Raw genomic sequence first — 110449 nt, 5'->3', positions numbered from 1 at the left:
TTCAAGCAGTCCAATCCGCACTGAACCATCGTCCCAGACGTATTCTGAACTATCTTCGCCCATGCGATTACTACCGATGCATGGCGTAACAGACTAGACCACTATCAAGAATTCGTTATCATCGTTGCACTTGACTTGAAAATTGAGGTGAGAAGAACGGCTCTTAATTTGATTGAAATCAGTTCTTTGCAGGCTTACTGGTTGAGAGCTAAGTGCGGCCACGCTCCGCAGCCTTTTCTAGCTAGCGGCGCCAAAGTTAATCACACCAGATAAAGCTTGCCAGTAGGAGGCGAGGACCATGGCGGCGGCGACAGGGTCGTTGCCGGCCGCGCCGCCACCGCCGCCGTGACCGCCGTGGCCAGTGCCGCCAAGGCTGAACGGGGTGTAAACCATTGGTCGGTCGCGCTGGGCGTCGGTGCTGGTTTCAGTGCGCGTCTTGACGGCTTTGCCAGTTGGTTGCGGAATTGCTTCAGCAATCAAGCTCGGGAGCGGCCGAGAAAAATCATGCGGTGCCGGTTTCTTTACAGCAATGGTCAGGTTTTCTGACTGCTTCGGGAACTCGGTTAGGTCAGCGGTGGCATCATCAGTCACCTGATAGCCTTGCTGAAGGTAAGGCAGCGTGAATTCGTGGCGGTTGAAGGCAATCGGGCTGCCAGCCTCACCGGTGATGGCAATGGCCGTCAAGGGCTGCTTGGTGGTTTCATCCACGATGGTGACCGTGATTTGCGGCTGGCGCTGTTTGGTGAGGTTGACAACAAACTGATTCATGCCAGCGGTGAGGCGATAGTGGTAGACATTGCTGCTGAGCACGTAACCTTCCGGCGCAACCAACACCCGGCTACCCGCTTCACCGACGCTGCCGATAAAGGAATCGACTTTGAGCACGCGACCCTGGTAGAGGTAAGTGATGGCCGCCGGAACGGTAGCGGTGGTTTTGGTGAGCTGCACTGTGAATGCATTCATGCCCGCCCTGAGCGTGTACGTAAAGGCGTTCGCTTGGCCGCTGGCGAGGTGATAGCCATTCGGCACTGCGACGGAGTAGCGGCCGGTTTCGCCCACCGCGCCGACAAACTGAGCGGTTTTAACGATTTGGCCATCGTACAAATAAGTAATCGTCGCTGGCACCTGCGCAAGGGCAGGTTTAGCTAGCTGCACCACGAACTGGTTGGTGCCGGCCTGTAAGGTATAGGCAAGAGTGGCGGGTTGGCCAGCAGCCAGTTGATAGCCGGTTGGCAGGGCCACTTGGTAGCTGCCGCTGGCGCCAACCAGGCCCTTGAATTGGTCAGTTTTGACGATTTGGCCATTGTAAAGATAGGTCACCGTCGCCGGGACCGTTGCTGGGGTGGGGTCAGTTGGTGTGGTAGCACCAGTTGCTTCAACCCGAACACGATACAGCGTTTCTGCATGTTGGACGTTGTAAGTCAATGTCGCCTGCTGGCCGGCTGCCAAAGTGTAGCCTGCAGGTAAAGTATACGCGCGCGTGCCATGATCGCCGATGTGGGCGGTGAAAGTTTCAGCGCTAATCTTCGTGGTATCTGTCCAGTACTCGATGGTGACCGTGGCGGCGGTAGCGTCAGTTGACGTGGCAGCTAACACCGGGTGCGCCGGCTGGTTGCCATGCGCCAAAAACGCCCCGGCCATGGCACTGGCTAGTAGCAGCGGTAAAGCGAGATAACGATCATTTTTCGGTTGAGTCATCAGCAGACTCCTTTCCGGCAAGGTCAAAAGGATCAGGAACTGATTCCGGTATCGCTACCATTTTAGCCTGTTTGATCTGAATTGTCAGCTCTGCTAATTCTTGCCAGTCCGTCGAGGTTGGCGGATTGGCCCAGGTGACTTGCGCGATGTTCAAATGATCATCGTGAAAGTCTGATAAATAAACATCTGTGTTGCGCGACAGGCGCGATTCAATCACGATAAACGCGTTGTCAAAACTGCGCAAGGTGCGGGCAATGTAGTCACTGTAAATCTGCCCTTGTGCGAAGTCGACACAGACATAGACGCGGTCGCGCACAATCGCGGCGGGCAGGTAATTAATCAACGTGAACATGTAGCTGAAGTACAGATTAACCGCCATCGTGTGATTGAGCTGCGGCGTCGGCGTGGCCCGCAGGCGGGCGATAAAGGTCAAAATTAAATGGTCAAAAGCCGGATAGAGATTGCGGAAAAAGCTGATTTGATCATCATCAATAAAAGTCGTCGGCGCCAGATAGAAGGTCGTAATCTGAACATGCAGGCCTTGCAACGCCGCTTCAATCGCGGCGTTGTCGTGGGTCGGTTCATCCAGCAGGTGATAATCAGCAATCAGCTGCAAAAAGTCCTTGGTCAAATGGTCAGCGACTGGGAGCTGGGCGCCAGCCAGAGCCGCTTTTTCCTCGGTAGCGGGTAAATAATGCCAGGTGACTAAGAAGGCATACAAATAATCCAACTCGTGGTCATCGAGGCCAAAATTGGCCGGCAGAATGCGGTGCATGCCATTCAGTTGCTCGGGATGACTGGCGATGGTTTGGCTACCTGGCAGCGCCTTGCCTGTGTGCTGACCATTGAGCATCCGCAGCAGCCAGATTTTGAGGAAAAACTGCAGCTTGGTTACTTGCGTTGGCATCAAGGTGTGAAGGAATTGCGATTCCAGCAGGCGCGTGATTTGCGCCACGGTGCCTTCTAACTCCGCAAACGGACTGGCGACGCCGTTATACGCCACAAAATACAGCTGAAACAGCGCCAGCCGCGTCGCGAACTCTTCGTCTTCGGCCGGGTGCGGCGGCAAAAACTCCTCTTGCTTCAAAAGGTGTTTGAGATGTTCAGCCGTTTCGTAGAACTTGGCGTTACTGATGTAGTGATCCCGCATGTAGGCGGTTTTGGGGTAGCGATTAGAGAAAAAGTATTGGTATTCAAACACCGTAAATAAATAGGACCGCTGCAGGTACAGTAAGCGGAGCCGCTGCATGACCACTTTGGTCAGATGATGCCCACGCCAATGGCCCTTGTCGAGGTCATCCAAGTAGCTCGGGGTATCATCAGAGACCTCCACTAGATCCGCGTTCAAGGTGTCAAACATTTTATTCAGCTTGTATTTCGTCTGGCCAAATTCGGCTTGAATGCGCTCGGTTGCCATCAGAAGCGAGGGCTGAGCGCTTAACTTTTGTAGAACCCGAAAATTGGTCGCATCTTCCTGATTAAAAAGTGCGGCTTCATCCACTTTGCTTCACCCTATCTATCCAATTCCCCTTCGTTACCACAAGTATACAGCAAGTTATCAAAAAATATGGTATTCGTAGGAATAAATATATTGGTGAACGTGTTATTTTTTTGGAACATGACAGCAAAAAAGTGCGGGCCAAGGCTCGCACTTTCGCGGTTCACAAGTGAATTAAGCATTTGCGTGATGCATTTTCTTTTCAAAATGCTTCAGCACCTTGGACAGGCTGTAGGTCATGATGAAGTACAGCACCATCGCAATAGTAATCGGGAGCACCCCGCGGTAGGTATCGGCTTGCACAATCCGCAGTTGGTAAATGAGGTCCGCCACCCCAATGATGGAGACAATGGAGGTTTCCTTGATCAGGGAAATGAACTCATTGCCCAGCGCCGGCCAAATGGCGGTTAAAGCCTGTGGGAACACGACATAGCGCATGGTGTCCTTTTGTGATAGGCCCAGCGAGCGCGCCGCTTCGCTTTGGCCAGGGGCGATGGCTTCAATCCCGCCGCGGAAGATTTCGCTGACGTAAGCGGCAGAGTTCAGGCCCACCGCCAGCGTCCCGGCAACGATGGCGGAGATGTTATAGAACATCCCGAGACCAAAGTAGATGAACATCACTTGCACCATTAAAGGCGTGCCCCGCACAAAGGCGACATAGGCATTCGCCAGCGTCTTGAGCCAGATGATTGAACCTAGCCGCACGAAGGCTAGCAGTGCCCCCAGCAGCGCCCCAACAATCAAAGCGACGAAGGAAATGCCAATGGTGTAGCCGACCCCTTTGGCAAAATAAGTCCAGTAATGCCACATGGAGTGGGTTTCAGCGCCGGTGCTGATGTACTTGGCGGCGGCGGGGAGGAACTGTTGGTTGATCAGATCTTTTTGTTTGATTTTCGCGATGCTCTTGTTAATGGCGGCTTGGAGCGCAGTGCTGCCTTTGGGCAAGGCAATCGCATTCCCGGACTCGCTGCCAGAAACGGTGAAGTGCCCATCAATCGCAGCGAGGCTGGTGTCGGCATTGGCGTAAGCTACGGCTGAAGCGGAGTCTTTGACGATGCCGTCGATTTTGTGCGCCTTGAGGGCTAACACCAAGTCGGAAGCATTTTGCATGCCGACCGGGGTGGCACCAGGCATTTGCTGCTTGATGAGATCGTAGGCAATACTCCCGACGACGGCGCCGACCTTCTTGTTATTGAAGGAGGTGCGGCTTTGGTAATAGCCCTTGTCGGTTTTCAACACGATGATGTCCTGCTTGGCGGTGTAGTAAGTGTCAGAGAAGTCGACGTGTTGCTTGCGTTCGGCGGTGGGGGAGAAGCCAGACAAAATCATGTCGACTTTCCCTGTTTCCAAGGCGACCAGCAGGGAATCGAAGTCCATTTTCTTGACCACCAGTTTGACGCCGAGATCCTTGGCAATTTGTTTGCCGATTTCGATGTCCATACCGACAATTTTCTCTTTACCATTCACGTTGGTGGTGAATTCATAAGGCGGGTAGTTCGGCGAGTTACCCATAATCAGGGTGCCTTTTTGCTGAATGCGTGTCAGCGAGTCGTCAGTGGCGGCTTGCGGCTGCTGAGGCTGGGTGAGACTGAGAATCATCAACGCGCTGAAGATAGCGGCAAAGACGAGCGATAGTTTTTTCATGGGCAGGCTCCTTACATAACGATGTCAGGGGCTTATTTTACACATATATTCATAAATATGCAATTAAAATTCAATATTCATTCACAATCACTTCGTTGTTTGAATCACCAGCGCCGTTTTTCGCGCAAAAAAAGCCGCCTCGCAAGAGACGACCATTTTTGGTAAAAGGTTAAGCTTACAGTTCTTCAGGAACCAGCTTAACTGGCTTGGTGCCCATCCAGCCGCTGATTTCCTTGAAGGTATCAGTGATGGCCTTGGTCCCAGGAGCCAGCAACTTACGAGGGTCATAGCCCTTGCCTTGTTGGTCCTTACCAGCTTCGATGTATTCGCGAGTTGCCTTAGCAAAGGCCAACTGGCATTCGGTGTTGATGTTGAGCTTAGCAATCCCCATGGAGATGGCCTTTTCAACTTGTTCCTGAGGGATGCCTGAGCCGCCATGAAGAACCAGTGGTTGAGGAACCGCTTCAGCGATTTCTTGCAGACGGTCGAAGTGCAGACCCTTCCAGTTGTCTGGGTATTGGCCATGAATGTTACCAATCCCAGCAGCCAAGAAGTCGATGCCGGTGTCGGAGAAGGCCTTAGCATCTGCAACAGAAGCTAATTCGCCTTCACCGATAACGCCGTCTTCTTCACCGCCAATTGAGCCAACTTCAGCTTCAACGGAGATACCCTTGGAGTGAGCCAACTTAACGATTTCCTTGGTCTTGGCCAAGTTTTCGTCAACTGGCAGATCGTGGCCATCAAACATAACGGAGTTGTAACCAGCTGCGATGGCAGCCTTGGCAGCCTCGAAGTCACCGTGGTCCAAGTGAATAACAACTGGCACAGTGATGTCCATTGCCTTAACCAGAGATTCGATCAGCTTTTGGCAAACTTCGTAGCCGCCCATGTACTTAGCAGCGCCCATGGAAGTTTGGATCAGGATAGGCACATTGAGATCTTGTGCACCCTGCAAAAGTGCGCGAGTCCATTCCAGGTTGTTGGTGTTGAACGCACCAATCGCGTAGTGGCCCTTACGAGCAGCCTTAAACAATTCAGTGCCGTTAACTAATGGCATAAGTGAATTTCCTCCTATTGGAAAACAAATTTTTAACTTCATCATTTTAGCATAGATTTTCAGAATATGCGAAGGCAGATTATGCCTCTTTTCATTTTGCCAAAACCGGCCGACTGGGGCCGCGCGTTCGTGGCTTAACGCAACCGAGCTTAAAGGCGATGAGTTTTCAGCATTTAATCAAAAAATTATTGTTGACAAATGTAGACGAACCTTTTATAGTTTACAAATGTAGACAGGAGGAACGAACATGACCCCAAAAATCGATGATATTAGCCCAGCTGAATGGGAAGTTATGCGTATCGTCTGGACCAAAGGCGAGGTATCGAGCCATGACCTGATCAGCTTGTTGCAACAAAAGCGCGACTGGAGCGATTCCACCATTAAAACCCTGATTGGGCGGCTGGTGAAAAAAGCGCTGCTGCAGACGACCAAAGATGGCAGGCGGTTCCTTTATTCCGCCACAGTGGCAGAAGGCATCGCGATGGATAGTAACGTTCAGGCGATGTTCGCCAATCTTTGTGCCATGAAGCGGGGGCAAACCCTGGTTAACTTGATCAAAGAACTGCCGCTGGCGCAGGCCGACATCACCGCGCTGCAAGCGGTCCTGGCAGACAAGGCGAAGACGGCGCCGGAAATGGTGCCTTGCGATTGTCTGCCGGACGAAACTCAATGCGAAACTTGCGAGGTGAACGACCATGAATAACGAAGAACATCAGGCGTCCAGCATGGGTGCTGACAAGGCGATGGATCATGAGATGATGAATCACGACATGGGTGAGATGAACCACATGGATCATATGGACATGAACCACGAAATGGACCACATGAACATGGATCATATGGATATGGACCATATGGACATGGACCATATGGACATGGACCATGGCGATCACATGGGGCACATGGATATGGGCGGCTTTAAGCAAAAATTCTGGTGGTCATTGATTGCCGCGATTCCAGTGTTCATTTTATCCCCGTTCATGGGTCTGCACTTACCGTTTCAAACCAGCTTTCCCGGCTCGGATTGGGTAGTGCTGGTGCTGGCGACGTTCCTGTTCTTCTACGGTGGCCAGCCGTTTTTGAAAGGCGCGCAAAGCGAACTGAAAGCCAAGACGCCCGCAATGATGACCTTGATTGCGATGGGGATCAGCGTTGCTTACTTATATAGTCTTTATGCCTTCGTGATGAACCAGTTCATTGACCCCAACGGCATGGTGATGGATTTCTTCTGGGAACTGGCCAGCTTGATCGTGATCATGCTGCTGGGTCACTGGATTGAAATGAATGCCGTGATGAATGCCGGCAATGTGACCCAGAAAATGGCGGCGTTGCTGCCAGGCGAGGCCCATGTGCTAGAGGCCAACGGCAAAGTCACCGATTTGCCGTTGGCGCAGCTGCAGGCCGGCCAGCAGGTGATTGTCCAGGCCGGGGAAAAGATTCCCGCCGATGGGCTGGTGATTGCCGGCAGTAGTGCGGTGAATGAAGCCCTGGTCACCGGGGAAGCCAAAGCGGTCGCCAAGCAAGCCGGTGACCAAGTGATTGGCGGCGCGGTCAACGGCGATGGGTCTTTGACGGTGAAAGTCACCGGCACTGGTGAGTCTGGCTATCTGGCCCAGGTCACCAAGTTGGTCAGCGATGCCCAGGCTGACAAGTCCAAAGCGGAAACCCTCGCTGATCAAGTGTCGCGCTGGCTGTTTTACGCCGCAGTGTTGGTCGGGCTGATTACCTTTTTCGTCTGGACCGGGATCAGCGGGCTGTCAACTGGGCTTGAGCGCTTGGTGACCGTGCTGGTCATTGCTTGCCCGCATGCCCTGGGGTTAGCGATTCCATTAGTGGTCGCCCGTAGCACCAGCTTGGCGGCGGCCCATGGTCTGCTGGTTCGTGACCGGCAGGCGCTGGAAACAGCCGGAAAAATTGATACGGTGTTGATGGATAAAACCGGGACCTTGACGCAAGGGACCTTCAAGGTCAACCAGGTGCAGGCTTTGCAGCCTGACTTGAGTGACGATGACGTGCTGGCCCTTTTCGCCGCCCTGGAAGCACACTCTAGTCATCCGCTGGCCACTGGGATTTTGGCGGCGGCCAAGGCGAAATCGCTCGCCGTGGCTGCGGCTAGTGACGTGCAGACGGTGCAAGGTGTTGGGCTGACTGGCCATGTTGACGGCCAAGCCTATGCCATTGTGACCGCTAGTTACCTACGTGAGCAGAAAGTGGCCTATGATGAAGCGCAATACCAGAGCCTGGCTGCCGCGGGAAATTCAATCAGCTTTTTACTGCAAGATCAAACTGTTTTAGGCTTGGTGGCGCAAGGCGATGAAATCAAACCCGATGCGCTGACCTTGATAAAGGCGCTGCGAGCCCAAGGCATTGAACCAGTGATGCTGACTGGGGATAATCAGGCGGCGGCTGAGGCCGTGGCGACTAAATTGGGCAACATCAAAGTGCATGCCGAGTTGAAGCCTGAAGACAAGGCCAAAATCGTCCGGGATTATCAGAACCAAGGGCATCAAGTGGCGATGGTCGGGGATGGCGTCAATGACGCGCCAGCCTTGGCCCGGGCGGCGATTGGGATTGCCATCGGGGCCGGGACAGATGTTGCCATTGATTCCGCTGATGTGGTGCTGGTTAAGAGCGCACCGCAAGACATTCTGACGTTCCTCAATCTGGGCCGGGCCACAACCCGCAAAATGATTCAGAATCTCTGGTGGGGCGCTGGCTATAACATTCTGGCCATTCCACTGGCCGCAGGCGTGTTAGCCGGCGTTGGCATTATTCTCAGCCCGGCAGTTGGGGCTTTGATCATGTCGGCTTCGACCATCATTGTGGCGCTGAATGCGATGAGTTTGAAGCTGTAGCCTGAGCCTGTTGAACCCAGTACTGGAATTGATAAAAATGCAGGCCTTGGATCAGCAAAAAGGCTTGCATTTTTGCTTACGGAAAGATAGTCTAAACCTTGTGACCGGTTACAAAAGGTCAGTAGAATTGAAGGGAGGGAATACCAATGCGGCCGTTAAAAATTGGCGTTTTGAATGTGATGCATGATAAACAAGCCACCAATGAACGCCTGACCCGTGTGCTCACGCACAGCGGCCAGCCAGTTGAGCTGCATTTCTATTACCCGACGATGCACTACCCGCAAGGCGCCCCGGCAGCGGTTGCGGCGATTTTATCCCCACTCTCGATTACTGAAGCGCAAACGATGGATGCCTTCATCGTCACTGGCGCGCCGCTTGAGGCGTTGCCTTTTTCAGCAATCACTTATATCGATGAAGTTAATCAACTGTTTGATGCGCTAGCAGCGGCGCATGTCGTCCAACTGCATTTATGTTGGGGCGGCATGGCCGCGCTGGCCCATTTTTATGGCATCGAGAAGCATCTGTTGCCGCACAAGCTGTTTGGCGTTTATCCCCACAAGATTGTGGCCGAAACACCGCTGCTTGCTGGGTTGCAAGATGGCTTCAAGGCGCCCCATGCGCGGTATGCCGAGATGGATCTGGCCCAGATCCGCCAGCATCCTCAGCTGACGCTCGAAGCGTTGACCGAGGCTGGCGATCTACTGCTGGTGGAAAACCATCATGCCGAGCAAGCCTTCATGTTTGCGCATCTTGAATATGGCAGAAAGGGTCTGCTGCACGAGTACGAACGGGAAATCAGCACCTATCCAGACCGTCACTACCGCCAGCCGGAAAACTATTTCGCTGATCCCGTGCACTTAGCAGATCCACAGTTTGATTGGGCGGACACCCAGAACGTCTTTTTTGACCAATGGGTGGCCCATGTTGCTGAAGTCGTGAAAAATAAGGGAGATAAATAATATGATTGCAAATAACATTACTGAATTGATTGGCCACACCCCGATGGTGAAGTTGAACCGCGTCGTCCCAGAAGACGCCGCTGATGTGCTCGTGAAGTTGGAATTCTTCAATCCCGCTGGTTCTGTTAAAGACCGGATTGGCTTGGCGATGATTGAAGCCGCGGAGCAAAGTGGCGCCTTGAAGCCAGGTGGCACCATTGTGGAGCCAACGTCTGGGAACACCGGGATCGGCCTAGCCTCAGTAGCTGCGGCTAAGGGCTATCATCTGATTGTGATGATGCCTGAAACCATGAGTGTGGAGCGGCGGGCCTTGATGCAGGGCTACGGCGCCGAACTCGTGCTCACGCCAGGGGCTGAAGGGATGCCTGGCGCGATTGCCAAGGCGGAAGCGCTGGCCAAGGAAAAAGGCTACTTCCTGCCGATGCAATTTGAAAACCCGGCCAACCCTGATATTCACGAACGTACCACTGGGGAGGAAATCATTGCTGATTTAGATGGCACCCCAGATGCTTTCGTGGCCGGCGTCGGCACTGGTGGCACCTTGACCGGTGTTGGGCGCGCGCTACGCAAGGCCAACCCGGACGTGAAGATTTATGCGCTCGAAGCCGCTGAATCTCCAATGCTAAAGGATGGCCACGGCGGCAAACATCAGATTCAAGGCATTTCCGCCGGCTTCATTCCGAAGGTACTGGATGTCGATTTGTACAATGACATCATCGAAGTCACCTCGGAGCAAGCACTGAACATGGCCCGCGAAGTTGGTCACAAGGAAGGCTTTTTGCCAGGCATTTCTGCCGGCGCCAATATCTTTGGCGCAATTGAGCTGGCCAAGCAGCTGGGCCGGGGCAAGACCGTGGTCACCGTGGCGCCTGATAATGGCGACCGGTACCTGTCCACTGCCTTGTTTAAATATTAATTACAACTAAAAACGCGCCAGCGCTGGGCAAAAACCAGCACTGGCGCTATTTTTGTGGTCGTTTACAGTAAACTGCAGGCCGCCTCGTCGGCAATGAGCACAAAGCCTGGGTGCAACGTGAGCAGCGTGGCCGGCACGTTGGCGTCGAGTTTGCCTGCCATCAGCGTTTTCACGATTTCCTGTTTGCGCGTGCCGGTGGCAATCATCAAGATATTTTTGGCGGCCATGACACTGCGCGGGCCCATGGTGACAAAATAGTCCGGCACATCAGCGAGATCGCCACTAGGAAATTCTGCCACCACCTGCTCGCGGGCCGCTTGGTTCAGCTCAACGCGAGCAGTCCAGCTATTGAAGGTGGTGGTGCCAGGCATGTTGCCACAGTAATGGCCATCGCTGCCAACCCCAATCAGCATCAGATCTAGTCCGCCATCCCGGCGAATACGGTCGTCTTGCTCAAGGTAATTATGCTGGTCAAGCCGGTGCACATTCTCTGCGGCGATGCCGGCCGGCTCAAGAAAAACGCGCCTGAGTTCAGAGATGGTGACACCTTCCTGGTCCTCACTGGCATAAGGGACTTCATCGAAGTTGTAGAAGTGCACATTACTGAAACCGGCTTGACCCTTCACCTGCGGGATCAGGGCTTTGTAGACTTCCTTCGGCGAGGTGCCGCCGGTGATGGCCATGTTCACGCGGTGGGGCTGCATCATCATGCCAATCATGTAACTAGCAGTGAGGGTGCCAAGCGCTTCTTCAGTTGCAACTTTATACAGTCTCATGGTAGGGCCTCCTTGGCAAAACGTGATTGAGATAAGTTTCTCCTATTTCAATCATATCAAAACCAAAGCGAACATGACCAAAATGAAACATTGCCAACTGATAAAGAGCACCAAAGTAATGGTTGGGACGCTTTAGCGGTTGTGAATTGCGTAAAGAAACCGCTCACTTTAATGGCAGCCGCTGGTATGATAGAGGGGAATGTTGACGGCAAACTAAGGATCTTGGGTAGGCGAGGATTCTGCTTAGTGGTGGAGGCAAAAATGAGTGAACAAATGATGCGCCGAAGGTTTTATCGATTAGCGCAGATCTGGAGCAAAAATTTTTATCTCAAGGCTGATTCTATTGTGCTAGAGGACCTTGAATCCTCACTTCAGGTACTCAGGGTTGCGCTACCGCAAAATTTGGCGGCATGGTTGGAACAGCACCATTTAACTGTCGATGTGATGCGAGATGCTCAGGCGTTAAGTTATCAGCTTAATCGGGGTCAGGACTGGCAAGTGTACGCGGTTCTTGCCCAGTTAAAGTGCCTGGAATTACGTGACTGGGCACAATTGCTGAGCGTGAATGATGAACAAAATGTTAAGTGGTTCGCTATGCTTTTTTCGGTATATCAGGCTACCTATCAGTTAAGCCCTGACGAACAAGCTGATGCAATTAATCTGCATGAAACAACAGGCTTACGGCTAACGAGCCATGTTTCTAATGCAAATCAACGGCCTAAGTACCAACGCCCTGAAACAGTGCAAACCTTGCTGCTTAACAATCAAGGTGATGCGATACTCACTGCGGGTAAGGAGCATACTCCTGTGGCCAGATTTGTGAAGACGCGACAGGAGCAAGGACGCCTATCATTGCCTCAGTTCACTGCGCTGGTCAATTTACTCTACCATCACGTGAAAAACTTTCCTGATATGATCACCACAGATGAGTCGAGTACTTGGCAGCTCGAGTTCATCATGATTGATCGAACTGTCATCACCATTAGGGGGCAAATTGGTCAGGATGTCTTTCTAGACCGTGTGACGAGATTGCTGCAAAAATATCTAGGCATAACCGATTTTTGGGGGTTCACAGGGCCAAAGCTTGATCGATTGGTCATCATGGAGATGCGCCTCAACCGGCAACCTTGCTCGTCTTTTCAAAATCAGGAGGAGTTGGTTTCAATCAACCGGGTGACCGGTCAGCTGCGAGGCCTCAATCAAAGCGGCAACGGTGTGCAGTCCTCAGAAATTGTCGTGCAATTGAACGATATTGATTTTCTTTTGGATCGGATTACTCCTGATGCGTGGACGGACCTTCAGTGGCGAATTCACCATAAAAACAGAATCGATAACGAAGGCCCGTTTCGTTTCACCTTGAAAGTGTTGACTGAGCAAAGGGGACTAATGGTGCTAACTGACTCTTTTGAGCCCGGTGCAGTACCAAGGCTATGGGTGGAGATTGTACCTTTCATAGAGGGACCGTTAAATCGCGGTCAAGCAATGATTCTTTTTGACCGCGACCGGTTGAAGATTAGGAGGCGAAGGTGATGAGTGTCCAACTGATTGCGGCAAAATGGCGGGTATTTTTTGAGCAAACCTGGCACCCTCAGCTTGCTGATTTAGCTAAATGCGAGAAGGAATTACGGCAACAAGGTACGGGCAAGCGGTTGACCAGTTTCACGCCTCCAGTACGTCTGGCCTTTTTTTCGGTTCCTGAGTTGATGGGTTTAATTGATGAGTTGACCGCAAATGATGTTGAGTGGTTTGAGCGATTCATTGTTACCAAACTCAGCTATTTGCAATACTGGCCGAAGCGAACTGTAACCACTGGTGAGCGAGAGTGGTTGATTGTTGCGTTGAATGCAGCATCCGGATTGTTTGGCCCATTGCCACTAGGAAAAGCTGGAACCATTCTTAAAGTGGCCATAACCGCTTCATCCGCGGGTGATGAAGACACCCGGGTGGTGAATTCACTTGTGCTTGATGAAGGACATGGTCAATTTGAGCAACGAAACTTCGAGGAAGATGGGAGCTATCAGATTGACGGCAAAAAGCTCTCGACAGAGTCGGCAAAAATACTTTTTTCACAGATTAGTCGTCTATTTGCGACTTGGACCCCTCGGCCAGTTCGTACTGGTCGTCTGGCGGGCCAAAACAATTGGCTTGTTGAGATCACATATGATGATGGGCATGTGCGGGCCGTGCAGGGCCAAGTTTTTGAACAAGTCGAAGCACCCTTGGTTTCACTTAGCAATCAGATTCGTAAGGTGCTGGCCAGCCCAAATCTGACATGGTTTGATTCGCCAACTGATGAACCTATAGTGGCCTTAAACTTGGCATTAAATACGCAGAAGCCAGATTATTTAGGCCGCTTCCTTGCGTATTCCGAACAGATCACCCTCGATTATCTGAACGAGCGTGCCGCTTTCACTCAGTGGGAAGCATACGGGGAGGTGGCACACGCTGAGACTGATTTCATTCCGGGCAAGGATACTATGGCTCCTTCCCCCTTAGCCTGGTGGAATTTACCAGCTGAGAAGCCAGCCTTTAGTGGCGACCAGCCTAGCCCAATTAGCCTCAACATAACAACGTATAATCGGGTGATACAGCGCTGGTTAATTCCGGACAATCCTCCAGCGGGTTGGTGGCAGTTCGCTCAATCTTTAAAGAGTTTGTTCGGAGATCATATCTTGACTTCTAACAACTTATTACCTCTCTGGTTCGGAGTCGAAATAGATGATGACAAAATCTCAGATGAAATTGATGCTGAAGGACGTATCTTAGTTGTGTCAGTGGTTTTCCGACCAGGGGGTAAAAGATACGATTATTCAGCCGACTCATTCCACCCCAAAATCGGCAGTCGAGTGCTGGTGCCAGTTGGTCAAGACGACGAAGAAAAATGGGTTACCGTGGTCGACCTTCAGCGAAAAACTCCGGCCGAAATCAGTCGGGATTTTCCTAGCTTGAAAAGTATCTTGGATGTTGAGGTCTAATGACTGAATATTTTCCAATTGTTTCAGTACTTGACCCTTAGCACCGCTGCAAGCGGTGTTAAGGGTCGTTAGTCGATTAGCCCAGATAACTGGCCAAAAACACTTGCAACGCTGGGAACACATCACTCAGATACCCTTTGGCATGCCGGCTGCCTGGCAGGGTCTGCAGAGTGAAGGGGATGCCGTGTTGCCCCAGTGCGGCCCCCATTTGAAACAGGCCACTGGTGGGCACGAACTCGTTAAGTGAATTGGCCAGATACATCGGGCCGGTGGTGCTGGTGACTTGCGGGGCGACGGATGCGGCATTGTAATCGGTGGCGGGGATATAGTTGGTGATGAACCACTTGTAAAACGGGTCATTGGCGCCGTCTTGATTGATAGTGGCGCTGGCTTGCTGATTGAAGTGGCTGGTGTCGCCTTCTGCTGCCACCACAGCTTCGTGCTGACTGAGCCAATCGCCAATGTCCAAAATCCCAGATAACGCAATGGTCGGCAAGCCATGGTTAATGCCCAGCATGGCGGCCATGTTCCCACCAGCCGAGGAGCCCACTGCCGCCAGCTTGGTCAGCGGAAAGGGTAAATCGGCCTGCTGGAGCCATTGATACAAAGTTTCCATGTCGTCCTGGGCGGCAGGGAAATGAGCCGCTGGCGCGATGCGGTAATTGGGCACGATGACAAAGTAGCCGAGTTCGGCCCACTGTTCGGCCCAGTCGGCATCTTTGCTTTTATCCCCGCGGAACCAACCGCCGCCGTGAATTTGAATGATGCCGGCGTGGGGTTTTGCTGGGGCGTATAAGTCGGCTGTGAGCTGGTGCGCTGGATCGTAAACAACGTCTTGTGTGATTTGAGTCAAAATCATCACCTCCAGCGTCACCTTAGTGGTTTTGGCCGCCAACTGCAATTAATCGGCCTTGAACCAAGCCGGCGTCCTTTTCTGACTGGTTTCTGGTACAATAAGCCCGAGATACTGGAGGTGGGCGGATGCAAAATGAAACGATCGCAGTGATGGCAGATGTGCACGGTAATGCGGGGGCATTACGCGCGGTTTTGGCTGATGCCAAGCAACATGCCGCAACGCGGTATTGGTTTTTGGGCGATTTATTTTTACCAGGGCCAAGTACCATCACGCTGATGAAGCTGCTGGCAGGCGTACAGCCTGAAGTCTGGCTGAATGGCAACTGGGAATTGGATATGTATGCCATTATGGCGGGGCACTTCAGCTTAGATCACCCTAGTGCGGTGTACGTGGCGCGACTAACTGAGTACGCGCGGCAGTTCATCTCGGCAGCACAGTGGGACCAGTTAAAAGCCCATCCGATTGCCACCACGTTGACCGTCAATGGCTTAACCATTGGCTTATCGCACAACGACCGCAAGCGGCCAGGCGGGCGCGATTTGTACCCCGCGCAGCCGCAAGCTAATTTTGATCGGTTTGTGACCTCAGACCAGGACTTAGCGGTGTATGGTCATACCCATCAACAGCTGATGCGGCCGACGACTTCCGGCCAGCTGGTGATCAATCCTGGTGCGGTGGGCCAGCCGTACAGTCCATGGCAGCCGTTTTTTGATGATCAGCGGGCGCATTATGCCTTGCTCCACATCGACACCGCCGGCCGGCTTGACGTTGAATTCCGCAAGGTTGAATACGACATTGAAGCGGAAAAACAATTGGCCGCGGAAAAAGGCGTACCGTATCTGGACCTGTATCGTTACCTGCGCGACACCGGCAACACGATTACGCATAATTTGCCGCTACTCACCAAAGTGAACCGAGAAGCAGGCTACCTGCAGGATGTTGCGGCGTATTACCACAAACCGCTGCCAAAGTAGCCTGGGGGTAAAAGGTCTTTAAGTGGTGCCCCTTGATACGGCCACAATAAAGGCGTTCATTCGCTGCGAATGAACGCCTTTTGCATGCCAACAGCGTTATTCCATTTCCTGGGCGGCCGCGCGTTGACGTTGTTGGACCGCGTAAACGGTGAGCCCTAACGCCAGACCAATCAAGGCCGGCACTAGCCACCCTAGGCCAACGGTGGCAAATGGCAGGTAGTCGCGCAATTGCGTCACCGCCAGCCCGAACGTGCTTTTGCTGATCACAGCTGGGAAGGCCGCGACCATATCCATGAGGGCGGGAACGACCGTGAAAGCCACGACAAAGCCGTATACCACCGGCGCCCGGTGGAACCAGGCAGAAGTGGTTGACAGGCCAATTAAAACCATGGCCAGCGGGTAAAGGAACATCAGCATTGGCGTGGACCATTGGATGATGGTTTCGAGGCCGAAGTTGGCCGTCAGGAATGAAGCAAAGCTCATCATCGCGAGCCAGGCTGTGTAGCTGACTTGGGGAAAATGCTTGTGAAAATCCTGGGCGAAGGCGGCCACTAAGCCTACCGCGGTGGTCAGGCAGGTGACCGTCAGCATGGTGGCCAAAAGTGCATGCCCCGCGGCACCGAAGTAGTAGGTGATGATCTGGTTAAACGCAGTGCCGCCTTCAGCGCTGGCGGTGAAATGATTAGTCGACATCGCTCCGAGTAAAATCAGCAGCACATAAACTAGACCGATTGCCGCGGTGGCGAGCACCCCAGCCTTGGCGGTCACCGCCGAAACGCTGCGATCCCGCTTTAAGCCTAAGCCGCGCACCGCCGTGACCACGGTGACGCCAAAGGCTAAGCCAGCCAAGGCATCCATGGTGTTGTAGCCTTGTAAGAAGCCGTTCAGCAGGCCGGCTTGCTGGTAATCAGCGGTGATTGGTGCGCTACTTGGCGCACCGAAGGGATGCAGGAAGCCAACGAAGAATACCACCGCCAGCAGTAGGAGGAAGGTTGGGTTCAGCACCTTGCCAATGGCACTGGTGATTTTGCGTTCTTTGTATGAAAGTAGGAACGCCGTCAGGAAAAACAAGGCAGAGAACACGAGCAAACCGGCGCTACTCCATTGTTTCGGCAACATCGGGGCAATCCCGGTGGTGAAGGCGACTGTGGCGGTGCGCGGCGTGCCAAACAGCGGCCCAATGGTGGCGTGAATCAGCACCATGAAGGTCAAGGCAAACCATTTGCCCAGCGGCCGGCCGATATCGTAAACCCCTTCGGCATGAGTGGCACTGATTGCCAGCACGGACAGTAGCGGTAGTACCACCGCCGTAACCAAAAAGCCGAGGGTCGCTGGCAACCAGTTGGCCCCGGCGATTTGGCCTAAGTGCAGGGGGAAAATCAAGTTGCCGGCCCCGAAAAATAAGCCGAATAACATGGACGCCACCACGACATAATCGCGGGGTTTTAATTGGGGTTCGTCTAGTTGCATAAGTTTTCCTCCTAAATGGTTTGCAATTGCGGTATCAAAAAACGCACCCTTAGTTCCGAAATGTCGGAATTAAGGGTGCGCTGCACGTTACCACCTTAAATCGTTGACCCGTCGCCGAGCCAACCTCTATCTGTACGGCCCAAAAGGCGATACATGACCACAATAATGGGTGGTTCCCATGGCACGTTACTGGATTCGGTGCCCCGCTCGAAAGGGATATTCGCCGCTACCTTTGTGCTTCCTCTCACCTCGCGAAGCTCGCTGACCAAAGAAAGGCGGCTACTGATCTTTCTCATTGCAATTTGATTTGTTAGCGGTGAGTATACGCTGAGAAAACGGGGCGGTCAAGTCTGGTGATGAATTTTTCTGATGACGCCTCTGATTCAGTCGTTGGGCTGATTCCACCGCTCATGAGTTCCGGTATAATTAAACTAATCAAGACGAATCTGCTAAAGGAGATTACCATGAAAATTCGCTATTTCGGTTTCGCGCTCGTAATATTGCTGGTGAGCGGACTCGGCGCGTGTGGCGTCCATGAAGCCACTCCCACCAAAACGACCCCTAGCACCGCCACCACCGAAATGCGCACCAAGCAACCGGCCGACTATCTCGCCGGGGTGAGAAGCCGCGGCTTGTCCATTAAGGGGCAAGCTGACGTCGATGTGACCAATCAACCCCAGGCTGTTCAGGCAGAAAGTGGCGTATCGTTTAGCACCGCTAGCAATGTGTCGTTTACCCTGCTGCAGTTCAAGTCGCAGGCGTTGGCCAACCAAGCTCGTAGTTACTATGCCCGCCAAGGCAATCGGGTCTACAGCAATCGCGGGTTGCTTCTGACCGCCAGTCGGGGCATGGCCAAAGGTTGGTTTGAAAAATACCAACGGGCGATTTTCCGGCAGTAAAGCCGCTGCCGCTTGACAGCGCCAAACCCGCTCGCTAAAGTCAAGACAGAAGCTTTGACATCACCATTTAGGAGGCAATCATGGCGACACAAGACGAACTCAAGCAACAAGCAGCAACGCAGGCCGCAGCAATGGTGCAGCCAGGCACAGTCCTCGGTGTAGGGACCGGCTCCACCGTGGCGTTTTTCATCGATGCGCTGGGTGAACGCAACCGGCAGCAGTCGCTGAACCTGAAAGCCATTGTCACCACATCGAACCGTAGTCGCCAGCAGCTTGAAGCCAATGGTTTTACGGTGAGTGAGCTGGCGGCCGTCGACCACGTGGATCTGTGCATCGATGGCGCCGATCGGGTTGACCATGACCTCAACGGCATCAAAGGCGGTGGCGGGGCGCTGACGCTTGAGAAAAATGTGGCCATCAACGCCACGCACAATGTCTGGATTGTCGATCAAAGTAAAGTGGTGGATCGCCTCGGTGGCTTTCCGCTGCCTGTAGAAGTCCTGCCTGTATCCTGCGAGCAGAACTTCCGCCGCTTTGACCAGCTGGCACTGCAGCCGCAGTATCGCTTGAACGAGGATGGTTCGCGTTACGTCACGCATTACGGCAACTACATCATTGACTTGGCCGTCGATCCGCTGCCAATTCCGGCTGGGCTCGCTGCCTTACTCGATCAGACGGTTGGGGTCGTGGAACACGGGCTGTTTTTGAACATGACTGATGAAGTGCTGATTGCCACGCCAGAAAAAATTGAACACTGGACGCGCCAGTAAGCGCCGAATCAAAATCACCCTGAGTTTTAGACTCAGGGTGATTTTTGCGTTTAGGCTTGGTGTTCACTGCTTAGGCCATAGATGGCCTGTACCGCGGTTTGGGCTTGCGCGTTCGGCACCGCCAGCATCAAACTGATTCGCGATGCGCCTTGGTTGATCACGGCGGGGGTGACACCAGCGTCAGCCAACGCCACCATGATCCGTGGCACTAGGTCGATACTGGCGTAAAGGCCTTCACCGACAACCATCACAATCGCAAGGTCATCCAACCACTCCAAGGTGTCAGGCTGAATTTGGGCCTGGACTTCTTCGGTGATGGCTTGCTGCTTGGCGGCGGTTAGTTCGTGTTTGTCGATGATGACAGTGAGGTCGTCGATCCCACTAGGCATGTGTTCATAGGGCACGCCGTAGTTGGACAAGATCTGGAGCAGCTTCAAGGTGAAGCCGACTTGGGCGTTGATCAAGTAGCGGTGCAAGTATAGCGCGGTGAAATCCTTCTTGGCGGCAACCCCGGTGATGTGATGATGATGCTTCACGTTTTTCGTGGGTGAAATTAGCGTGCCCGGGGCAGTGGGGTCGTTAGTGTTTTTGATATTGACGCAAATGTTGGCTTCAATCACGGGAATCAAGGCTTCGTCATTGAACACGGAAAAGCCGGCATACGCCAGTTCCCGCATTTCTCGGTAAGTCACGGTGTTGATGGCCCGGGGCCCCTTGACCAAGTGTGGATCTGCGGCGTAAACCCAGGAGACATCGGTGAAGTTCTCGTATAAGTCGGCGTGCAAACCGCGGGCGAGAATTGAGCCCGTGATGTCCGAACCACCCCGCGGGAAAGTCACGATGCGCTGCTCTGCATCGAACGCATAAAACCCTGGTACCACGATGTAAGCATCGGGGAAAGTGAATTGGGCCAGATTGCGATAGGTTTGCGGATCGATTTGCACATGGCCTGGCTGGCCCGCGAGCACAATTCCCAGCGCTTGGGGACTGACAAAGCGGGCAGGCAAGCCCTGGGCCGTTAGCACCGCGGCCACGAGCTGGGCATTCATGTGTTCGCCTTGGGCCATGAACGCATCACGCAGGTAGGCCGCGCTGCTGTATGTTTGCTGAGTCAGGCTAATCAGGTGCGCCCGCAATTTAGCCACCACGTCTTCAGTTAAGGCAAAGTGGGTTTGAATTTCACTGTACCGGGCCAAAATCACGTCAATCAGCGGCAAGGGGTCCTGCCTGCTGAGCACGGCATCGGCCAGTTCTTTCAGCAAATCAGTCACCTTGGTGTCGCCACCGTGGCGTTTGCCTGGGGCGGAGACCACGATCACGCGGCGCTGCGCATCGGCTTGAATAATGCGACTGACTTTTTCCAGCTGGGCGCCGGTGGCCAAAGAGGAGCCCCCAAACTTAATGACTTTCATAATTTTCTCGCTCTTTTCTCATCAATTGGCTTAAAATTAGCGAAGCCTTCGGATTTTGTCAAGGGTTGACGGTACTTGGTTATAATTGTATTCTAAGCTTAATCAAATAACTGATAGAGGTTGCGGTCGCCAAGAGTACCTTATCCAAGCCCTGACACGGGCAGTGCGGATAAGCGAAAGGGAACACCGCCGAAATCCGCTGGCGGGTGTTGCCACTGGCGGGTTGGGCTACTGGAGAAGATCCGGTGGACTGTCGCAGTCATGCGGGGCGCTATCGTTAATCAATGGTCATTTAACGTCCATCTGGTGAGCGAAACTGCGCTCCAGATGGACGTTTTTAATCTAGGAGGAAACTTTATGCCAGCCCCATTTAATGCCGAACAAATCATTGATTACATCGCCAATGCCCCAAAAACCACGCCGCTGCATGTCACGCTGGCTGGTGACATAGCTAAGTTGACGCCAGTACCAACAGGCGTGCAGGCCTTTTTTGAGACCAAAACCGGTCAGTTGTATGGGGATGCTGAGGTCATCAAGCCTTGGTTGGCCGCTAACCAGGCGCCATTGACCACGGTGCGGGTCGAAGCACTTGGCCGTAACACTGGGGTCCCGATGCTCGACATCAGTACCGTGAACGCGCGGATTGAACCAGGCGCCATTATTCGCGAACATGTCACGATTGATGATCATGCGGTGATCATGATGGGCGCCATCATCAATATCGGGTCCAAAATCGGGGCCGGGACCATGATCGACATGGGTGCTGTGTTGGGCGGCCGCGCCACGGTCGGCCAGCATTGCCACATCGGGGCCGGCGCGGTGCTGGCCGGGGTGGTGGAACCCGCGAGCGCGACGCCAGTCATCATCGAAGACGATGTGCTGGTTGGCGCCAACGCCGTGGTGATTGAAGGCGTGCATGTCGGCCAAGGCGCTGTGGTAGCCGCCGGCGCGATTGTGATTGACGATGTACCGGCCGGCGCCGTTGTGGCCGGAGTCCCGGCCAAAATCATCAAAATGAAGGATGATAAAACCGCCAGCGAAACGGGTTTGATTGACGCTTTACGGCAACTGTAGGCTGCTCACCAGGCTGCGGAGCTGGGCGCTCCCAGCCCGACAGGTAACCTAGCTGATGGCATTGCCGCCGTTTTTTGGCGGCGAGGGCACAAGCGTAGCTAGCTGCTCGGGCGATGCCCAGCGCAGCGCAACTCAACAGGCTGCGGAGCTGGGCGTCCTTAGCCCGACAGATAACCATAGCTTATGGCATTGCCGCCGTTTCGTGCTTCACTGCTCATCATCATTTTTCCTAAGAAAGGCCGCTTATGTCAGCATTCACCGAATCCGAACTGATCCAAATCCGCCGCCACCTCCATCAAATACCGGAGCTGGCGCTACATGAAACCCAAACCCAGGCCTACCTGGAGCAAGTCATCAATGATTTGAATTGCTCGTGGCTGACCTTCAAGCATGTGCCTGCAGTGCCAACTGCGCTGTTGGTCCGCCTGCAAGGCACCGCGCCAAACCGGACGATGGGTTACCGCACCGATATTGACGCGCTGCCGGTCACAGAAGAGACCGGTTTGCCGTTTGCCTCTCAGCATGCCGGCGTGATGCACGCCTGCGGCCATGATATTCATATGACTGTGGCGCTGGGCGTACTGGCTCATTTCGCTAGTGTTCAGCCGCGCGACAATCTGCTGTTTTTCTTCCAGCCGGCGGAAGAAGCGGAGTATGGCGGCAAACGGGTCTTCGATGCCGGCGCGTTTACCGGCGACTGGCGGCCTGATGAATTTTACGGGTTGCATGATGATCCCCAGCTGCCGGCCGGGCAAATTGCCACGCGCATGGGCACCTTGTTTGCCGGCACCACGGAAATCCACGTCACGTTCACTGGCAAAAGCGGCCACGCTGCTTTTCCCCAAAAGGCCAATGATGCGATTGTGGCAGCAGCGGCGTTCGTGATGCAGGTACAAACCATCGTTGCGCGCAATGTGGACCCGGTCCGTGGTGGGGTGGTCACGCTGGGCACTTTCCATGCCGGGACCATCGGCAATGTCATCGCCGGCAGTGCCCATTTGGATGGCACCATCCGCGCCTTTCGCCAAAGCGATATTGAAATGATGCAGCAGCGCGTCCGCCGCATTGCTGAAGGCGTCGGGGCGACTTACGATGTGCAGGTCACTTTGAAGCTGATTCAAGGCGGGTACATGCCTGTAGAAAATGCACCGGCGCAAACCCAGGCTTTGATCGATTACATGACCCAAGCCCCAGAGGTGGATTTTGCCACCGTTCCGCCGGCGATGACCGGCGAGGACTTCGGCTTTTTGCTCCAGCAGTTCCCGGGCACCATGGTGTGGTTGGGCGTGGGCGATCCGGCGCACAGCCTGCACTCAGCCCAGCTTAATCCGGATGAAGCGGCACTGATGCCAGGCGTGACCGCCTGGGTGGGCTTTTTGACAGCACGAATGGAGGCAACTCATGTTTGAAAATGATGCGATTATCACTGCCATCATCACCCCGTTTACCGATGATGACCAAATCGACTATCCGGCGCTGGATGCGCTGATTGAGCGGCTGCTGAGTGAAGGCAGTACCGGTTTTGTGGTCGGGGCGACTACCGGGGAGAGTCCCAATCTGAGTCACGAAGAAAAAATTGCTTTGTTTACCCATTTCAGCGCGCAATTGCGCGGCCGGGGCCGGTTGATTGCCAATGTCGGCTCTAACAGCACCCGCCAATCCGTGGCGCTGGCGCAGGAAGTATCCCAGCTGGCTGGCGTTGATGCCGTGCTTGCCGTGGTGCCGTATTACAACAAGCCGAGCCAAGCGGGCATGGTGGCGCATTTCACCGCGATTGCTGAAGCCAGCGCCAAGCCGGTGATGATTTACAATATTCCCGGCCGTAGCGTCGTGCAGCTGAGCAACGTCACCTTGGCCGAGTTGGCCCAGCATCCCAACATTCAAGCCGTCAAGCAATGCACCACGATTGAGGACTTGGCCTGGCTGGTTCAACACACGCCGACGGATTTTGCCGTGTATACCGGAGACGATGATCAGTTCCTCGATGCGCTGCGCGTCGGGGCGAATGGCGTGATTTCGGTGGCCGCGCATTTGTACGGACCGCAAATGGCCGCAGTCGCGGCGCAGCAGCGTGGCCAGCGCGCTGAAGCTGAGGCGCAAATGGCTTGGCTGGTGCCCCGGATGCATGCGCTGTTTGCCTTTCCATCACCAGCGCCAGTGAAAATGATGCTGGCTCGGCGGGGGGAAATCAAAAACAATTTACGGCTGCCGCTGCTGAAGCTGAATGACAGCGAAACCGCGCAGGTGCTGGCAGTGTTAGAGGGGGATGCAAAATGACCGAAGTATTCATTGGCGGTGTGCTAGGTAAAATGGGCCGTCAGGTGACAGCCATGATGGCGGAAACACCAGACCTGACCGTGGTGGGGGGACTGGCGCCAGCAGCTGCAGCGCCCACCGCCTTTCCGGTGTTTGTCCAGCTGGATCAAATTGATGTCACCGCTGATGTCTGGGTGGACTTCACGATTCCAACGGCGGCCAGGGAGAATGCTGAATATGCGTTGACGCATGGCATGGATGTCGTGATTGGCACCAGCGGTTTGACCCAGGCCGATGAGGCCGCCCTAGGCCAGTTGGCCCAGGCCAAAGGCAAACATGCGCTGATTGTGCCGAATTTTGCCATTTCGGCAGTGCTGATGATGCAGTTCGCCGCCAAAGCAGCCAAGTATTTCCCTGACGCCGAGGTAGTTGAGGCCCATCATTCAGACAAACTCGATGCCCCTTCCGGCACTGCCCGGGCCACGGCCAAACTGATCAGCCAGGCCCGGCAGCACAAACCACTAGCCCCGCATCAGGACGCGCCGGCGCGCGGCGAGTGGCTCGATGACGTGCCAGTCCACGCCTTGCGGTTGCCAGGCTATGTCGCTCAGGAAGAAGTGCTGTTTGGTGCGACCGGCGAAAGCCTGAGTATCAAGCAGGTCTCTTTTGACCGTTCCAGTTTCATGGCTGGGGTCGCGCTGGCAGTGCGCCAGGTGGCTAAATTGCCCGCGGCGTTGACCATTGGCCTCGATTCACTGCTTTAAGAAAGGAAGCCCCTCATGCCAGCATTAAAAAACGGGCTCGCGGTGGGTAATCGGCGCGTGGCCGCCATTCCCCCTTCTGCGATTCGCGCCGTAGACAACCAAATCTCAAAAATTCCCGGCATCATCAAATTGACGCTCGGTGAGCCGGACTTTCCGGTGCCTGACCATATCAAGGCGGCGACCAAAGCTGCGATTGATGGCGATTACTCGCATTACGCCCCGTCGTTTGGCTATCTGCCGCTACGAGAAAAAATCGCCGGCTATCTGGCCCAGCGCTTCGATGCCCATTATGATCCGGCGACCGAGGTGGTGGTCACAGTCGGGGCGACTGAGGCGATTCACGCGGCGATTGCCGGCTTATTCAATCCCGGTGATACCATCATTATTCCCACGCCGACGTTTCCCCTGTATGAAGCCGTGGCTCATTTGGCCGCGTTGAATGTCGTGTTGGTGAACACGGCCCCAGACTTTCTCTTCACGGCAGCCAAACTCCAAGCCACGCTCGCGGCTCATCCTGAAGCCAAGGGGTTGGTGCTGAATTATCCCAGCAATCCTACTGGCGTGACCTACTCGCCGGCTGAAATACAAGCCCTGGCCCAGGTGGTCAAGGCCAGCAACTTGGTGGTTTTGGCTGATGAAATCTATGCGGAGCTCACCTATGACACCAAGCACCTGAGTATGGGGGCGTTGGCGCCTGAGCAAACGTTGCTGATTTCCGGCTTTTCCAAGTCGCACGCGATGACCGGCTACCGCGTGGGCTACTTTGCCGGCCCGGCCGCGTTGGTGGCGTTAGTGGGCAAAATGCATCAGTTTATGGTCACTTGCGGCGCGAGTCCGATGATGATGGCGGCGCAAGAAGCGCTGGCGACCAACTTCGATGATGCCAGCGAGATGAAAGCCATTTATCAACAGCGGCGCGATTTGATGTTGAAGGCGCTTACGGCGGCGGGCTTCACGGCGCCGCGGCCAGCCGGGGCGTTTTACATTTTTGCCAAACTACCGGCTAACCAAGTGGACGATGTCGCGTTTGTTTACGACTTGGCAGCCAAAGCTAAGGTGGGCGTGGTGCCAGGGTCGGTGTTTGGGCCAGGCGGCGAAGGGTACGTGCGGTTGTCTTATGCCACTGCCACCGCCGATTTGATTGAAGCCGGCGAGCGCATTCAGCGTTATGTCGCCACAAAGGAGTAGTCAGTATGCAAACAAAAGGTTATGTTGTCGCCATTCTTGGCGCCACCGGGGCAGTCGGCACCCGGATGATTGAACAGCTGGCCGAATCAACCATTCCAGTGCGTGAGCTGCGGTTATTAGCCTCACCGCGTTCCGCCGGCAAAGCGCTGACCTTCAAAGGCCAGCACATTGCGGTCACCGTGGCCACGCCGGATTCGTTTAACGGCGTTGATCTCGTGCTGGCCTCGGCCGGCGGCGCGGTTTCAGCCAAGCTGTTGCCAGAGGCGGTGAAGCGCGGTGCCGTGTGTGTGGATAATACGTCGCATTTTCGCATGGATGACAACGTGCCGCTAGTGGTGCCGGAAGTGAATCCTGACGCCTTGAACGACCATCATGGCATTATCGCGGATCCGAACTGCTCCACCATTCAAATGATGATGGCGCTCGAACCAGTGCGGCGGGCATTTGGGCTACGCCGGATCATCGTGTCGACGTATCAAGCGGCCTCTGGAGCTGGTCAGTCCGCGATTGAAGAACTAAAAACCGAGGCGCAAGCGTACCTTGCCGATGAACCCATGACCGCCAACGTCCTGCCGGTCAAAGGCGCTGCCAAGCACTATCCACTCGCGTTTAACCTGTTGCCGCAAATCGACGTGTTCGAGGACGACGGCTACACGCATGAAGAGTGGAAAATGATTCACGAAACCAAGAAAATCATGCTTGGCGACAAAAACGCCCCTGACATCAAAGTCACCGCCACTTGTGTCCGGGTACCAGTGCCGATTGCTCACGGTGAATCCGTTTGGTTTGAAGTAGCGGAAGGGCAAACGCCGACTGCCGCTGCACTGCGGGCAGAAATGGCGAAATTCCCCGGCCTGGTCGTTCAAGACGACCCCGCCCAGCAACTCTACCCGCAACCACAAACCGCTGCCGGCAGTCGTGACACTTTCGTTGGCCGCATCCGGCCTGATCAAGAAACCCCTGGCGCCTACAACTTGTGGGTCGTCGCCGATAACCTGCTGAAAGGGGCCGCTTGGAACGCCGTGCAAATCGCGGAAGCACTCGTCGCCAGAGACCTCGTGCGTGTCCCAGCTGGTAGTGCAGAATTATTTGAATAAACAATGAAGCCGCAGTCATGCGGCTGTTTTTGACTCACGCAAAAGTGATCCTTGACCCATAGTTGAGCAACAGCAAGTCACCCCTCAAGCGACTGTTGAGTGATGGGCATTGATTAGCGTAGAAACACCACCGTAGGGCCGGTCAACCGGAGCAGGCAGGGGCTCAGTGGTGAAATTGTGCTTAGTCAGCGGATTTAGCTGACTTAGAACAAGCCACGACTTTGAGCCTCGCAGCGCGAGGCTCAAAGCGCTGGCCACCACGTTCCAGCCCCTGCCTGCGGAGGCTGACCGGCCCGGCCCTCGCCAAAATCACCAAGCCAGCTTGTCTGAACCTGATTGGCCGCGCCTTGATTCTCATCAATTATTCAGATACGCTTATCTAACTAAGCATTTTAAGGAGAACCATATGAAAGTACTCATACCGTATCTGAAACGTTACTGGGTCAACGCAACGGTGGCGACAGTGGCGGTGCTGGTGCTCGTCTTCGCGACGCTGTGGCAGCCGCGGCTGCTGCAAACCGTGATGGAAGCCATCATGGCTAACGATAAAAGCACCGTGTGGCAAGATGGCTTGTGGCTGATTGCCTTGGCCGTGATTGGCATCATTGCCGGGATCATCAACACCGTCTATTCGGCCAAGTTGGCACTAGGCGTGGCCACGGATTTGCGGGCCGATATCTACCAGCACGTGCAAAAATTTGCCTATGCCGACATCGAAACTTTTTCCGCCTCGAATTTGGTCGTGCGGATGACCAACGATATCCAGCAGGTACAAGGGGTCGTGATGGCCACCTTCCAGCAGGTGACGCGGATTCCGTTTCTGTTTTTAGGTGGTCTGATTTTGGCCTTAATCACCATGCCGCAGCAGTGGTGGGTGATTTTGATCATGCTGGTGATTATTGTGGCGGTGGCGATTGTCGCCTTCAAGCAGTTGAGCCGGTTATTTGGCCGCACCCAGCAATTGATTGAAAATGTGAACACTGTGGCGCGGGAAAACCTGATGGGCATTCGCGTGGTCAAATCCTTTGTCCAAGAAGACAACCAGATTGCCACCTTCGCTAAGCCCTCTGACGAGCTGCGTGACGTTACCACGCGCATCGGGGAGGTCTTTGCCGTGCTGATGCCGGCGTTCTTCCTGACGGCCAATATCGCCATTGCGGTGGCGGTTTATTTGGTCGGGCAAGAAGCCACCCTGCATCCGACCTACATTGCCGCGATCAGCAGTTTCACCTCCTACCTCAGCCAAATCCTGTTCGCAGTGATTAACGGCAGTTTCATGATGACTTTTGCCACCCGTGCGTTTATCTCACTGAAGCGGATCAACGAAGTGCTGGATCATGCGCCAAGCATGACCTTCGCGGAAGGGCCGGAGCGTGAAGTAGCAGGCGACATTACCTTCGATCATGTCACCTTCACCTATCCCGGCGACGACAAGCCGACGCTGCAGGATGTGTCCTTTACCATTGCTGCCGGGGAGATGCTGGGCATTGTCGGCGCCACCGGCTCTGGGAAAACGACCCTCGCCCAACTGATTCCGCGGCTCTTTGACCCTGATTCTGGTCGGGTGCTCATCGGCGGGGTCGATGTGCGCGACTTGCCGGAAAAAACGATTCGCGACGCGGTGGCCTTTGTGCTGCAACGGTCGACATTGTTCTCAGGCACCATCGCTGACAACCTTAAGCAGGTGCAGCCTGAAGCCACCAGCGCCACCATGCGCCGGGCGGCCGAAATCGCGCAAGCCGCCGAGTTCATTGAACGGCTGCCAGAAGCGTATAACGCACCAGTGGAAGAGCGGTCAGCGAACTTCTCAGGGGGGCAAAAGCAGCGCCTGGCGATTACCCGCGGCGTCATTGCGAATCCAGAAATTTTGATCTTGGATGATGCCACCTCAGCGCTTGATGCTGAATCGGAAAAGCTGGTGCAAGAAGCGCTGGACCGCGATTTGAAACATACAACCACCGTGGTGATTGCGGAAAAAATCTCCTCGATCATCCGCGCTGATCAGATTTTGGTCATGGATGAAGGCCGCGTCGTTGGCGCCGGTACCCACCACGAGCTGGTGGCGAACAACACGATTTATCAAGAAATCTATCAAACCCAAAAGGCCAAGGAAGGGAGGTTGCCAGCATGAAAGATTTGAAAATCGCCGGGCGTTACTACTGGCATTACCTGAAACCTTATGGCTGGGGCTTCCTGTTCACCGCCATTTTGATTGGCATCAGTACCGCCTGTGTGGTGATCGCACCGACCTACCTGGGCCGTGCGATCAGCGAATTGACAGAGTACCTGAAATTGTGGTCGAATCCGGCCACCCGCGGCGGCGCTAATTTGGCTGATTTCCACGGTACCTTGATCGCCTATGTGTTATTTTATTTTGGCGATGCCAGCTCGCTTTTGATTGCCAGCTGGTTGTTGGCCAAGATTACCGCATACTCCACCGGCACCATGCGGATTGGCTTGTTTCGGAAAATGCAGCGCATGCGCGTGCAGTATTTTGACCAGCACAGCGACGGTGATATTCTCGCCCGTTACACCTCGGATTTGGATAACATCTTCAATGCGCTGAACCAGGCGTTAATTGACGTCTTCTTGGCCATTGCTCAGCTGATTGGGATTTTGATCATGATGTTCAATCAAAATGTCACCTTGGCTTGGATTACCATGGCCACGACGCCAGTAGCATTGGGTTTGGCGGCGTTCGTCATGCATAAGGCCGCGGCCGCCGTGGATCAGCAGCAAACCGACGTCGGGGCGCTGAACGGTTACATCAACGAACAAGTCACCGGCCAAAAGGTAATCATCACCAATGGCCTGCAAAAAGACTCGGTGGCGGGCTTTCAAGTCCACAACCAAACCGTGCGTAAAACCGCGGAACGCGGCCAAATCTGGTCCGGGATTCTCAGTCCCTTACTTTCCGGCCTGTCCTTGCTCAACACCGCCATCGTCATTTTTGCCGGCTCCTGGCTGGCCCTCAATGGTCAGATGAGCACAGGCGCGGCCCTGGCTTTGGTCGTCGTGTTCGTCAATTACGCCCAGCAGTACTACCAGCCGATTATCACGCTGACGAGTTTGTATGGCATGATCCAGCTGGCCATTACTGGCGCTCGGCGGATCGATGAAGTGCGCAGCCAGCCCGATGAAGTGCGACCGGTTAACGGCAAAGCCATCAACGGTATTAAGTCGGAATTGAAAATCGACAACGTGCGCTTCAGTTACCTGCCAGGTAAGGAAATTCTGCATGGCGTGACCATTGATGTCCAGAAAGGCGAAATGGTGGCGCTGGTTGGGCCGACGGGTTCCGGGAAGACCACGGTGATGAATCTGCTGAATCGCTTCTATGACGTCGATTCCGGACAAATCACCATTGATGGGGTGGATCTACGTGATTTGGATCTCACCCAGCTGCGGCAAACCGTGGGTATTGTGCTGCAAGATCCGCAGCTGTTTACCGGCACGATTGCCGATAACATTCGCTTCGGCGAGCCGACCGCGGCGATGGACCGGGTGATTGATGCGGCCAAGCAGGCCAACATCCACGACTTCATCATCAGCTTGCCTGATGGCTATGACACGAAGGTTTCCGATGAGCAGAACATTTTCTCGGCGGGCCAGAAGCAGCTGATGTCGATTGCGCGCACGATTTTAACCGATCCGCGGCTGTTGATCTTGGATGAAGCCACGTCGAACGTGGACACAGTGACCGAAGCCAAGATTCAAAAGGCCATGGATAACGTGATTCAAGGGCGCACTAGCTTTGTCATTGCGCACCGACTCAAGACGATTTTGAATGCCGACCGGATTGTGGTGCTGCAACATGGTCGTATCATCGAACAAGGCAGCCATCAGGAACTACTGGATGAGCATGGGTTCTATGCGAAACTGTACCGCAATCAAATGGTGTTCGATTGATTTTCTGAAAACCAACGTCAAAAAGCCATCGGCAAGTTGCCGGTGGCCTTTTGCATGACATGGTGTTATTTAATGCGAATTAGGCAAAGTAATTCTTGGCGAAAGTTTCGTAAATGTCGATGGCCGCTTCGTAGCGCTTGATCGACACGAATTCATTCAGCTGGTGCGCCTTTTCCGGGCCGTCGCTGGTTGGGCCATACCACACAATATCGAACTTGGTCGGGCTCTTAACGAATTCAGAGGCATCGGTGGCGCCATTGGTGAATTCGCGCGTCAACTTCACGCCGCGGACGGCTTCGATGGCGGCGTCCAAATCATTGACCGCCTTGCTATCAGGGTTGTCGTTAACTGGGATAAAGCTGTGAATCAGCTTGAACTCCAAGGTGCCAGGGCGGCCGTCATTCGACAACTTTTCAGCTAAGCCTTGCAGGCGCTTGGTGACCTCGTCGTTTAAGAACACTGGCGTTGGGCGGGCGTTCCCACGTAATTCAGCGTAATCAGGAATGGTGTTGATCTGTTTGCCGCCGTTGATGATGGTGATGGTGTGGACAAACGGGCCGAGGGCCGGGTATTCCGGTGCGTCGTCAAACAAGTGGCGTTCTTCGGTGATGAAGTCGGCCAGCTTTTGGATGGCGTTAATGCCTTTACTTGGCTGGGAGCTGTGAACTGACTTGCCATGGCTGATAATCCGATAGTTGTAGGAGCCGCCATGCCCAGTCTTGATAGTCTTGTCGCCGCCTTCCCCTACCAGCAACGCACTGAGATCATCGGCATAGCCCTCTTCAGTCAGTTGCTTGGCGCCATACGCGCCATATTCTTCGCCGACAGTCGCCAGCAAACGCACGTGATGCGGGAAGCCAGCCTTTTTCAGCCGAATCAACGCCAGTACCAAGCCCGCTAAGCCGGATTTCATATCCGCAGTGCCGCGGCCGTATAACTTGTCGCCGTCTTCATACGGCTCGAAGGGATCATGGTCCCACTTGGCGGGATCGCCAGGGTTGACCACGTCTTCATGACCGGTGAAGCCCAAAATTGGACCTGGGGCATCGGGGTTCAGATCTGCCACCAAAGAATCACGGCCTGGGGCATAGTTCACCAGTTTGCTATCAATGCCATTTTCCGCCAATTTGGCTTGAATCACCTTGGCGACGCTGGTTTCGTTGCCGTTGGCAGTGGATGAATCAATGCGAATCAAGGCTTTCAAAAAATCTAAATCTTCACTCATTTCTTTCACGCTCCTTTTGGCTAACAGCTAAACACCAAAAAAATTAAAATGCAAGGGTTGACATTAAATTTTTGCGAGGCTATACTCATGCTAATTTCATAAATGCATCACGTGATCGAGTGAGTAGATTTCCCAAGACTGTACAGAAAACCTGGCAAAGCTGAGAGCAGGGTAGCAAGGGCAATCGAACATGGCTCGAAGATGATCGTTCAGCTGAGCAAATGCAAAGTTGGACTGGCCGGCTCCCATTACTGAGCACCCGGATGTTTGTCCGGATGAGGTCGCTAGTTTTAGCGACGAATTAGAATGGTACCGTGGGCCCGCTCACTTCTAACTTGGTTAGAAGTGGGCGTTTTTTTGTGGCATGTGCAGCGCACACATGCCGCCGATCACGGGGTGCAAGCATGAATCGCGATGCCAAAAAGCGCATCGCGCAATCACACGAGGAGGAACTCACATGAAAAAAGTGTTGAAGACATTAGCATTGGTTGGCGTATTTAGTTTAGGACTGGTCCTGGCGGCTTGCGGTAGCAACAAGTCTGCCGATACCACGAAGACCACCACCGTCAAAATTGGGGTCGTTGGTTCAGATAACCGGGTGTGGAAGCACATCCAGCCAAAGCTGAAAAAAGAAGGCATTAACCTCAAAATCGTTGAATTTTCTGACTATTCCCAGCCCAACAGTGCTTTGGCCGATGGCGACGTTGATCTGAACGCCTTCCAGCACCAGTTCTTCCTGGATGACTGGAACAAGAAGCACAACCAAAACCTGACCACCATTGGGAAGACTATCATTGCGCCAATGGCCATTTTCTCCAAGAAAATCACCAAACTGTCGCAGCTGAAGAAAGGCGACTCCGTTTCTATTCCTAACGACGCCACCAACGAAGCGCGCGCTTTGGAACTGCTGAAGACCAACGGCTTTATCACCTTCAAGAAAGGCACCGGCAACCTGCCAACGCCAAATGATATCAAGACCAACAAGTTGGACTTAGACATCAAGGTGCTGGATGCGGCGCAGCTGCCATCTTCCTTGCAGGACGTGACTGCTTCTGTCATCAACTCTGGGGTCGCTTTGAATGCCAAGCTCGACTTTAACAAGGCACTGGATATTGAAAAAGTCACCAAGGCTTCCATTCCGTGGATCAACATCATCGTGGCCAAGAAGAAGGACGTCAACAACAAGACCTACAAGAAGATTGTGAAGGCCTTCCAGACCAACGATACCAAGAAGTATATCAAGAAGATTTACGGCAAGACTGAACTGCCAGCTTGGGACTACAAGTTCTAAGCCTCTATAATAGAAGAAAGCCAGCTTTGGTTCGCTGTTGAACGCGCGATAATTGCGGTTTGACGCCATTCCTAGCTGGCAACGCATATCCCTTAGTCTGACTCGATGACCGGTCTGCATCATCCGGTTAGGACTGAGGGATATTTGTTTGTTCAGCTTGAGCTTTTCCCGCCAGCCTTTCACCGCTATAATATGCCTGACTGGAATAGAGCGGGAGGTTTTGCTGATGGACACGCAGAAACTGCGGACTTTTGTGACGGTGGCGGCAACATTGAACTATACCGAGGCGGCAGCTAGGTTGTATACCACCCAAGCCACGGTCTCTAAACAAATTCTGGCGCTGGAGAAGCAGTGGCAGGTGACCCTATTTTCCCGCGCCCATCGCCAAGTCCAGCTGACAGCGGCGGGGCAAGCCTTGCTGCCTAAAGCACAGGCGGTGGTGGCCGCCGCTAACGCCTTACAAGCCGCAGCAGCCGTGGTGCAAACCGGGGCCGGTAGTCGGCTACGCATCAAAACGATTCCTTCGATTGCCAATTATCGAGCTTTTAACCAGATTGCGGCGTTTCACCGCGCCCATCCGGAAATTCAGTTGCAGCTGACGGAAGGCGAAACCGAGGCCGTGGCTGAGGCATTAACCGCTGGCGAAGCGGACATCATTTTTACGCGCCTGTTTGATCAACCTGATGCGGCCACGGAAAGCGTGATTGGTGAAAGCGATGCGCTTCAGGTCCTAGTGCCTAAAACCTCGCCGCTGGCCCGCCGCCCGGCTTTGACTGTGCAAGATTTGGCTAGTGAGGATTTACTGCTGCTAGGTGAAAGTACCGCTCTGATGCAGCCGGTGAGGCGGCTGTTTGCGGCGCAAGGACTGACGCCGCATTTGACTTACCAAGGCCAGCGCATTGATTTGATTCTGGGGATGGTCAGCCGCGGGTTAGGCATTTCCATCATGATGCAAAAAACGGTGGCATTGACTGATTATCCAGCCTTAACCTTGGTGCCACTGACGCCAACCGTGACGTCACAGCTGGCCTTTGTGCGCCGCCACGGCAAGCATCACCCAGCCAGTGATGCGTTTTGGGCCTTTATTCAGCGGGGCTAATTTGGCCTTGCCTTATCTATTCCATATTGGCATAGATACACGCTGGCAATGAATTGTTCGCCTCGCGGCTTGCCTCCATAATGAAGTTATTAACTCACGGAGGGATGCAAAATGGCAGAAAAATATGACTTGCGCAAAGTGTTGGCCGAAATCCAGGCCGTGCCTGGCCAGTACCACGAAACTGATAAGGAAATCGATCCTGATGCTGACTTGGCCGGAGTGTACCGGTACATCGGCGCCGGCGGCACGGTTCAGCGGCCTACGCAAGAAGGCCCAACGATGATGTTTAACAACGTCAAAGGCTTCCCCAATTCGCGGGTTTTAATTGGGCTGCAGGCCTCACGCCAGCGCGTCGGCCTGATTTTGCATCATGATTATCACACTTTGGGGCAGATGCTTAATGATGCGGTTTCCCAGCCAGTAAAGCCGGTCACTGTCACTAAAGCGGAGGCCCCGGCCCAGGAAGTCGTTCATTTGGCCACTGATGCGGACTTTGATATTCGCCAATTACTCGCCGCGCCAACGAATACGCCAGTGGATGCTGGCCCTTATATCACCATGGGGGTCGTTTATGGTCACAGCCCCAATGGTGAGCAAGAGGATGTCACCATTCATCGGATGGTGCTTGAAGACAAAGACACCATCGGTATGTACATCATGCCAGGTGGCCGGCATATTGGCGCCTTTTTGAAAGAATATGAAGCGCAAAACAAACCGATGCCGATCACGATCAATATCGGCCTCGATCCGGCCATCACGATTGGGGCGACCTTCGAGCCACCGACCACGCCACTTGGCTACAATGAACTGCAAGTGGCGGGAGCACTGCGCAATCAACCGGTTGAAGTGGTCCAAGGCGTGGCGGTCGATGCCAAGGCCATCGCCCGGGCCGAATGGGTGATTGAAGCGGAAATTCTCCCTAATACTAAGATGCAAGAAGATATCAACACGAATACGGGCTTTGCGATGCCTGAATTCCCAGGCTACAATGGGACGGCTAATCCGGCGGTTAATGTGGTCAAAATCAAAGCGGTCACGCACCGTCAAGACCGGCCAATTGTCCAAACCACGATTGGCCCGTCTGAAGAACACGTTTCGATGGCCGGCATTCCCACCGAAGCTTCCATTCTCAGCTTGGTTGATCGAGCCATTCCTGGCAAGGTCAAGAATGTTTACAACGCCCCAGCTGGTGGCGGGAAGCTGATGACCATCATGCAGATTCACAAAGAGGATGAAGCGGACGAAGGCATTCAACGGCAAGCCGCCTTGCTGGCCTTTTCCGCCTTCAAGGAACTCAAAACCGTGATTTTGGTCGATGACGATGTGGATATCTTCGATTGGAACGATGTGATGTGGACGATCAACACCAGGTTCCAAGCCGATCGTGACATCATGGTGCTGGAAGGCATGCGCAATCATCCGCTGGATCCTTCCGAACTACCAGAATATGACCCGGCCCGCATTCGCGTCCGAGGCATGTCGTCAAAGCTGGTGCTGGACGGCACCGTACCGTTTACGATGAAGGATAGTTTTAAGCGGGCAAGTTTCAAGGAAATGAAGAACTGGGCTGATTACTTGAAGTAACCCGCCAGCGCGCAAGGAGGCATGCACCATGACCAAAAAGATTGTTGTCGCGATTACTGGCGCTTCTGGGACCATTTATGGGCTGCGCTTGTTAGAAGCGCTGGTGGCTGACCCCACGGTGGAAACCCATTTGGTCATGAGTGCTTGGGCCAAAGAGAATTTGGCCGTTGAAGCCACCGGCTACACGGAACAGGCGGTCCGCGCCTTGGCTGATGTGGTTTACGCTGACCGCGACCTTGGGGCCAGCATTGCCAGCGGCAGTTTTCAACATGATGGCATGGTGATCGTCCCCGCCAGCATGAAAACGGTGGCGGCAATCGCCACTGGCTTGGCTGATAATTTGATTGCCCGGGCCGCGGATGTGACGCTGAAAGAACGGCGGCCCCTGCTGGTCGTACCGCGGGAATCGCCGTTCAATCAAATTCATCTTGAGAATATGCTGAAGCTGGCCCGCATGGGGGTCGAAATTATTCCCCCAATTCCGGCGTTTTACAATCAGCCCAAGACCATTGATGATTTGATCGATCACAACACGATGAAACTGCTGGATCATTTGCACTTAAGCAATGATTATAGTCAGCGCTGGCAAGGCTTAGCCGCCGCCAAACAAGCCGCGCGTCAGGAGGCCCCGCATGCCTGAGCACACCTTTACCGTCACCCGCAGTGGCTATACGATGCAAGCAAAGCTGCGGCGCGAAAATCAAGACGTGTTGATTGAACTCATTGGTGGCGATGTGCCGCATTATGGCGTGGTCACGGCGGTGAGTCCGCACCAGCGGCTGCAAACCATTGCCTTACCGAGTCGACCGGGTCATCACCATCAAGAAGGGGTGTTGACCGAGCGGGTGGCAACGGTGATTGCGCCGGCACTGCAAAGCAACGCCTTTATCGTCGGCGGGCTGCATGTGAACCGCATCAGCAAGCAACAGCTGGCAGTGGCTGGGGCCATGGCGCAAGCGCTGGGTGAGCAAATTCGCGACTATTTGGCCGCGCATCCGCGCCCCAAAATCGAAGAAGAATTTTCCTAAAGCACGTCAAAAAACCGATCGCCAAACCAAACTTGTAGTTTGATTTGGGGATCGGTTTTTGGTTTCATCAAGGCTTTGCGCCGCGGTTAGTTGGCTGCGTAGGCGTCGGCGGCCAGCAGCAGACCGCCCATGACACCAGCTTCGTCATTGAGGCCGATGCGCACGATGTAGTCATCAAGCGGCGGGGTGTCAATGTAGCCTTGGACATAGTCGCGGAACTTTTCGCGAATCATGGGGAGGAGTTGTTCCTGGTGCATAATGCCCCCGCCAAAAATAATGATATCAGGGGACAAAATCATGGCGGCATCTAGGCAAGCTTGCGCCAGATAGCCAGCTTCCAATTCCCAGGCCGGATCATCTGGCTTCAGCTCAGTGCCTTTTTTCCCGGCCCGTTCTTCAACGGCGGGACCAGCGGCTAGGCCTTCCAGGCATTGGTTGCCATGGAACGGGCAGCGGCCTTTGTAGGTATCGCTGGGGTCGCGCTGGAGGAAAATGTGACCCATTTCAGGATTGGAATAGCCTTGTAGCAGCTTGCCCTCGTGAATGTAGCCAGCGCCAATACCGGTGCCAACGGTCCAGTACAGGACATTCTTATGGCCTTTGCCAGCGCCAGCCTTCCACTCGGCATAGCCCGCTTCATTGACATCAGTGGTGAAGGCGTAAGGCACATCAATTGCCGCCTGCATGGTGCCGAGAAAATCGTAATCACGCCAGCCGGGCTTCGGCGTGGAGGTGATGTAGCCATACCGTGACGATTCTGGATCAATGTCGGCCGGGCCAAAAGTGCCAATACCAATGGCCGACACGGGATTAGCCTTAAAAAAGGCAATCACTTGCGGAATCGTTTCTTCCGGGGTCGTGGTCGGAATCCGTGTTTGCGCAATCACCGTACCATCCGCCGTCCCTGTGGCGCAGACAAATTTTGTGCCACCCGCTTCAATTGAACCAAAAATCATTTTTTCACGTCCTTAGTAATCGTTTTCACTATAGAATAGCGCTGTTTTGCCCCCGATGCTAGACCAATTTTGAAAATTGGTCCTATTTAATGTACATATTTACTGGACAGATGTTTTTACATCGTGTACAATCGCTACTATTAACTTAGAAGGAGCGATTGCCATGTTTGCAAAATATCGATCGGTATCATTGATTGTTAGAATTTTAATTGGCCTCGTCATTGGGGCATTGTTAGCGGTGATCGTACCCTCATGGAGCGGGATTGGGCTGTTAGGCGAATTGTTCGTCGGTGCCTTAAAGGGGATTGCCCCAGTGATGGTGTTCTTCCTAATTATGTCGGCGGTGTCTGGCTACAAGTCCGGCGGTGAAAATCATTTTGGCACTGTGATTGTGCTTTACTTGAGTGCAACCTTGCTCTCGGCATTTGCCGCCGTGGGTGCTTCTTATCTGTTCCCCGTGAAGCTGGTCCTGCCAAAAGCGGCAGCCGTGGCCGCGGCGCCGAAGAGTTTAAGTAAAGTGTTGTCGGATTTGTTAACCAATGCGGTGGGCAATCCGCTAAATGCGATTGTGAATGCTAATTACCTGTCCATTTTGTTCTGGGCCTTGATGATTGGTTTTGCCTTGCGGTTGACCTCGAAAGAAACGCGCAAGGTGATCACTGAAATCTCTGGTGCCATCACCCATGTGGCGCAGCTCGTGATTGAGCTGGCGCCATTTGGGATTGCCGGGTTGGTTTACACCACCATCAGCGAAACCGGCTTTGCCGGCATCGCCCAGTATGGGAAGCTGGTGGTGCTGCTCGTGGGCACGATGACTTTTGTCTATTTGGTGGTCTACCCCCTGATGACGTTCGCCTACACGCGGCAAAATCCATTTCCGCTGACCTTCTGGACGCTGAAGCGGTCCGGAATTCCGGCCTTCTTCACGCGCAGTTCTGCCGTTAATATTCCGATTAACTTGCAGGCCTGCGAAGACCTAGGTTTGAATAAGGAATCTTATTCCGTGTCGATTCCGCTGGGCGGTTCGGCCAATAGTGGCGGGGCGGCGATTACGGTGTCTGTCATGACCTTGGCGGCGTGTGCAACGCTGGGCATTCAAGTGTCCTTCCCGCTGGCGTTCATTCTCTGCGTGCTGACGGCCCTCGCCGCCACCGGCGCTTCTGGCATTGCTGGGGGTTCGCTGTTGATTATTCCGATGGCCGCGAGCTTGTTCGGGATTTCTAACGATGTGGCCATGCAGGTCGTCGGCGTCGGTTTCGTGATTGGGGTCATTCAGGATTCTGTCGAAACTGCCGTTAACTCAGCTTCTGATTTGTTGTTCACTGCTACGGCCGAATACGCCGATGCTCGCAAGAAGGGCCATCCAGTCGATATCAGCGCCGCCATCCGTCGCGCAGAAGGCAAGGCGGATCCGGCGGTGGCCGCAAAACGTCCTGCTTGATCTGGTTAAGTCGGTTATCAGGTGGGAACGCATCCTTTGATGTATCCGGCATGTCAGAAAAAACACGAACAAATAAAACGGATGAAAGCAGAAATACTGTGCTTCGTCCGTTTTTTAATCTGATAAAGCAAATAAATCGCCGGCCTCATCCGGTTTTGTGCTAATATGAAACAAATTGAAAAAAGGATAGGTGACACTATGAGTGAAGCAGCAGCCTATATTGCCCAGGTCAAGGCGCAATTGATGAAGCGAGATCCGAACCAGCCGGAGTTTCAAGAAGCCGTGGCGAATTTCTTAAACACCATTACGCCAGTCTTTGCGGCACATCCGGAATATCAACAGGCCGCGATTTTGGAACGGTTGATCGAGCCAGAGCGCGCCCTGCAGTTTCAGGTGGCTTGGCAAGATGATCAGGGCCATATGCAGGTCAATCGCGGGTTCCGGGTGCAGTTCAATTCCGCTATTGGACCGTACAAAGGCGGGCTGCGGTTCCATCCGAGCGTCAACTTGTCCATTGTCAAATTCTTAGGCTTCGAGCAGATTTTCAAAAACTCGCTGACAGGCTTGCCGATTGGCGGCGCCAAGGGGGGATCGGACTTTGACCCGAAAGGCAAATCTGATGCTGAAATCATGCGCTTTTGCCAAAGCTTCATGCTGGAATTGAGTAAGTATATTGGGCCGGATCTGGATGTGCCGGCAGGGGATATCGGCGTTGGGGGCCGTGAAATCGGCTACCTGTATGGTATGTATAAGCGTCTGCGCGGCAGCGAGCGCGGCGTTTTGACCGGCAAAGGCTTGAGCTATGGCGGTTCGTTGGCCCGCACCGAAGCCACTGGGTATGGTTTGATTTATTACCTCGACGAAATGCTGAAGCACAACGACCAAAGCCTCGCCGGGAAAAAGATTTTGGCCTCCGGGGCCGGCAACGTGGCGATTTATGCCATCAAGAAGGCCCAAGAATTGGGCGCCACGGTGATCTCCGCTAGTGATTCCAATGGCTATGTCTTGCAAGCAGATGGCATCGATCTGGCGAAGCTGCAGGAAATCAAAGAGGTGAAACGTGGCCGGATGAGTGACTATGCCGCTGCGGAGGCAGCTGCCGAGTATCACGCAGGCTCGCTGTGGGACGCCGAGGTGGCTTACGACATTGCGCTGCCTTGCGCGACGCAAAACGAAATCGATGGTGTTCAGGCCGAACGTTTGGTCAAGGCTGGCGTCATCGCCGTGGCCGAAGGGGCGAACATGCCAAGCACCCCAGAAGCCATCAAGGCTTACCAGGCAGCGGGCTTGTTGTACGGGCCGGCCAAAGCGGTTAATGCCGGTGGGGTTGCCGTATCGGCACTCGAAATGAGTCAAAACTCGCGGCGCACCAGTGACAGCTTTGCGGAAGTGGATGCTGAATTAAAGCAAATTATGATTCATTTGTTCCAAGCCAGCGTTGACGCCGCCAAGACTTATGGCACACCAGAAGATTATCTGGCGGGGGCTAACATCGCCGGCTTTATCAAAGTGGCTGACGCCATGCTGGCGCAAGGCTGGTAAACGGACTCAAAAAAAGCTGCTCGCGCCGCTGCAATTTTGCAGAGGACGAACAGCTTTTTGCTTGGTCTAATGCTCACCTAAATCGCGCCAGATGCCAGTTTTGCGATCTAGGGTGTTGGCAATTTGGACTAAGGCAGCATGTTCAGCATCGCTGATTAAATTGATGTCGATGGTGTAGTTCGCATCAAATTCCCGACTGATTTGCTTCATTAACGCGTTGCGACGCTGGCGCGGCGGATTTTGCACTTTCAAGATCAGGGTGGAATGAATCACCTCCATGCCGCGGATGTTGGCCCAAGGGAGAAAGTTGCTTTTCAGCGTGAAGACATTGCTGTTGTCGCGAATGCCGTCATGATCAAAGATCAAACTAGGCTGCTTGGCCTTGCGAATGCCTTGGACGACTAAAAACAAGACGGTTAACGCCAGGCCGAAAATTCCTAATGTGATTAATATCGCGCCGAACGTGGCGTTATTGGCCCCCAGTTGTAAGCGGCCTTGCTGTAGAATAATCACGCAGGCCGCCACAGCGAAGGCGCCGCCGAACAGCAACTGGAAGATGAGATGAAACAGGCTAGGGCGGATGGTTAACGGTGAAATGTCTTGCATGGTGATCCTCTTTCTATCTAATAGTAACCTTAAAATACCATAGACGCCGGGGTTCTGCACGGGGGGATGGGGAAATAACGGAGGGTTAGGCCACACCTCCCGCCAAGCGCCCGTCGCTGCCTGGAGTTGCGCTCAGGTCGGCCAACGCCGGAGTGGCTAGCCTAGCTTAAGGCCTCGCCGTCAGCTAGGCTACCCATCCGGCTAGGAGCGACCACCCTTCGCTGCCTGATAAAAAAATAGTTTTTCCCTGCTGGCTGTGGTACACTGAACCTAGTAATTGATGAACTGAAACAATTGTGTTCTTGCATAATGGATTTCCTTTCAGCGATTACCAGTTGTTTTTGTCACTATAGGTTTTTAATGAAGGAGATTCACTCATTATGCAACAAGGTACTGTTAAATGGTTCAACGCTGACAAAGGTTACGGCTTCATCACTGGTGAAGACGGCAAAGACGTTTTCGTTCACTTCTCCGCTATCCAAGGCGACGGCTACAAGACGCTTGACGAAGGCCAAGCTGTTAGCTTCGAAGTAGAACAAAGCGACCGCGGCCCTCAGGCTGCCAACGTTACCAAGCTGTAATATCAGCGTGGGAAGCACCTTCTCGTCATTGCGACGGGAGGGTGTTTTTTTGTTCAGCACACCGAATGCAGCAATCCCCTCAGAAAGTGTGGCGAATAAAATGGAGTATGTTGACAAGGTGCAATTATCTCCTGAAGAAAATCGGCAATTGGCTCATATAAATATTAATCTGTTGGTTCAAACCAACGCTCTTTTTGAAGGCATTGTAGTTTCGTTATCACAAACTCAGGCCATTATGCGGGGGCTTGGTGTCAATGGCGTCTCCCTTGACGACAGCAATACCATTGTTCAGATCAAACGCGGTTGGGACTATATCACGCAAGAGAATGCTGCCATCTCGCTTCAGATTGAGCAGAATATCAATTTAATCGTGGCTAAATACGATGCCTTGATTCCTGGTGAGCTCCGTAGCGGTCAGGGAGCAGTCGACATTGGCGATGAAAACGATTGGGTGCCGCCGATGATTGATGAACAAGCCGAAGAAAAATGGTTGACTGATCTCATGGCGTCAGATAAATCCACCACAGAAAAGGCCATGCGACTCATGTATCACGACATGCGCCAGCAGATTTTCTGGGACGGCAATAAACGGTCGGCCACTCTAGCTGCTAATAAAGTGATGATTGATGGGGGAGCCGGTTTAATAAATGTCCCGCTCACCATCTGGAGTGAGTGGAATGAATTAATTGCCGTTTATGACAAGAATGGTGAAGTGAGGCCTTTGCTTGATTGGACTTACGCCCATGCTGTGCAAGGCGTGAAACTGTAACACGCTTATCCAAACGAACAGCGCCATGAATCCAGCCTCGGATTCATGGCGCTGTTTGTTTAGGCGGTAATTTTTTCAAAAAAGGCGATGTAGCGTTCGACGATCAGACTGAAGAAATCGACGGTGTCAGGCTTGAAGTGCGGCTTGCCGCCATCCTCACTCAGGTGGGCGTTCACGCTGCCGATATAGGCCTCGGGTTGCTGGAGGGTTGGCATGTCCAGGAAAGTCAGCGTCTGGCGAATGCTGTTGTTAGCGGCGTACCCGCCAATTGCCCCAGGCGAAGCTGTGACCACCAGCGCCGGTTTGCCGGCAAAGACATTCTGGCCCCGCGGCCGGGAGCCGACATCGAAGGCGTTTTTCAACACCGCCGGGACACCGCGATTATATTCAGGACTGAAGATCAGAATACCAGCCACGCCTTGGGCCGTTTGCCGAAAATCGGTCCAAGCCACTGGCGGCTGGGTGGTGTCCAAGTCTTCATTGTAAAAGGGTAAATGTGCGATGGCGATTTCCGTCACGTCATACTGGCTGGGGATCAGCGAGCGAAAAGTGTCGGCGACGATGCGGTTATACGAATTTTGTCGCAAGCTACCGACTAGAATACCAAGCGTTTGAGTCATACTGCGCCTCCTTTAAGCGTTCTAATCACGCGCTTATTATACGAGGCACATGGCCCGGGCCGCTAATGATTTGCTTGCTGCATGCCGGCGCTGCGCGTGATGACTTGGGCGATTTGGGCTGGCGTTTGCTGAGCGCCGGTTTGCAGCCAGCGGGTGATCACGCGCACCGCGCCGCTGAGGAAGAATTCGAAATAGTAGGCCAAAACCGCCGGGTCGTGTTCATTAAACCGCGCAGCATAATCTTTCAGCGACGCGGCTTTGATTGGCAGGAGCAGGGCTTGCAGCACCGGGCTTTCGGTGAGTTCACTGATGATAATGGCGGTGGCGGTTTCGTTTTGCTTGAGTAAAGTCAGAATTTGAGTGAGCCAAGCCTCGGGGCGGGCATCTTGCTGGTCGATGAGCGCAGTGACCCTCGCGACGAGGTCGGTTTCGATCACCGCAAATAAATCAGCCGGATCGCGGTAGTGGGTATAGAACGTGCCGCGGTTCACATCGGCCACCTGGCAGATTTCCGTCACGGTGATATGGGCAAGTGGTTTGGTTTGGAGGAGCTGCAGCAACGCGGCTTGCAACTGCTGTTTGGTCGCTTGCGCGCGGCGATTATTTTTAGTGCCAACCATAGTTTTTCCTTCTTTCCAACAGTTAACGAGGAGATGTTGATTTAATGACACATGGGCGGTGATTGGCGGTTGCACCTGCCGCCTGAACCTTGCATAATAATCTTATTATACCAACAGTGTGTTGAAAAGATGGAGGCTGGTCATGGCATATATCGAAGTTCGCAATGAAACCAAGCAGTATCAAATGGGCGAAACCAAAATTCTCGCCAACAATGATGTGTCGTTCAACTGCGAGGAAGGCCAGCTGACGGTGATTCTGGGCCCCAGTGGTGCCGGCAAGTCGACGGTGCTGAACATTTTAGGCGGGATGGACGTTCCCACCAGTGGCCAAGTCGTGGTGGATGGCGTCGATATTGCCCGCTTCAACGATAAGCAACTCACTGCGTACCGGCGTGATAGTGTCGGCTTCGTCTTCCAGTTTTACAACCTGATTCCCAACCTCACCACCAAAGAAAACGTTGAACTGGCGAATTCTATCGTGCCAGATGCCTTGGATGCCGAGGCCACCCTCAAGGCGGTAGGGCTGGGTGATCGCATTGACAATTTTCCGTCGCAGCTCTCCGGCGGTGAGCAGCAACGCGTCGCAATTGCCCGCGCCTTGGCCAAAAATCCGAAGCTTCTGCTGTGCGATGAACCAACCGGCGCTTTGGATTACGAAACCGGTAAGCAGGTCCTCCAGCTGTTGCAAGATGCTTCCCGCCGCGATGGTAAAACCGTGCTGATCATCAGCCACAATGCCGCTTTGGCTAAAATGGCGGATCGGGTGATTCGCATTAATGACGGTAGCGTCCGGTCAGTGGTGGATAATCCGCATCCTACGCCTGTCGCCGAGATTGAATGGTAAGGGGGCGGCGTTCATGACACCCATGCATCGCAATATGTGGCGTGAAATTGGGGCCAATAAAGGCCGCTTTATCGCCATTGTTTTGATTATTTTGCTCGGTACGTTGACTTTCGTTGGCATTCAAGGCGCCGGCCCGGGTCTGACCGATTCGATGGATCAAACGGTGAAAAACGAGCACCTCAGTGATGTGCAGCTGTTTTCGTCGACCGGCTTCACGGCGGCTGATGTTCGTACTGCCGAAAAAGTCAGTGGGGCAAAAGCCGAACTGGCCAAGTTTAAGTATGTTACTGGCGGCAAAGACGACTGGGCGATTGCGCTTTACGGCTACCAAAAAACCGCCAAGCAAAACCACCTGGTGCTGCGCAGTGGCCACTTGCCCAGGCAAGCCAACCAAATCGTGTTGGATCAGCGCGCCAAGGCCGATTACGGGTACAAACTAGGCCAAACCTTGACCTTTAGCAACGATGCCAAGCTCAAACGGCGCACCTACAAGATTGTTGGCTTTGCCGATTCGCCGCAGTATGTCGACAACAACGAGCGCGGCGCCGCCAATGTCGGGGATGGCAAAGTCCGCTTTTTTGCCTACATTCCTGTCCAGCAAATGAATTTGACCGTGGCTACGCAGCTTAATGTTCGTTTTGCTAGTTTGCAAAACAAGAACAGCTACGCGGCAAGCTACCAAAGCGCAGTGGCGAAGAAAAAGGCGGCGTTGAAACGGGTGTTCAAAACGCGGGCCAAAACCCGCAGTGCCGCCTTGTATGCGCAAGCCCTCGCGCCCATCACAGCGCAGGAAGCCAAGCTCCAAGCGGCGCAAAGTCAGCTGGACGCCGGGTTGGCGCAAGTTAAAGCCGCGTCCGGCGGCCAGGTGACCACCACGCCTGAGCTCACGGCGCAGCAGGCCCAGCTCACTGCGGCCACTAAGAAGCTGGCCGCTGCGAAGCGCGAGGCCAAAACGGCGACCCAAACGACATACACCTGGCAAACCCGCGAAGATCTCCCTGGCTTTTCCGCGTTTGGGGACAGTGCGGACCGAATTGCCGCAATTGCCAATGTCTTTCCAGTGTTCTTCTTCCTGATTGCGGCTTTGATTACTTTCACCACCATCACCCGGATGGTGGAAGAAGCGCGCGGACAAATTGGCACCTTTAAGGCATTGGGCTTTGGCCGCTTGGCGATTGCTCGCAACTACCTCGTTTATGCCCTGATGGCAGGCCTCCTCGGCGGCGTCATTGGCGGCGTGGCCGGCAACCTCACTTTGCCCCGGTTCATTGTGTCGCTTTATGATGCAGTCATTCCCATGACCGCCACCATTCCGGTGATGACCGGCAGTCTTGTGATTGCGGTGGTCTTTTCGCTGGTAGCGACGGTCGGCGCGGCGGCACTGGTCACGCACCGTGAACTGGCAGAACGGCCGGCCGAGTTGATGCGGCCGCGGGCCCCGAAGTCGGCGAAACGGATTTTGCTTGAGCGCATTCGCCCGTTGTGGCGGCACTTGAGCTTTAACGAAAAAGTCTCTTATCGCAACTTGTTCCGCTACAAGAGTCGGATGATCATGACGATTGTCGGCATCGCTGGCGGCACTGGTTTGATTTTGACCGGCTTTGGCCTGCGTGATTCGATTAGCGCCACCGGTAGTCAGCAATACGGCCAAGTGTTCCACTACGATGCCACGGTGGCGCTGGCGGCGGCGAATAAACAAGCCACCGCGATTGACCTGATTAAAGCCAGCGGCAAGTATCAAAGTAGTTTGCCAATTAACCAAACCAGCGGCAAGGCGCAGGCTAACGGTGAACAGATCAACGATATCAACTTGTTTACGCCGCGCGCCGCACACTTTAGCCGCTACGTGACCTTGGCCAATCAAGGCAAAACATATGCTCTGCCCGCCAAAGGCCTAGTCATCAGCCAAAAAATCGCCAACAAGTTGCAGGTGACAACTGGCGACACCCTGACCTTTACCCGGGCGGGCAAAAAAGCGGTCAAGGTCAAGGTAAGCGGCGTCACCACGAACTACATCGGGGTGTTTGCCTACATGAGTCCCGCGGCGTATGCCAAAGCCTTTGGCCAGACGCCAACCACCAATGCGTTGCTGGTCAAGCTGGCCAAAATGTCCGATCAACAGCGCCAACAGCTCGCGCACCGTTTGCTCAAGGATGAGGCGGCGCTGGGGACTAGCTTTAAGGCTGATGCCACCCAAAGCATCAGCAACATGGGGACTTCACTTAATCCCATTGTCTTCATTTTCATCTTGCTGTCTGGGATATTGTCCTTCGTCGTGTTGTACAACCTGACCAACATCAACGTGTCCGAGCGCATTCGCGAACTGTCCACCATCAAGGTCCTAGGGTTCTACGACCGCGAAGTGACCATGTATATTGTGCGGGAAAACATCGTGATGACGCTGGTTGGGATTGGCTTTGGTTATGGGGTCGGGTATGCCTTGCTGCGGTACATTTTGCATCAGGCGGAAACCACCCAGGTCATTTTCCCAGTGTTGCTGCACGCGATGAGTTATGTCTGGGCCACGCTACTGATGCTTGCGTTCACCGGCATTGTGATGCTGGTGACACATAAACGGCTCCAGCGGATCGACATGGTCGGCGCGTTGAAATCTAACGAATAAGGGTAAACCAAAGGCCACCGGCGACAGTCGGTGGCCTTTTGCGCAGGCAAGTGCTTATTCACCTAGGTTGGCATCGTCAGTGAACTGATCCACCAGCTGGAAGGAGACATTTTCGTTGTCCTTCAGCAGCTTGGCTACCGGACATTCATCCAGCGCCGTGGCAATCAGGCGTTGGGCGGCAGCTTCATCATGCTGCGGCATTTGAATCTGGGCCGCCACCAAAAACTGATACCCAGGTTGGTCGCGCGTGATGTCGATGCGCACCCGGACCTTGGAGTCTTCAGGTGTATGTTCGCGCGCCTCAATTAAGCGAATGGTAGCGTTGAAACAGGTGGCCAAGGCAAACCCGATGAACTGCTCGGGATTGGTGCCCGGCGCGGCAATCAGCGAGCTGGACACGCCGAGCGCTAGGCCTTCATCGCCTTCAACGAAGCTGGTACCGGTTAGGCCATTGTGATTTTGAACGAAGGTATGATACAGCGACACATTACTCATGCTAATTCCCTCCTTATGTTGTTGCCTTGAGGGTAGCACAATGCCAGCCGTTCGTCTGGTTTGAACCCTTATGCTTGCGCGGGTTCGAGGGTCACAATTTTAGTGGCGACGTGGTCAATGAAGGCCTGGTCATGCTCGATAAAAAGGAGGGTCGGTTGGTTGGCCTGCAGGCTTTGGGCCAGCTGATCTTGATTGTACAGGTCGAGGTAGTTCAAGGGCTCATCCCACACCAGCAAATTGGCTGGCGTGACCAATGAGCGCGCCAGCTCGACTTTTTTCTGCTGGCCCATGCTGAGTTGCTCAATGGGGGTGGTGAAGGCGCTGCGCTCCAGCCCCAGTTTCTTGAGGTTATTGAGCAGGCTTTCGTAGTCCAAATGATGCGTGGCGGCGAAATCCTTCAGCAAGCCGCGGTTGTCGGGGACCTGACGCATCAAGCTCAACTTCAGCTGCGGCTGGGTGATGGTGCCGGTAACGGTGCCCGTGAACTGACCGAGCACGGCGCGCAGCAGTGAGGACTTGCCAATGCCATTGGGGCCGACCAGGGCCACGCGTTCGCCAGGGCGGACATCGAAAGACACGGGTTTGAATAGCGGCTGCTCGTAGCCGACAGTTAAATCAACGACATGCAGGTACGGGTCATGGTGGTCGGGGAGGGTGTTGATGGTGAGGGCAGGGACGTCCTCGATATTTTTGAGGAGCTTCGACTTAGCATCGATTTCTTTGTCCATTCGGTGCTCGAGGTTGAGGCGCTTTTTCATTTCCCGCGCGGCCATGTGGCTGATCCGACCGCGGTCTTTGTGCGCACTGTTGAATTCATGGCGGCTGCCGTTGATGTCCTTTTCGCGGCTGTCGGCCCATTGCCCTTTGGCCCGCGCGCTTTGCTGCAGGCGGCCAATTTCGTGCTTGAGTTTGCTGTTTTCGGCTTGTTCGAAAGCGTTTTGGCGGTCGCGCGCTTCGGCGTAGACGTCATAGTTGCCTTGGTACAACGTGATATCGGCTTTATCGATGGCCAAGGTGTGATCAGTGGTCGCATTCAAAAAGGCGCGGTCATGGCTAATCAAAATGAAGCCCGATTTTTGCTGGAGATATTGCGCCACCAACGCGCGGCTGGCTTGGTCGAGATGGTTGGTGGGCTCGTCAATCAGCGCAAAGCCGCTCGCTTGGGTGAACAGCAAAGCGAGCCGGACTTTGGTTTGCTCACCGCCTGATAGCGCCTGGTAGGGCCGCCACAGAATGTCGGGATCCACGTGCATCAGATTGAGTTCGCGTTCCAGCTGCCACTTCTCGGCGTCGCTGACGGCCTGCATGGCGTACAGCGTGAGCTGGCTTTCATCCGCAATCGGTTGAGGGAAGTAGTTGAACGTGAGCGGCGTGGTGATTTGGCCGCGATACTCATGCTGATGCTGCAACAATTCCAACAGAGTCGTTTTGCCCCGGCCGTTGCGCCCGACCAAACCAAGGTGCCAGCGAGTATCAAAGTTGAACGAGACATGGGAGAACAATTCCGGTTGGCCCGGATAGCCAAAAGATAAATCAGTTAATTCAATGGTCGCCATGAGGCAGCACATCCTTTCTAAAGGACGCGCCTGAAACGGGGGACACCAGCTTGGCAGCACACAAAAAGGACCACGCCGAAACGTCGCCCTCTGAAAATTCAGTGAGCCGTTTCGGTAAGCCAAGCCAAAAGTGCCGAGATTCCTCCCCAGATTTCAGGGCTTCGACAAATTCGGTATTGGCTTACTTCAACGGCTTCACTTCCGATCGATTTAATAATGAGATTATGCACGCTTGCTAAGAAAAAAGCAACTGCGCGCCTAAAATAACGGGTTACCCGGTGCTTCGCGGTTAGAACGCCTGCGCAATCGGCACGGTGCCGCTCGCAATTTTAATCGTCTCGCGATGCAGTTCCGAGGTAACGGCTTCCACCAACACAGTCGCGACATCTTGGCGGCTGATGGTGCCATTGGCTGCCGGTTGTAGCGTAATTTTGCCGGTGCCAGCTTCGTTGGTCAGTGCCACCGGCTGGACAATCACCCAATCGAGCATGGTGCGGGTCCGCAACCATTCATCGGCATAGAACTTGGCGATGTAGTAGTCATGCAGCACATCCGGCCACTTGTCCCGCAGCTCAGCGTTAATCGTGCTGAGCTGGATAAAGCGCGTCACACCGGCTTGTTGCGCTGCCGCCATGGTTTTGACCGCCCCGTCCAAATCGATGGCCAGCAAGGATTTGCCAGCGGAACCGGCAGCAAAAATCACGGCATCGGCGCCGGTCATTGCGGCCGCTAATTCATCAATCGGTTGGTTGAGATCAAATGCCACCGGCGTGAAGGCACTGGAGGCCGCCGGCGCTTGACTAGCGGGATCACGGTAGCCGCCCATGACTTCGCAGTCATTGGTGAGCAGCGTTTCGACAATTAATTGGCCCACTTGACCATGGGCGCCAACAACAAAGACTTTCATCTGGATAACCTCCTTGGGTTAGAGCGATTGCAAAGCAACTTTAGCCGTCGGTGCCGGGAAGGCGGCATCGATGATCGCTTCATCAGCGGGCGTTAAGGTTGCGGCCAGCGCCTCAAGATTAGCGGCCATGTGAGCGGGGTTACTGGTTTTGACCAGCGGCAAAACATCGGCGCGGCCGGCCCAGGCCAGCAGTAGTTGATGCGCACTCAGATGTTTGGCTTCAGCTAGGGCCTGGATGCTGGCCGGTAGCTGGATCTGGTGCCCGTCACCCGAGCCAAATGGTGAGTAGCCGAGCATCGGTAGCTGATGGCGCCGTTGGTACGGCAGCAAATCATATTCAATGCCGCGGGCGGTCGGGTTGTAAAGCACCTCATTGGCAGCGAGGTTCGCACCCTTGGCAAATGCGCGGACCGCTTCCAAATCGGCAACATCAAAATTGGAAACCCCGTAAGCGCGAATCAAGCCTTCTTTTTGCAGCGCCGCCAGGCCGGCCATGGTCTCGGCGATGGGCGTGGTGCCAGGCCAGTGCAGCAGGTACAAGTCGAGGTAGTCGGTGTGGAGCCGGTGCAAACTGGCCAGTAGCGACTGGCGCATCAGCTTGGCCGTGGCATGCCATGGATAAAACTTGGACACCAGGAACAACTGCTCACGTGCGTAATCGGGCAGCACCTGCCCAATCAGCGTTTCCGCTCGGCCTTCGCCGTACATTTCGGCGGTATCAATCAAGGTCAGACCGGCATCCAGGCCAGCGCGCAAGGCCGCTTGCTCCTGCTGGGATTGGGCGGCATTGCCTTCACCGACATGCCAGGTGCCGATGCCTAAAGCCGGCACGGTTTGCCCGGCGATGGTCATTGTTTTCATCACTTGCACCTCCTGACTCGATGATAGCACGCGCCTAGCGTGATGTAACGAAATTCTTATCAATAGTAAGTGAAAACGTGGTCGCGCCGCCACCGGCTTTGCGCTACACTGCAAGTACCATCAAGATTGGAGGAGAGAAGATATGGAGTATGAACTGAAAGGTGAAAGCCCGTTTCCGCTGGCGTTAATTCACTTGGACCGCGGCGATAGCGTGCAAATTGAAGCCGGGGCGATGCTGTATCACAATGGCAAAATCACCTTAGAAGGCCACATGAACAGTAATGGCAAATCTGGCTTGGGCGGCTTGATGAGTGCGATTGGCCGGAAGATGACCTCAGGCGAGTCCTTTTTCATCACAACCGCCACCGGCAATGAGGCAGGCGGCATGCTGGCCATTGCGCCTGGCAACCCGGGGCCAATTACCGAGCTGGCAGTAGATGACAGTCATCAATGGCGGCTGAACACCGGCGCTTTTTTGGCCACCGACACCTCAGCGGGCTACGCGATGGTACGGCAAAAAGTGGACGCGGCCGTGTTCGGGGGCACTGGTGGGTTGTATGTCATGGAAACCCACGGCACTGGTAAAATGCTGATTTCCGCTTATGGCGATCTGCTGCCAATCGACCTTGACGGCGAGGATTACGTCATCGACAACAACCATGTCGTGGCTTGGGACCGCAATTTGGAGTATCACATCGAAGCCGCCAGCGGCAGCTTTGGTTATACCACCGGCGAAGGCCTGGTGAATCGCTTTTCTGGTCGTGGTCGGGTTTACATCCAAACGCGCAATGTTGAAGCCTTGGCTAACCTGGTCAAGCCGTTCATTCCCACCAGTTCGGATTAACCTGGTATAAATTTGTGGTGGCGTTTACACGTCATCGCGAGTACGCTGGAGGTAACAGTTGCTTATTCAAGCAACCAGCGAAGGGGGACTGGACATGACAACCACTTTAGGCACCAGATTGCCACTCATCCAAGGCGCACTGGCCGGCATTTCAAAGGCATCGCTAGTCAGCGCGGTTAGCCGCGCCGGGGGGTTAGGGGTATTGACCACCGCCAATCGGAGCGTGGAGCGGCTCAGTGAAAGTATCGCCGCGGTGCGCGCTGCCACCGATCAGCCGTTTGCAGTCAACTTGATGCTCCAACAACCGAACATGGCTGAGGTGGTGCCTTACCTGATTGCCCATCCAGTGCCGGTAGTCACCACCAGTGCTGGCACGCCGAAACGTTTCATCGCGGCGCTCCAAGCGGCTGGCACCAAAGTCGTCGCGGTGATTCCGTCAGTCAAAGTCGCCGAGAAAATGGCCGCGTTAGGCGCTGATGCCATTGTGGCAGAAGGTATGGAATCTGGCGGCCATATCGGCACGGAAACGACTTTTAGTCTGGTACGGCAAGTGACCGCCGCCGTGGATCTGCCGGTTTATGCCGCTGGGGGCATTGCCGATGCCGCTGGCGTTAAGGCAGCTGAAGCCTTAGGTGCAGTGGGCGTCCAAGTGGGCACCGCCTTTATGGTCGCCCATGAAACCTCCATCAGTGCGGCCTACAAAGCCGCGATTGTGGCCGCCAATGATACCGCTACCGTGGTCACCGGCCACGCCTTGGGGGATGCAGTGCGTTGCTTGAAGAATCCATTGACCGACGCCTACTTCAAAGCGGAAGCCGCTGGCGCTAGTGCCGACGAGCTGCACGCGCTGCTGGACGGCAGTTTGGAGCGGGCTATTGCCGGGGATTTGGAACATGGCACCTTAATGGCGGGGCAAATTGCTGGGATGATCCAAGGGACGGCTCCAGCGGCGACGATTGTGCATCGGTTGTATCCAGAGTAAAGCGCTCGCTGCTGTGGTTTGATATTACGAATTAGGAATTCAAAAGGCGCTGCCTCCCTCGTCCGGGAAGCAGCGCCTTTGCTTTAGTGAAACAATTGCCCTGGCCGCGCCTCGGCCAGTCGTTTATACCCGTTGTTGATGGCTTGCACATAGATCATGTAGAACACCCCAATGGCCACCATGAAAAGCAGCAAGACGGCGCCGAGATTATCGGCAATGATGATGGCGGGAATAATCGAGCAAATGCAGCAGGTGATGCCAGCCACTAGGCCAATCATGCGTGGCCGCTGGTAAGCTTCGAGCCGGCGGGCAGCGAAGCGGTTGATGCTGCTGGTTACGGCATATTGCCGCAAGCCGCGAGCGATGCGGCGGCGATGCGTCGTGGCAAAGATAATCGAGGCCACGCCTCCGGCCACTGCGAGTAAAAAGCTGATGGCACTAAGAGCGTCCGAGTCTGGATTGCCATCGAACAACACCGCTAAGGCGACACTGGCGATGCAAAGCGCCACGCCTAGGCCTAGACCAGCGGCGTAGTGGAGTGTGGCTTGCCAGTAAGTTTGCACATCTTCAGTTGTTAGGGCTTCCGGCGCTTGGGTGGCCTCGCTGGTCTTTGGATGAACATCCAGCGCTGCAAGCACCTCATCAATCGACCCTACCGAGCCGATGACTTCGCCTAACGCTTCACTGGCGCTGAGGCCCCGCGCTAAGGCGTCATGGTAATGATCCTCCATCGCCGCCAGCAGATCAGCTTTGGCTTGCCGCACCGCTGAGGAAGGTGGGACATCTTTGAATAACCCGTCGAGATACACTTGTAAACTTTCCATTGTTACTCCTCCAAAAAATGGGTGACGACGCCTTGGACCTGGTGCCACTCTTGCTTTTTCGCTGCTAAAATCGTGCGGCCAATTCCGGTGAGATGGTAGTAAGTGCGCGGCCGGCCATACGAGAGTTCACCGGCATAGGCGTTCAGGGCGCCACTTTTGACCAGACGCGTTAGCGTTGAATACAACGTGGTTTCGCGCAAGGTGTAGGCGTCATTGGTGCCAGCGGTGATGGCTTTGCTGATCTCGAACCCGTACGAATCGCCGCGCGCGAGCACGGCCAAAATGATGGCATCGTTGTAGCCGCGCATGCTATCGCTTGAAATCACTGCCCTCACCTCCGATTACTCCACCTGATGAAGTAATCATAGCACGAACTGCCTGCTAGCGCTCTCGTGCTTGAGACCGATTCTGATTTGCAAGTGTCGATCAAACGGGGTAGGGTAAAAACATGTTTCGAGGAGGGATACCATGTTCAGTTATGCGGTTGATGATGAGATTGAATTGGCAATACCACGACCAGCGCTAGATGCACCAGCCTTGTTCAAGTTGCTCGAGGCTGACCGCTCAGTGCTTAGCCGGTATCTGCCTTGGGTCAGTCAGACCAAAACGGCGGCGGATGAGGAGCAAGCGCTCCGGCTATTCAATACGCATTTTGGCACTGGCCAATCGCTTATTTTAGTGGTGATGGTGGCCGGTGAGGTGGCGGGTATGATTAGCTTTAACGGTTTTGCGGCTAATCAAAGTGCCGACGTGGGTTACTGGCTTGGCGTTGCCTTCCGCGGCCGTAATGTGATGCATCGTGCAGTGGCGGGCTTGTGCGAGTTGGGCTTCGGCCAGTATGGGCTGAACAAGATTATCATCCGGGCCGCCGTCGATAATGCGGCTAGCAATGCCGTAGCGCGCAAGGCCGGCTTTCATTTAGATGGGACTTTGCGCGATGGCGAGCCGTAGCGGATGGCTTTCACGATGAAAACGAGTGGTCGCTGCTCAAACGGGAATGGGTAAGCGGGAATTAAGTCCATCAGTTGCCCTAACCAAAATGACCCGAATCACGTCAGCGTGATTTGGGTCATTTTTAGTTGGTTTAAGCCTCGACGAATTTGATGAAGTTGGTCATGCACGTATCGAGAAATTCAATATCCTTTTGGTCAGTTAACACGCCGTTAGCATCGAAGGCGTTCATCGCGTGGGCGAGCAGGAATTCATTGCCGGGCATGACGTGGGCGGCGATGCTCATTGAATCTAAGATTTGGCGCAGATGGCCTTGGGCGCGGACCGTCCCTAGTGGGCCTAACGCAGCGCCGACAATCATGACCTTTTTACCAGCCAAGGGATGTTCTACCCGCGAGCACCAATCGAGGGCATTTTTCAAAACCGCGGGAATACTGTGGTTATGCTCAGGGGTCGCGATAATGACCGCATCGGCCGCAGCGATCGCGGCGCGAAAGTCGACCACCGCTTGGGTGGGATGGTCTTCGTCATCCTGATTGAACATTGGTAGTTGCTTGGTTTCCAGCAAGGTCAGGTCGACCTGACTGGCGTAGCGCTGCTGCATGAACTTGAGCAACATCCGATTATGCGAACCTGAGTAATTATTTCCGACAATGCCAACTAACTTCACGCTAGTCACACTCCATTCTTTGCGTTGAATAGGTTATTATTCACGCAAAAATGGCAAAAGTGCAACCTTGAAGCTCGACTGGCTTATTTCTGCGGTAAGTCCTCATCCGCAATTGCGGCTAAGGTGTCCTTGGACGGAATGAAGAACACTTCACCACTGATCGGCGTCGAGAAGTCGAGCAAGCGGTCGGATTGGCTGAACATGTTATTCAGCATGCGCTTGGTGACGCTCCAGTGGCGGGCGTAACCGATGAAGTAGGTGCCTTTAACGTCCTTCGCCGCATCGGCAAACGGGACGTTCATGCGCACAATTTTGTGCTCGATGCCACCTTCGTTATCCTGCGAGGCGAGGTTGTGCGCATTCTTGAGCTTGTCTTCGTCGGCCAGTTCAATATCAGTGAACTTCTTGCGGCCAATTGCGGCTTCCTGCTGCTCGACCTTGAGCCGGTCCCAGGCTTTCATGTCATGCAGGTACTTCTGGGCAAAGGCGTAGGAACCATTGATGAAAGTTGGGTCCTCGTCGCCAATCACGGCGTATTCTGGGGTGTCCAAGGCACTAGGATTTTCAGTACCATCCACAAAGCCAATGATGGCGCGGCCTTCAAAATACCGGAAGCCGTGGGTTTCATCCAAGGTCTCAGTGGTATCACCGATAATGGTCATGATTTCTGACAGCAGTTCGTAAGGCACCGCTGAATTGCGCGCCCGCAGGTGGAAAAAGAGATCTGCTGGGGTGGCCGGGGCGGTGTGCTTAGGGCCTTCAATCGGGGCAAATTCCTCCAGCTCGGCTGGCACTTGGGCGGTCGGGAATAGGTAGTCCCAGGCCTGGCGCGAGAAGCCGAAAGCCACGGCGAGCCCGCTATCAGGATAGCGAATGGCCATGCTGTTGTTGAAGGCTGGCAGATGCTCGGCCAGATCCGTGATGGACGCCAGTTCTGCGGCGTGGTCTTGGTGCTTGAGGTTCATGGTGGCGAAGATGATGTTGTCCCCGGCGTCTTTATAAACATCTTGGACTTTGCGTAAATCGATTGGCATAACTTATCCCTCCAAATTAGAATCATTCTATTAATAATTTACCATAGATGGTGCGAATTTTGGGCGAATTTGCTCAAATAAGTTTTGCACAACATAAAATAACGGCCGCCTGCCAATCCCCGCGGCGTGGCTTGTTTACTGGCCGCGCTTTTGGTATCATGATTCGAATGCATATAGTAGAAAACAACAGTAAAGTGAGGTAGCGCAGTGCTTACAGTTTCCAACGTTTCCATGACGTTCTCGGATCGGACCTTGTATACCGATGTTAATTTGAAATTCACGCCGGGCAATTGCTACGGCATCATTGGCGCAAATGGCGCCGGGAAGTCAACGTTCCTGAAGATTTTGGAAGGGCGCCTCAAGCCGACTACTGGCAGCGTGAGCCTCGATCCGAACGAACGGATGAGCAGCTTGAAGCAGGACCATTTTGCCTTCGATGATCAGACGGTGATGAACACCGTGCTGCAGGGGTACACCCGGCTGTACGAAGTCATGACGGAAAAAGATGCACTTTACGCGAAATCTGACTTCTCCGAAGCTGATGGCAACCGCGCGGCGGCGCTGGAAGGCGAGTTCGCCGAAATGGACGGTTGGAACGCGGAAAGCGACGCCAGCCAGTTGCTCCAATCCCTGGGCATTGGCGAAGCAATGCACCAAACCTTGATGGCTGAGTTGCCAGAAGGTGAAAAAGTCAAAGTCCTCTTGGCGCAGGCGCTGTTTGGCAAGCCTGATGTCTTGCTGCTGGACGAACCGACGAACGGGCTGGATCCGCAGACCATCGACTGGCTGGAAGACTTTTTGGCCGACTATCAAAATACCGTGCTCGTCGTCAGCCATGACCGCCACTTCCTGAACGCGGTGTGCACGATGATGTGCGACGTGGACTTCGGCAAAATTGAGCTGTTCGTCGGCAACTACGACTTCTGGCTGGAAAGCTCCAAGCTGGCCCAACAACTGCGGAGCCAGCAAAACGCCAAGAAGGAAGAACAGATCAAGCAGCTGCAAGAATTTATCGCGCGCTTCTCGGCGAACGCGTCCAAGTCCAAGCAAGCGACCTCCCGGAAAAAGCAGCTGGACAAAATTACGCTGGATGACATCAAGCCGTCCTCGCGTAAGTACCCTTATATCAAGTTTGAACCGGAACGCGCCTTGGGCAATGACTTGCTGCGGGTGGAGAATGTCTCTAAGACCATCGATGGCGAAACCATTTTGTCCAATGTCTCCTTTATCCTGCGCCCTGGCGACAAGACCGCGTTCATTTCCCGTTCAGATGTGACGGCCAGTGTGCTGATGCAGATTTTGGCCGGCACGATGCAGCCAGATAGTGGTACCGTCACTTGGGGCGTGACCACTGCTCGCGCCAGCATGCCGCGTGACTTGAACCCAGAATTTGCCGACGACCGCTTGGACATTCTTGAATGGCTGCGGCAATTCGCCAGCAAGGAAGAAAGCGACAACACCTTCCTGCGCGGGTTCCTGGGCCAGATGCTGTTCCGTGGGGATGACGTGCTTAAGCAAACGCCTGTCATGTCAGGGGGCGAGAAGGTCCGGGCCTATCTGGCCAAAATGATGCTCAGCAAGGCCAATGTGCTGCTGCTGGATGATCCGACGAACCACCTGGATTTGGAAAGCATCACGGCCTTGAACGATGCGTTGATTGACTTCAAGGGGTCGCTCCTCTTCACCAGTCATGACCACCAGTTCATCCAGACCATTGCCAACCACATTATCGAAGTGGGACCAAAAGGCATCGTCGATCGCGCCGACACCACTTACGATGAGTTTATGGAGCATGACGTGGCGCAGGCTCAGGTTAACGACATTTATTAGCAAAAAATCACCCGTGATTCGTTGAGAATCACGGGTGATTTTGTCGAGATTTACAATTCAAACTGCGGGCCACTGCCGTAGATGACTTCCTCCAGCGGGCCAAAGTCGGTCTGAGTCTGCCTGTGATAGCCCGTTGCATGAAACCCTTGCCGCTTATAGAAGCGCCGCGCCGGCAGATTGTTTGTCTGCACGACTAAGTAAATCGAACTGAAGTCAGGTTCAAGCCGGGCCAGTGCACCTTGCAATAGCAGTTGCCCAATACCTTGGTGTTGCTGGGCCGGATGCACATAAATCGAGTACAACTCACCGGCGCCGGCAAAGTCCGCATCCCGCGCCGGTCCGAACGCGCAAACTCCAGCTAGCCGGTTATCGGCCAGTGCCAGTAGCGTCTTGTTTTCCCGCTTTTCTGGTTGCCACGTCGCCGGCGTCAGCTGGTCAAGATAGCCAGCAGGCACCAGATCGCGATACGCCACTTGCCAGGTGTCATAGTATAACTGGGCCACCGCGGCAAAGTCAGTGGCCGCGGTAGCAGGAACGATTTTGATCAATCTGATGCCTCTTTTCTGTTGCTTTAGCCGATTGTATCTTCAACACCTCTAGTAGCTGGTGACGAAAAATCTTCGTCCGACTCAAGGGGTTATTTTTGAATTAGGTCAAGGAAATACGTTCTTTCAAGAATGTGATGAATTGACCTATTTTTGTGTCGCATGGACTCTGCGTATAGTATCGCATAATGTGCTATAGATAGCGTCATGAAGGACACTATAAGGCATACATATGGCAGAGTCTCTGTCTACAATCAAAATTACCACATCTTTTGGGAGACTAAATACAGTAAGTGGGATTTGAAAGGAAATGTCGAGGTTGCGCTCGAGTGAATGATGTATGAAATCGCAGAGCAATGTGGTTTTAAAATCGACCACATGGAAATTGGTAAGGATGAACATATTCACTTGCTGGTGAGGGAACTACCAAAAACATCAGTAACCAAAATTGTGTGCAGGCCAAAAGCAATTTCACCACACCGCCGATTCGCGCAAGGTTCGGCACTACAAAAAAGTTGTTGGTGAGGAGGGGGATGTCCCATATGACCACGTAATTGTCATATAGCCAGCAATGAAAAGATGGGTCAGACAACAGCGGCCAGAGCAATCCATTGATGGCCAACGTTGAAGGTGGTGAAGATTAATGACGATGAAGACTTTTAAGCTGCGTATCTATCCAAATGTCACTCAACGGATTCAATTTGAGCGTAATTTTGGCATGTGCCGGTTCGTTTGGAATGAATTACTCAATATGCAGACCAAACGTCATGAAAATGGCGGTACGTACCTCAATGAATTTAAGATGAACTATTTACTCAAGCCACTCAAGCAGGAATATCCATGGCTAAAGGAAGCTGACTCAACCAGTCTTTTGGGTGTTAGCCACAATCTGCATCTAGCCTTTCAAAAGCTGTTCAAGGAACATGCCGGCTACCCTAGGTTCAAATCCAAGCGCTTTGCGCGCCACGCTTACCGGTCAAACGCTGTCAATGGAAATATTGCCGTTGTGGATGATACCCATATTCGGCTACCAAAGACCGGCGTGATTAGATTCCGAGCGGGGCAATTACCCGTTGGTAAGATTAAGACCGCTACGGTTATTCGGAGTAACGTGGGCAAGTATTACGTGTTGGTGGTCGCCGATGTTGAAAATGCCTCTTGGCATAAAACTGATGCGATGGTGGGCATTGACATGGGGATTACCGACCTTGCAATCACAAGTGACGGCATGAAGTACGCGACTAAGCGTTTCGACAAAGCAATGGCCAAGAAAAGCCACTACTGGGAGAAACGTCTCGCTCGTCGTCGCCGTCAGGCCGAACAAGAGATTGCTTGGGATAAGCATCTCAAGGTTCAAGCGCCACGTCAGTTATCCGACTTTAAGAACTACTTGAAGGCTAAGACAATGGTGGCAAAGTACAGCGAGAAAGTCGCTAACCAACGCCGCGATTACCTGCAGAAAATTAGCACTGAACTGGTGACTCAGTACGACGTGATTAAGCTAGAAGACCTGAAAATCAAGGGGCTTCTGCGTAATCATAACTTAGCGCGGGCAATCGCTAATCAAGCTTGGCGTGAATTAAGGCAAATGCTGGAATACAAGGCTGACTGGTACGATAAGAAAGTCATCGCCGTGTCACCAAACAAAACATCGCAGAGATGCTCGGTATGTGGATATGATGATGGCAAACACGAACTAGCTGTTCGAGAGTGGACGTGCCCACAATGCCATACTCACCATGACCGTGACATCAACGCGGCTAAAAATATTCTAGTGTCCTAGAAGCAAGCAATCAGGTCCGTTAGAATTTCTGGCACGGGACGTGCCTTGGTCAATAGCCGTAACCTCTGCACTGAAAGCTCGGTGCTGGATGTGTAAGTCAGCGGTGTTCCCAGAAGCCCGGTCATTTATGGCCGAGTAGTTCACTTCGCGAATTCTTAGCCTGAAGGCTTAAAGCAGTTGCTTCAGGTCCGCCGGGATTTGAAGGCGCGCGGCAATGGGGTCAAATTCAGGGCCGGGCTGAGGCGTGGTCCAGGTGGCCAGGGCGAAGGCGACCTTGGCATCATGCGCTGCCTGAGCATCGGTGGCGGTATCGCCAACGTAGACCGTATCCGCAACATCGCCACCCACGCGCTGCATGGCCAGCAAAATCGGATCCCCAAATGGTTTGTTGCGCTTGGCCTCACCAGCGCCCACAATGGTATCGAAGTAGTGACTGAACCCAAAACGCTGATCATCAATGCTGTATTGATCGCGATTTTTGGAGGTCACAATGCCAGTTTTGGCGCCAGTTGCGCGCAAAGCGACCAAGGTATCCTTCATGCCGGGGAACCAATCCACGTCATCGACAAAATCCAGCGAGTCTTGGGTCCATTCCTTGACCGCTGGGGCCACCGCGTCGCCTTCAAAACCAAGCCGGCCCATCGTGACGGTGGAAGGAATGCCATTGGAAAAGCGCAGCTCATCTAGGGTGAATTCTTGGCCATGCCGCCGCATCGTTTTTTGCAGGCCTAATAAGTACATCGTCACCGAATCTAGCAAGGTGCCATCGATATCAAAAATAAAAGTTTTCATTGTCACGCCCCCATTCCTTACTAGTATACTCGAAACCGCTGTCATCTAAAACGACAAGCCGTTGACAGTGGTAGGAACGAGTGTTTGGATTATAGGTAAAGGCTGTGGAGTGAGGCCGGTTTTAGTCGGATGAATAGCCTAGTTTGCCGCATTGAGGCTGCACTTTGGCCTCGAGGTGGTAAACGTAGCTATTCACTCCGACGTTGGCCTCACGCAACGCGACTATGAAGGCTGCGGAGCTGGGCGCACTTAGCCCGACTGGTAGCCTAGCTTGTGGCATTATCGCCGGTTTTTGGCGATGAGGCCGCAAGCGTAGCTAACTGCTCGGGCGTTGCCGAGGGGCGCAACTGCAGGCTGGGGCGTGGAACATTTCGCAGTCGCAACCGGACTTTTCCATCATTCATTCTTCAGGAGGTTTCTTATGCGGATCATGCATACCGCCGATTGGCATATCGGCAAACGACTTAACGCGTTCGACTTACAAGACGATCAAGAGGCGGTGTTCGAGCGCCTAGTGAAGGTCGCGCAGGATCAGCAGGTGGACGCCATCATGATTGCCGGCGACTTGTACGACCGGGCACTGCCGAACGAAACAGCGGTCACCATGGTCAATGGCATGTTGCACCGGCTCAACCGCGAACTGGGGTATCCGCTCTTAGTGATTTCGGGGAACCATGATTCGGCGGTGCGGCTAGGCACTGGGCGGGAATGGTATGATGCCACGCAGCTTTATTTGAACACGGAACTGGCTCAAGCCTTTACGCCAGTCGAATTGGGGGATGTGCAGTTCTTCCTGCTGCCGTATTTTGAACCGGTGGCGGCGCGGCTGTATTTTCATGATGATAGTTTGACCAATATCAACAAGGCCATGCACAGGGTGGCGGCTGCGCTGGAAGAAAAATTCGATCCAGCGAAAAAACATGTGCTGATTGCCCACTTTTTTGCGGCCGGGAGTAAGCATTCCGAATCCGAGACCCTCGTCAACGTGGGCGGCCTAGATGCGGTGAGTGTCGACGACCTGCAAGCCTTTGACTATGTGGCACTGGGCCATTTGCACAATCGCAAGGCCCTGAATGAGCCCAAAGTGCAATACAGCGGCTCGCTGCTCAAGTATTCCGTGTCGGAAGTGACCCAGGAGAAAGGGGTCTACATTCTTGATACCGACACGATGAATCGGCAGTTTGTCAGTTTGGCGCCGCTTCATGAACTTCAGCAGCTCACAGGTAGCTTCAAGGAATTCTCCGATCCCGATCATTTTTCTGCCGCCGAGCGTGATGCATACACCGCCATCAGCTTGACGGATGTTGAGGTGATTCCCAATGTCATGGCCAGCCTGCGCCAGGTCTTTCCGCGCATCATTGAGTTGAAAAGGGAGCAGCATGTCCAACTGGAAACAGCCACGCAAACCAATGTCAAACTTGGGCCGATGCCGCTACTGGCGGATTTTTATCAGCAAGTCACTGGTAGCGACCTCACGCCCGAACAGGAAACTTGGGCCAAGGCGGCGTTAGCTGAAGCCAGTCGCAGTGAGTTGGGCCAAGAATAGGAGGCGCCGTGATGCAACTACTTGATTTACACATGCAGTATTTTGGCCCATATCGCGATGAAACCGTCGACTTTGCCAGCTTCGCCCAGACGCCGCTGTTTTTGATCAGTGGCAAAACCGGCAGCGGCAAAACCACGATTTTTGATGCGCTGGTGTTTGCGTTGTATGGTGATACCTCGGGGGACGATCGCACCGGGGATGAAATGCGGGCCAATTTTGCCAGCGCCGACGAGAAAACCCGGGTGACCTTACGCTTCACGCATGGCGGCAAGACTTACGAAATCTGGCGTGAGCCGGCGCAAGAGCTGGCGAAAAAGCGCGGCAACGGCACCACCACCACGACCATGAATGTGTGCCTGACGGTGTTCGAGGACGGCAAAGAAACCGCTCTGTGGACCAAAAAGCGCGATGTGGCGCCGCGGATTGCTGACCTGCTGCATCTGGATGCCGATCAGTTCCGCCAAATCGTGATTCTCCCGCAAGGTAAGTTTCGGCAGTTCCTTGATGCTAACAGTGATGATAAAGGCGCGCTGTTGCAGCATCTGTTCGGCACCAGCTTGTACGCCCGCTGGCAAACCACGTTGAAAACTAAGGCCAAGCAAAAGCAAACTGCGGTGGCCAAACAGACGGCGCGCCTGCAAACCTTAGCGTCGCAGTTTCAATTTGAAGACCCAGCGCCGGCGCCAGAAACGCCGCTGCCGGAGCAAATTAAGGCCATGACGGCAACGATTGATGCTTTAACGGTCAAATACACTGCCGCGGCCGCAGCGTTAAAAACGGCAAAGGCGGCCTACGAAACCGCCAACCAGGCGTACCAGAAGGGGGTCAGTTTGCAACAGGCCTTTCAGCAGCAAACCACCGCACAGGCAGCCCTAGCCGCACTGGACGCGCAGGCCCCGGCACTGGCTGAGCAGCAAAAGCAGCGAACCAAGCTGCAATGGGTGCAGACGCATCGCAGCGATTATGACCACTTGCAACAGGCCCAGGCCGATCTGACTCGGTTGAATGAGCGCATTAAGCAAACCCTGGCGGCGCAAACGCAGGCCAATGCCGCATTGGCCGCCGCCACCGCCACTGCGGACCAGCTGGCCAGCCAGCAAGCAACCATGACCGCCCAGCAAAAGCGGGCCGATCAGCTGGCTACGCTGCAACCGCAGCTTGAACAGGTGGCAACGCTGCAGGCCGCTGAGGTTAAAGCCAAGGCGGCCGATCAGCTGGCCCAAACTAAGCTGCAACAGGCCAGCACCCAGGTGACTGCCACCAATGAGGCGTTGACCGCGACGCAAGTAGCCTTGAACGCCCTCGTCAGCGATGATCAGCAGCCAGCCCTCCAAGCCGCCAGCGAGCGCCTAGCTGCCCAAACGCCGGTTTACCAGCAGTGGCAAAGCACCAACCAAGAGCTGGCGCAAACCCAAACCCAGCTGGTAGCGGCCACGACGCAGGCCCAAACGACCAAGCACGCGGCTGAGGCGGCCAGTGCCCATTACACGGCGCTTCATGACGCCCAGCTCAACAATCAGATTGCGGCCCTAGCGGCGCAGCTTTCCCCTGATGCGCCGTGTCCGGTTTGCGGGAGCACGACGCACCCTCATCCTGCCACCACTGCCGTCGCGGTGGTCACGGCAGAAGCCGTTGATGCTGCTGATCAAAAGCGCCAGCAGGCTCAAAAGCAAGCCACCGCGGCGCAGGCCGAAGCAACGCAATTAGCCGCGCAAGTGACCAAGTTGACGGCGCAGCAGGCGGAGTTGGCTGCGCAGCTTAGCGCAGACGGTGCAGTCGAAGCCGCCTACCAACAGCTCACGAGCCAAGTGGCCACCCTCAAGCAAGCAGTGGCGACCGCGACGGCCAAGCGCAATCAGTTGGAGCAGCAACAAGCCACCCAGGCGCAGGCCTTGACGGCGGCGCAAGCCTCTCAAACCGCAGCGCAGACTCAAGCCCATCAGGCGGAAACCGCGGCAGCGAGCGCGCAGGCGGCTTTGACCACGGCGCAAGCGGCACTGCCCGCCAATGCCCCAGCCTTGGCGGATTTGAAGCAAGAACACCAAACAATCACGGCTGAACTTGACCGGTATGCCCAAGCCCAAAAGGATAATCAGGCCGCCCTGAGCACCGCCAAAGAAGCTGCAGCTGAGCATAAAGCCACGCTGGCCAGCCAGCAAAGCCAGCGGCAGCAGGAACAAACGACCGCCGCCCAGGCGCAATTGGCTTTTGCTGAGACCAAAACGGCAGCCTTGGGCGCGGAGCGCCCATTTTCCGACTGGTTGAAGCAATTGCCGGATCTAGTTCAGCTGGAGAATGCCCTTGCCACCGCCAAAACGCAGCGTGACCAGCAAACCGCCCTCCTGGAACAAGCAGCGCGCGTCATCAACGGCCAAGCCCAGCCTGACATGGAGGCCTTACAAACTGCCCGGCAAGCCGCGGCAACTGCCCAAGACCAGGCGCAAACGACGGCCTTCACGCTTGATCAAAAACTGATACGAGATCAGGAATTGCATGGCACCATCAGCAAGGATTTTGCCAGCAATCAAACCGCGTTGGACGAGGCAGTGGCCTGGGACAATTTGGCGCAGGTGTTGTCCGGCACCAACTCGCGGAAGTTAAGCCTCGAACGCTTCGTGCTGCGGGCGTACCTGGCCGAGGTGCTGAAGGTGGCCAATGTCCGGCTGGCCAAGTTAACAGCTGGCCGCTATCAATTCGTGCTCCACGACGAACCAGGGAGCTATCGCAATGACTCAGGCCTTGAAATCGATGTGTATGATGACCAGGTCGGCCAAACCCGGTCGGTGCACACGCTATCCGGCGGTGAAAGCTTCATTGCGGCCCTGAGCCTTGCCCTGGCACTAGGCGAAGTCATTCAACAAGAGGCTGGCGGCGTCTCCATTGATGCGTTATTCGTCGATGAAGGCTTCGGCTCTTTGGATATGGGCAGTCTGAATGTGGCGATGGAAGCCTTGGAAAGTATTGAAGGCCAGGCGCGCATGATTGGCATCATCAGTCACGTCGCTGAGCTTCAAGAAACCGTGCCTGATCAGCTGCAAGTCACCGCCGATGGCAATGGCCAGAGTCATCTGAAAGCCGTGCACGCGGACCGCTAATGCTTAGCACTTGAAATCGTAATGTGCTAACGCCGGCAAAAAGTGTTATCATATGTCTGTCGAGAGATGAAATGCCCTCAACTCTATTTCAAAGAAAAAGAGGCGAGAATGATGGCAGGAAAACTCAGTAAGCAGGAACGCAAGGCGTTGATCCAAGAAGCAGAGAAGAAACGCGCTGAGCACCCGGCAAAGAAGACCGAGTCAGGGTTTGCCACAATCGACAAAGAAGCCGAGAAGCTTGAGAATGAACACTAGTTTCTTCATTCGCACTGACTCTGTTCAAAACCAAAAAACCGCCCCGCAGCTTGGCTGTAGCGCGGTCCGATCCCAGCAAGCTTAGGCTTGGTGGGATTTTTTATGTCTAGTTGAACATCTCTGGTTCAATCCGGTGGTCCTTGAAATAGAATTCGCGGTCGTGGTCATTGACCGGCCGGGCTACTTTGCACGGATTACCATACGCCACCACGTCGCTGGGCAGGTCGTGGGTGACCACGCTACCGGCGCCGATCACGACGCGATCGCCAATCGTGATGCCGGGCAGGACAATCACACCGGCGCCCAGCCAGCAGTTTTCGCCGATATGGACTGGCGCGTTGTATTGCAAACCACGAGCGCGCAGCTCTGGCAAAATCGGGTGGCCAGCGGTGGCAATGGTGACATTAGGGCCGAACATGGTGCGACTGCCGACATAAATATGGGTATCATCGACCAGCGTCAGGTTAAAGTTGGCATAAACGCGCTCGCCGAAGTGGACGTGATGCCCGCCGAAGTTAGCATGGAATGGGGGTTCTAGGTAGCAGCCTTCACCGATGTCGGCGAACAGTGCTTTTAACAAAGCGGCGCGCTTGGCGATTTCGGTGGGCCGCGTTTGGTTATAGTCGTAGAGCTTGTCTAAGTAAGTCAGCTGTTGTGCTGAGATCTCAGCGTCGCTGGGATCGTAAAGCGATTCGTCGTGCATTTTTTTAGATTCAGTCATGATTTGCTCCTTTGCGGATAAATGATGGTCAGTAGCGTGCCCAACGCGATGACAGCCAGCGCGCCCGCCATCCAGCTTAAGGCATTGATTGTTAGTGCCCCCAGGCCGAGGTGGCTGAGGCTATTCCATAATGGCGGGGCCAGGAAGGCACTGACGATAGTGGCAATGGTCAAGCTGCTGGCGGCTAGGTCAATCTGGTCTGGCGCCAGGCCAAGGTTGGTGCGATACACCAAGTATGGCCCTGTGTGGGAATAAATCCAGTTAAAAAAGATGGCAGCCGCGATGATTCCGGTTGGGCGTTGCCAAGCGAGCAAGGCCCACACGCTCAGCGCCGCCCCGAGGTAGCCAAGGGCTAGCAGATAAGGGCCAAGCCGGGCATGCAAACGGCCGAAAGTGAGCCCTGCTAATAGCCCGCCTAAGTTCATACCGGCGAGGGTCCAGTTGGCGACAGCGGCATCAAGCTGATGCTCAGCCAATAACACCGGGAGTTTCAACTGCACGCCCCAAATCAACACGTAGGTCGCCAAGGCTAAGAGGCACAGGGCCCATTTACTTACGGGTAGCGTGGCCCTTTTGGCTGCAGCTGGCCGATTTGGTTCCGTGCGGATCGGCCCAGGTAGGACTTGGGCGGCTAGGCCAGCGAGGGGCAACAGCAGTAAGTACAGCCCAAACACTCTGCGCCAGCCCAGCGTAACGACCAGGCCCGCCAGCGCCATGAGCAGTGCGTTACCTAAGGCGGAGACGCCGGTTTGGTAACCGAGTAATCGCGCGCGCAACTCGCCATGATAAACCTGGGCAATCAGGCCAAGGGCATGCGGCGAGAACAGGCCCACGCCGAGACCAAGGCCGATGCGCGTCATCATGAGCGTTGAGTAAGCCATGGGCAGCAGTGGCAAACTGCCACAGCCGCCTGCAATCAGCAAGCCCCAGCACACCACGCGCCGACTGCCCAAGCGGCGCGTGAGCCAAGGATTGGCCAGGAGCGTCACCAGCGCGGCGAGGTTCGCCACGGTTACCAGCCATTCAATACCAGCGGCGGATTGAGTGGGGTAGGTTTGCTGCAAATGCGGAATCAAGCCCGTGATCAAACTGCTGCAGCCGCCGACCAAAGACAAGCTAAGAATGCTGGCTAGGCGCCAAGGTTTGCTTTGTCGCATCGAAAAAGGCCTCGCTTTCTAGCGAGTACCTTATCATGGCAAACTTTACGTGACGCGACAGTATTCAAGGCAAGTGAGGACATAATCGCGAGCGGCTAAACGAGGTAATACCACACACCGCCGATAAGGCCCGCAATCAAAATCGAAAATATCGGATTGAGGTGCCATTTGGCGTCCATGAGCAGGACAATCACGAGCACCAGCAGGTTCGCCCAGTTGAGCTGAGCCTGCCCGATTTGGCCGAGCGTGTCCACGCCGCCAATGGTCGTCAGCGCTAGTGAGACCGCAACCGCCAGCACTAACCCGGCACTGGCCGGCTTAATGCCACGCAAAATGGCGCTGAGCCCCCAGTTGTTTTTGATGCGATGTTCGAAATGCAGATAGAGCGGCACAATCACCAGGGAAGGCACACACACGGTTAAGGTGGCCGCTAACGCGCCGGAAAAGCCGTCGGTGAGTTGGCCAATGTAGGTCGCGGAATTGATGGCGATTGGGCCGGGAATTAGGCCATCCAAGGCGTTGAGGTCGGCGAACTGCGCGGCACTCAAGCCCAGATGCGCGGATTCGGCATAAATCAGCGAGAGCATGGCATAACCGCCACCGAAGCCAAGAAAACCGATTTTCAAAAAGGCTAAAATCAACGTAATGATCATGACTGCTCCTTCCGCGGCCGGGCACTGATCAGGCCAATGACCCCAGCCAAAATGATCAGTGTGGGCGCGCTCAGCAGGTTAAATAAGGTCGCCAGTAGGCACCCCGCCGCAATCGCTAAGCTGAGTGGGTCTTTCAGGTTATAGCGAGCCAAACCATACGCCGCCGAAAATAGGAACGCTGCCGAGGCCGCCCGAATGGCGCTCATGATGCTTAGGAACACGCCACTTTGCGGCACGTGCTGATAGCCGATGGTCGCCGCCAGCATCAACACAAAGGCCGGCAAAATGGCACCCAGGCCGGCTGCCAGCATGCCGCTTTTGCCGTTGACCTTTTCGCCGACGAAGCAGGCGTTGGTCAGGGCAATCACACCGGGAAAAGTCTGCGAAAGCGTGGTGTATTCGTATAATTCGTCGCGCGGCAGCAGGTGCCGTTTTTGGCACAATTCACGTTCAATCACTGGGAGCATCGCCATGCCGCCGGAGAAGGTGAAGGTGCCGGCAATGAGGTACACCTTGAAGAGTTGCCAATCTTTGTTCATCGTTAAAACCTCCGCTTCCAGCATAGCAAGTTGCGGGTATAATTGAAAATATATAAAGTAAGCATCAAGTATACTGAATTGGTTATAGGAGGCAACATGAATCAACGACAACTCCGGATTTTCTTGGCGGTGTGTGACCAGGGCACCACGGCGGAAGCGGCTAAGCAGCTCTATCTCTCTCAGCCGGCAGTTTCCAAAGCCTTGCGCGACTTGGAAACAAGCATCGGCGTGGCACTATTCGACCGTCAAGGTAACCGCCTGCGCCTCAATCAAAAAGGCGCGACTTTTCGCATTCAAGCCACGGCGTTGTTGCGGGATTATGAGCAGCTCGCGCAATTTGGGGCGCGCAGCCGCCAGCAGTTGCCATTGCGGGTGGGGATGAGTTTGACTTTTGGCCAAGCGACCATGCCCGCCGCCATTGCTCGCTTTCAGCAGGCCCAGCCGCGAGTGCCGCTGCAACTCTTCGCAGAGAATGTCGCTCAGATTCAGGCACGTTTGCGACGTGGTGAGATCGATCTGGCGTTCGTCGAAGGGACCATGGGCGAAGCGGCCTATACTTCCCAGCGGCTTTCTACCTATGAACTTTGGGCGGTTGGCGCGCCAACCGGACCTAGCAGATTGAAGCTGGCGAGCCTGGCTAAGCAGCACTGGCTGCTCCGCGAGGTGGGCAGCACCTTGCGCGATCGCTTTGAGGCGGCGCTGCATCGGCAAGGCCTGCAGGTGCAGCCTTGGCTTGAAAGTACAAATACCACGGTGCTGACTAATGCTGCCGCGGCTGGTCTTGGGCTGACGATTTTGCCGGCGCCCCTGGCCTCGCCACTGCTTAAAGCTGGCCAACTCGTGAAGCTCACGCTGCCTAAAGCGCTGAGCATGCGCACGGAGAATTATGCAATCATGCGCCAAGATGGCGTTCAGGATATGCGGCAAGTGATGATTCAGTGTTTTCAAGCGGCTGAATCAGCCTCAGCTTTGTAGCTAGGCCCTGGCCGCGGCGCCCAGAAATTGCTGTGTTAACCAGGCGGGCACAATTGCCGCTATTTTGCGCTAGTGCTCCCCGTTAAACCTCGCTAAACTAGGGCTATACGAAGGGGGCAAAAGTATGCTGATTGGTAATCAATTATTCGCCGCTCGGAAACGCAGTGGCTTATCGCAGGAGCAAGTTGCGGCTAAGCTTGGCGTGAGCCGGCAGACGGTATCGAAGTGGGAAACGGATGAGTCGCTGCCTGATATTTACCAGGCTAAGTGGCTCGCCACCCTGTATCATTTGACGCTCGATGAGTTGACTACTTTCGACGCTGACGTGGATGCGTTGGAAGAAGCCATCACCCATACACCGGCTTCCACCGTGGCCAAGGTCGACTGGACGGCACTGTGGGCGAAACAATATCCCGTCTTGGCCAGTTACCCCGCGGAGGTGGCGACAGCCAAGTACACGGCCGCGTTAGAAGGTTTGCTGCGTGATTTACAAAGCACCTACCATTATTCTGATCAGGATGCTGGTTTGGTGCTGAAAGATATCTTGGGCAAACTCATCGTGCCTGAAGCATAACCCGAAAAGGCTCATCGCGGATTAGTCCGGCGATGAACCTTTTTTGATTAAAGCGCAAATTTACGAATGGCTTGGGCCAGCCCGTCGTCATCGTTGGCGGCGGTGACGTAATCGGCATGCGCCTTGGCTTCAGCAGTACCATTACCCATGCTGACGGCGACCCCGGCGAAGTCAAACATCGGTAGGTCATTACCTTCATCACCCACCGCCATCACATTATCGGCCGTCAAATTGAGCTGTTTGGCCAAGTCGCTCAGGGCCTGGCCTTTGTTGACGATGGGGTCCATCAGTTCAATGAAGTTGCGGCCGGCGCGCACCACATAGAAGCGGTCTTGGAACGCGGCTTTCACGGCGGCTTCGTGGGCATCCAGCAAGCTTTCCAGCCCAACGAAGGCCCCTTTGGCAATGGCAAAATCAGCTGGGAGCTCATCAGGTTGGCGAATGAACAGCCCGGCCTCGTTTTCCGCGGCCTGCTCGACAATCCACCAATCCACGTCGCGGTTGGCAGTGTAAATGTTGCTGTGGGCGTCGAGCACATTAGTGGGCAACTGGTGCGCCTGACCATACGCGGTGATTTCACGGTAAGCGGCGTTGTCCAGCAGATGCTTGGCCATGACCTGGCCCGAAACAGTTTCTGTCACCGCGCCATTATAGGTGATGACATACTGATCATCACCTTCGATGCCCAGTTCATCGAGAAAAGGTTTTGCGCCAGCCAGCGGGCGACCGGTACACAGCACGACTTTGATGCCTTGAGCTAACGCGTCCTGCACCGCCTGTTTGGTCGTGGGCAGAATGTGGCGTTGTGAGGTCAGCAGGGTGTCGTCGATATCGAGCGCAATCAATTTAATCATCGTATGCCTCCTGAAGTTGATACCTGAATCATAGCATAGTCGCTGAAGCCTTGTGCAAGCTGGCTGGCTTTTCCGTATAATGAGAGGCGAGGTGAACTTGCTTTGGAAAAATTAGATTGGCCACCAGCTAAAATCATTGCCTTCCGCCAGGCGCTGCTCAACTGGTACGACACTGAGAAGCGCGACCTGCCGTGGCGGCGTGACCATGATCCCTATCATATTCTGATCAGCGAAACGATGCTGCAGCAAACTCAAGTGGCAACCGTGATTCCCTACTATGAACGCTTTTTGACTCAGTTTCCCACGGTTGAGGCGCTGGCTTCCGCCCCAGAAGCGGCGGTGATGAAGGCCTGGGAAGGGTTGGGCTATTATTCTCGCGCGCGCCGGCTGCAGCAGGCGGCCCAGCAAGTCGTCCGCGATTATGGCGGTCAGTGGCCGAGCACCGCGGCGGAGCTGCAGGCCCTCAGTGGGATTGGACCTTACACAGCCGGCGCCATTGCCAGCATTGCCTTTAACGAGGCGGTGCCAGCCATTGACGGCAATGCCTTTCGTGTGTTTGCGCGGCTGTTTTGCATTGAAGACGACATCGCGAAGCCCCAAACTCGCGGCGGCTTTGAACAGCTGATTGGCCAGTTGATTGACCCTGAGCGGCCCGGAGACTTTAACCAGGCAGTGATGGATTTGGGCTCGTCGTACATGCGCGCGAAAGACCCTGATCCCGCCCATTCGCCGTTGGTGGCTTTTGATCAAAGTTATCAAACCAATCGGGTCTTGGATTTTCCGGTCAAAACCAAAAAGCCGCGGCCCAAAGTGGTGCCCTATTTCGCCTTGGCCATTCACAGCCCCGCTGGCTGGTTGCTGGAGCAGCGGCCAAACTCGGGCATGTTAGCGGATCTATGGATGTTTCCGCTGGTGGCGCGAGCAGAACTCGAAGGTGACATGGACGCGCAAATCGCCCAGGCGGCGGCACATTTTGCGGCTGACGCCGGCATCACCGTTGAGCTGCAACCGGCTGACGCTAAATTAGTCAAACATACCTTTACCCATCAGCAGTGGCAGTTGACTTTGTTAACCGCGGAGGCGCCCGCCTTTGATCTGGCGGTGCTGCCAGCGCGCTGGGTGCCAGTCGCTGACCTGGCCGCCGTGGCATTACCCACGGTGCAAAAGAAGTTGTTTAGGGCCTTGAACGGAGGCAAGTAAGATGAAAACATTGGTGATTGTGAGTCATCCGGAATTGAGCAACTCCCCGACCCAACAATTCCTCAAAGCCAGCGCGGCGCCTTTAACCGACGTGCTTTGGCACCATTTGGACGCAGCGCAACCTTTTGCTGTGACCAAAGAGCAAGCGCAACTGCTGAAGGCCGACCGAATTGTGCTCGAGTTTCCGCTTTATTGGTATGCCGCACCGGCCAGTCTACATCAATGGCTAGCCGATGTGTGGACCGATGAGTTTGCGGTCCGACCCCAGCAACTGCGCGGTAAGAGCCTGGGGTTGGTGGTGAATTTCAGCCAGCCCGAAAAAGCCTATCAACTCGGCGGGGCGGAAGGCGTTTCAATCAGTGAATTACTGGCGCCATACGCGGCTTTGGCGCATAAAACCGGCCTGAAGCTGCTGGCGCCGCTGACGATTGCCCAGTTTAGTTACCAAACTGAGGCGCAACGCGCGGCACTGTTGGTGCAATATCAGCAGTATCTCACCGTTGACCAGCCGCAGCATTTTGACGCGCAGGCGGCTTGGTGGTTGCAGCAGCTGGCGACGAGCACCGATCCGGCGCTTACCATTTTGGCCGATACGTTGCAGCAGCGGCAAGACCGCTTAGAATCGTTGCAGCAAACGCTGGCGGAATTGAAGCAGGGGGACTGACCATGGACGAGACAACGGCGTGGTTGTTACAGACGGCCCAGGCGCAAGCCAAGGAAGCTAAAAGCTATGAAGAAGCCGCTTTTTTCATGGCGCTGCAGACCTTCATTCAGACCCAGGCGAAGCGGCTCGAACAGGCGGAAAGCGAAGTTGATGGCCGGACCTGGGACCATGAACGCTGGTAAATCATGCTTGCGCCCGAGGAAGGGGCTGCTGGTCAGTGTTACACTGAGCCATAGAAAGGCGTGATCGGATTGAAAAATGCCATTGATAAACTAACGCGTTATGCATGGCTCAAAGCGCTCTTGCTAGCGCTTGTGGGCGTGTGGTTTTTGCTGGCGCCATACAGTGTCTACCATGTGGTGAAGTATGTGTTGATTGGCGGGGTGCTGCTCATGGCAGCCGGCGCCTTTATCGACGCGTTTCGCGACCAAGGGCAACGACAGCTGGCGTTGTGGCGCGGTAGCGGGCTGCTCATCGGGGCGTTGGTCTTGAGCGTGCTCCTGCGGCCGGCTTTGTCGATGCTGCCGATGATTGTCGGGATTATTCTGGTGATTTATGGGATTACCCGCATCACCACCGCTCGGGATCGCCAGCAGTATGTGAATGTGTCACCATTCCCCACGATTATTTATGGTTTGGTCGTGGCCATCACAGGGATTGTGCTATTGTTTAATCCTTTCGGCTCGATTTTGGCCTTGCTGCAAGTGCTTGGGGTAATTTTGATTGTGATGGGCGTCGCAGAATTGATCGATATTCTGCGTGGCCGTCGGTAAAGCTGATGGAATGGCAAACGAGCCCTTCAACGCGTGTCTCCGCGCTGAAGGGCTCGTTTGTGAGTGATTAGCGTTAATCGTCTGAAGAGGCAGTGAAACTCGGCTGCACGATGGCGTTGGCCCAGTGGTTGATGGGTCCAAACTTGTGGCCAACGGGAATTTCATTGGCAATGGCCGTGTCGACAAAATGCTTGGCCAGCCGAATCGCGTCTTCCAAATCGGTGCCTTTACCCAGTTCCGCAGTGATGACAGCACTGAGGGTGTCGCCGGTACCGTTTTTGCGGGTGGTGGGGAAATAAGGACCCGTGAGCCAGAAATGCTTACCATTTTCGAGCAGCACATAATCGCGGACCTGCGTTTGCTCGTCGCTATCATGGCGGCCTTTGAGGACCACGTTCTTGGCCCCCATGGCATGGATTTGGTCCGCGGCTTGGATGATTGCAGCGTCATCGTCAAGCTTGAGGCCAGTCAGGTGCTCAGCTTCATAGAAGTTAGGCGTGATCACCGTGGCCATCGGGATGAGCACCTTTTTCAAGGTGTCGAAGGCACTGGTTTCCAGCAGCATGTTGCCATGCTTCGTGGAAATCACGGGGTCAAGCACCAGTGGGCCGAAGTCATATTTTTTCAAATTTTTCGCGACCGCTTCAATCATTGCCGAGTCAGCAAGCATGCCAGTTTTGGCGGCGCGGATGTGTAGGTCGGCAGCTAGCGCGTCGAATTGGTGATCAATAAAGTCCAGTGGCATCAAGGTGCTATCTTGGATGCCGTAAGAGTTGCCAGCGACCGCGGCAGTTAAAATCAAGGCGCCGTAAGTGCCACGCATGAAGAAACTGTGCAGATCCGCTTGGGCGCCTGCACTGCCATCGCTGTCAACACCAGCGATGGTCACGACTTGTGGTAATTCGTTTGCCATTTCTTCTCTTCCTTTCGCAATCCCAGCGCACGCACCGCCGGGTCTTCGTGGCTCTAATCATAACCGGAAAAGGGCGTCTTGACAACTAAAGACGTCAGGCTGCGGAGTGAGGCCGGTTTTAGCCGGATGAGTAGCCTAGACAGATGGTTTGCCACCGCATTTTGGTGGCGGGCCAGCTGGCGTAGCTAATCACGCCGGCGTTGGCCTCACGTAGCGCAACTAAAGCCGGCTCCACGCAGCGCAACTAGTCCGCGGCGCCGGCCGGTGAGGCTCCGGGGCTGCGGCGGTCCGGCTGCGGGGTCGGCTGGAGCCAAAAGGCGGTCTCCAGCCTCAACGGCAAGCCAGCATCGCTGACGCTCAACGCTGTCTTGCCGTTGCCCCCAGTGAGCCCAGGAGCAGCCTGCTGCGCAGTCTCCTCGTGGGCTCACTGTTTCGCGGCTGGACCACCGCGCCCCTCCGCCTCACCGGTCGGCACCGCTAGTTAACAGTAAGGTATTTACCTTGAGTTACCTCACGTCATCGAAATAAGAATGCTGTTTTCGATAAGGCGATTTTTTCGAAAAAGATGACAGGTTGAAGAACCACTGGCCCAACGCTCCGAAAAAGAGGAGCCCTGTGCCCACTGCGATGCGGGTCAGCACATTTTCGTTGTACGGCGGGAGGAGTGGAATCAGCGCACCTAGCGTCACCAGCAGCGCGGCGGCGCGGGGTTGCTTCAGCTTACGACCGGTGTCAAAGAACAGCAGCAGCCCCACGCCGATGCCAATCAGCAAAAGTAAGAGCATCCACCATTCGCGAATGGACCCGAGGTTGCCCCGGAGGCGCACGAGGCCATATTCGCGAATCTTATGTTTAGTCAGATATGAATCAAGCGGGTAATATTCAAGCTCGTAAAGTCGGAGCTTGAAAAACAAGCCCATGCTGAGGCTATACAGTAATAGGTAAAGCAGGGCAGCATATTTGTGAAAGAAAACTAAACGGCGATATTGTTGACTTAGAAGCACCGTCATCACCCTCTAATCAATACTTAACTCCACTCTCATATAGCGATATCATGCCCGCTGAGGCCAATGATGTCAAGCAAAACAAAACCCCACCATCGTGATGACGGCGGGGTTAGGGTTAGGTAGAGATCAGTTAAACGCGCGGCGCTGTGGGAGAACGGATTTGAGCCATTCACCAATGAACGGGTACTGGTTGTCCAGCTCGATCAACTGTACGGTCTTTTCCGGATAACTCAGCGCCAGTTGGTTGCGGGCCGGGTCCATGGTGACCGTCAGCACATTGTGGTTCGGCAGGTCAACGGCGTATTGGCCGCGATTGCTGCCTTGGCGCATCAAGATGGCGTTAGTTGACGCAATGACGAACAGTTCATCCAGCGCTGGTGAGCTTTGACTGGCCTGAACTTGAACGCGTAGGCGTAAGCGCTGGCCGACCAGTTCGTCTGGAATCGTGGTGGAAGCCCAGGTGAAGGTGTCGTCTTGGACATCAGACGTGCCGAGGTCTTTCCAGTCGTGTTTATTGTCATCAAGGACGCTGTAATCGACCACGTTATTGTGATCCAGCGGCAAAGAGAGCTTCACGTTGCCGGAAGACTTGATTTCTGCCATGGTGGCCAAAGGCTGGCCGTTGTCGAACTTGGTGGTAAAGGCCAAACCGTCGACTGGCTGAAGCACCGTTTCGTCAATGGTGCGGAACCGTAAGCCAGCAGTGTAGAAGACTTTGATCATTTGGCTCATGGCCCGCACTTCGTCATCGGGATAGCCGAGGTCGGGGTCTTTGGCAGTGATTTGGAGCAGCGTTGGCAGGTTCTTGGCAATCAAGTGGCCGTCTTCAGTTAAGCCGCCATCGATCACTAACAGCTCCTGGTTTTTGTCCGGGCTGGCTAGGTAGATGGTGATGGTGCTGCGATCGCCATCGCCAACCGCGGGCTGGAACCAAAGCCGTTCCACGAAGGTGGCGGCAATGCTGCCGCCTAGCCGGAGTGCTTCCAGTAGTTTGTCGGCCAACAGCGCGGTGTAGCTGAGCGTGGTGGCCTGAATGGCAGGTAGATTGCCTTGCCACAGGGGGTCATTGCGCAAAAAATCGGTGCGCTTGGCATAGGCCGCGGTGACTTGGCGACGGGCATCAGCGGCATTTAAAGCCGTGGTGGTAATTTGTTGAATTTGTTGATCGTGAAAATTAAGCATTCGTTTGCTCCTCCTTTAGCTCCAAGGCGCGCATGAAGTCCTTTGGTAAGTTCGCCAGGATATTCTTGAACTGTTCAAGCGAGCTGAAGGTGGTGGTGACGGCTTGGTATTCGTACCGGGTGATGGCAGCGGAAACTTGGAGCTGCCGTTTTTGCGTGTCGAAGGTTTCATCAGCAGTGGCTTTGGCTGCATCGAACCGAGCCTTCAATTGCACCTGGTCAGTGGTTGGGGCTTTCCGGCTCGGTTGAGCGGGCTGGTCCGCATCAGGGTCCACGAAGCTCTTCAAAAAGCCGCGGACCCGAGAACTGCCAGAATCAGGATTGGCTTTGGGTGCAGTGACCGCTTCCGCTTCCGCGTTTTCTAGCTGCTGATGGAGCCGGTCGACTTCTTGGTAGGTCGCTTTGCGCATGGCTTCGACTTGGTTGTCGAGATAGTTGCTTTCATCCTGGGCGAAGGCTTCCAATTGCGGCATGATGGCCACTTCACTGTCCGTGCGCTGAACGATGGTGCGCGCAAAGACATCGATGGTCCCGAATTGGCGGCGGTGATACCAATCGCCAAAGAAGACCTCGCCTTGGTCGCTGACTTCAAAGAATGGCACGTGTTCGCGCAGGAAGCCAATGAAATCCTGACGCAGGTAGTCGTGCAGCTCACGTTCCGCTTGCTTGTCGTAAGCCAAAATGTACCCCGGGGTTTCGGATAACGCTAACCGCAAATTCTCGGCGGTGTTATCAATGCCTTGATATAAACGATAACTTGAACGGTCGGCCCAAGCAGCGGCGAAATTTTTGAAAAAGGTTGTTTGATAATTAAGACTGGTTTCTACTGTCATATCGATTCCTCTCGCATTCTTAGCTGATACCTTCAGTTTACCGCAACCGCATGGGTTTCGGAACCGCTCGCAACTATTTCTCAAGGAATAACTCTCTGTAATATTTTCAATTTAGTAAAATGAGAAACTGCCCATTTTCGCAGACAGGGGTGGGCTTTTTCGCTAGAATGAGGTGTTAACTGCGCAAGCTAGACGTTGATTGAGGGGGAGAGTGTTGATGGCACGCAAGGAATTAACGTTAAAGTGGCTGTTTTTAGGATCGCTGATTACCAATACTGGAATCAGCTTCATTTGGCCGCTGACGACGATTTACATGCACGAATATCTCGGCGAACCTTTAACCACGTCGGGCATCGTGTTGTTTTTTAATTCCGTGGCCATGATGATTGGTAATGTGGTCGGCGGGCGGCTGTTTGATCGCTGGTCGCCTTACCGCACGATTTTGACCGGGATTGCCTTGGATGTCCTCACGGCGGGCGCGCTGATTATGTGGCATGGCTGGCCAGCCTATCCACTGTATCTCGTGATCATGGGCTTTGGGAGTGGCATGGTGAACACCGCGCTGAATTCTTATGCGACCTTGTCCACCAGCCGCCGCTCGAGTTATGTGTTCAATGTCTTGTACTTCATGTCCAACCTCGGGCTGGTCATCGGCACTTTGATTGTCGGGTATGTCTTACCCCTGGGGATTAGTTACATCTTCGCCTTGGCTTTTGCGTTGTTCACGTTATTCTTCATTGTCGCCCTCCTTCATTTCAATGTGCCGTCGCGCAAAATCGAAAAGCAAGTCAAAGCTGCCGGTGCGCGACGAGATAATCCGCATCAGGTGCCAATCATTTTGCTGCTGATCACGCTGTTTTTAACCTGGGTGGCGTATGAGCAATGGCAAAGCAACATTTCGACTTTCATGCTCGGTTTGGGGATGAAGGTGCGGGATTATTCCTTCCTTTGGACCTTCAATGCCGTGCTGATTGTCCTGGGTCAGCCGATTTTAACCGCTTTTGACGACTGGCTGACCAAGCATATTCGCTTGCGCCTAGGCGTGGGCTTCACCTTGTTCGGTTGTGCCTTTCTGATTTTGATTGGGGCCAAATCCTACTGGCTATTCATGCTCGCGATGGGCGTTTTGACCTTGGGTGAAATCCTCGCGTTGCCTTCTGTGTCGACTTACGTGGATATGTATACTGAGGCCGCCGAGAAAGGCCGATTCCAAGGCTATGTGCAGATGTTTGCCTCGGCGGGGCGCGCGGTGGGTCCACTCATTGGGGCCTTGGTGATCGAGGCCATCGGCTACCATCCCTTGTTCTTGATGCTGGCGCTGATCCTGTTTGCTTCGATTGGGATCTTCAGCTGGCGAGCTGCTCGTTTACATGGATAACTTATGCAATTCATAAATTAAATCCTAAAAATTCACAATTTCTTCACAACTTATCGTTATGATAAGAACATAGAAATGAGCAATGCCATTTCTACCCCAACCCTATTTTTCATTTTTACTCCTCCAAAGTAGAAATCGTCACGCGCCTACCCATCGCGTGACCAAGCAAAAGGTCGCTTGCCCGCGGCCTTTTTGCTTGGGCGCGATTAGCCGCGCGAGGGAGGCGGAATTTTGCTTTACACGATGCGGTTCTATGCTACAATGTTAATTGTGTTTTGGGTCCGTAGCTCAGCTGGGAGAGCGCTGCCTTCGCATGGCAGAGGTCGAGAGTTCGAATCTCTTCGGATCCAGATTATAGTTATCATTAGCTGTCAAACGTTGTCAAATTAGGCTTTATAGCAACGCTTCCGGACTAACGATGTTCACTGATTAGCGTTACTTTTCAAAAAAAGAATGCCCCAAGGAATGCCCCGGACATTCTCTGCTAGGTAGGCGGTGGCCACCTCTTTATGAGGTGGCTTTTTTAATTTTCAGAAAGCCTGAACTCTGCTATACTTTTTTTCGTAACATAAAATTTGGAGGCATTCAAAATGATTAAAGAATTTAGAGATTTCATTATGCGTGGCAATGTTCTAGATCTTGCTGTCGGCGTCATTATTGGCGGCGCGTTCACCGCGGTTGTTACTTCCCTTACCAAAAACTTGATCAACCCAATTATTTCTATGTTTGTAGGCAAGGCTGATTTAAGCAAGCTGTATTTCACAATTCTGAACGCAAAATTTACGTATGGCAGTTTTCTTAATGACGTCATTAACTTCTTGATCACTGCTTTTGTTGTCTTTCTTATCGTCAAGGCGGTAAACAAAATTATGCCACCAAAGAAGTCCGATTTGCCTGTTGTGTCAAAAGAGGAACTTTTGCTCACTCAAATTCGCGACTTGTTACGTGAACAGCATTAGTCCGGGCGGCTGGTCTGATGCGGCTGAGGTTTTTTTCTTTTGTTTTTTTCATTGAACCTGTACACTTATAATTAGTAACATAGTCTATCTTTTATAGGAGGGATTTATATGCACTTCATTTGGTCACTAATTGTTGGCGCAATAATCGGCGCTATTGCAGGTGCGATTACAAGCAAGGGCAAGTCTATGGGCTGGATTGCAAATATTGTTGCTGGCCTTGTTGGTTCCTCTTTAGGGGAAGCACTCCTTGGGCACTGGGGTCCTCAGTTGGCCGGAATGGCCATAATTCCATCGATAGTCGGAGCAGTTATTATTGTCGCTGTTGTATCTTTCTTTGTTGGCAGATCTAAAGACTGACGGGAGGTCGGACTATGGACGCATTAAAATCGGTTTTTAAGTTCATGGTAGCAAGCACTTTTCTTGTTGGTGGTGTCTTGGTAGCTGGTACAATTTGGGCAGCTAAGGGGATCGACAAGGCTGGAGATAAATTGCAAGATTCGATTCACGATTGATAGGTGTTCTGGCCGTCCATCATGGACGGCTATTTTTGTGCCAGTAACTGGTTCTGATATTCGTTGTCTAGTGCAGCCACGACCGTGCCTCAAGGAACAGTCGTTGAAATTGTGTCAGAACGCGTCTGTCAGCACAAAAAAACGGGCATCTCTGCCCGCTAGATGAAAACGACAAGTCATGTAATCAGTTTCCCAAGCAGAACGATCTGCTAAACAAGAAACTGGCTATTTTTATGACCAAAGAGGTTAGTGTAATGATGATACTGTACTGCCTGGATTTCAGCGAGGCAAAAAGTAACCTGGTCTATAAAATGCGCCACCGGTTAGCTATGCCGTGCGTCGGTTAAAACGGATCTACCCGCTTATCGCCTAGGACTGTCTTAATTATATCATAATCTATTGGTTATCGATACTATACGTCTGCTGCGAACAAGCCACGTAGCTGCTGGATCATGCTGACCACTGAATAGGGTGGTTCTTGACTAGCTGTACTGACCTCACCCCGGTTTTGATACCAGAATTCGGTCATCATCGCCACGGCGACGTCGAACTGTGAGTATTTTTCCATCTTGGCAATGTCTGCGGTGCTGTCTACCGCATTGTGGACGTAGTCTTGAGCGGCTGTAATGTAGTTTTGAATGAGTGTGTCGTCAGTATCAGTCTGCACACGCAGGCTATTTTTAATGACATCAGTAGTGACAGTCATGTGCTCATCTCCTATATAAAAATAGGGCGTACCCCAAGGTACACCCCAGACTGTTTCATTAAGCTGCTGGCTTGGTTACCGGTGTGATGTCAACAATTCGAGCAGCGTCTGGATCAACCACTTCATAGTCGTTGCGAATGACCACGGCCAGCCCTTGGCTGTAGCTGTCGAACCGTTCCCACTGGGTGTTGACCTCGTTCTTCTGGGCTAAGAAAATTGCTTGAGAAAAGTCTCCGATGATGATCCGATAGGTGCCCGCCTTATCAGTCGGCAATACTTTGTTAGCAATCACGATCACCGGTGCACCGAACAGCTGCTTGCCAGATGGTGCCGTGATAGAGGGTTGAAGCAGGTAGCGACCTTCGCTGTCCTTGAGGGTGTCAAGGTAGTTGTAGGCGTCCTGATTAACGATCACAGACAGGGACAGCGCCGGGTCCAGTTCGATGTTGAACGTCTGCTTGATGTCGTCTAAGCCGGTACCGGTGATGTGCTTGAAGTTATCGTTGGTGCCCGTCTTGCCAGTCAGAACGCTGATAATGTTGCTATTGTCCGTGTTTTGTACCAGCTTCTTGAGTTGATTCTTAACCTCGGCAACAATATCAACTTCACTGTCTTCTACCAGTTCATTAGACAGATAGATCTTGCCAGCACGGGTAGCAACCTTATAGTCAACACCACGGAATAGGGTTGCACCGATCTCTGGCACGTCGGCGAGTTCTTCCTTGGTGGCCAGTACGCCGTTGTTGGTGAGGGCAATTGGGTAGGTGCCGACTGGGGTACCAACTTGCTTTACCGTCACGTATTTAGCCAAGTCATAGTCGGATTCCTTGAGGTTCCAGACGTCTTCGATGACTTCTTTAGGAACGACAGCCCCGGCAGTGGTCGTGGTCAGGCCGTCACGTTGTTCGCCCATGCTACGGATGTAATCTTCATACGCGCGGGAATCGGTGTGTTCTTTGTTGTCGATAATTGTTTTTTCAGTCATGGTTTTATCTCCCTTTTCTGGTTGTTCAGTATTAGTTTTCAGCCACTCGGTGTAGCTGCGTTTGTCCACTTGGACGTTGGTATCGTCATACGCTGGAATAGCTACCAGTGAGACGTCAAACAGGCTCTTTACTTGCGTGATGGTACGAATCACTTGGCCACTGTCGTCCTTAGTGAACGTGTCACCGTCTGGCGCAGCATTGAAAGTAAAACTCATAGCTGACAGATTACCAGCTTGGACGTTGTTATAAGCATCATTGGCTGTGGTCGTATCGGGTAAGGTTGCTTCAAACTGCAAGCCTTTATCGTCCACGTTTAAGGTCAAGGTGCCGGCTTTAGTGCTGGCGAGGACCTTGCTAAAATCGTGATCAGATACCATATAGACGTCTGATAGATCCACATTGTCGAATGCGTGCGGATCAACGACTTCTTTAAAACCACCGAGATCCTTACTTGGGCTATTGAAAACTACGGCATAGCCGGTGAGCTTCTTTGGCCCGCTTGTGGTGTCGTCCTGTTGCTGTGTGTCTGGATTGTCTTGGTCTTGACTGTCGTCTGCTGTGGTAGGTTCGGCGGCGGTCAGATCAGCGTCAGGGTTCAGGCGCTTTTCTACGTCATCATTGTTCATTTGACGCACTTCCTTTCTGTTTATCTTGATAAGTGACAAGGTTGCTTAGCGGCGTATAGTTCAGGCTGGCCATGATCTCATCACCACCGGGAATTGGGGGTAAGTTTAACTTAGCGCGTGCTTCATTGGTGGTCAGCAGTCCGCCTTGCAGCCCCTTAACTGCTAGTTCTTGCATCGTTGATGGGTCTGCACTGAACAGCTTGTCAGTGTTGAAACTAAACCGGTTGTCACCCGTTGACAGCTTGGCGTCCATCTCACTAGTGAAGCAGGTGAAGTATTGCACCAGCGTGTTTTGCAGATAGACTAGGTTTGATTGCACGGCGTTAGAGTGCTCGCTCTCAATACCTAATCGATCTAGTGGTAAGCCGAACGCTTTGGCAATCTGTTTCGTTGTCCAATCGCTAGAATTGACTAGATTCAGCACGTCAGTATTAACTTCGAGTTGCTTGTAGTCCATATCATTGTCGAGAATGATGGTCTTGAGGGCATTATCACCACTGTTGGCAGCTTCAAACTTTGATCGGATATTCTCCTTGGCCTTGGCATCGAGCTGGGACTTGTTCACCTTGAGTAGGCCAGTCCCTTGGACACCGGTATCGAAGAAGCCTTTGAGTAGCTTGTGTCCCGCATGTTGCACCCGAACTTCATCATGTAAGCTGTAAAGAGGCGATAGGCCCTTGTATCCGTCTTGCGTGAAGCACTTGAAGTGCAATACCTCGCTGGCGCTTAAACGCTGTGAGCGACCATTCTGGGGCGTATACGTGTAGCTGATAATGCTGGTCGTATCGTCTTGCTTGACCACCATTTGGCTGTTTGGAACAAACTCGAAGCCGGTGACTTGTCCGCTAGGGTTCTTAGTAACGCGTGCGAAGCTATTACCATTCAGTAGCATGTTGGCCACTAGGGCAAACTTGAACGACCATGCTGTCATGTGATTGTTAGGGGCCTTGTTGAGTAACCCGCTGATACGCTTGTCATTGTATTCAATCGGGTTAGTCGCGAGGTCGCTGGCAATCACGCGCACCGCCGTAAATACGTCCGAGTTTCGCAAAGCATGAACGCCCACATAAACGCCGCTGTCGTTGCTCGTCATGCTGACAAGGGCATCTAGGAACGGTTCGCTGTTGTCATCGCGAGGTTGTGTTGTGTCATTCGTGAAAAAGCTCATTGTTTCACCTCCCTTTGTTGAAGTTGATGATGACTGCGATGGAGATCAGGGCTGCGCCGATTGCTACCATGCCAACGCCACACCCGAACAGCCACCAGATACCAGTGACGATACAGATCAGGCCTAGCAGTAATAGCACGGTCTGTGCGTTAAAAGCTGAAGTCATCGCCCGAATAAAAGTCATTGTCCGCTACCTCGCTTTCTTTGTTTTGGTCCATGGCAATGGTGTAAGCATTCATCAAAGCCGCTATGGGATCGATCCGTGTCGCATTGTGCGCCTTGTCGATGATCGGGTTGTTGTTGGCGTCATACTTTAGAATGGCGTTGTTCACCGCATAGGCTAGTAGTTGGTTGTCGGCATGCTTGAGTAGGCCGTTAAAGAGATCATCACGGAACCGCACAGTCGGTATTGACAATGTGCGCTGGCCTTGGCGTACCTCAACCATTGGTAAGTCTCGTTTCTCAAACTCTGGCAGTAGGTAGCCGAACGACCACGGATCGTAACAGATGGCGCGCACATTCCAGTGGTTCCGCTCGATCATGTCGAGAATGAAGCGTAGCACCTCGTCATAGTCGATCATGCCGCTGTCGAGTTTGGTAATGCTACACTCGCCGCGACTGGCGCCACTGATGTAATCGAACCCGTCACGTTTGATTTTCTCTTCCAGTCCGTACTTCGTCCCCACGAATGAATGGCTGTCAGCATACAGGTAGCCATCTTCTGGAACTAGCCATGAGATGCTGGTAAGGTCGCTAGACTTGGAAAGGTCCAGCCCGATATACACGTCTTTTCCTTTGGTGTCTGGCGGCTCGATAGTAGCTTTCTCCCAGTCGTCCAGACTGATGTAGCTGTCTGCTCTAGCTGATTGCCACATGTTGAAGTTCTTGACGAGGATCGGTCGCAATGTTCCTTGCTTGGCTGACAGGTCCACGTCCGCTTGCAAGCTAGGCCGCATTGTCTTCGCTCTTTCAGCATTAGCCAGTAGCGGATTGGACTTCTCCCAAGTCTCTGGCGCAAAGGCTTCGTCTTTGCTATCCTGCTCAAAAATGGCAATAAAATACCGATCAGCTTGTTCGCGACCGGTTAGGACTTTGGAAACGAATTTGTATTCCTTATACATTGGGCCGTTCATGTCTGGCCCCGTCGTTGAGATGACGGCTAGTAAACTGTTATCACTGTTGATCTGGCCAGATTTGAGTGTTCGTAGAATCTCATCGGTACGAGCTAAGGCGAACTCATCAATAATAGCCAAGTCACTTTGATAGCCATCTAGGCTGTGCAGATCAGACGCAAGCGGCACGGCTCGGCTGTTGCTCGGCAAGTCGATGATCTCGTTGCGGTTGATCTTCAAACGTTCTCTCACAGAGGTAGAAACTTTCCAAACTTGACGTAAGCCGCTAGACAACATATCGAATGCTAAGTGTGCTTGAGCGTTGCTGTTGGCTGTATAGACGATCTCTCGGTTCATGGCTGGCTTGTTCTCCATGAGGAGATACAACGCACCTAGATCAGCCATCAGGAAGCTCTTACCATTCTTGCGTGCCATGCTAATGTAGGCTCGATCATACCGGCGGTTGCCAGTTTCCTTATCACGCCAGCCGAACAGCTCTGAAATCAACCACTTCTGAAACAGCTCTAACTTGAGTGGTGACCCATCACGTGCCGGCATCAGTTCGATGAATTCAATGGCTTTGTTGGCAAAGTCCTCATCGAAGTAATACGGCCATGGGTTCTTCTTGCGCTTGCTGGCTTTCAGGTCCCGCCGATAACGTCTTGCAGCTTGCTTGATTTTCTTGCCAGCCACGATGTCGCCGCTTATTACCTTGTCAGTATATTCAGTCGCATAGTTCATTGGGCTATCAACTCCGCGAATGGGTCGTCAGGCTTCTTCTTAGTCTCGCTCTTAACGGCTAACTTAGCTCGGCTGTAGACTGACAAGCCGAGCAAGTCATCAATACGGATCATCTGATTGGTGGCGTCCAGTTTCATCTTCACGGCCGGATTGGCTTTCACGCTATCAGTGGTTTCAACCGTCATGCCTTGCTCTTTTACAAGCTCGGCCGCTTTCTGAATGTCAGAATAGGCTTGGCAGTGACTGGCAATCAGGGCAGCGTCCAGTTCGCTCACTGGAATGTCTTTCTTGAGTAACGGCACAATACGTTGCCACTCGGTCACGGCATAGTCATCAAGCCATGCAGGGGGCTGCTCAACTAATTCTTGATAGGTAAATAATGATTCTTCCATGTCGCGCCGATCGGCGAGCTTCTTCTTGCTCATCGTGCCACGCATTTGGGTAATGGATTTAAGCGGTGCGCCCATTGCTATCGCGTCCTTTCTTTATAGTTTAGATTAGACTTATCTAATCTAATTATAACATGAATTTTCTAGTTTACATAATTAATTACGGTAATCACTGATTTTCAATAGTTAATCTGGGATGCTTGGTCCCCGTGATTACATGACCTAGCCCCCATAACTAGATGGGGATAGTGTGCGGCGTCTTCGACTTTCGTCTTCACGCCATGGCAAGCATTACACAGACTTTGTAAGTTGCTCTCGTCCAGTCTGCGGTTCCAGTCCACACGTATCGGCACAATATGATCTACCACGTCAGCTTGCACGTATAAGCCGTTGGCCTTGCATCGTTCACACAGCGGATGTGCTAGGCGATAGGAATACGACAGCTTGCGCCATGACTTGGACTTGTAGAATTGGAAGTAGCGACCACCGATCTCTTTGCGGTGTGCATAGCGTTCGTTGTCGGACGCTCGCGGTTCTGGCTGGTGCTTGTCACAGTACCGTTGATTGAACGGCACCATGGTGTTGCACCCGGCGTGGTTACATAGCTTCATGATCATGCCAATACGCCTACCGTTTCTGGGTTGTGCTTATTGTCTCGATATAGGATCTGGACAGTCAGCATGTCATCAGGTGCGTTATAGACAACGAAGCGCTCTATATCGTGCTTGTGTAGCAGCATAAATATTGCCACTGCATGATTGACCGTTGTACTGATACCGGTGTATTCAAATTCTTTCATAGTTCTAAGCTCCTTTGGTTGTCTTCTTGAGCGTCACAATATCAAACGCGTTCGGATCATCGTCATAGGCAATAGACTTAATTGTGTACAGTGTGCTGTTCAGCTTTATCATCATGCTGTCGTCTAGCGCGTCAGTGTGACGTACCACGATGGCGATGGTGTCCTCTAAGTCTGTGCCAGTGATCTGGTAGGTCTGTGTAACGGTGCGGTTATATGATCCATAGAACAGGGTGCCAGTCGGCTCAAATGTAGAGATGTTAATACCTGCGCCAGTCCTGTGATTAACTGTCTTACCGATTTCAGCCACCTTGTTCAGACGGGAAATTGAATAGTTCTTCATGCTATTCCTCCTTGTCGAGTTCGCCCAATACCGTAACCACCCATTCATTGTTGAGGTACTGAACACTAACATGTGTTGCGTGATATGGCGTTGGCATATCTTGATGTGCCTGATCAACGATTTCTTTTAAACTCTGTCCATGAAATACTTCCCATACTGTGTCCATAATTTTTCTTCCTTTCGTGTTCCAGATTTTCTGGAACAGTGTTCCAAGTTTGTTCCAGAAAATTATTGCTGTATCCCTTGTTGCTCTAGTGTTGTTCCAGATGTTCCAGAAAATAATCGATTTTCTGAGATTTATTTTTCTAGAGGTCTATTCTTTGATACAAACCTCCAGTGTTTTAAATTAAGAAAAAGCGCAAAATTTCTGGAACTTCTGGAACAAGGGCTTCTTATCCGCGCCGCTAAGGCATTTGTGTGTTCCAAAAACGATTTATTTTCTGGAACAGTGTTCCAAAAAAACTGGAACAATGGCCGACTACTCGTTAAATTGGTCATTTATAAGCGAGCCCGTTAGACGCAAGCCAATGAATCGCTGAACATTTCCACCGTCGTTGTTATAGCCTCTTCGACTCCGATCTTTATAAACATTGTAAGTAGCAAGTTTTTTCACGATGGCTTGTGTGCTCGTTTTATCAGTGTAGTTGTTCATTTGACAAAAGCGCTTATATTCAGCTGTTACAACAGTGGTTGCTTCACCGCGATCATCTTTTGTATCGATAGTGGCGTATTCGTCTAGGAACTCTTTGAAGTGGTCGTTTGCGTCCAGCCACTCTTGGCTTGCGTTTACTACCGAATCAGGTTTTGTCAGGCCACCGCTTTTAAGCGCCTTGGCAAACATGTGCATGCACTTCATGGCAAAACGTGGTGTCTCTTCGTCCATTTTGGTGTCGTCGAACTGATCCCACCAGTGTGTGTGCCGGGTGTCGCCGTTGATCATCTTGATAACGATGACACGATCAGCGAACCCGGTGCTGTGGTCGCTGAATGCTGGCATCTCGTTAGCGCTGAATAGTAGCTTGGCGTAGTTCATAAACTTAAAGTTCTGAATGCCTTTGAACTCGGCCGGTATATAGTCGCCACCAGTTAGGGACTTGATCGCGGCTGTACTCTTGAGGTAGTCTGTGCCAACGTCGGCCACGATGTTTGCTTCTTTGCCGTATAGATTGGCTGTTTCAAAACGACGGTCACCATTGGCAAGGTCTGCTGGTTTTGAGGCTGATACGTTGTCACGCCCGATGAGGTTGGTAATACGACGAATGAGAGTGCTTTTACCTTCGCCGCCAGTCCCATATAGCCACAAGAACTCTTGGAATGGGTGATATGACCGGTAGAACATATAACCGATGAATTCTTCAAAGGTGACGGCGGCATCGCCCATCATAGCTGCAAGCAGTCGTTCAGTCTCTGGACAATCGTCCCTATCTGGATCGACCGCGTACTCATGGGCGTTCAGCATGTAATTGTCAGCACTACTTTCCTGCATCTTATTGGTCAGTATGCTATATGTGCCATTGGCGAACGCAACCAGTTCTGGATGTGGGTTCTCATCAAATGGTGATCGCTTACCATAGTCCTCGTTGTAGCTGATGCGTTGCAAGAATCGTCTGGCGCCTGTAATATCACTCTCACGATACAGCCCCCATTTGAGCATCTCTTTAGTGGTTCTGCTCTCGGTGGTCTTAGTGAACTCACCCTTGCCAAATGTGCGCCACGTCCCTTTGCTAGGCTCATATATCGCACCCTCGCTCAACCCGGGGAAACTCTCTACTCGTGTTTTATCCATGAAGTGGTAGCCGTAGGTGAGAAAGTCCACCTTGATATTCCGATGAATGGTTACGTTTTGGGGATCGTCTTCATCGCGCTGCTCGGCTTGAAACCAAACTCTTAACCAGTTCGGTAACTTGGCAGCAAGCTGTTTGTTATATGCCCGAATACCTTTCTCGGTCTTATCTTGAGGCTCTGGATACTTGTTCACGTCAAATGGTTCTAATGAGCTTTTAGAGATCACCTTGAGCCGGGTAAACTCTGGCGACTTGTTTAGTTCTTCCTTTAAGCTGTCCGTATGCTTCACCCCCTAACTGCGGCGCGCAATTTCGCGCTTACTAATTGACTTGATGATCTTAACTAGCTCGCCATTAGGCAAGGGAGGGCGAACATAGCGCTGGTTGATAGTTTGAACTAGATCCGCGCAGCTATCAGGGTCAGCGCCCGACCGAAAGACTGAACCGGCAATGCTGGCCAACCACTGATTTCGGTTTCCTTCGTCTGAACCATCTACAAGTCGATTGATGAAGTTGCCAAACCATGAATCCGGATCAGTGCGGTATGATCCGACAACGGGTCCTCTATATCGGTTAATCTCGTCTAGTAGCCACTGTGGAGCAGGGGCAACCGTGGTCAGCTTGTGGCCTTTTAGTGGTTTATACATGCCGCTGTCTCGCATGCTAGGATAGACGGGCACGCCCAGCGCCGTGTAATCGAGACCGGTTTTCTCTCCAGACTTGGAGAACAGATCAGCCCGACTAGTTAGCTTGATATTCTTGGGATAGGTGAAGAACATATGAAGCCCACCGTTTGGGGTAGTCTCAATATAGGTAGACGGTATCTGGCCAGCGCGCCCATCAGCGCTTAGTTTTGCCAGCGATTCATTGCCATCAGCGGCACTCTTGTGGCCCATGTCAATGTCGAATACCAGCATGCCGTCAAGTCCTAGGCCGATATTGTAGTCAGGGTGTTCACCCCACCATGCCTCGGCTTGCTTAGGGTCCGTGGTAGCGTCCTTATACCCGTGTGAGCCTTTGAGCGGCGTTCTGGTGCCTGGTGCTAGGGGATAGACGGCAAAGCCGTGTTGCTGGTATGAGAGGGCCATCTCAAGCATTGTCGGCATCGGGATCACCACCTTGCTTCATACCAGCTTCTAGCAACCGACGGCTGTCGATGATCTTATCCATCATGCAGCTAAGCAAAGCTTCATACGTACCACTTGAACGCGTCACTTCGAAGAGCACGATTCCTTCATCTTTCTTGTTAATACCGCGACTTGATAAATCATACAGAGCCTGAATTTTGTCAGATAGTGCTAAGCCAATGTTGCTTGCGTCTGTTAGAATTGCGTTAACTTCTCCCAAATCATTAATATCCATCATAAATTGCCTCCATTTTTCTTGACAAAAGCATCTAACTAGAGGCAAGCTAGAAAGGAATATAGATCTTTCCGCTTGTCTTTTTCTCGCCTTGAGCTGCAACTCTTGGCGATTTTTTTGTGGCTTCAATCAGTGAGCGCTTTTCGGCTTTTTGCGCTTGCCAGTACCGATCACACTCGGCATCGGCTTGCACGTAGTCTCGCCATTGCCAGCCATATTTTGTGCTAACCATTTTCGGCATGACGATCGTCCTCCGAGAATTGAACGTAAGCACCGCAGACGGCCCCGATCAGGAACGCCATGCAGAGTGCCGGGACGGTGAGCGGGTGGCTTAGTAGCCACGCAATGATATTAATCATCAGCGTCCTCCTCGTTTTCATACAGCTTTAGGATCTCCGATACCCGCAGCAGCTCTTTTGCAGCCGTGATTGCCAGCTCGCTGTTGGGGACATACTTACCGCCAACCGTGACATTGCTGTCTTCTGTAATGGCCAGAATGTTGAGGTTAATGTCGTCCATCAAGTCTCCGAGTTCGCGGTCTAGTGCCATCTCTTCTTTACTGAATAGCTTCATGATGTTGTGCCTTTCTGACGCTATGCGCCTGTCATAAGTTGCTTACATGCCCGCCTGCCAGCTGGTTACTTGCCGTTGTTCTTCATGTAGTTGTCGATGTCTACGGTATTGATCCGCTTAACGCCACCAACCACTTGCATCGGCAAACCTTTTCTAGTCCAAGACAACAGTGTGTTACGAGACACACCGGCATAAACTGCTGCTTGTCCGATGTTCAACTTTTTGGATTCTTCATGCCGTGGTGCAAGCTCGCTAACCGCTTGGATCACTTCCTGATGAATACGATCTTGTAGCTGCTTGTCGAAATCTTCTGGTAATACTAGTTCTGCTTTCATTGAAGCCATATTTGTACGCCTTCCTTCCGATTAGGCAAAAATGTTCAGACATTTGAACAAACCAAGTATATCACGTGTGCTTGATATTGCAATCAAAATTAGCTAAATGTTCAAGATTTGTTCAGAGTGTTGTACAATGAATTCAAATAGGGAGGAATACTATGTTAATGTCAAATTTGGCCATATTGCTTGCTGAACGAAAATTGAGAATATCTCGCACTGCAACAGATACCGGCATTTCGAGAACAACGCTAACAGCTTTGAGTCAAAACGATTTTAAGGGGATACAGGTTGATACAATGAACACTTTGTGCCAGTATTTGGCTGTAACCCCTGGAGAGATTTTCGATTTTGTGCCTTTTGATTTGACTTTTTCTATTGCTCAAGAGGGCATTAGATCCTCAGGATTGGAAGAAGAGGGTGATAGTATAGACAAAGTGATCATACAAAAGGCCGACATGGATGCTTTTTTAAAAAGAAGCTCGATAAATGAAGCTGTAGGAAGAAATGAAAAAACATTTGATCTGACCGTAAGAATAACTGATGATGTAACAATACCCACAAAGGGAGGATCTACGTTTGATAGCTCCGTTACAGATAATGGGCCGGTTAATATACCGATTGAAGTCCTCTTGGGACATTCTGATGACACCAAAACTTTTGAGAGTGAGCATGATGAATTTAATAAAATGTGGATGGATGAGCTCACGCCAGCATTTAGAGCACAAATTTCTAACTCCATATGCCGAATCATTAAAAACACTATTTCTACTAACATTCGTGAATTCTTCTCTACGTCCATTTCAGTGAATTTCTACAATCCAGATTGGGATAGATTGAAATACGTGTTTAGTGTGTCCTTTAATGACGCATACACAAAAGAAAAGAATGGAGATCTTTCTCTTAAAATTAAGGTAGACAAACTTCCGTTCTAACGTTGAAAAAAATACAGCTCTAAATATTTGAAGGCCGAATTCTAGGCCACCACTTTTTACTCGAATTTGAGTAAAACTCTCCAATCTAACACCGCCTGCCAGCGTGACGGATAGGAGAAAAATATGAGTAGTATATCTAAGTACACGACCCCAAAAGGTAAACAACTTTGGCGGGTTTCAGTCTATGCGGGGGTGGATCCTCGCACTGGCAAGAAAAAGTATGTTGGTAAGAAGGGACTTGATAGTAGACAAAAGGCCACCCTAGTAGCTGCAAGACTTGAAGTCGCAGTTGCTGAAGGTGACCTTGATAAGCCTAAAGATAAGGTGATGACGTTCAAAGAAGTTGCTGATGAGTGGTTCGCAGATTATGAGACGACCGTGCGTGAATCGACGCTGGTTGTGACGTCAGCATTCTTCCGCAACCATATTATACCTGAATTCGGTACTTACCGAATTGCCACCATCACCACCAGAGATATTCAAAATGCGGTAAAGAAATGGGCTGGAATATCACAGAAGGCCTATAAGCGGTGGTTCAGCTTCACCCATCTCATCTTCAAGTATGCGCTTGAGCGTGGCTATATCCATGATGATCCAGCTAGATTTATCAAGTTGCCGAAAGCGGTAGAGGACACCATCAGCGATGAGGATAAGTTCTGGTCTAAAGAGGAAATAGATGCGTTTCTCCAGTGTATAGATCCAAGCACTGATCTCGAAAAATACGTGATGTTTAGGCTGTATTGCTTGAGTGGCTTGCGCCGGGCTGAATTACTTGCCCTACACTTTTCAGATTGTGACTTCAAAGAGAACACAATTAGTGTCGTCAGAACGCTCTCACAAGCAGAACACGGCCGAGCAATCATACAACCACCCAAGACGCGTGCCTCAAACCGCACCATACCACTTGATAAGACGACCATGCAGTGGCTCAAAAGGTGGCAAGTCACACTATACCAGAAGCAAATGCTACACGGGGTTAATTCAATGCAAGGTGAGGGCATCATCTTCCCAAGCACAAAGGGCGGCTATAAGTCGTTGAATACACCCCGAGCTTGGCTGGTAAAGATCATTAAGGATAACCACTTGAAACCAATCAGCTTGCACAAGTTGCGGCATAGTTATATCAGCAATATGTTAATGAGCGGCGCTCCAGTCTCGGCAGTCCAGAAACTTGTGGGGCACAGTGATCCCTCATTAACACTTCGAATCTATTCTCATGTTAATCTTGATGAAAAGAAGAAGGCTGCCGCTGGCCTAGCAAAATACCTAGATTTATAGTGAAATGCTCGCAAAGAATGCCCGAAGGAATGCCCCTAAATTTTTTGAACCCGAATAAACAGCTATAAGCCGCGTGGTTGAGGCACTCTTGGAAAAATGAGTTGCATCCTCTTCGGATCCACTGGCAAAGGCCACCGAGTTTTCATATGAAAATTCAGCGGCCTTTTTTGCTACGACGAATTGGAGGACAAAAGCATGGAAATGAAATACGGACGAGATTCATTCTTTGATGGTTCACTCTTGTCGCTAGTGGGATGGACGCTGCTAGGCGGCATCATCACAGCCATCACCTTTGGCATTTGCTATCCCTGGGCGCTGTGCATGATCTACGGCTGGAAAATCAACCACACCGTGATTGAAGGCCACCGGATGCAGTTTTCCGGCAGTGCCGTGGGGCTGTTCGGCAATTGGCTCAAGTGGTTCTTCCTGACGCTGATCACCCTGGGCGTCTACGGTTTCTGGGTGAGCATCAAGCTTGAAGACTGGAAGGCTAAGAACACGTCTTTCCTGAATTAACCCTTTGCCTACTTGGCGGCTGTGATTGGCTTAAATCATGGTCGCCTTTCTGATTCTGGGAGATAAAGCGGGGTCTTGCGTAAGGTTAGCGTGGGCTGATACTGCCCCTCGGTTTCAAAGATGACAATCTCATTTTCGCCGGCTTTGAGAAAACCATGAGCGATATAAAGTGAGAGCGTTGGCCCAACCTGCCAGAAGCGGCCAAGATTGACGCCGTTCACGAACAAGCAACCCTTACCAAACCCGGATAAATCGGCGAAAGTATCTTGCGGATCGGCGCAGTTGAATCGGTATTGGTAAAAAGCCGGCTGATGAGGGGCCCAGGCCTGATTGAAATCGAGCTGCTCAATGTTCTCAAGTGGCAGCGGATATTGCTGCCAATTCAGCACAAAATGCAGGTCCGCCATGACGCCAGTGCGAATGCCCTTGTGCTGTGTGGCCGCTAGGAACTTATGACCATATTGCACGCGGCCCATGTTTTCAACCAAAATGGCCAACTGGTTGGTCGGCTGCGGCAAGGGGATGGTGATATCCTCGCCGATGGCTGCAGGTTCCTGGGTTTCAATGAGCTGTTGATTGACGAAGACTTGCGCGCGGTCACTCACGTCAATGAGGCGCAGGCGCTGGGTGGCGCTGTCGCTTGGCAGGTTGGTGAGGTAGAGCAGGTAGCCCGTATTTTGACCTAAGGCTTCCATCGTTTGCGGATACTGTGAAGGCTGCATTTGGGCGAGCTGCGGTAATGCGTTGAACAAACTGACCTTGGCTGCCAAAGGAATGGCGGTTACCGCCATCGTAGGTTTCACCCGCGGCGCTAATTGCTTGACGTTCGGTAGCACGCTTTTGACCACTTGTTGCAACGCCTTGTATTTGGCCGTGGGATTACCTTGCTCATTCAAAGGGGCATCGTAATCATACGAGGTGATTTGCGGCAAATCGCGCTGACCGCGGGCCGAGGCGCCATTCATGAAGCCAAAGTTGGTGCCACCATGAAACATGTATAAGTTGAGACTACCGCGCTGCAACACGCCTTTCACTTCGGTGGCGAATTCAGCGGCGTCGCGGCGGACAATTGGTTCGTGCCAGCGATTAAACCAACCGGTCCAAAATTCCATACACATCAACGGCCAGTCTTTGCCATGCTGCCGCAGAAAAGTTTGCAACGCGGCCATGTTGTCAGCGGCATGACTGCCGAAATTGCCCGTGGCGAGCACGTCGTCATCAATCAAACTCCCAGCGCGCAGTGCCGCCTGCCAGGGGCCATCAGAGGTGAAGAACGGCTGCGTGAGTCCATGTGCTGTCATCATCTGCTTCAAGGCGCGGAGATAGGCTTTGTCTTCGCTGTAGGAGCCGTATTCATTTTCAATCTGAAACATCAAAATATTGCCGCCTTGATCGAGCTGAAGCGGTGCTAAATGCGGCATCAGCTGATCGTAGTACGCATTGACTTTTCGCAGGTAGGCTGGGTCAGCAGAGCGAATGCGCATGGGTTGGTTGAGCAACCAAGCTGGTGTGCCGCCGAACTCCCATTCCCCGCAAATGTAAGGTGACGGCCGGACAATGGCGTACAAGCCAAGATGCTGGGCGGTCCGGAGAAAGGCGGCCAGGTCATGGCCACCGCTAAAATCAAATTGGCCTTCATGGGGTTCGTGGACATTCCAGGGCACGATGGTTTCGACGGTATTGAAGCCCAGGGCCTTGAGGTTGTACAGCGAATGTTCCCAATCACTGGGGTGAATGCGAAAGTAGTGAATGGCGCCTGACAAAATCTTAAAGGGCTGACCATCCAATAAAAAGTCATGTTCAATTTTGAATTGAGTCATCACGGTCTCCTTAGATAGACAATATTTGGCTTACGGGTTTACCATAGACGAAAATAGTCCTGCTAAGAATAGGCAATCGAACCAGTTCATGGACAATAATCTCAGGAGGCTGTGATGAGAACGCGGGAAGCTAACTTTGATGATGACACGCAGCTGGTGTTTCCGATAAAAAATGATTCCGCTGCGCTGGCGCATCCACTGATTGCAGGGACTGCTCCAGTCGAGCTGGGCCATTATGCAGTGGCGCGCCACCATTGCCAAATCCGCCCCCAAGGCCAAGCCGAATGGTTATTGCTACACTGCCTAGCAGGCGAAGGGGAGGTGGTGGTGGCGGGCCAGCGCCGGCTATTGCGGGCCAATGAGCTGATTTGCATTCCACCCCAGACCCCGCATGAGTATGCGGCTTCGCTCACGGCCCCGTGGACCTTGGTGTGGTGCCACTTTCGGTTGGGCCCTGCGGCTTCAGGTTTGGTGACGCCAGCCATTCAGCGGCTCCGGTCACCAGCCCGCCAGCAGCAGGTGTTAGCGCATTGGAGTGAGCTGTTCGCAGTGTGCGCGGCCCAGTACACCTTGGCCAATGCCGTGTGTGCGAGCCAACTCTTAAGCGTGATTTTGGCAGAAAGCTACTGGCTGGCCGATGATCAGCCCCAGGCGGCAGGCAACGAACATCTGACCCAGGCCATTTCGCATATGCAGCGGCATCTTGGCGTGCATCAGAGCTTGGCCGACCTGGCACAAGTCCTGGCGCTACCGAAAAGCACATTATCGCGGCTCTTTCATCAAGCATATCAAATGGGCCCGCTGGATTATTGGACTCGCCTGCGGATGGAAAAAGCATGTCAACAGCTACGGCTGAGCCGAATCCCAGTTAAAACCATCGCCGCCCAACTGGGTTATGCCGATCCGCTGTATTTTTCCCGTCAGTTTAAGCGCGTCATCGGGTTGGCGCCGAGTCAATACCGAGCGCGGTAGCCAAAAAGCCCCGACGCAATTTTTGCGCCGGGGCTTGTGTTTGAGGCTTATTGATTGGATTCGTGAGCTTGTTCTTGCTTCAGCAGCATCCGGTCGTACTTGCGAATGAATGGATACCATACCAGGAAGGCAACCAAGGCGCAGATAATGGAGAGTACTGCCCCTTGCCAGCTGGCGGTGGCGATGAACCCACTCAGGCCTACTGGGGTTGGCCATGGTTGCTGCAGAATGATCTTCGGTACCAAGCCGCTAGACACGCCGAGGTAGCCGACAATCCCAGCGGCCAGTGGGGCACCGATAAATGGAATTAAAAGTTGTACGTTATACACGATTGGCAGCCCGAACAAAATCGGTTCGTTGATGTTGAACAGGGCAGGGACAATTTCAACTTTCCCAATTTCTTTCAGCTGTACGGACTTTGCTCGGAACGCAAGCCAGATGGCCACGCCCAAGGTCGCGCCAGCCCCACCAATGATAACGAAGGCATTCATTGGATCGCCGGCGAAGAAGTTGTTTTGCCCGCCAACGTTAGCGGCCAAGTTGGCCAGCACGATTGGGGTGTAGAAGGAGCTCATAATCGTGGAGCCGTGAACCCCGAACCACCAGAGGAAGTGAATCAGGAAGATGATGATCAAGAAGCCCCACCAGGTGTTGGCGATGTTGCTGATGAAGGAAAATGGAATGTAGAGAATTTTGAAAATGTCGGTGCCGGCCAAAACCAGTACCATGTTCAGCACGGTGACCACAGCGGCCACACAGGCGCCAGGAATCAAAGCGCTAAAGGAGTTGGACACACCAGGCGGCACGGAAGCTGGCATTTTAATCTGCCAGTTGTGCTTGATGGTAAAGCGGTAGATCTGCACGGTCAGCCAACCAACGACTAACCCGGTAAAGATCCCGACGGAGCCAATTCGGGTAATCCCGCCGGCGGAAACCGCATACCCGCCGCCGATGATGTTGTCTTTGTCCAAAGAGGTGACAAAATTCATCATGCCACCTTTCCAGATCAACTGCGGCACGGTGATGAACATGCCCATCATGAACATCCACAAGCCGTTCAGTGGATTAAGCGACAGGTGTTCTTCCTCCCGATAAATCTCGGTGTAGGTGTAGGTGAAGGTCCCAGCAAAGACCAGCGCTAAAATCCCCATGGTGGCGTTGAACACCACTTGGAACAGGACTGCAAAGCGGCCCACGGTGCTGGCATACCATTCAGCAAACCCGGGAATGGGGAAAGCTTGCGGCAGCACCGTCAGAATCAAGAACATCGCCCCAATAATGGAGAATGCAATCACGCTGTAACCTGCCTGCATGATTGCCCGCACGAATCTTGACCCAGAGAATTTGCCCGCCCAAGCGGCGAACGAATCGCGAAAAGAACTAGATGTGTCAGCCATATCATATACCTGCTAGCCGGAAGCGATGGTTAGAGCAATTTCGGTCTAGCTATCCTTTCGTTAGAATAATTTGATTGAAAAAACAGAATAAGATCATGTCACAGATCGCAGAACCGAAGACCACCACCGCGAAATGCCTTGTCTTCGGGTATGCAAGAGAAACGACTCACAATGGTGAATTTTGTGTAAGCGCTTCCCTATATTTCCACTATAACTGTCTTGACCCGGGTGATGCAAGTGGTATACCTAGTGAATTGAGGATTTTTTGACCGCTTAGCTAAATTTCACGGGGGCCGTGCTTTAGGGCTTGTCAGCGCTGTCTTTTTCCGGTAATCTATCTTTATCGAAGGGGTCCTTAGCTCAGCTGGGAGAGCGCTTGCATGGCATGCAAGAGGTCGACGGTTCGAACCCGTTAGGATCCAGCGCAAACAAAAAGCCGTGATTTGCCACATAACTCGTGGTGCATCACGGCTTTTTCATTTGTGGACCTCAAACCTGTGGTCAGGCGTTACTTCTTAATATAGGTGACGTAAGCCCAGTAAAGCGCCGCGATAATCGCTAACAGCAGAGCGAGCTTGATAATCATGCTAATGATTCCGGCCACGAATGGCAACAGGAACAAGCCAAGCACGATAATCACAATGAGGACCAGGATTTGTTTAAGTTGGTCTTTTTGCATCATATACCTCCAGATGATTGTGGCTTCATGCCACAACTCGACATGCTTAATTATAGCAAATTTTATGAACGCCAAAACCCGTTGAGGCCAGAATCGGGCTAAGGTATGAGTCGGGACGCGCTTTCAGCCTATCTTCGTAGTGAAAGATTAAATAGCATACAATACAATATCTAGCTATTTTGACGAAAAAATTCAATCTATATACTACATCTTGTGTCAGTGTGATAGACTAGCTATATTCAGTTCTAAGCGAACAAGACAGAGGAGCGAATAGCCGATGATCGATTTGAAAGTACAAATCAGTGTTAAAAAACGAGACGGCCGCATTGTGGCGTTTGATCAAAGCAAAATCACGCGGGCGATTACCAAGGCTGCCAAGGCAGTGAATGGGGAACTGGCCCCAGCTGACTACACCTTGATTGAACAGATCGCCGATGATGCCGTGGCCACCATCACTGAACGTTTCAAATCGGACGTCCGCATTCCCGAAGTGCAAAGCATCGTGGAGCAGGCTTTGTTTGATGCGCACCAGTATGACTGGGGCGAGGCCTACACCAAGTATCGCGTGCAGCGTGACATCGAGCGTAGCAAGAAAGCCGACGTGAATTACAACGTTCAAAAGCTGCTGGACCGCGATTCCACCGTGGTCCACGAAAATGCCAACAAAGACTCGCGGGTGTTCTCCACCCAGCGCGACCTGACGGCCGGCGCGGTGGCCAAAGCGATTGGGCTGAAGATGTTGCCGCCGGCTGTGGCCAATGCGCATTTGCGCGGCGATATCCACTGGCATGACCTGGACTACACCCCTTACATGGCTGAAACCAACTGCTGTTTGATTGACTTCAAAGAGATGCTGACCAACGGTTTCTGCATCGGCAATGCTGAAGTCGAAGCGGCCCACTCCATTCAGGTCGCAGTGACGCAAATGACCCAGATTATCGCCAACGTTGCTTCCAGCCAGTATGGCGGCTGCTCCTCTGACCGCACCGACGAGGTTCTAGCGCCGTTTGCTGAGAAGAATTACCAAAAGCACTTGGCAGAAGCCACCGAGTTAACGCAAGATCCTGACACTGCTGAAGCTTATGCTAAGCGGCGGACCAAAAAGGATATCTATGATGCCTTGCAGACGTTGGAATATCAAGTTAACACCTTGTATTCAACGCAAGGCCAGACGCCTTTTGTGACCGTTGGCTTTGGTCTAGGGACTAACTGGATTGAACGCGAAATTCAAAAGGACATTCTTAAGATTCGCATTGCCGGCTTGGGCAAGGAAAAGCGCACCGCGATTTTTCCAAAGTTAGTCTTCACGCTGAAAAAAGGCCTGAACATGGCGCCAGAAGATCCTAACTACGATGTTAAGCAGTTGGCTTTGGAATGCGCCACTAAGCGCATGTACCCAGATGTGCTGTCCTATGACATGATCAAAAAACTCACTGGCTCCTTCAAAGCGCCGATGGGCTGCCGCTCCTTCCTGCAAGGCTGGACCGACCCTGACACCGGCAAAGAAGTCAACGCTGGCCGCATGAACTTGGGCGTCATCACGTTGAACCTGCCGCGGATCGCGATGGAATCTAAAGGCGACAAGGATAAGTTCTGGTCCTTGTTGGAACAACGCTTGGATATCTGCAAGCAGGGCCTGGTCTACAAGGTTGAACGCGCCAAGCAGGCGACGCCAGAATCTGCCCCGATTTTGTACAAGTATGGGGCCTTTGGTAAGCGTCTGAATGACGACCAGAAAGTCGATGAGCTCTTCAAGAACTCCCGCGCGACGGTTTCCTTGGGCTACATTGGCCTGTACGAAGTTGGCACCGTCTTTTATGGCCATGCCTGGGAGAAGGATCCGGAAGCCAAGGCCTTCAGCATTCAAGTGGTCAAGGATTTGTATGATCACTGCGAAGCCTGGGAAAAAGAATACGGATACCACTTCTCAGTTTATGGCACGCCGTCAGAATCGTTGACGGATACCTTTGCCCGGTTGGACAAAAAGCGCTTTGGGGTGGTCAAAGACATCACCGACAAGGACTACTACACCAACTCCTTCCACTATGACGTCCGCAAGACGCCAACACCGTTTGAGAAGCTCGATTTTGAAAAGGACTACCCGCAGTATTGCTCTGGTGGTTTCATTCACTACTGCGAATATCCGAATCTGAAGCAAAACCCGAAGGCCTTGGAAGCCGTTTGGGACTATGCCTACGATAAAATCGGGTATCTCGGCACCAACACGCCAATCGACCAATGCTTCGAATGCGGCTTCAAAGGCGAGTTCAAGGCGACTGCCAAAGGCTATCAATGCCCGCAATGCGGCAACCACAACCCTGACACCTGCGACGTGGTTAAGCGTCTTTGCGGCTACCTCGGTAACCCGAACAAGCGCCCAATGGTTCACGGCCGCCAGGAAGAAATCATTCACCGCAAGAAGCACATGGTGATTGGAAATGACGATTTGGCAGGTCAAGCCTAGGCAGCGGCCACCCAGAGCGCACCTTGAGTGAAAGATGAAAGACACCCAAAAAATGGCACCGCCTCACATCCGAGGCGGTGCCATTTTTGTCGAGCGGAACTAGGCTTTTACCAGATTCTCTGGCCGGTTGAGCAACTGCTGCTGCGCGATGATCCCAGCAAACGTTGCCGTGATCAAAATCAGTACCGCGCCAGCACCGAGGAAAATTTGCGCAGCAGGCACGTGATCAAACAACCCACCGAAGAACACCACGCCGATGGGGGACAGCAAGGTGCTGATGGCCATGTCCAAGGCAAAGACCCGGCCTTGCATTTTGTGGGGGATGATTTGCTGCATGAAGGTGTTCAGTGGCGTGTTGACGAATACGATCACGGCGCCGTTAAGCAAACTTTGCGTGAAATAAATCACCGTCATGACCGGTTTGGAGAAGCCGAGCAGCGGCGGCAGCCCCGTCGTCATAAAGATGACTGAGAGCAGCGCAATGTTCAGAAATGAGACCGTTACTGGGTGGCGCTTGAGTTTGACCGCCGCGAGCAAAAGACCACCGAGGAACATGCCGACCGCAAAGCCTGAGTCGATGAAGCCGTACTGCCGATCAGACAGTTTCAGCGTCTGAATCAGCAGATAGGGCAAGCCAACATTAATGGCAGCGAACACCAGATTAATGACAGCGCCAGAAGTAGTGAGTACCAGCAGGAGCTTTTGATGGAGCAGGAACTGAAAGCCGCCTTTGAAGTTGGTCCACAGCGAGGTTTTGGTTTGTTCGGCTTCTTCGGCCTGCGCGGCGGTGGAGAACTTTAAGCCGATAATGGCGACTAGTGCCACTAGTTCAAAACCGATTTCAATGTAGGCAAAAACGTTAATTGGCACGAGTGTGTAGACGAAGGCGCCGAGCAGGGGGGCGAGGAAGGTCGCTAGCGAGGTGATGGACTGGTTCAGGGAGTTGACGCGCTGCAGTTCATCGCCTTCAAAGAGTTGAACTAGGCTGGCGGTCAACGTGGTGCTCAGAAAGTTGTCGGTAATCTGTAAAATGATGATGAGGACGATCAGTTCAGGATAGTACGCCTGGGGCCAGAGCTGAAAACTGAGGCCGAACAGCAGCAGCCCGATACTGGTGGCAATTTGGGCCAAAATCATGACCCGGCGGTGAGCAAAGGTGTCCACCACGTAGCCGACGAAGGGCATCATCACCAGCGCTACGAGGGGACCGGAAATCATGCTGACGCCCATGCTCAGCGCTGAGCCGGTGCGATGGAGAATATACAGGCCAATGGCAAAGGACAGCATGCCACTGCCAAAAGTACCGGCAAATTTAAGCACCAACATGTCAATGAGTTGAGGGGAACGAGTTTTGGCCATGATTGGCCTCCTTCATTAGATGTAGTGAACCGTGACGTCGCCGACATGGAAGTTGCCAGTTAACAAAACCTCTGGCCCTGATGGCACCGGCGTTTCGCCTTTTTCGGCGTAATCGACGGCAAAAGTCGGGAGCTTAGGTTGGAGATTCCATTCTTTTGGAATATACAGATCAACATCGCCAATTTGCCCCAGCAATTCAATCGTCGCGGGTTCGGTGGTAATTTGCGCCTTGTCGAAGTAGACTTTGACTTCGCCCATATTGACGCGAATGCGAGCGTGGCGGAAGTCGGTGGTATTGACGTAACGGACGGCGCTGCCCATGCGGACACTAACCTCTAAGTTGGTGGGGGAATCATCTTCCTGATACGTTTTCTTGATTTCCTTGTTGGCCTTGTGCCAGTCGCCAAGCGAGTAGCTGGTATCGTTAACGACCAAGGTGCCGTGATGTTCATGCTTGGCTTTGACCGGGCGAAAAATCAGCTCTAGCCCGATGCTGATCAAAGCCGCCGCCCCAAGCAAAGTCCAAGGCACAAGCCGCTCAATCCCCAGCGGCTGGGCAAAGAGAATGCCTAGAAAACTCAGGCTAAACGCCATGCCGATGAAGCTAAGGCTGGCGAGACTTTTGAGGAAAGCCGCAACCAGAATGAGGCCCCATACTAGCGGCCAAAATGAAATATTGATGGTGAACATGCCTAGCTGCGTCGTGACCAGCACGCCGGCGCAGACGAGGAAGAACAAGCCCCAGAACCAGTTATGCCAATTATATTTTTTCATGTTAAAGTCCTCTCATTTCATCTAAACGTTCCGTTAACTGTTTGTAGTAGCGCCGCGAGGCATAAATCTGTTTGTGCGTGCCGCCAAAACTGACCAAACAGTTGGACAGTGAACGGTTCAAGGCGCTGACCGCTAATAAATTGATAATCGTGGATTTGCTGACTTGTAAAAAGATGCCGGGTAAGCGGGCGGCTAAGGTGTAAAGCCGCTCTTTGCTGAGGTAGAGATCATCTTTGGTATGGACTTGCAGCTGGCGGTCCTCGGTTTCAATAAAGATAATCGCGGATAATGGCAAGTAGCTTTCCTTGGCCCCTTGATACACCGCCAAGGTCGCCTCTGTTGCATCGAGCTGGGCCTTGAGTTTAGCGGCGAGCTTTGGATCATTGCTGCGAATAATGACTTCTGGTTCTACCCAGCGCGGATCTTGTTCGAATTTAATTTTCATGTTGTCCGCGCTCCTTTCTGATGACAAGGTTTATTAGACCATTAAAATTCGCTAAGGAAAACACTTTGGCCGTAAGTGGTCAAATATTCGCCTCAACCGGTCGTCTTATAGTGTATGGCAGGCGGCAGTCGGCAGCAATCAACCACCGCTTGAGTCACCCTGACAGCGTGTCTCTCATCAAACCATGAGAATTAGAAGAAAATATTCGATTACGAAAAGTAAGTCGTGTATAATAGGCGGTACTGATTTTCAGAAACGGGGGAGAACAATATGAAAAAATGGTTACTTGCTTTGACCAGTCTGGTGCTCTTGGGGGCCCTGGCCGCATGCGGGAGCAAACCAGCCAGCAAGGATGCAGGTAGTGACATTAAGCTCGTCACCCCGAAGACCTTAACCATCGGTCTGGAAGGCACCTACCAGCCTTACAGCTACCATGAAAATGGTAAGCTCACCGGTTTTGAAGTGGAACTGGGCAAAAAGATTGCCGCCGAACTCAATTTGAAGCCGAAATTCGTTGAAACCAAGTGGGATTCCCTGATTGCTGGGCTCGACGTGAACAAGTACGATCTGATTTTGAACAACGTCGCTAAGACGCCAGAACGCGCGGCGAAGTACCGCTTCACTGCGCCTTATACTTCAGGCAAATCGCAGCTGGCGGTCAAAAAAGACAACACCACGATTAAGTCGATTACCGATATCAAAGGTAAGAAAATGGCCCAAAGTGTGACTTCGAACAATGCCGCGAACGTCAAGAAAATGGGCGGCGTGATCGTGCCGGTTGAAGGCTTCGCCCAATCCGTGACCCTGATTGAACAAGGCCGCGCAGAAGGCACGGTGAACGAGGCCGCTGCCTTTTATTCCTACTTGAAGCAGAAGCCGGATGCTGATATCAAATTAATCAGCGTCGGCGATGCCTTCAAGGCTAACCCAGCGCGCGGCTTGCTGCGTAAGGATGAAGCAACGCTACAGAAAAAGGTGACCCAGGCCATCGAAAAGCTGCGCAAGAACGGCCAGTTAGGCCAATTATCTAAGAAATATTTCGGTAGTGATATTACCAAATAATTAGAACGCGGAACCAAGGAGGCTATTTATGAGTGCATGGCAAATTGTGACCAAATCACTACCCGATTTACTGGTGGCGATGTTGAAATACACAATCCCGATTACCCTGATTTCCTTTGTGTTAGGGCTGATTCTGGCTGTGCTCGTCGCCTTGGTGCGGATTTCGCCATCACGTAAACCACTGATGCAAGGCCTGAAGGGGCTAAGCTGGTTTTACGTGTGGATTTTCCGGGGCACGCCGCTGCTGGTGCAACTGTTCCTGATCTTCTTCGGCTTGCCTTACCTCAAGGTCAATGGCGCGCCCATCGTTGAATTGAACGCCTGGACGGCCGGTATTTTGACATTTGCGCTGAACACTGGCGCTTATGCTTCGGAAACCATCCGCGCCGCCATTTTGTCAGTGCCAGATACGCAGTGGGAAGCGGCACGGGCATTAGGGATGAAAAAATCTTTGATTTTACGCCTCGTCGTTTTTCCGCAGGCGCTCCGCATTGCGCTGCCGCCACTGTCTAACAGCTTTATTAGCTTGATCAAAGATACGAGTTTGGCGAGCGGCATTACCATCATCGAAATGTTCCAAGTCAGCCAGCAATTCGCCGCGCTGTACTACAATCCGCTGGTGTCCTACAGCCTGGTTGCCTTCCTGTATTTGATGCTGACCACGGTGCTGACAGGCGTCCAAGCCTGGCTTGAGAAACGCACCAGCCGGTATCTCATTCAGCCGGCTTAGGCCAAATCGACATTTTTCGCTGACCGCGCCATTAAAAAGCAGCGCCGAGAGTTTGCATTGCAAGCTCTCGGCGCTGCTTTTTGGCCAAAAAAATGGCCGCCGCTGGGTGGGCGACGGTCAAGTAAGGATTGACCCACCGGCTGGGCGGCCGGTGAGTGATTTTTACTTTGGAGGAGTAAAAATGAAAAAGTTGGGTATGGGTATGGAAATGAGTGGGTAGCTCATTTCTATGGTTCCTAATGTAATCCTTGAATGTGAAGAAAGTATGACGAAATGGGCCGATAATTTGAAAAAATACTTAAGCCTTACAAAAGTGGTTCAAAGCACATCGATTGCACTTTGGCGGCAAAACGACTACCTTGTGAACGGAGGTGAGAACATGGAAATTCAATTTGATGAAGCTTCGCAGGCCAAGCTCAAGGGCCACCTAGGACCGGATAAGAAATTGCTGCTAACCTTCGAAGATGGGGTGGGGCAATACTCGCAGCACGCCATGATTCACATGATGGTGCAGTTTACGATTAACGTGGTGGCAAAGGCGGCGCCGACTGAGGGCTACAATACCACCATCGAGTCGAACCTGGGGCCGATTTTGATCAAGGACTACTCGACTGAAGATTTGGATCCGCATATGACGGTCCGCTTTAATCCTACGCTCAATACCATGAGCCTGAACGGGGATGGCGGGGTCATCGACAGCGCCCTGGGGTTTATCGACTTCACGGCCCGCGCGTAATTCACGCCTAAAAAAGCGCTTGTGTTCAATTCCCATTGCGTTAAAATCATTCTGGTAACTACATTCGGGGGTTGGACTTGTGAATTATACGTTTGAATCGGCACTGACCATTCATGAAATTAAAGCACTTTATGGCGCAGTGGGCATGACGCATTACCTCAAAGATGCCGCGGAAACGGCGCGGGGGATTGCGAACTCCACTTTGCTCACTGCCCGTGATGGGGACAAGCTGGTGGGGCTGATCCGCGGGGTCTCTGATATGCACACCATTGTTTTTATTCAGGATTTGTTGGTACTGCCAGACTATCAGCATCAAGGCATCGGCCGCGAATTGCTGAGCGAATTCGATGATTACTTCAAGCAAGTTGATCGCATTGTGGTGGTCACCGATAACGCAGCCTTAAGTGCCTTTTACACGGCTGCCGGGTTTATTCCTGGCGACCAGTCGCAGGCGACCACCTTCGTGCGGCCGCGGCGGCTGCTGGAACCCAAGTATTAATTGCGGTTGAAGGAGGTCAACTCATGGAGCCAACGGAAAGTGTCCTGCGCACGCAAAAAGCGGAAGGCGCGGATCTCATTATGGAAAAAGGCTACGTCACCGAACGCGATGAGCCGATGATGATGGACGCCGCCTGGTGTCATGAGTTGCTCGCCCAAATCAACGATGAGCTGCGGCTGCGCACGCTGAAAGAGCGGGCGGTGCTCAAGCTGTTCAATTACTACATGGGGCCAGGAAGCATCATCTATGATCCCCAACGCCTGACGGCCGATCAGGCCAAGGCCACACTGCAGAAAGCACTGGGCTTTACTAAATAGAGCGTTAAAGGGCCACATCAACTTCACCGTTGATGTGGCCCTTTTCGTCTACCTGCTAAGCTTCAAACGCACCGGTAAGCACAATCTTGCCGACTTGATGCCCTGAGGTGAGCTGCATCAGTCCTTGCTTCAACGTCGCCACGGCAATGGGTTGCAAGGTCGTGGTGACGCTAGCGTCAAGCAGGTTGGCCGCGGCTAAGGCGGCCAGCTGTGATAGGATGTGGCCCTGACTGGCAGGATTGAAATCATAGTCAGTTTTGGCAAACATGTATTCAAAGTCCAAACTGGCGGCTTTGCCTTTCAGCGCCGTGACGTCCAGAGGCCCTTGCGGCGTGACCAAGGCGCCGACATGACCAAAGGGCGCAATCACTTGGCTGGCCAAGGCCAGATAGGGTTCAGTGGCGTACAAAATTGCCACGCCATCAAACGCGGGCTCGCCGGCAAGCTGGGCCGTCAAATCCTGATGATAGTCTAGCGGTTGATCCACGCCGTGCTGCCGTAGCCAGTCAAAGTTTTGCGGACTGGCGGTGGCACTGACCGTCAAGCCGGCCCAATGTGCCAGTTGGCTGAGCATCGAGCCGACCCCGCCGGCCCCATTGATGATCAGCAGGCGCTTGCCTTGATTGGCTAAGGCCTCGGCTTGAAACTCCATTTTCTCAAACAATAACTCCCAAGCGGTCAGCCCCACCAGCGGTAAGGCGGCGGCCGTTTGATCAGACAGTGCGGCGGGCACGGCGGCAATCAGTGCCGCTGCGACCGCCTGATACTGCTGCCAGCTGCCGGGGCGCTTGGTCGTGCCGGCGTACATGACCCGCTGGCCCACTGCAAACTCGGTGACGGCGGTGCCGCACGCCACAATTTCACCAGTGGCATCATAACCGAAAATTCGCGGCTGCGTTTGTTTAGGCAGACTGGCACGCATTTTTTCATCCACTGGGTTCAAGGAAATCGCCTGCACCTTGACGATCACGTCAGTCGGCGCTGGCGTTGGCATGGGCAAGGCCAGCGCCACGAGGCTCTCAGCCTCGGCCAGCGGGCGGCCTTCATAGGTAGCAAAAGCAAGATTATTGGACATCGAATCGACCTTTCTATCGCGTGACCGCCAAACATTCCCGGCCACATTCTTGACTCACTATGTCTATGGTAACTGTTTTCTGCTAAAATGGAAAAAACGAGAAAGAAGGCTTCTTGATGCCAGGCAAGCACGAAAGTACAGAAAAAAAGCATACCACGTGGTGGGTCAACGGTATCTTGCTGGTGTTCGGCGCGCTGTTCACGGGGTTTGCTTGGTACGCCACTAATCCCAAAACCTTGGTGGCTCAAGTCAGCACCGTCAGTTTCGGCTTTGGCTTGGTGGTCCTGATTGGCCTCTTGGCCTATCTTGATGATCGGCCCTTTACCCGCCTTGGCCGCTTTGCGGTGGATCTGTTGGTGGGCCTGGCGATTGTGGCCTTGATGTACGTCTTCATGATTGGCATCACGGTGTATTGGCAAGTGATGGCCATTGCCGGTGGCATTGTGTTGCTGCTGGCGGCGCTGTTCGCCATTCGCAAGCCGGTTAAAGCCAAACCCCATCGCCTGACCCGGGATCTTGATGAACCCGAAGATGAAAACCCAGCTGAATAAGCCAAAAAATTCCGAGTCAACCGACTCGGAATTTTTTATTATAGAGGCTTTAGCCGGGCTCGCGCGGGGACGCGCGAGGCTCAAAACCACCCGCTATGCGGGTGGAGTCAAACTGGTTATACGAAAAACTCTCCTTGTCGATTAGAATATGGATGTTCAAGGCCATACTACTTAATCGAA

Annotated in this window: 113 protein-coding genes, 2 tRNA genes, 1 pseudogene and 1 riboswitch; of the genes and pseudogenes, 60 read left to right on the top strand and 56 right to left on the bottom strand. The window is 53.1% G+C overall.

Translation table 11 applies throughout. The annotated features are described in order from the left end of the window. Positions 1–237: 237 nt before the first annotated feature. The 4 genes from EKM90_RS05740 to fba form a co-directional block, all read right to left on the bottom strand. A complete protein-coding gene (locus tag EKM90_RS05740; RefSeq protein ID WP_125580592.1) occupies positions 238–1698 on the bottom strand; it encodes a mucin-binding protein in 1461 nt (486 codons plus the stop codon). Then, complete coding sequence (locus tag EKM90_RS05735; RefSeq protein ID WP_164507874.1) at positions 1679–3115, bottom strand: hypothetical protein; 1437 nt, start codon at positions 3113–3115, stop codon at positions 1679–1681. Before EKM90_RS05735 ends, EKM90_RS05740 begins: the two co-directional genes overlap by 20 nt. Positions 3116–3370: 255 nt before the next feature. Beyond that, a complete protein-coding gene (locus EKM90_RS05730) occupies positions 3371–4840 on the bottom strand; it encodes an ABC transporter substrate-binding protein/permease (RefSeq protein ID WP_125580588.1) in 1470 nt (489 codons plus the stop codon). Between the two features lie 175 nt (positions 4841–5015). Beyond that, positions 5016–5897 (bottom strand): class II fructose-1,6-bisphosphate aldolase, encoded by an 882-nt coding sequence (gene fba / locus EKM90_RS05725; protein ID WP_125580586.1) that lies wholly within the window; start codon positions 5895–5897, stop codon positions 5016–5018. A gap of 247 nt (positions 5898–6144) precedes the next feature. On the opposite strand from fba, the gene EKM90_RS05720 reads away from it, so the two are divergent. The 4 genes from EKM90_RS05720 (at position 6145) to cysK (ending at position 10627) form a co-directional block, all read left to right on the top strand. Next, complete coding sequence (locus EKM90_RS05720; protein WP_125580584.1) at positions 6145–6600, top strand: CopY/TcrY family copper transport repressor; 456 nt, start codon at positions 6145–6147, stop codon at positions 6598–6600. Continuing rightward, positions 6593–8752, top strand: a complete 2160-nt coding sequence (locus EKM90_RS05715; protein ID WP_191987467.1) for a copper-translocating P-type ATPase — start codon at positions 6593–6595, stop codon at positions 8750–8752. The genes EKM90_RS05720 and EKM90_RS05715 overlap by 8 nt, the downstream gene beginning before the upstream one ends. Positions 8753–8898: 146 nt before the next feature. Continuing rightward, positions 8899–9711, top strand: coding sequence for a homoserine O-acetyltransferase/O-succinyltransferase family protein (locus tag EKM90_RS05710; RefSeq protein WP_225422733.1), 813 nt, complete (start codon positions 8899–8901; stop codon positions 9709–9711). Position 9712: 1 nt separating this feature from the next. Continuing rightward, entirely contained in the window at positions 9713–10627 is a 915-nt protein-coding gene (cysK, locus tag EKM90_RS05705) for a cysteine synthase A (RefSeq protein ID WP_125580580.1), read from the top strand. A gap of 62 nt (positions 10628–10689) precedes the next feature. Here cysK and EKM90_RS05700 read toward each other — a convergent pair whose 3' ends face one another. Continuing rightward, on the bottom strand, positions 10690–11403 hold the full coding sequence (locus tag EKM90_RS05700; RefSeq protein ID WP_125580578.1) for a glucosamine-6-phosphate deaminase: 714 nt from the start codon (positions 11401–11403) through the stop codon (positions 10690–10692). A 90-nt stretch (positions 11404–11493) separates the two neighbouring features. On the opposite strand from EKM90_RS05700, the gene EKM90_RS05695 reads away from it, so the two are divergent. Beyond that, positions 11494–12933, top strand: a complete 1440-nt coding sequence (locus EKM90_RS05695) for a hypothetical protein (RefSeq protein ID WP_164507873.1) — start codon at positions 11494–11496, stop codon at positions 12931–12933. After that, positions 12933–14378, top strand: a complete 1446-nt coding sequence (locus EKM90_RS05690; protein ID WP_125580574.1) for a hypothetical protein — start codon at positions 12933–12935, stop codon at positions 14376–14378. Before EKM90_RS05695 ends, EKM90_RS05690 begins: the two co-directional genes overlap by 1 nt. Positions 14379–14454: 76 nt before the next feature. Here EKM90_RS05690 and EKM90_RS05685 read toward each other — a convergent pair whose 3' ends face one another. Continuing rightward, complete coding sequence (locus EKM90_RS05685; protein ID WP_125580572.1) at positions 14455–15237, bottom strand: alpha/beta hydrolase; 783 nt, start codon at positions 15235–15237, stop codon at positions 14455–14457. A 122-nt stretch (positions 15238–15359) separates the two neighbouring features. On the opposite strand from EKM90_RS05685, the gene EKM90_RS05680 reads away from it, so the two are divergent. Further along, complete coding sequence (locus EKM90_RS05680; protein WP_125580570.1) at positions 15360–16208, top strand: metallophosphoesterase family protein; 849 nt, start codon at positions 15360–15362, stop codon at positions 16206–16208. 96 nt (positions 16209–16304) lie between these two features. Here EKM90_RS05680 and brnQ read toward each other — a convergent pair whose 3' ends face one another. After that, positions 16305–17678, bottom strand: coding sequence for a branched-chain amino acid transport system II carrier protein (gene brnQ, locus EKM90_RS05675; protein WP_125580568.1), 1374 nt, complete (start codon positions 17676–17678; stop codon positions 16305–16307). A 464-nt stretch (positions 17679–18142) separates the two neighbouring features. Between brnQ and EKM90_RS05670 the strand changes: the two genes are divergently transcribed. Both EKM90_RS05670 and rpiA read left to right on the top strand, forming a co-directional pair. Then, on the top strand, positions 18143–18577 hold the full coding sequence (locus tag EKM90_RS05670; RefSeq protein WP_125580566.1) for a hypothetical protein: 435 nt from the start codon (positions 18143–18145) through the stop codon (positions 18575–18577). Positions 18578–18657: 80 nt separating this feature from the next. Further along, a complete protein-coding gene (rpiA, locus tag EKM90_RS05665) occupies positions 18658–19347 on the top strand; it encodes a ribose-5-phosphate isomerase RpiA (protein WP_125580564.1) in 690 nt (229 codons plus the stop codon). 50 nt (positions 19348–19397) lie between these two features. On the opposite strand, the gene EKM90_RS05660 is transcribed toward rpiA, so the two are convergent. Next, positions 19398–20759: an aspartate kinase gene (locus EKM90_RS05660; protein ID WP_125580562.1), complete on the bottom strand. Its 1362-nt coding sequence runs from the start codon at positions 20757–20759 to the stop codon at positions 19398–19400. Between the two features lie 106 nt (positions 20760–20865). Further along, positions 20866–21041: riboswitch (Lysine riboswitch) on the top strand. A gap of 75 nt (positions 21042–21116) precedes the next feature. Here EKM90_RS05660 and dapD point away from each other — a divergent pair. From dapD to EKM90_RS05620, 8 genes are all read left to right on the top strand, one after another. Next, positions 21117–21833, top strand: a complete 717-nt coding sequence (dapD, locus tag EKM90_RS05655; protein ID WP_125580560.1) for a 2,3,4,5-tetrahydropyridine-2,6-dicarboxylate N-acetyltransferase — start codon at positions 21117–21119, stop codon at positions 21831–21833. Between the two features lie 245 nt (positions 21834–22078). Next, positions 22079–23242 (top strand): N-acetyldiaminopimelate deacetylase, encoded by a 1164-nt coding sequence (locus tag EKM90_RS05650; protein WP_125580558.1) that lies wholly within the window; start codon positions 22079–22081, stop codon positions 23240–23242. Further along, positions 23235–24110, top strand: coding sequence for a 4-hydroxy-tetrahydrodipicolinate synthase (gene dapA, locus EKM90_RS05645; protein WP_125580556.1), 876 nt, complete (start codon positions 23235–23237; stop codon positions 24108–24110). The genes EKM90_RS05650 and dapA overlap by 8 nt, the downstream gene beginning before the upstream one ends. Continuing rightward, the gene (dapB, locus tag EKM90_RS05640) at positions 24107–24853 is read left to right on the top strand and encodes a 4-hydroxy-tetrahydrodipicolinate reductase (protein WP_125580554.1); all 747 of its coding nucleotides are present in this window, start codon (positions 24107–24109) and stop codon (positions 24851–24853) included. Before dapA ends, dapB begins: the two co-directional genes overlap by 4 nt. Before the next feature lie 15 nt (positions 24854–24868). Then, a complete protein-coding gene (locus EKM90_RS05635) occupies positions 24869–26041 on the top strand; it encodes an aminotransferase class I/II-fold pyridoxal phosphate-dependent enzyme (RefSeq protein WP_125580552.1) in 1173 nt (390 codons plus the stop codon). Between the two features lie 5 nt (positions 26042–26046). Next, the gene (locus EKM90_RS05630; protein WP_125580550.1) at positions 26047–27138 is read left to right on the top strand and encodes an aspartate-semialdehyde dehydrogenase; all 1092 of its coding nucleotides are present in this window, start codon (positions 26047–26049) and stop codon (positions 27136–27138) included. Between the two features lie 406 nt (positions 27139–27544). Further along, entirely contained in the window at positions 27545–29269 is a 1725-nt protein-coding gene (locus EKM90_RS05625; RefSeq protein ID WP_125580548.1) for an ABC transporter ATP-binding protein, read from the top strand. Then, a complete protein-coding gene (locus EKM90_RS05620) occupies positions 29266–31047 on the top strand; it encodes an ABC transporter ATP-binding protein (RefSeq protein ID WP_125580546.1) in 1782 nt (593 codons plus the stop codon). Before EKM90_RS05625 ends, EKM90_RS05620 begins: the two co-directional genes overlap by 4 nt. Before the next feature lie 79 nt (positions 31048–31126). Here the strand turns inward: EKM90_RS05620 and EKM90_RS05615 are convergent, their stop codons facing one another. Then, positions 31127–32272 carry an ArgE/DapE family deacylase gene (locus tag EKM90_RS05615; protein WP_125580544.1) on the bottom strand — a complete coding sequence of 382 codons (1146 nt, stop codon included), beginning with the start codon at positions 32270–32272 and terminating at the stop codon, positions 31127–31129. Positions 32273–32729: 457 nt separating this feature from the next. On the opposite strand from EKM90_RS05615, the gene EKM90_RS05610 reads away from it, so the two are divergent. The 5 genes from EKM90_RS05610 (at position 32730) to lpdD (ending at position 37274) form a co-directional block, all read left to right on the top strand. Further along, a complete protein-coding gene (locus EKM90_RS05610; protein WP_125580542.1) occupies positions 32730–33563 on the top strand; it encodes a MetQ/NlpA family ABC transporter substrate-binding protein in 834 nt (277 codons plus the stop codon). A 226-nt stretch (positions 33564–33789) separates the two neighbouring features. After that, the gene (locus EKM90_RS05605) at positions 33790–34662 is read left to right on the top strand and encodes a LysR family transcriptional regulator (protein ID WP_125580540.1); all 873 of its coding nucleotides are present in this window, start codon (positions 33790–33792) and stop codon (positions 34660–34662) included. A gap of 111 nt (positions 34663–34773) precedes the next feature. Next, complete coding sequence (locus EKM90_RS05600) at positions 34774–36246, top strand: UbiD family decarboxylase (RefSeq protein WP_125580538.1); 1473 nt, start codon at positions 34774–34776, stop codon at positions 36244–36246. Between the two features lie 28 nt (positions 36247–36274). Continuing rightward, complete coding sequence (locus EKM90_RS05595; RefSeq protein WP_125580536.1) at positions 36275–36886, top strand: UbiX family flavin prenyltransferase; 612 nt, start codon at positions 36275–36277, stop codon at positions 36884–36886. Further along, complete coding sequence (gene lpdD, locus EKM90_RS05590) at positions 36879–37274, top strand: prenylated flavin chaperone LpdD (protein WP_125580534.1); 396 nt, start codon at positions 36879–36881, stop codon at positions 37272–37274. Before EKM90_RS05595 ends, lpdD begins: the two co-directional genes overlap by 8 nt. Positions 37275–37360: 86 nt before the next feature. Here the strand turns inward: lpdD and EKM90_RS05585 are convergent, their stop codons facing one another. Continuing rightward, positions 37361–38230 (bottom strand): ROK family protein, encoded by an 870-nt coding sequence (locus EKM90_RS05585; RefSeq protein ID WP_125580531.1) that lies wholly within the window; start codon positions 38228–38230, stop codon positions 37361–37363. Positions 38231–38393: 163 nt separating this feature from the next. Here EKM90_RS05585 and sstT point away from each other — a divergent pair, with 163 nt between their 5' ends. Both sstT and gdhA read left to right on the top strand, forming a co-directional pair. Then, on the top strand, positions 38394–39671 hold the full coding sequence (gene sstT / locus EKM90_RS05580) for a serine/threonine transporter SstT (RefSeq protein WP_125580530.1): 1278 nt from the start codon (positions 38394–38396) through the stop codon (positions 39669–39671). A 198-nt stretch (positions 39672–39869) separates the two neighbouring features. After that, entirely contained in the window at positions 39870–41213 is a 1344-nt protein-coding gene (gene gdhA / locus EKM90_RS05575) for an NADP-specific glutamate dehydrogenase (RefSeq protein WP_125580524.1), read from the top strand. A 66-nt stretch (positions 41214–41279) separates the two neighbouring features. Here the strand turns inward: gdhA and EKM90_RS05570 are convergent, their stop codons facing one another. Next, positions 41280–41819 carry a hypothetical protein gene (locus EKM90_RS05570; RefSeq protein WP_125580522.1) on the bottom strand — a complete coding sequence of 180 codons (540 nt, stop codon included), beginning with the start codon at positions 41817–41819 and terminating at the stop codon, positions 41280–41282. A gap of 380 nt (positions 41820–42199) precedes the next feature. Between EKM90_RS05570 and EKM90_RS05565 the strand changes: the two genes are divergently transcribed. Both EKM90_RS05565 and EKM90_RS05560 read left to right on the top strand, forming a co-directional pair. Continuing rightward, positions 42200–42400: a cold-shock protein gene (locus EKM90_RS05565; protein WP_054662248.1), complete on the top strand. Its 201-nt coding sequence runs from the start codon at positions 42200–42202 to the stop codon at positions 42398–42400. 49 nt (positions 42401–42449) lie between these two features. Continuing rightward, entirely contained in the window at positions 42450–43169 is a 720-nt protein-coding gene (locus tag EKM90_RS05560) for a Fic family protein (protein ID WP_225422732.1), read from the top strand. 59 nt (positions 43170–43228) lie between these two features. Here the strand turns inward: EKM90_RS05560 and EKM90_RS05555 are convergent, their stop codons facing one another. After that, a complete protein-coding gene (locus tag EKM90_RS05555; protein WP_125580520.1) occupies positions 43229–43789 on the bottom strand; it encodes an NADPH-dependent FMN reductase in 561 nt (186 codons plus the stop codon). A gap of 62 nt (positions 43790–43851) precedes the next feature. Beyond that, positions 43852–44409, bottom strand: coding sequence for a TetR/AcrR family transcriptional regulator (locus EKM90_RS05550; RefSeq protein ID WP_125580518.1), 558 nt, complete (start codon positions 44407–44409; stop codon positions 43852–43854). 142 nt (positions 44410–44551) lie between these two features. Here EKM90_RS05550 and EKM90_RS05545 point away from each other — a divergent pair, with 142 nt between their 5' ends. Both EKM90_RS05545 and EKM90_RS05540 read left to right on the top strand, forming a co-directional pair. Next, positions 44552–45253 (top strand): ABC transporter ATP-binding protein, encoded by a 702-nt coding sequence (locus tag EKM90_RS05545; protein WP_125580516.1) that lies wholly within the window; start codon positions 44552–44554, stop codon positions 45251–45253. Between the two features lie 13 nt (positions 45254–45266). After that, positions 45267–47876 (top strand): ABC transporter permease, encoded by a 2610-nt coding sequence (locus EKM90_RS05540; RefSeq protein WP_125580515.1) that lies wholly within the window; start codon positions 45267–45269, stop codon positions 47874–47876. Between the two features lie 54 nt (positions 47877–47930). On the opposite strand, the gene EKM90_RS05535 is transcribed toward EKM90_RS05540, so the two are convergent. The 4 genes from EKM90_RS05535 to EKM90_RS05520 form a co-directional block, all read right to left on the bottom strand. After that, positions 47931–48371 (bottom strand): OsmC family protein, encoded by a 441-nt coding sequence (locus tag EKM90_RS05535; protein WP_125580513.1) that lies wholly within the window; start codon positions 48369–48371, stop codon positions 47931–47933. Positions 48372–48439: 68 nt separating this feature from the next. Further along, the gene (gene abc-f / locus EKM90_RS05530) at positions 48440–49927 is read right to left on the bottom strand and encodes a ribosomal protection-like ABC-F family protein (RefSeq protein WP_125580511.1); all 1488 of its coding nucleotides are present in this window, start codon (positions 49925–49927) and stop codon (positions 48440–48442) included. A gap of 289 nt (positions 49928–50216) precedes the next feature. Next, positions 50217–50834: an SDR family oxidoreductase gene (locus tag EKM90_RS05525; RefSeq protein WP_125580509.1), complete on the bottom strand. Its 618-nt coding sequence runs from the start codon at positions 50832–50834 to the stop codon at positions 50217–50219. 18 nt (positions 50835–50852) lie between these two features. Then, complete coding sequence (locus EKM90_RS05520; protein WP_125580507.1) at positions 50853–51695, bottom strand: aldo/keto reductase; 843 nt, start codon at positions 51693–51695, stop codon at positions 50853–50855. Between the two features lie 142 nt (positions 51696–51837). Between EKM90_RS05520 and EKM90_RS05515 the strand changes: the two genes are divergently transcribed. Both EKM90_RS05515 and EKM90_RS05510 read left to right on the top strand, forming a co-directional pair. Continuing rightward, the gene (locus EKM90_RS05515; RefSeq protein ID WP_125580505.1) at positions 51838–52539 is read left to right on the top strand and encodes a TIGR00266 family protein; all 702 of its coding nucleotides are present in this window, start codon (positions 51838–51840) and stop codon (positions 52537–52539) included. A gap of 94 nt (positions 52540–52633) precedes the next feature. Continuing rightward, positions 52634–53521, top strand: coding sequence for an NAD(P)H-dependent flavin oxidoreductase (locus tag EKM90_RS05510; RefSeq protein WP_125580503.1), 888 nt, complete (start codon positions 52634–52636; stop codon positions 53519–53521). An 83-nt stretch (positions 53522–53604) separates the two neighbouring features. Here the strand turns inward: EKM90_RS05510 and EKM90_RS05505 are convergent, their stop codons facing one another. After that, positions 53605–54345 carry a permease prefix domain 1-containing protein gene (locus EKM90_RS05505; protein WP_125580501.1) on the bottom strand — a complete coding sequence of 247 codons (741 nt, stop codon included), beginning with the start codon at positions 54343–54345 and terminating at the stop codon, positions 53605–53607. Between the two features lie 2 nt (positions 54346–54347). Then, the gene (locus EKM90_RS05500) at positions 54348–54671 is read right to left on the bottom strand and encodes a PadR family transcriptional regulator (protein WP_125580500.1); all 324 of its coding nucleotides are present in this window, start codon (positions 54669–54671) and stop codon (positions 54348–54350) included. Between the two features lie 142 nt (positions 54672–54813). On the opposite strand from EKM90_RS05500, the pseudogene EKM90_RS05495 reads away from it, so the two are divergent. Further along, positions 54814–55361 (top strand): annotated as a pseudogene (locus EKM90_RS05495) (GNAT family N-acetyltransferase). 68 nt (positions 55362–55429) lie between these two features. Here EKM90_RS05495 and EKM90_RS05490 read toward each other — a convergent pair. Together EKM90_RS05490 and EKM90_RS05485 are read right to left on the bottom strand one after the other, a co-directional pair. Then, on the bottom strand, positions 55430–55966 hold the full coding sequence (locus EKM90_RS05490; protein ID WP_125580498.1) for an NADPH-dependent FMN reductase: 537 nt from the start codon (positions 55964–55966) through the stop codon (positions 55430–55432). Between the two features lie 83 nt (positions 55967–56049). After that, positions 56050–57000 carry a Dyp-type peroxidase gene (locus tag EKM90_RS05485; RefSeq protein WP_125580496.1) on the bottom strand — a complete coding sequence of 317 codons (951 nt, stop codon included), beginning with the start codon at positions 56998–57000 and terminating at the stop codon, positions 56050–56052. A 207-nt stretch (positions 57001–57207) separates the two neighbouring features. Between EKM90_RS05485 and EKM90_RS05480 the strand changes: the two genes are divergently transcribed. Beyond that, a complete protein-coding gene (locus EKM90_RS05480; RefSeq protein WP_164507872.1) occupies positions 57208–58830 on the top strand; it encodes an ABC-F family ATP-binding cassette domain-containing protein in 1623 nt (540 codons plus the stop codon). 50 nt (positions 58831–58880) lie between these two features. On the opposite strand, the gene EKM90_RS05475 is transcribed toward EKM90_RS05480, so the two are convergent. Further along, positions 58881–59378, bottom strand: coding sequence for a GNAT family N-acetyltransferase (locus tag EKM90_RS05475; protein WP_225422731.1), 498 nt, complete (start codon positions 59376–59378; stop codon positions 58881–58883). Between the two features lie 330 nt (positions 59379–59708). Between EKM90_RS05475 and EKM90_RS05470 the strand changes: the two genes are divergently transcribed. Then, a complete protein-coding gene (locus EKM90_RS05470; protein WP_125580492.1) occupies positions 59709–59900 on the top strand; it encodes a transposase in 192 nt (63 codons plus the stop codon). Positions 59901–60018: 118 nt separating this feature from the next. Beyond that, on the top strand, positions 60019–61158 hold the full coding sequence (locus tag EKM90_RS05465; RefSeq protein ID WP_125580491.1) for an RNA-guided endonuclease TnpB family protein: 1140 nt from the start codon (positions 60019–60021) through the stop codon (positions 61156–61158). Positions 61159–61326: 168 nt separating this feature from the next. On the opposite strand, the gene EKM90_RS05460 is transcribed toward EKM90_RS05465, so the two are convergent. Continuing rightward, positions 61327–61950, bottom strand: a complete 624-nt coding sequence (locus EKM90_RS05460; protein ID WP_164507871.1) for an HAD family hydrolase — start codon at positions 61948–61950, stop codon at positions 61327–61329. A gap of 421 nt (positions 61951–62371) precedes the next feature. Between EKM90_RS05460 and EKM90_RS05455 the strand changes: the two genes are divergently transcribed. The 3 genes from EKM90_RS05455 to EKM90_RS12780 all read left to right on the top strand — a co-directional run bounded on the left by EKM90_RS05455 (position 62372) and on the right by EKM90_RS12780 (position 66846). Next, complete coding sequence (locus EKM90_RS05455; RefSeq protein ID WP_125580486.1) at positions 62372–63496, top strand: exonuclease SbcCD subunit D; 1125 nt, start codon at positions 62372–62374, stop codon at positions 63494–63496. A gap of 11 nt (positions 63497–63507) precedes the next feature. Further along, positions 63508–66591 carry an AAA family ATPase gene (locus tag EKM90_RS05450; protein ID WP_125580484.1) on the top strand — a complete coding sequence of 1028 codons (3084 nt, stop codon included), beginning with the start codon at positions 63508–63510 and terminating at the stop codon, positions 66589–66591. 111 nt (positions 66592–66702) lie between these two features. Then, the gene (locus EKM90_RS12780) at positions 66703–66846 is read left to right on the top strand and encodes a hypothetical protein (RefSeq protein WP_164507870.1); all 144 of its coding nucleotides are present in this window, start codon (positions 66703–66705) and stop codon (positions 66844–66846) included. 106 nt (positions 66847–66952) lie between these two features. On the opposite strand, the gene EKM90_RS05445 is transcribed toward EKM90_RS12780, so the two are convergent. The 4 genes from EKM90_RS05445 to EKM90_RS05430 all read right to left on the bottom strand — a co-directional run bounded on the left by EKM90_RS05445 (position 66953) and on the right by EKM90_RS05430 (position 69916). Beyond that, a complete protein-coding gene (locus tag EKM90_RS05445; RefSeq protein WP_125580482.1) occupies positions 66953–67567 on the bottom strand; it encodes a sugar O-acetyltransferase in 615 nt (204 codons plus the stop codon). Beyond that, positions 67564–68724: an MFS transporter gene (locus EKM90_RS05440; protein ID WP_125580480.1), complete on the bottom strand. Its 1161-nt coding sequence runs from the start codon at positions 68722–68724 to the stop codon at positions 67564–67566. Before EKM90_RS05440 ends, EKM90_RS05445 begins: the two co-directional genes overlap by 4 nt. Positions 68725–68819: 95 nt before the next feature. Next, complete coding sequence (locus tag EKM90_RS05435; RefSeq protein WP_125580478.1) at positions 68820–69377, bottom strand: chromate transporter; 558 nt, start codon at positions 69375–69377, stop codon at positions 68820–68822. Next, positions 69374–69916 carry a chromate transporter gene (locus tag EKM90_RS05430; protein ID WP_164507869.1) on the bottom strand — a complete coding sequence of 181 codons (543 nt, stop codon included), beginning with the start codon at positions 69914–69916 and terminating at the stop codon, positions 69374–69376. Before EKM90_RS05430 ends, EKM90_RS05435 begins: the two co-directional genes overlap by 4 nt. Before the next feature lie 96 nt (positions 69917–70012). On the opposite strand from EKM90_RS05430, the gene EKM90_RS05425 reads away from it, so the two are divergent. Together EKM90_RS05425 and EKM90_RS05420 are read left to right on the top strand one after the other, a co-directional pair. Further along, complete coding sequence (locus EKM90_RS05425; protein ID WP_125580473.1) at positions 70013–70891, top strand: LysR family transcriptional regulator; 879 nt, start codon at positions 70013–70015, stop codon at positions 70889–70891. Positions 70892–71015: 124 nt separating this feature from the next. After that, a complete protein-coding gene (locus EKM90_RS05420) occupies positions 71016–71465 on the top strand; it encodes a helix-turn-helix transcriptional regulator (protein ID WP_125580471.1) in 450 nt (149 codons plus the stop codon). Positions 71466–71512: 47 nt separating this feature from the next. Here EKM90_RS05420 and EKM90_RS05415 read toward each other — a convergent pair whose 3' ends face one another. Continuing rightward, entirely contained in the window at positions 71513–72319 is an 807-nt protein-coding gene (locus tag EKM90_RS05415; RefSeq protein ID WP_125580469.1) for a Cof-type HAD-IIB family hydrolase, read from the bottom strand. Between the two features lie 102 nt (positions 72320–72421). On the opposite strand from EKM90_RS05415, the gene mutY reads away from it, so the two are divergent. From mutY to EKM90_RS05395, 4 genes are all read left to right on the top strand, one after another. Continuing rightward, positions 72422–73519, top strand: a complete 1098-nt coding sequence (gene mutY / locus EKM90_RS05410) for an A/G-specific adenine glycosylase (protein ID WP_225422730.1) — start codon at positions 72422–72424, stop codon at positions 73517–73519. Position 73520: 1 nt separating this feature from the next. Next, a complete protein-coding gene (locus EKM90_RS05405) occupies positions 73521–74183 on the top strand; it encodes an NAD(P)H-dependent oxidoreductase (RefSeq protein WP_125580465.1) in 663 nt (220 codons plus the stop codon). Next, entirely contained in the window at positions 74180–74365 is a 186-nt protein-coding gene (locus tag EKM90_RS05400) for a hypothetical protein (RefSeq protein ID WP_125580594.1), read from the top strand. The genes EKM90_RS05405 and EKM90_RS05400 overlap by 4 nt, the downstream gene beginning before the upstream one ends. 69 nt (positions 74366–74434) lie before the next feature. After that, positions 74435–74956, top strand: a complete 522-nt coding sequence (locus EKM90_RS05395; RefSeq protein ID WP_125580463.1) for an HdeD family acid-resistance protein — start codon at positions 74435–74437, stop codon at positions 74954–74956. Between the two features lie 73 nt (positions 74957–75029). On the opposite strand, the gene thiD is transcribed toward EKM90_RS05395, so the two are convergent. From thiD to EKM90_RS05375, 4 genes are all read right to left on the bottom strand, one after another. Continuing rightward, on the bottom strand, positions 75030–75869 hold the full coding sequence (gene thiD / locus EKM90_RS05390) for a bifunctional hydroxymethylpyrimidine kinase/phosphomethylpyrimidine kinase (protein ID WP_125580460.1): 840 nt from the start codon (positions 75867–75869) through the stop codon (positions 75030–75032). A gap of 506 nt (positions 75870–76375) precedes the next feature. Continuing rightward, positions 76376–76882, bottom strand: a complete 507-nt coding sequence (locus EKM90_RS05385) for a VIT1/CCC1 transporter family protein (RefSeq protein WP_203632273.1) — start codon at positions 76880–76882, stop codon at positions 76376–76378. A gap of 120 nt (positions 76883–77002) precedes the next feature. Continuing rightward, complete coding sequence (locus EKM90_RS05380; protein ID WP_125580456.1) at positions 77003–78058, bottom strand: hypothetical protein; 1056 nt, start codon at positions 78056–78058, stop codon at positions 77003–77005. Then, positions 78051–78890: an SbcC family exonuclease gene (locus EKM90_RS05375; RefSeq protein ID WP_125580454.1), complete on the bottom strand. Its 840-nt coding sequence runs from the start codon at positions 78888–78890 to the stop codon at positions 78051–78053. The genes EKM90_RS05380 and EKM90_RS05375 overlap by 8 nt, the downstream gene beginning before the upstream one ends. Before the next feature lie 217 nt (positions 78891–79107). Here EKM90_RS05375 and EKM90_RS05370 point away from each other — a divergent pair, with 217 nt between their 5' ends. The 5 genes from EKM90_RS05370 to EKM90_RS05350 all read left to right on the top strand — a co-directional run bounded on the left by EKM90_RS05370 (position 79108) and on the right by EKM90_RS05350 (position 81739). Then, a complete protein-coding gene (locus EKM90_RS05370; RefSeq protein WP_125580452.1) occupies positions 79108–80268 on the top strand; it encodes an MDR family MFS transporter in 1161 nt (386 codons plus the stop codon). Between the two features lie 277 nt (positions 80269–80545). Beyond that, positions 80546–80618: transfer RNA gene (locus tag EKM90_RS05365), tRNA-Ala, on the top strand. A gap of 240 nt (positions 80619–80858) precedes the next feature. Continuing rightward, positions 80859–81227 carry a large-conductance mechanosensitive channel protein MscL gene (gene mscL / locus EKM90_RS05360; protein WP_125580450.1) on the top strand — a complete coding sequence of 123 codons (369 nt, stop codon included), beginning with the start codon at positions 80859–80861 and terminating at the stop codon, positions 81225–81227. A gap of 108 nt (positions 81228–81335) precedes the next feature. Continuing rightward, a complete protein-coding gene (locus EKM90_RS05355; protein WP_125580448.1) occupies positions 81336–81584 on the top strand; it encodes a GlsB/YeaQ/YmgE family stress response membrane protein in 249 nt (82 codons plus the stop codon). A gap of 14 nt (positions 81585–81598) precedes the next feature. Beyond that, a complete protein-coding gene (locus EKM90_RS05350) occupies positions 81599–81739 on the top strand; it encodes a hypothetical protein (protein ID WP_125580446.1) in 141 nt (46 codons plus the stop codon). A 412-nt stretch (positions 81740–82151) separates the two neighbouring features. On the opposite strand, the gene EKM90_RS05340 is transcribed toward EKM90_RS05350, so the two are convergent. The 17 genes from EKM90_RS05340 to EKM90_RS05270 form a co-directional block, all read right to left on the bottom strand. Further along, positions 82152–82445, bottom strand: coding sequence for a head-tail connector protein (locus EKM90_RS05340; RefSeq protein WP_125580444.1), 294 nt, complete (start codon positions 82443–82445; stop codon positions 82152–82154). Between the two features lie 58 nt (positions 82446–82503). After that, a complete protein-coding gene (locus EKM90_RS05335; protein ID WP_125580442.1) occupies positions 82504–84057 on the bottom strand; it encodes a phage major capsid protein in 1554 nt (517 codons plus the stop codon). Further along, on the bottom strand, positions 84047–85225 hold the full coding sequence (locus EKM90_RS05330; RefSeq protein ID WP_125580440.1) for a phage portal protein: 1179 nt from the start codon (positions 85223–85225) through the stop codon (positions 84047–84049). Before EKM90_RS05330 ends, EKM90_RS05335 begins: the two co-directional genes overlap by 11 nt. A 4-nt stretch (positions 85226–85229) precedes the next feature. Next, on the bottom strand, positions 85230–85409 hold the full coding sequence (locus EKM90_RS05325) for a hypothetical protein (protein ID WP_125580438.1): 180 nt from the start codon (positions 85407–85409) through the stop codon (positions 85230–85232). Next, the gene (locus EKM90_RS05320; RefSeq protein ID WP_125580436.1) at positions 85375–87078 is read right to left on the bottom strand and encodes a terminase large subunit; all 1704 of its coding nucleotides are present in this window, start codon (positions 87076–87078) and stop codon (positions 85375–85377) included. Before EKM90_RS05320 ends, EKM90_RS05325 begins: the two co-directional genes overlap by 35 nt. Beyond that, a complete protein-coding gene (locus EKM90_RS05315) occupies positions 87075–87545 on the bottom strand; it encodes a phage terminase small subunit P27 family (RefSeq protein ID WP_054662768.1) in 471 nt (156 codons plus the stop codon). Before EKM90_RS05315 ends, EKM90_RS05320 begins: the two co-directional genes overlap by 4 nt. 101 nt (positions 87546–87646) lie before the next feature. Next, positions 87647–88084, bottom strand: coding sequence for an HNH endonuclease signature motif containing protein (locus EKM90_RS05310; RefSeq protein ID WP_125580435.1), 438 nt, complete (start codon positions 88082–88084; stop codon positions 87647–87649). Next, positions 88081–88266, bottom strand: a complete 186-nt coding sequence (locus tag EKM90_RS05305) for a hypothetical protein (RefSeq protein WP_125580433.1) — start codon at positions 88264–88266, stop codon at positions 88081–88083. The genes EKM90_RS05310 and EKM90_RS05305 overlap by 4 nt, the downstream gene beginning before the upstream one ends. Before the next feature lie 4 nt (positions 88267–88270). Continuing rightward, positions 88271–88606 carry a phage head closure protein gene (locus EKM90_RS05300; RefSeq protein ID WP_125580431.1) on the bottom strand — a complete coding sequence of 112 codons (336 nt, stop codon included), beginning with the start codon at positions 88604–88606 and terminating at the stop codon, positions 88271–88273. Between the two features lies 1 nt (position 88607). Continuing rightward, positions 88608–88772 carry a hypothetical protein gene (locus EKM90_RS12775; RefSeq protein WP_164506214.1) on the bottom strand — a complete coding sequence of 55 codons (165 nt, stop codon included), beginning with the start codon at positions 88770–88772 and terminating at the stop codon, positions 88608–88610. A 312-nt stretch (positions 88773–89084) separates the two neighbouring features. After that, positions 89085–90680, bottom strand: a complete 1596-nt coding sequence (locus EKM90_RS05295; protein ID WP_125580429.1) for a DNA primase family protein — start codon at positions 90678–90680, stop codon at positions 89085–89087. Positions 90681–90683: 3 nt separating this feature from the next. Next, the gene (locus EKM90_RS05290) at positions 90684–91496 is read right to left on the bottom strand and encodes a bifunctional DNA primase/polymerase (RefSeq protein ID WP_125580427.1); all 813 of its coding nucleotides are present in this window, start codon (positions 91494–91496) and stop codon (positions 90684–90686) included. Beyond that, a complete protein-coding gene (locus tag EKM90_RS05285; RefSeq protein WP_125580425.1) occupies positions 91480–91755 on the bottom strand; it encodes a hypothetical protein in 276 nt (91 codons plus the stop codon). The genes EKM90_RS05290 and EKM90_RS05285 overlap by 17 nt, the downstream gene beginning before the upstream one ends. 46 nt (positions 91756–91801) lie before the next feature. Continuing rightward, positions 91802–91993, bottom strand: coding sequence for a hypothetical protein (locus EKM90_RS05280; RefSeq protein WP_125580423.1), 192 nt, complete (start codon positions 91991–91993; stop codon positions 91802–91804). Continuing rightward, positions 91977–92111, bottom strand: a complete 135-nt coding sequence (locus EKM90_RS13120; RefSeq protein WP_263852866.1) for a hypothetical protein — start codon at positions 92109–92111, stop codon at positions 91977–91979. Before EKM90_RS13120 ends, EKM90_RS05280 begins: the two co-directional genes overlap by 17 nt. Then, complete coding sequence (locus EKM90_RS05275; RefSeq protein ID WP_125580421.1) at positions 92104–92325, bottom strand: hypothetical protein; 222 nt, start codon at positions 92323–92325, stop codon at positions 92104–92106. Before EKM90_RS05275 ends, EKM90_RS13120 begins: the two co-directional genes overlap by 8 nt. A 65-nt stretch (positions 92326–92390) precedes the next feature. Continuing rightward, complete coding sequence (locus tag EKM90_RS05270; RefSeq protein WP_125580419.1) at positions 92391–92669, bottom strand: helix-turn-helix domain-containing protein; 279 nt, start codon at positions 92667–92669, stop codon at positions 92391–92393. Positions 92670–92821: 152 nt separating this feature from the next. On the opposite strand from EKM90_RS05270, the gene EKM90_RS05265 reads away from it, so the two are divergent. From EKM90_RS05265 to EKM90_RS05255, 3 genes are all read left to right on the top strand, one after another. Further along, positions 92822–93595 (top strand): helix-turn-helix domain-containing protein, encoded by a 774-nt coding sequence (locus EKM90_RS05265; RefSeq protein ID WP_125580417.1) that lies wholly within the window; start codon positions 92822–92824, stop codon positions 93593–93595. A 123-nt stretch (positions 93596–93718) separates the two neighbouring features. After that, on the top strand, positions 93719–94873 hold the full coding sequence (locus EKM90_RS05260; RefSeq protein ID WP_125580415.1) for a tyrosine-type recombinase/integrase: 1155 nt from the start codon (positions 93719–93721) through the stop codon (positions 94871–94873). Between the two features lie 195 nt (positions 94874–95068). Continuing rightward, on the top strand, positions 95069–95389 hold the full coding sequence (locus tag EKM90_RS05255; RefSeq protein ID WP_125580413.1) for a YjgN family protein: 321 nt from the start codon (positions 95069–95071) through the stop codon (positions 95387–95389). A 35-nt stretch (positions 95390–95424) separates the two neighbouring features. Here the strand turns inward: EKM90_RS05255 and EKM90_RS05250 are convergent, their stop codons facing one another. After that, positions 95425–97209 carry a glycoside hydrolase family 35 protein gene (locus tag EKM90_RS05250; RefSeq protein ID WP_125580411.1) on the bottom strand — a complete coding sequence of 595 codons (1785 nt, stop codon included), beginning with the start codon at positions 97207–97209 and terminating at the stop codon, positions 95425–95427. A 114-nt stretch (positions 97210–97323) separates the two neighbouring features. Here EKM90_RS05250 and EKM90_RS05245 point away from each other — a divergent pair, with 114 nt between their 5' ends. After that, on the top strand, positions 97324–98181 hold the full coding sequence (locus EKM90_RS05245; protein WP_125580409.1) for an AraC family transcriptional regulator: 858 nt from the start codon (positions 97324–97326) through the stop codon (positions 98179–98181). Positions 98182–98228: 47 nt separating this feature from the next. Here EKM90_RS05245 and celB read toward each other — a convergent pair whose 3' ends face one another. Then, a complete protein-coding gene (celB, locus tag EKM90_RS05240; RefSeq protein ID WP_125580407.1) occupies positions 98229–99578 on the bottom strand; it encodes a PTS cellobiose transporter subunit IIC in 1350 nt (449 codons plus the stop codon). Positions 99579–99927: 349 nt separating this feature from the next. On the opposite strand from celB, the gene EKM90_RS05235 reads away from it, so the two are divergent. After that, positions 99928–100000: transfer RNA gene (locus tag EKM90_RS05235), tRNA-Ala, on the top strand. An 86-nt stretch (positions 100001–100086) separates the two neighbouring features. On the opposite strand, the gene EKM90_RS12770 is transcribed toward EKM90_RS05235, so the two are convergent. Continuing rightward, on the bottom strand, positions 100087–100257 hold the full coding sequence (locus EKM90_RS12770) for a hypothetical protein (protein WP_164507868.1): 171 nt from the start codon (positions 100255–100257) through the stop codon (positions 100087–100089). Positions 100258–100534: 277 nt separating this feature from the next. Between EKM90_RS12770 and nrdD the strand changes: the two genes are divergently transcribed. Continuing rightward, positions 100535–102721 carry an anaerobic ribonucleoside-triphosphate reductase gene (gene nrdD / locus EKM90_RS05230; RefSeq protein WP_125580405.1) on the top strand — a complete coding sequence of 729 codons (2187 nt, stop codon included), beginning with the start codon at positions 100535–100537 and terminating at the stop codon, positions 102719–102721. 99 nt (positions 102722–102820) lie between these two features. Here the strand turns inward: nrdD and EKM90_RS05225 are convergent, their stop codons facing one another. From EKM90_RS05225 to EKM90_RS05215, 3 genes are read right to left on the bottom strand one after another with little or no spacing between them, the layout of a single operon-like run. After that, on the bottom strand, positions 102821–104080 hold the full coding sequence (locus EKM90_RS05225; protein WP_125580403.1) for an MFS transporter: 1260 nt from the start codon (positions 104078–104080) through the stop codon (positions 102821–102823). A gap of 15 nt (positions 104081–104095) precedes the next feature. Beyond that, positions 104096–104854 carry a LiaF transmembrane domain-containing protein gene (locus tag EKM90_RS05220; RefSeq protein ID WP_125580401.1) on the bottom strand — a complete coding sequence of 253 codons (759 nt, stop codon included), beginning with the start codon at positions 104852–104854 and terminating at the stop codon, positions 104096–104098. 1 nt (position 104855) lies between these two features. Continuing rightward, complete coding sequence (locus EKM90_RS05215; RefSeq protein WP_125580399.1) at positions 104856–105299, bottom strand: LytTR family DNA-binding domain-containing protein; 444 nt, start codon at positions 105297–105299, stop codon at positions 104856–104858. A 270-nt stretch (positions 105300–105569) separates the two neighbouring features. On the opposite strand from EKM90_RS05215, the gene EKM90_RS05210 reads away from it, so the two are divergent. The 5 genes from EKM90_RS05210 (at position 105570) to EKM90_RS05190 (ending at position 108643) form a co-directional block, all read left to right on the top strand. Beyond that, positions 105570–106361, top strand: a complete 792-nt coding sequence (locus EKM90_RS05210; protein ID WP_125580397.1) for a transporter substrate-binding domain-containing protein — start codon at positions 105570–105572, stop codon at positions 106359–106361. 28 nt (positions 106362–106389) lie between these two features. Beyond that, positions 106390–107091 carry an amino acid ABC transporter permease gene (locus EKM90_RS05205; RefSeq protein ID WP_125580395.1) on the top strand — a complete coding sequence of 234 codons (702 nt, stop codon included), beginning with the start codon at positions 106390–106392 and terminating at the stop codon, positions 107089–107091. 379 nt (positions 107092–107470) lie between these two features. Continuing rightward, positions 107471–107827, top strand: a complete 357-nt coding sequence (locus tag EKM90_RS05200; RefSeq protein WP_125580393.1) for an iron-sulfur cluster biosynthesis family protein — start codon at positions 107471–107473, stop codon at positions 107825–107827. 79 nt (positions 107828–107906) lie between these two features. After that, complete coding sequence (locus EKM90_RS05195) at positions 107907–108326, top strand: GNAT family N-acetyltransferase (RefSeq protein WP_125580391.1); 420 nt, start codon at positions 107907–107909, stop codon at positions 108324–108326. A gap of 23 nt (positions 108327–108349) precedes the next feature. After that, positions 108350–108643: a hypothetical protein gene (locus EKM90_RS05190; RefSeq protein WP_125580389.1), complete on the top strand. Its 294-nt coding sequence runs from the start codon at positions 108350–108352 to the stop codon at positions 108641–108643. Between the two features lie 55 nt (positions 108644–108698). Here the strand turns inward: EKM90_RS05190 and EKM90_RS05185 are convergent, their stop codons facing one another. Then, a complete protein-coding gene (locus EKM90_RS05185) occupies positions 108699–109718 on the bottom strand; it encodes an alcohol dehydrogenase catalytic domain-containing protein (protein ID WP_125580387.1) in 1020 nt (339 codons plus the stop codon). A 116-nt stretch (positions 109719–109834) separates the two neighbouring features. Here EKM90_RS05185 and EKM90_RS05180 point away from each other — a divergent pair, with 116 nt between their 5' ends. After that, complete coding sequence (locus tag EKM90_RS05180) at positions 109835–110269, top strand: hypothetical protein (RefSeq protein WP_125580385.1); 435 nt, start codon at positions 109835–109837, stop codon at positions 110267–110269. Positions 110270–110449 lie beyond the last annotated feature (180 nt).

Source organism: Lacticaseibacillus suibinensis (genome assembly GCF_003946175.1).
GTDB lineage: Bacteria > Bacillota > Bacilli > Lactobacillales > Lactobacillaceae > Lacticaseibacillus > Lacticaseibacillus suibinensis.
Note: the sequence above shows the minus strand (reverse complement) of the source record. Positions and strands in the feature narration are given on the sequence as shown.

What these genes read in the sequence shown, in the direction of transcription:
- EKM90_RS05380 (WP_125580456.1), bottom strand. Translation starts at nt 78,058, where the DNA reads ATGCTTAATTTTCACGATCAACAAATTCAACAAATTACCACCACGGCT.
- EKM90_RS05300 (WP_125580431.1), bottom strand. Translation starts at nt 88,606, where the DNA reads ATGAAGAACTATTCAATTTCCCGTCTGAACAAGGTGGCTGAAATCGGT.
- EKM90_RS05600 (WP_125580538.1), top strand. Translation starts at nt 34,774, where the DNA reads ATGGCAGAAAAATATGACTTGCGCAAAGTGTTGGCCGAAATCCAGGCC.
- EKM90_RS12780 (WP_164507870.1), top strand. Translation starts at nt 66,703, where the DNA reads ATGGCAGGAAAACTCAGTAAGCAGGAACGCAAGGCGTTGATCCAAGAA.
- EKM90_RS05375 (WP_125580454.1), bottom strand. Translation starts at nt 78,890, where the DNA reads ATGACAGTAGAAACCAGTCTTAATTATCAAACAACCTTTTTCAAAAAT.
- nrdD (WP_125580405.1), top strand. Translation starts at nt 100,535, where the DNA reads ATGATCGATTTGAAAGTACAAATCAGTGTTAAAAAACGAGACGGCCGC.
- EKM90_RS05275 (WP_125580421.1), bottom strand. Translation starts at nt 92,325, where the DNA reads ATGAAGCTATTCAGTAAAGAAGAGATGGCACTAGACCGCGAACTCGGA.
- dapA (WP_125580556.1), top strand. Translation starts at nt 23,235, where the DNA reads ATGTTTGAAAATGATGCGATTATCACTGCCATCATCACCCCGTTTACC.
- EKM90_RS05485 (WP_125580496.1), bottom strand. Translation starts at nt 57,000, where the DNA reads ATGCCAATCGATTTACGCAAAGTCCAAGATGTTTATAAAGACGCCGGG.
- EKM90_RS05710 (WP_225422733.1), top strand. Translation starts at nt 8,899, where the DNA reads ATGCGGCCGTTAAAAATTGGCGTTTTGAATGTGATGCATGATAAACAA.
- EKM90_RS05335 (WP_125580442.1), bottom strand. Translation starts at nt 84,057, where the DNA reads ATGAACAATGATGACGTAGAAAAGCGCCTGAACCCTGACGCTGATCTG.
- EKM90_RS05520 (WP_125580507.1), bottom strand. Translation starts at nt 51,695, where the DNA reads ATGAAAACAATGACCATCGCCGGGCAAACCGTGCCGGCTTTAGGCATC.
- EKM90_RS05205 (WP_125580395.1), top strand. Translation starts at nt 106,390, where the DNA reads ATGAGTGCATGGCAAATTGTGACCAAATCACTACCCGATTTACTGGTG.
- EKM90_RS05505 (WP_125580501.1), bottom strand. Translation starts at nt 54,345, where the DNA reads ATGGAAAGTTTACAAGTGTATCTCGACGGGTTATTCAAAGATGTCCCA.
- EKM90_RS05305 (WP_125580433.1), bottom strand. Translation starts at nt 88,266, where the DNA reads ATGAAAGAATTTGAATACACCGGTATCAGTACAACGGTCAATCATGCA.
- EKM90_RS05455 (WP_125580486.1), top strand. Translation starts at nt 62,372, where the DNA reads ATGCGGATCATGCATACCGCCGATTGGCATATCGGCAAACGACTTAAC.
- EKM90_RS05215 (WP_125580399.1), bottom strand. Translation starts at nt 105,299, where the DNA reads ATGAAAATTAAATTCGAACAAGATCCGCGCTGGGTAGAACCAGAAGTC.
- sstT (WP_125580530.1), top strand. Translation starts at nt 38,394, where the DNA reads ATGTTTGCAAAATATCGATCGGTATCATTGATTGTTAGAATTTTAATT.
- EKM90_RS05245 (WP_125580409.1), top strand. Translation starts at nt 97,324, where the DNA reads ATGAGAACGCGGGAAGCTAACTTTGATGATGACACGCAGCTGGTGTTT.
- cysK (WP_125580580.1), top strand. Translation starts at nt 9,713, where the DNA reads ATGATTGCAAATAACATTACTGAATTGATTGGCCACACCCCGATGGTG.
- EKM90_RS05565 (WP_054662248.1), top strand. Translation starts at nt 42,200, where the DNA reads ATGCAACAAGGTACTGTTAAATGGTTCAACGCTGACAAAGGTTACGGC.
- EKM90_RS05180 (WP_125580385.1), top strand. Translation starts at nt 109,835, where the DNA reads ATGCCAGGCAAGCACGAAAGTACAGAAAAAAAGCATACCACGTGGTGG.
- EKM90_RS05225 (WP_125580403.1), bottom strand. Translation starts at nt 104,080, where the DNA reads ATGGCCAAAACTCGTTCCCCTCAACTCATTGACATGTTGGTGCTTAAA.
- EKM90_RS05310 (WP_125580435.1), bottom strand. Translation starts at nt 88,084, where the DNA reads ATGATCATGAAGCTATGTAACCACGCCGGGTGCAACACCATGGTGCCG.
- EKM90_RS05430 (WP_164507869.1), bottom strand. Translation starts at nt 69,916, where the DNA reads ATGAACAAAGATTGGCAACTCTTCAAGGTGTACCTCATTGCCGGCACC.
- EKM90_RS05250 (WP_125580411.1), bottom strand. Translation starts at nt 97,209, where the DNA reads ATGACTCAATTCAAAATTGAACATGACTTTTTATTGGATGGTCAGCCC.
- EKM90_RS13120 (WP_263852866.1), bottom strand. Translation starts at nt 92,111, where the DNA reads ATGATTAATATCATTGCGTGGCTACTAAGCCACCCGCTCACCGTCCCG.
- EKM90_RS05700 (WP_125580578.1), bottom strand. Translation starts at nt 11,403, where the DNA reads ATGAGACTGTATAAAGTTGCAACTGAAGAAGCGCTTGGCACCCTCACT.
- abc-f (WP_125580511.1), bottom strand. Translation starts at nt 49,927, where the DNA reads ATGGCGACCATTGAATTAACTGATTTATCTTTTGGCTATCCGGGCCAA.
- celB (WP_125580407.1), bottom strand. Translation starts at nt 99,578, where the DNA reads ATGGCTGACACATCTAGTTCTTTTCGCGATTCGTTCGCCGCTTGGGCG.
- EKM90_RS05685 (WP_125580572.1), bottom strand. Translation starts at nt 15,237, where the DNA reads ATGATTTTGACTCAAATCACACAAGACGTTGTTTACGATCCAGCGCAC.
- EKM90_RS05265 (WP_125580417.1), top strand. Translation starts at nt 92,822, where the DNA reads ATGTTAATGTCAAATTTGGCCATATTGCTTGCTGAACGAAAATTGAGA.
- EKM90_RS05635 (WP_125580552.1), top strand. Translation starts at nt 24,869, where the DNA reads ATGCCAGCATTAAAAAACGGGCTCGCGGTGGGTAATCGGCGCGTGGCC.
- EKM90_RS05420 (WP_125580471.1), top strand. Translation starts at nt 71,016, where the DNA reads ATGCTGATTGGTAATCAATTATTCGCCGCTCGGAAACGCAGTGGCTTA.
- EKM90_RS12775 (WP_164506214.1), bottom strand. Translation starts at nt 88,772, where the DNA reads ATGGACACAGTATGGGAAGTATTTCATGGACAGAGTTTAAAAGAAATC.
- EKM90_RS05330 (WP_125580440.1), bottom strand. Translation starts at nt 85,225, where the DNA reads ATGAGCTTTTTCACGAATGACACAACACAACCTCGCGATGACAACAGC.
- EKM90_RS05605 (WP_125580540.1), top strand. Translation starts at nt 33,790, where the DNA reads ATGGACACGCAGAAACTGCGGACTTTTGTGACGGTGGCGGCAACATTG.
- EKM90_RS05450 (WP_125580484.1), top strand. Translation starts at nt 63,508, where the DNA reads ATGCAACTACTTGATTTACACATGCAGTATTTTGGCCCATATCGCGAT.
- EKM90_RS05210 (WP_125580397.1), top strand. Translation starts at nt 105,570, where the DNA reads ATGAAAAAATGGTTACTTGCTTTGACCAGTCTGGTGCTCTTGGGGGCC.
- EKM90_RS05545 (WP_125580516.1), top strand. Translation starts at nt 44,552, where the DNA reads ATGGCATATATCGAAGTTCGCAATGAAACCAAGCAGTATCAAATGGGC.
- EKM90_RS05435 (WP_125580478.1), bottom strand. Translation starts at nt 69,377, where the DNA reads ATGATCATTACGTTGATTTTAGCCTTTTTGAAAATCGGTTTTCTTGGC.
- EKM90_RS05535 (WP_125580513.1), bottom strand. Translation starts at nt 48,371, where the DNA reads ATGAGTAATGTGTCGCTGTATCATACCTTCGTTCAAAATCACAATGGC.
- EKM90_RS05405 (WP_125580465.1), top strand. Translation starts at nt 73,521, where the DNA reads ATGAAAACATTGGTGATTGTGAGTCATCCGGAATTGAGCAACTCCCCG.
- EKM90_RS05185 (WP_125580387.1), bottom strand. Translation starts at nt 109,718, where the DNA reads ATGTCCAATAATCTTGCTTTTGCTACCTATGAAGGCCGCCCGCTGGCC.
- EKM90_RS05515 (WP_125580505.1), top strand. Translation starts at nt 51,838, where the DNA reads ATGGAGTATGAACTGAAAGGTGAAAGCCCGTTTCCGCTGGCGTTAATT.
- EKM90_RS05320 (WP_125580436.1), bottom strand. Translation starts at nt 87,078, where the DNA reads ATGAACTATGCGACTGAATATACTGACAAGGTAATAAGCGGCGACATC.
- EKM90_RS05680 (WP_125580570.1), top strand. Translation starts at nt 15,360, where the DNA reads ATGCAAAATGAAACGATCGCAGTGATGGCAGATGTGCACGGTAATGCG.
- EKM90_RS05720 (WP_125580584.1), top strand. Translation starts at nt 6,145, where the DNA reads ATGACCCCAAAAATCGATGATATTAGCCCAGCTGAATGGGAAGTTATG.
- EKM90_RS05735 (WP_164507874.1), bottom strand. Translation starts at nt 3,115, where the DNA reads ATGGCAACCGAGCGCATTCAAGCCGAATTTGGCCAGACGAAATACAAG.
- EKM90_RS05595 (WP_125580536.1), top strand. Translation starts at nt 36,275, where the DNA reads ATGACCAAAAAGATTGTTGTCGCGATTACTGGCGCTTCTGGGACCATT.
- EKM90_RS05715 (WP_191987467.1), top strand. Translation starts at nt 6,593, where the DNA reads ATGAATAACGAAGAACATCAGGCGTCCAGCATGGGTGCTGACAAGGCG.
- EKM90_RS05730 (WP_125580588.1), bottom strand. Translation starts at nt 4,840, where the DNA reads ATGAAAAAACTATCGCTCGTCTTTGCCGCTATCTTCAGCGCGTTGATG.
- EKM90_RS05280 (WP_125580423.1), bottom strand. Translation starts at nt 91,993, where the DNA reads ATGCCGAAAATGGTTAGCACAAAATATGGCTGGCAATGGCGAGACTAC.
- EKM90_RS05200 (WP_125580393.1), top strand. Translation starts at nt 107,471, where the DNA reads ATGGAAATTCAATTTGATGAAGCTTCGCAGGCCAAGCTCAAGGGCCAC.
- EKM90_RS05190 (WP_125580389.1), top strand. Translation starts at nt 108,350, where the DNA reads ATGGAGCCAACGGAAAGTGTCCTGCGCACGCAAAAAGCGGAAGGCGCG.
- EKM90_RS05290 (WP_125580427.1), bottom strand. Translation starts at nt 91,496, where the DNA reads ATGCCGACAATGCTTGAGATGGCCCTCTCATACCAGCAACACGGCTTT.
- lpdD (WP_125580534.1), top strand. Translation starts at nt 36,879, where the DNA reads ATGCCTGAGCACACCTTTACCGTCACCCGCAGTGGCTATACGATGCAA.
- EKM90_RS05555 (WP_125580520.1), bottom strand. Translation starts at nt 43,789, where the DNA reads ATGACTCAAACGCTTGGTATTCTAGTCGGTAGCTTGCGACAAAATTCG.
- EKM90_RS05510 (WP_125580503.1), top strand. Translation starts at nt 52,634, where the DNA reads ATGACAACCACTTTAGGCACCAGATTGCCACTCATCCAAGGCGCACTG.
- EKM90_RS05740 (WP_125580592.1), bottom strand. Translation starts at nt 1,698, where the DNA reads ATGACTCAACCGAAAAATGATCGTTATCTCGCTTTACCGCTGCTACTA.
- thiD (WP_125580460.1), bottom strand. Translation starts at nt 75,869, where the DNA reads ATGGCAAACGAATTACCACAAGTCGTGACCATCGCTGGTGTTGACAGC.
- EKM90_RS05690 (WP_125580574.1), top strand. Translation starts at nt 12,933, where the DNA reads ATGAGTGTCCAACTGATTGCGGCAAAATGGCGGGTATTTTTTGAGCAA.
- EKM90_RS05220 (WP_125580401.1), bottom strand. Translation starts at nt 104,854, where the DNA reads ATGAAAAAATATAATTGGCATAACTGGTTCTGGGGCTTGTTCTTCCTC.
- EKM90_RS05540 (WP_125580515.1), top strand. Translation starts at nt 45,267, where the DNA reads ATGACACCCATGCATCGCAATATGTGGCGTGAAATTGGGGCCAATAAA.
- EKM90_RS05525 (WP_125580509.1), bottom strand. Translation starts at nt 50,834, where the DNA reads ATGAAAGTCTTTGTTGTTGGCGCCCATGGTCAAGTGGGCCAATTAATT.
- EKM90_RS05460 (WP_164507871.1), bottom strand. Translation starts at nt 61,950, where the DNA reads ATGAAAACTTTTATTTTTGATATCGATGGCACCTTGCTAGATTCGGTG.
- EKM90_RS05285 (WP_125580425.1), bottom strand. Translation starts at nt 91,755, where the DNA reads ATGATGGATATTAATGATTTGGGAGAAGTTAACGCAATTCTAACAGAC.
- EKM90_RS05270 (WP_125580419.1), bottom strand. Translation starts at nt 92,669, where the DNA reads ATGGCTTCAATGAAAGCAGAACTAGTATTACCAGAAGATTTCGACAAG.
- EKM90_RS05650 (WP_125580558.1), top strand. Translation starts at nt 22,079, where the DNA reads ATGTCAGCATTCACCGAATCCGAACTGATCCAAATCCGCCGCCACCTC.
- EKM90_RS05355 (WP_125580448.1), top strand. Translation starts at nt 81,336, where the DNA reads ATGCACTTCATTTGGTCACTAATTGTTGGCGCAATAATCGGCGCTATT.
- EKM90_RS05415 (WP_125580469.1), bottom strand. Translation starts at nt 72,319, where the DNA reads ATGATTAAATTGATTGCGCTCGATATCGACGACACCCTGCTGACCTCA.
- EKM90_RS05585 (WP_125580531.1), bottom strand. Translation starts at nt 38,230, where the DNA reads ATGATTTTTGGTTCAATTGAAGCGGGTGGCACAAAATTTGTCTGCGCC.
- EKM90_RS05610 (WP_125580542.1), top strand. Translation starts at nt 32,730, where the DNA reads ATGAAAAAAGTGTTGAAGACATTAGCATTGGTTGGCGTATTTAGTTTA.
- EKM90_RS05350 (WP_125580446.1), top strand. Translation starts at nt 81,599, where the DNA reads ATGGACGCATTAAAATCGGTTTTTAAGTTCATGGTAGCAAGCACTTTT.
- brnQ (WP_125580568.1), bottom strand. Translation starts at nt 17,678, where the DNA reads ATGCAACTAGACGAACCCCAATTAAAACCCCGCGATTATGTCGTGGTG.
- EKM90_RS05445 (WP_125580482.1), bottom strand. Translation starts at nt 67,567, where the DNA reads ATGACTGAATCTAAAAAAATGCACGACGAATCGCTTTACGATCCCAGC.
- EKM90_RS05620 (WP_125580546.1), top strand. Translation starts at nt 29,266, where the DNA reads ATGAAAGATTTGAAAATCGCCGGGCGTTACTACTGGCATTACCTGAAA.
- EKM90_RS05660 (WP_125580562.1), bottom strand. Translation starts at nt 20,759, where the DNA reads ATGAAAGTCATTAAGTTTGGGGGCTCCTCTTTGGCCACCGGCGCCCAG.
- dapB (WP_125580554.1), top strand. Translation starts at nt 24,107, where the DNA reads ATGACCGAAGTATTCATTGGCGGTGTGCTAGGTAAAATGGGCCGTCAG.
- EKM90_RS05550 (WP_125580518.1), bottom strand. Translation starts at nt 44,409, where the DNA reads ATGGTTGGCACTAAAAATAATCGCCGCGCGCAAGCGACCAAACAGCAG.
- EKM90_RS05370 (WP_125580452.1), top strand. Translation starts at nt 79,108, where the DNA reads ATGGCACGCAAGGAATTAACGTTAAAGTGGCTGTTTTTAGGATCGCTG.
- EKM90_RS05625 (WP_125580548.1), top strand. Translation starts at nt 27,545, where the DNA reads ATGAAAGTACTCATACCGTATCTGAAACGTTACTGGGTCAACGCAACG.
- EKM90_RS05425 (WP_125580473.1), top strand. Translation starts at nt 70,013, where the DNA reads ATGAATCAACGACAACTCCGGATTTTCTTGGCGGTGTGTGACCAGGGC.
- EKM90_RS05615 (WP_125580544.1), bottom strand. Translation starts at nt 32,272, where the DNA reads ATGAGTGAAGATTTAGATTTTTTGAAAGCCTTGATTCGCATTGATTCA.
- fba (WP_125580586.1), bottom strand. Translation starts at nt 5,897, where the DNA reads ATGCCATTAGTTAACGGCACTGAATTGTTTAAGGCTGCTCGTAAGGGC.
- EKM90_RS05465 (WP_125580491.1), top strand. Translation starts at nt 60,019, where the DNA reads ATGACGATGAAGACTTTTAAGCTGCGTATCTATCCAAATGTCACTCAA.
- rpiA (WP_125580564.1), top strand. Translation starts at nt 18,658, where the DNA reads ATGGCGACACAAGACGAACTCAAGCAACAAGCAGCAACGCAGGCCGCA.
- EKM90_RS05255 (WP_125580413.1), top strand. Translation starts at nt 95,069, where the DNA reads ATGGAAATGAAATACGGACGAGATTCATTCTTTGATGGTTCACTCTTG.
- EKM90_RS12770 (WP_164507868.1), bottom strand. Translation starts at nt 100,257, where the DNA reads ATGCAAAAAGACCAACTTAAACAAATCCTGGTCCTCATTGTGATTATC.
- EKM90_RS05670 (WP_125580566.1), top strand. Translation starts at nt 18,143, where the DNA reads ATGAAAATTCGCTATTTCGGTTTCGCGCTCGTAATATTGCTGGTGAGC.
- dapD (WP_125580560.1), top strand. Translation starts at nt 21,117, where the DNA reads ATGCCAGCCCCATTTAATGCCGAACAAATCATTGATTACATCGCCAAT.
- EKM90_RS05440 (WP_125580480.1), bottom strand. Translation starts at nt 68,724, where the DNA reads ATGCGACAAAGCAAACCTTGGCGCCTAGCCAGCATTCTTAGCTTGTCT.
- mscL (WP_125580450.1), top strand. Translation starts at nt 80,859, where the DNA reads ATGATTAAAGAATTTAGAGATTTCATTATGCGTGGCAATGTTCTAGAT.
- EKM90_RS05570 (WP_125580522.1), bottom strand. Translation starts at nt 41,819, where the DNA reads ATGCAAGACATTTCACCGTTAACCATCCGCCCTAGCCTGTTTCATCTC.
- EKM90_RS05340 (WP_125580444.1), bottom strand. Translation starts at nt 82,445, where the DNA reads ATGACTGTCACTACTGATGTCATTAAAAATAGCCTGCGTGTGCAGACT.
- EKM90_RS05470 (WP_125580492.1), top strand. Translation starts at nt 59,709, where the DNA reads ATGATGTATGAAATCGCAGAGCAATGTGGTTTTAAAATCGACCACATG.
- EKM90_RS05260 (WP_125580415.1), top strand. Translation starts at nt 93,719, where the DNA reads ATGAGTAGTATATCTAAGTACACGACCCCAAAAGGTAAACAACTTTGG.
- EKM90_RS05315 (WP_054662768.1), bottom strand. Translation starts at nt 87,545, where the DNA reads ATGGGCGCACCGCTTAAATCCATTACCCAAATGCGTGGCACGATGAGC.
- EKM90_RS05630 (WP_125580550.1), top strand. Translation starts at nt 26,047, where the DNA reads ATGCAAACAAAAGGTTATGTTGTCGCCATTCTTGGCGCCACCGGGGCA.
- EKM90_RS05325 (WP_125580438.1), bottom strand. Translation starts at nt 85,409, where the DNA reads ATGACTTTTATTCGGGCGATGACTTCAGCTTTTAACGCACAGACCGTG.
- gdhA (WP_125580524.1), top strand. Translation starts at nt 39,870, where the DNA reads ATGAGTGAAGCAGCAGCCTATATTGCCCAGGTCAAGGCGCAATTGATG.